The organism is Paenibacillus sp. FSL R5-0713, from assembly GCF_037973325.1.
In the GTDB taxonomy this organism is placed as follows: domain Bacteria; phylum Bacillota; class Bacilli; order Paenibacillales; family Paenibacillaceae; genus Paenibacillus.
On the sequence record NZ_CP150229.1, the window covers coordinates 2,191,517 to 2,306,859 of the forward strand.

The window sequence follows — 115,343 nt, forward strand, 5'->3', positions numbered from 1 at the left end:
AACAGGAATCACAGGAGTTACCGGATCTTCCGGCATCACGGGTGCGACAGGTGTGACTGGGTCAACCGGTGCAACTGGCGAAACAGGATTTACAGGTGTCACAGGTGTAACGGGAATCACAGGTATCACAGGTACCACGGGAGTTACCGGCGAAACAGGAACTACAGGCATAACTGGGGTCACAGGTCCAATTGGTGTTACCGGACCCACTGGATCTACTGGAGCAACGGGATCGACTGGGATCACCGGATCTACCGGCATCACGGGTGCGACGGGATTGACTGGAGCAACAGGTGCCACTGGCACAACAGGCATAACTGGTGCCATGGGTATCACAGGTGAGACTGGGGTAACTGGTATCACTGGAGAGACGGGATCTACGGGAGTCACAGGTATCACAGGAGCTACCGGACCCACCGGATCTACTGGAGCAACGGGATCGACTGGGTCAACCGGATCTACCGGCATCACGGGTGCAACGGGATTGACTGGAGCAACAGGTGCCACTGGCACAACAGGCATAACTGGTGCCACGGGTATCACAGGTGAGACTGGGGTAACTGGTATTACTGGAGAGACGGGGGTTACGGGAGTTACAGGTACCACAGGAGCTACCGGACCCACCGGATCTACTGGAGCAACTGGCATAACCGGCACGACTGGATTAACTGGTGTTACGGGTGCAACAGGTGCGACCGGAGCTACTGGCACTACAGGAACAACAGGCACCACGGGAACAACAGGAGTTGCAGGTGTCACAGGAGACACGGGTGCAACTGGTTCAACGGGGATAACTGGAACAGCAGGTATTACAGGTCCAACCGGCCCGACAGGACCAACTGGGGCTAACGGAATTACGGGGGCAACTGGCGTGACGAGTGCAACAGGTGCGACCGGAGCTACGGGAATAACTGGCACTACAGGAGCAACAGGAATCACAGGGGCTACAGGAGCCACTGGGCCAACCGGGCCTAACTTTGCTACAGAAGGGTTTTCAGCCTTCTTGGCTACACTTTCTACAGCAACGAGCACACAATTAACCAACTGGACGACAACAAGTCCTTATTATGGTAACGCCAACTTCAACGCAACGACAGGAAATTATACGGTACCAGTGACAGGCAGATATTCCATTGTGGCCACGATCAATTATGCAACGACCGCAGCGATCGCCTTATCACTGGGCGCTGGGGTTAACCCAGCCTTTCTTGTCCAGAGAACATCACCTACGGTAACTACGCTTGTTAGTGGTTTGTTGCCCATCTTAAACGTAGCCGTTACATTGCTTACTCTACGGGCAGTCTTGGGGAGCAGTTCTGTTACTTTGGCGGTAGAAGTGGCATTGAATGCTGGAGATGTAATTGGATTGTTCTATGCCGCAAACGGGCTAACGATTACGTTGAACCTGGGTAGCGGCGCAACAAATGGTATTTTTTGGTCTGTACATGAGATCACCTAATAACTTTCCAACGGATTGTGCCTATGGACAAATTCGTAAACTTGTAATAAGTTAGTTTGAAGATATTCGAAATATCTTTTGGAAAGTGGACTAAGAAGTGAGGTGGATTTCATGATTCCTATTCTGGGACGAATTAACGAATTAAGTCGAAAACAACGTAGCGTTGGTTTGACCAAAGAAGAACAAAGCGAGCAGCACGAGCTTAGAAAACAATATTTGCAGGCTATTCGAGGTCAGGTACTGACAACCATGCTGGCAGTATCCGTTGTGGACCCACTGGGTCATGATGTGACCCCTGAGAAATTAACCAATGAAAAATTGCAGCGCCGTGAACAGGCCGGCCAATAGCATTCCTTTAATAAGACAGACCAAGGTACATCTTGGTCTGTCTTTTTTTGTTTTTTGCGAACCTTGAGTCTAAAGGAAGCACACCAAAGAGGAAGGTACCGTCCTGTTAGGTAATTCGTGCGGATTTACAAGCATGTTAGTTATTTTTAGTTTTGATGACAATAAAGCTTCCGTCAACTTCAATTCATCTTCGATAACCCCTATAATAACGCTAATATATTTCAAGAATACAAGGGAAAAGAATCATTTTTCGTGTATTAACTAACAACAAACTGACATCAAAATGATTGAAAAAGACTATTTCATATATGTATCTCGAAAGGGTTGATGAATCATGAGCCTGGAAGCTTTGAATGAGCGTGTGAAAAATGATCTGGATTATTTGTCATTTGGCGGTACGAATTGGGTGCGTCCAAGAGAACATGCAGAGGGTCATGTCTATGATGTTGTCATTGTGGGCGGGGGTCAGAGTGGATTAGGGGCGGCATTTGGACTTCTTCGAGAACGGATCTCCAATATTGTCATCATTGACGAGAATCCATCAGGGTTTGAAGGACCTTGGGAGACTTATGCGCGTATGGTAACTTTGCGTACTCCCAAGCATCTGACTTCCATCGATCTGGGTATCCCCTCGTTAACCTTTCGTTCATGGTGGGAAGCACAGGTTGGACGCGAAGGTTGGGAAGAGGTAGACAAGATCCCGCGTGGAGAATGGATGAATTATTTGCGCTGGTATCGGGAAGTGCTGAATCTGCCTGTGCTTAATGAGGTGAAATTGACACTTGTTGAGCCGATAGAGAACGGAATACATCGACTTCATGTGAATAAAACAGGAACTCAGATGGATGTCATACTTGCTCGTAAAGTCGTGTTTGCTACGGGGATACAAGGTGGCGGAGAGTGGCATGTGCCATCCATGATTGCGGATAGATTACCTCGGGAGCTGTATGCCCATACGTCTGAAGCGATTAATTTTGATCGGTTAAAAGGTAAAAGGGTTGCTGTGCTTGGTGGCGGCGCTTCTGCTTTTGATAATGCGAGTTATGCTCTTGCCACGGGTGTGGCGGAAGCTCATGTATTTGTACGACGGGAAAAGCTGCCTAGTGTTAATCCCATTCGTCAGATGGAGCAATCCGGGATGATCGAGCGATACCATGCTCTTCCGGTTGCCGATAAATATGAAGTGATCTCTCATTTCTTCAAATTCAATCAACCACCCACCAACGATACGTTTAATCGCGCGGCAGCCTGGCCTGGATTCGAACTGCATTTGAACTCGCCTTGGCTGAATGTCGAAGCGACGGAGCAGGGGGCGGTTGTGCATACGGCACAAGGAGCATATACGTTTGATTTTCTAATTATTAGCACAGGTCTGCTAAGTGATCCGGCACTTCGTCCTGAACTGAGGCTCGTGGAGCCATACATTGCGCGCTGGAAAGACCGTTATGAGGCTCCGTCAGAGCATCGCAATGAATTACTGGATGCACATCCTTACTTGAGTTCGGGGTTTGCGATGACTAGCAGGAGTGAACAAGGTGAGAAGCAGTTACATGGACTGTTTGTATTCAATTACTCTGCACTTGCCAGCTGTGGTCTGTCGGCGTCGGCCATATCGGGGACCAAGAGTGCCGTGCCGAAACTGGTCTCTGCCATAGCGGATCAATTGTTCCTCGATGATCGGGAGGTTATTTTGCAACAATTCTATGCTTATGAAGAACAGGAATTTACGGCTACATGGGTGAAAACGGGTGCACTCGCTGAGTAAACGCACCTCCATAAGATAGCGAACGTGTGGCATCTGATGCTGCACGTTTTTTGGTTTTTCACATGATGAAGGTTACACTTGCCTTTAAATTGTTGTAAAATGTCGGTTGGAACATGTTAAAGGCAGGGATAATAGATGAATGAAATAAAAATGAACTATGAACAGTTTAGAGCCCATTTGAAAAAAGCGTCACGCAAACGGAATGTACCTTTGATTAAAATAGTTGCATTTCAAGAGAAATACATGAAGATTGAAGAAGTGCAATTTTACGATGTAGAACAAAATCATATGAGTGTTCAGGCCTGCAATACGTTGTGGTTGCATCTGGAGAATAAATCTTTCCGTAATATGGTGTCCCAACATTTGCAGTTCTATAGAGATATGAAGAACCTGGGTCGGCATTCCTTTGAGAATCTGATCAAAGAACTATATGATACGTCTGTTCCTGTGCTGCTCGATTACAATCCCGCTGATTATTACACCTCGGGACAGCTCGCTGAGATTCTGGTCATGGACGAGGAGAAGCTGATTGAACAATTAGAGATGGGACGCTTCAAGGGGGCGTTTATTAATGAGGATGGCAAATGGCTTAAACCCAAACCGGATGCCATGCTTGTAGAGTCTTGAACGTCATGAGATTCCCATGCACAGCAAAATCCTGCAAACGCCGCGCATAAAGCGCTGGAGGCTGCAGGATTTTTGATGGAGATACGAAAAAACATCGTTCGATCATTAGAATTAGATACTCAAGTGTCGCGACGTACCGTAAATCCGTCTTTGCAACGATTAGGATTGCCAGGGATGGAGACCATCCTCCGCCCTTGAATCATAATTCCCTTTTGACAGGTACGAAAAGCAGGAGACTTTCCGTTCAGGCGACATTTGTTGAAGGTTACAGGGGTAAGCCGCGCCATGGAGGCGATAGAGCTTCCAACAGTGGGAGCTTCAACAATCCATTCCGCAGAGGATTGCGGACCTGAATAACACTGAATGGTGCGGAAGGTCCAGCCTAACGTTAGATTAGAGAGCGTAATGCACCAGGTTTTGGGCGTTAATTTGGCGATGACTGCTCGAATGTGATGGCCAGGGGAAACGGGATGTGGAATAATGGTTTCTGCGTTAGGCAGGATCTCCCACCAGGCATAATAGCTGGCCTTGCCTTGAACCCAGTCATGACCTGTTCCGGTCTGAATCAGACTGCTGTTTTTGAAGCCATCAATCCCAATCCATGCGGATGAATACAAGTTACCTTTGCTAGGTAGAACACAGGGAACTGTCCATTCTGCTGAGATGCGGCGGTATTGGTGTGGTGTTCCTGTACAAGCATAACCGCTCCAGTTGGATGAGACCCATCCAAAACGCGAAGAGGAATCTTTCTTTTTCTGATGCAGGGAACAGGGTTTTTGCCGTTTGTGTGGACGATCTGTCATCAGGTTACCACCTTCTATAAAATCGGGACTAGATTATCAGATGCGTGTTTGAGGATTGGGGAAATGGACAACTGGACAAGAAAATGAGTCGAACGATGCAACTTTTTGAAGGTTTTTAAATTATTTTGAATGAAAATGGTTGTTTTTTGAGGAGATTATGATACTATAGAAGCAGTTGGAGGAATGAAGATGCTGACTGAAGAACGATATGCTGCAATTATAGAGCGCTTACATGCACAGGGGATTGTGAAATTGCAGGAGCTTGTTGATGTGTTAGGTGCTTCTGAATCAACGATTAGGCGTGACTTGATTGATCTGGAGAGTCGTCAGATGCTCAAACGCATCCATGGCGGTGCCGCACTGGTGAACGAAAAAACGCTTGAACTAGGCATGGAAGAAAAAACGTTCAAAAACATTCAACAAAAAACAACGATTGCTCGCTTGGCTGCAATGGAGATCGCAAATGGCGAATGCATATATCTGGATGCAGGAACGACAACATTAGCCATGATTCCCTTCATTGAAGCGAAGGACGTAACGGTGGTTACCAACGGACTTTCACATGTTGAAGCTTTGGTAAGCAAGCGTATTCGCAGTTACTTACTTGGAGGTATGATGAAAATTCATACGAAAGCGGTCATTGGCAGTATCGCATTACAGAACATGGATAACTTCCGTTTTGATAAATGTTTTCTTGGAAGCAACGGAGTTGACCCTGAAATGGGGTATACAACACCCGATCCGGAGGAAGCCTTGATTAAAAGGCGTGCACATCAATTGTCGGGAAAATCTTATGTGCTGGCTGATTCCAGCAAAATAGGGGAAATTACTTTTGCCAAATTGTTTGATTTGGAGGAGGCTGATTTGATTACCGAGCAGATGCCAGAACACTGGCGGCCTGGAATCGCCCAGAAAACTAAAATAATTGAGGGATAACGATGATATATACAATAACACTTAACCCGTCCATTGATTACATCGTGGAAGTTGATGAGCTGAAGCTTGGTGGATTGAATCGAATGAATCGGGATTTGAAGCTGCCTGGAGGCAAAGGCATTAATGTCTCTCGCATACTGAATCAACTTGGAGCAGATAACACGGCCATTGGTTTCCTTGGTGGATTCACAGGGCGTTTCATTAATGACAAGTTGCAAGAAGATCACATCCGGACAGACTTTGTCACAATTGCAGACGATACGCGTATTAACATCAAGTTGAAGCACGGAGAAGAGACAGAGATTAATGGTCTTGGACCTGCAATAAGCGGAGAAGAAGCAGAGCAGCTGCTTCACAAATTGTCTTCCTTGGAAAAAGGAGATATTGTCATTCTCTCCGGAAGCGTACCACCTGCTCTTGGAACGGATTTTTATGATCGTCTCATTAAAGTCTGCAAGCAAACGGGTGCGGAATTCGTGATTGATACAACTGGCCCTGCGTTAATGGAAGCTCTAGAACATGCACCATTGCTGGTGAAGCCGAATCATCATGAACTAGCCGAACTGTTCGGTGTAACCATTGAGACTCGCGAGGAACTGGTTTTATACGGGCGTAAGTTGCTTGAAGCCGGAGCCAAACATGTATTGATCTCCATGGCAGGCGAGGGTGCACTATTCATTACCAAAGCAGAAGTCCATCATGCGAGTGTGCCAAAAGGTACTGTGAAAAACTCGGTGGGTGCTGGTGACTCCATGATTGGTGGATTTGTAGGTACCTATGTACAGAGCGGCGATCTGCTGGAAGCTTTCCGCACAGGGGTTGCATCTGGAAGCGCGACTGCTTTCTCGGATGATCTAGCAACACGTGAATTGATTGATGAATTACGCAATCAAGTAACTATTACGACGATCTAGTCTAACGGAAATATAAAAGTTTCTTATTTGTAATTGTAATGTATTGAGGCCTGCCCATCGCAGGCCGATAGAACCTAAGGGAGTGTACCAAGATGAGAATAACAGACTTGATGATCCAGGAAACGATGATCATGGACCTGCAAGCCACAACGAAAGATGAGGCTATTGATGAACTGATTGCAAGCCTGAACCGAAGCGGACGTATTAATGATCCGGTCCTGTTCAAGGAAATGATCTATAAAAGAGAAGCTGAATCCAGCACGGGGATCGGTGGCGGAATTGCGATGCCACACGCCAAAACAACAGCAGTGAATGAACCGACGGTTGTATTTGCCAAGAGTAGACAAGGCCTTGATTTTGAAGCGTTGGATGATCAGCCAGCTCATGTGTTCTTCATGATTGCCGCTCCAGAAGGCGCAGGGAATACCCATCTGCGTACGCTTGCAGCTCTTTCCAGGTTGTTGATTGATAGCGATTTCATCTCACAGTTGATGAGTACAGATACACCTGCCGAAGTCAGTGCATTGTTTGATGCCAAACAGGCGGAAGCAGCAGAAAAAGAAGCGGCCAAAGAGAAAGCAAAAGCTGAAAAAGCAGCAAATGCCGCATCCGGCACTACTAGTGGTCAGCCACAGAATACCTCTGGTGTGATCGTGGGTAACGCAAACTCGGAAGATTTTGTTGTTGCGGTTACAGCCTGTCCGACAGGTATAGCGCATACGTTCATGGCTGAAGATGCACTTAAAAAGAAAGCTCAGGAAATGGGCATCAACATTCGCGTAGAAACAAACGGCTCCGAAGGAGCACAGAATGTGCTGACGGCTGATGAGATTGCCCGCGCCAAAGGGGTTATCGTTGCCGCAGACAAAAATGTAGAGATGGCACGTTTCGATGGTAAACCGGTATTACAAAGACCGGTGAGCGATGGAATTCGCAAATCCGAAGAGTTGATCCGCAAAGCTGTTAACGGTGATGCACCGATCTATCACAGTCAAGGCGGAGGTACCAAGGAAGAGGGAGCAAGCACTGGCAAGATCAGTGTAGGTAGCAAAATCTATAAAGATCTGATGAATGGTATCTCTCATATGCTGCCGTTTGTTGTAGGTGGCGGTATCCTTCTCGCAATCTCCTTCTTGTTCGAGCAGATTGCTAGTCCTGATAATCCAATTGTGCAACTGCTTCAAACGATCGGTGGCGGAACAGGTGCATTCCACTTCCTAATTCCGGTCCTTGCCGGATTTATCGCGATGAGTATTGGTGATCGTCCAGCCCTGATGCCTGGTATGGTCGGTGGATTGATGGCGGTTAACTCGAACGCAGGTTTCCTTGGTGGTCTGGCTGCCGGTTTCCTGGCGGGTTATGTAGTCATTGGTCTTCGTAAGGCATTGAAAGGTTTGCCAAAAGCAATTGATGGCTTGAAACCAATCTTGCTGTATCCGGTATTCGGTTTGCTGATCGTAGGTGCAATCAGCTTCTACGTCTTCGATCCAATCTTTGGTTCCCTGAACACATGGCTTGTAGATGCACTTGGTAATCTGGGAACAGGAAATAAAGTATTGCTTGGGCTGTTGCTTGGTGGCATGATGGCGATCGATATGGGCGGACCGTTCAACAAAGCGGCATATACGTTCGCGATTGGGGTATTCACATCCAGTGGTAACACAGACGGTGCATGGATGGCAGCGGTTATGGCAGGTGGTATGGCGCCTCCTCTGGCAATTGCCCTGGCAACGACGTTCTTCAAATCCAAATTTACGGAGCAAGAACGCAAATCGGGCTTGACCAACTATGTTCTTGGATTGTCTTTCATTACGGAAGGTGCAATTCCATTTGCAGCAGCTGATCCACTTCGTGTATTGACATCATGCATCATTGGTTCTGCTGTTGCGGGCGGACTGACACAATTGTGGAGTATTAATGTACCCGCTCCGCACGGCGGCATCTTTGTTGCTGCACTGGCGAACCACGCAATATTGTTCCTGCTTGCCGTTGCCATTGGTGCAGTGATCTCCGGTCTGATTCTGGGCTTGTGGAAGAAATCACCAACGCTTGTGAAGTAAGGAATATTAGAAACATCTCCTGGGTGGATTTCACCTGGGGGATGTTTTTTTTTGTTTCAACTTTTTCATCAGACAACGGAAAGTTGCCTCTGAATTTGTGTTTGTGTAAAATGCTTATTTAGCATTCATATGAATATATGGTAAAATAAAAATATATAATGAAACAGTGTTTCAACTAATGAAACTTATGCAGGAGGAATTTGAATGTCTGATGTAATCAAGAGTCAGGTGCAGAAGCAGTTTGCGAAAAATGCAGGAAAATACGTGACGAGTGCGGGACATGCCAAAGGTGAAGATCTCGAGTTGCTCGTGTCTTCATCTCAAGCTACTCCAGATATGAACGTGTTGGATATCGCCACTGGAGGAGGACATGTCGCCAATGCTTTGGCTCCTCTTGTTCAGCGGGTGACTGCCCTGGATTTAACGAAGGAGATGCTGCAGGCAGCTGAACAGTTTATCCTGGGGAATGGACACGATAATGTAGATTTTGTAGCCGGGGATGCGGAGAAGCTACCATTCGATGATGATGTCTTTGACCTTGTGACCTGCCGAATCGCGGCTCACCATTTCCCGGACGTGTCTTCGTTTGTTCACGAGGCGTTGCGAGTCATGAAGCCTGGTGGAAGGTTGTTATTGATTGACAACGTGGCACCTGAACGTGATGAGAATGACCAGTTTTACAATGAAGTAGAGAAGTGCCGAGATGCAAGCCATGTTCGAGCATGGCGCAAGACGGAATGGATTCATATGCTGGAGTATGCGGGCTTCCGAATGGAAGCGATGGTTTCTTTCCAGAAGCGCTTTAAGTTTGAAGAGTGGTGTGATCGTGCAGCACTGCCGGAACAGGAGAGGGGTGTACTTGAAGCAAGCATGTTAAGCGCACCATCCATCATCAGGAAATTTTTTGATTTTGAAGTGACAACGAACGGGAAGCTCGACAGCTTCCAAGGAGAAAGTGTATATATTCAAGCGACTAAGCCGACTCATGTCTGATTCGATAGAGCAGACCATTAAGTTGGCAGGTTATGAACGACTAAAAGGGCGGATATTAATCAACAAAAACAAGCAGAGTACCTTGAGGAGGTAGATCTGCTTGTTTTTTTGGCATATTTATAATCATCAAAGCGACAGTTCAGGGTTTTAGTATAACCTTGGTACATTCGTCTTCATGATCGTTGAAAATGCGATACGCATCGCTTGCATTCTCCAGTGGAATTCGATGGGAGATGATCTCGGTTGGATCAAATTCACCAGCTGTGATTTTACGGAATAACTCAGGCATGTAATGTATAACAGGGGCTTGTCCCATTTTGAGATTGATATTACGTTCAAACAGATTGCCTAATGGAAACATGTTGTAGGAAGAACCATATACACCTGTAAGTTGAAGTGTACCGAATTTGCGAATGGCCTTCATGCCAATCTCGATGGCACTCAGGGAACCGCCATGCAATTTCAGCTTCTGTCCAATTTCCTCCAGCGTGCTTTTTTTGCCATCCATACCTACACAGTCGATGACAACGTCGGTTCCACCTTGTGTAATCTCGCGAATGTGTTCACCCATATCATCGTAATCTTCAAAATTAAAAATCTCTGCATCGTTCAAACGTTTGGCTTTCTCCAGTCGATAGGGCAGGCGATCTACAGCAATAACGCGTTTGGCACCTTTCATCCAGGCGAACTTTTGCGTCATCAGTCCAATGGGGCCACTACCGAGTATGGTAACTGTATCTCCCGGTTTAACTCCCGCATTCTCGACACTCCAGTAAGCGGTTGGAAGAACATCGGACAGGAACAATAAGGCCTCATCTTCCAATTCACAGGATTCCGGGATCACAAACGGTGTGAAGTTCCCATAGGGAACACGCAATAACTCTGCCTGACCTCCAGGGTGGTTGCCGTAGCGCTCAGTAAATCCAAAATAACCGCCTGTATGAATATCCGGATTGCCATTGGAATTATCGCACTGACTCTCCATGTCATGATTGCAATAGAAACATTCGCCACAAGCGATATTAAAAGGCAGGACCACACGGTCCCCCTTCTTCACACGTGTTACTTCCGGACCGACTTCTTCTACAATGCCCATCGGTTCATGACCGATAACATAATCTTTGGCAGCGGGCAGGGCTCCCTGATAAATGTGCAGATCGGATCCACATATGGCTGTGGAAGTAATACGAACGATAATGTCATCCTTCTGTTGCAGTGTGGGATCTTCAACCTCTTTGACTTGAATGTCCTTCATTCCCTGAAACGTAACGGCTCTCATCTTCATATTCCTCCTTGTATAGTGGGATTCTCTGACAATTACCCCTTTTCAGCTCAAATGATAGAGAAGATACTAAATTAAACTACAGGCCATTTTATTTTTCGCAGCGCATCGAGCAACTCAGGGGGCGCATTCAGATTGTCGCGGACCAGATCCCGCGGGGTTAACGCCATCCATTGATTCAGGGACACATCCTCAAATCGATCACTTCGGAATATTTCCAAAAACCATAAAGTGTCTGTACCGGTATTCTGTATATAGTGTCCCATTGCGACAGGAACATATCCGACATCTCCAGCCCGATAATCAAATGTTCGAGCAATGCCATTGCCTCCAAAGACGGTCATTCTTCCTTGTCCTGTCAGATAATATTGCCATTCATCTGCATTAGGATGCCAGTGCAGTTCACGCATGGCGCCAGGACGGATCTCAACAAGTGCAGCTGCAACAGTAGTAGAGATGGGAAAGTTGGTGGAGTCTACAATACGGACGCTTCCGCCAGGTGTAATGAGTGGTTCCTGCGCCAGCAATCGATGTTTGAAAGTGAGCGGAACGGTACCGTATGGCGACTGAACTTCCTGGCTCTCGATGGAGCCCGGGACAGTATCTTGGAAAATGTACATCTGTTCCTTCGGCATCGACTGAAAAGCAGATTCGGGCACGCCGAAATTGACAGACAATACTTCCGGTGGTGTATGGGCAAACCAGTCGGATATGGATAACGTATTCAGATCGGAGAAGGACCCGTCATCAAACACGAGTAGAAATTCACAACCTTCCTCCAGTCCTTGAATGGAATGGGGAAGACCCTTTGGGAAAAACCAGAGATCGCCTGGCCCAACATCTGCAATAAAATTACGTCCGTTCTGATCCACCGAGGTGATTCTCGCTGTTCCCCAGATCATATAGGCCCATTCGGATTGCTGGTGCCAATGGAGTTCTCGTACACCGCCGGGTGTCAGGCTCATGTTCACACCAGCCAGTGTCGTGGCAACAGGAAGATCCCGTACGGTAATTTCACGTGACCAACCCCCATGGTTCAATTGCATATGGGTATCGGAAAAAGACATTCTCAGATTGGGCAATAACCCGTTATCGGTAGCTGGAGGTACCAGCATATCGGGGTTCTGTATATCTCTCATGACATCTCTGGGTCCCAGATCAGGTCCTCCAGCGCCATCACTGCGAATGGGTTGCGGGATGATAAGAGGTTTATCATTTGGTTGCTGTCCTTTGGTCATTGAGTGATCCCTCCAGATTCAGTGGCATGTCACACGCGACATGGTATCGTTATGTCTACACCTATGAATCAGGGCCTGGATAATATGAGGGACAAACGACAAAAAAGACGTGACCGCATGCAGTCACATCTTCTGGTTATCGAATCAGATGAAGGCAGAATTCCAGATCGGATTGAAGATGCCCGTTCATTAGGCGCTCAGCGTGTTTTTGTTATATTTCGTCCTCCTGGTACATCACGATTAGGATGGGGTGGAGGCAGGTTCTTCAAGCTGCGTTGTACGAAAACGCTGCTCGTAGATTTCGTGTACACGATGGAGAACGGCAGGACCTTGCTCGGTAAAACGAAGCGCTGTCGCTTTATTTTTCACCAAGAAAGTACCGGATTCATGTCTGGTGGGTGATAAAGCCGCACGGTAGAGCAATGAAGCGCCATGACTCGGATGGGGAAAGAACCATTTCATAATGGGTTTGATATAGAAGGGCAGACCGGATGTTTTGTTGCCCCGTAGCGTATTATTTCCACCGGGATCTACGCTTAGCAGTTGTATGCCATCTCCCTTGGCAGATTTGGCAACCTCGCGTGTCCACAGAGATAAGCCGAGCTTAGAAATGGCGTAGGGACCAAACAGCTTTTTGAATTCAGCTGGACGTTCCAGGATGTTTAGATCAAATTGTTTGACCATTTTGAACGCGGTGGTGGAAGTATTAATGACTGTCTTCATCTGTCCTTTGAGCAATAGCTCAGCCAATTCCATGTAAATGATATAAGGGATTACCGTCTGAAGTTCGAAGTGTAGTTCATGCCCCTGATCAGAGAAACGAAGCTCGGAGGCGCTCCCCCCGGCATTGTTAAACAAGACATCAATCGAATCGGTATCAGATTTGATCTGATCCAGTGCAGTTCTCAGGCTATCGTAGTTGGTCAGATTGGCCTGAACCCAACGCAGCTTGCCTGAACGTAAGGCGTTCTGAATATCGGTATCCTCGGCTGGGAAAGCCGACCGGTTGAGACCGATTACCTGCCATCCTTCATCCAATAACTTGCGTGTCAGTTCAAGACCAATTCCTGACGTTGAGCCTGTGATGAGAGCGGTGTGAAGCTGATTTTGGTTATTCATATATACCTCCAGAAGAATGGGATTACAGAGCGAATCTGTATGCTGCGCTCATTCTATAACTTGGAGTCGACTCCAAGTCAAGAGGGGGCTCGAATGGATCATGCTTGACTTGGAGTCAACTCCAAGTTGTAATATGGAGAGAAATGAATGTGGAGGAGGCCCATATGTTGAGCGACCATGTCATGTTCTCCATCAAAGAAACGTCAGAGCAGGCCGGATTATCGGAAGATACGATTCGTTATTATGAGAAGATTGGACTGCTTCCCCGAGCTGAACGCAGAGCCAATCGCCATCGGGTATACCGTCCGGAGGATATTCATACGATGAAGTTGATCACTTGCCTTAAAAAAACAGGAATGTCTCTGGAGGAAATGAAGCCGTACTTGCACATGTCCCTGGATTCGGATCTCGCAGATTTTCCGGAGGAGCGGGAGATGCTGGTTAATTATCGAAAGAAAGTTGAAGCGCAGGTCGTTTCGTTGCAGCAGGTGATAGATTTCATCGACGAGAAGTTGCATAAACGAAGTATGTTTCCTGATGAGTGCCCTATTACCGGGGAAAACCAGATGTCTGTTTTTGAGAAAAAGAACATATTCGTTTGACGGACAATTGATATTGAAAAGAGGAAATCTGCCTTGACTCTACAACAATTAAAATATGTAATTGAAGTGGCCACACGCGGCTCGATGAATGAAGCAGCCAAACGCCTGTTTATCTCGCAACCCAGCCTGTCGAATGCCATTCGGGATCTGGAGCAGGAGTTACGAATCACCATTTTTGAACGTACCAATAAGGGGATATCTCTGTCCAAAGAGGGCGTTGAATTTCTAAGTTACGCACGTCAGGTGGTAGAACAGGCTGAACTGCTGGAGAATCGGTATCTGAACGCCAAGCCATCTCCGCAGCATTTCTCCGTATCGACACAACATTATGCGTTTGCGGTGAATGCCTTTGTTCGTCTGGTACAGCAATATGGTCAGGATGAATATGAGTTGGCGCTTCGGGAGACAAAGACCTACGAGATTATTCAGGATGTGAAAAGCCTGCGTAGTGAGATTGGCATCCTGTATTTGAATGAATTCAATGCCAAAGTGATTAACAAATTGTTAAAAGATGCAGGTCTGGTCTTCACAAGCTTGTTCACAGCCAAGCCCCATATCTTTATCAGTGTGAAGAACCCGCTTGCGAAGCAGGATTCGGTTGCGATTGAGCAGCTGCAAGATTATCCGTATCTGTCATTTGACCAGGGAGAGTACAATTCCTTTCATTTTTCCGAAGAGATCCTGAGTACGTTATCTCACCCCAAGAGCATACAGGTCAACGACCGCGCAACATTATTTAACCTGTTGATTGGTTTGAATGGTTATACGATCTCTACCGGTGTGCTTAGCGCTGATCTGAACGGAAACGAGATTATTCCTGTACCGCTGGAATGTGAGGAAACCATTAATGTGGGCTGGATAAGTCATAAGAGTACTTCTCTCTCTAATCTGGGCGTGGAATATGTCCGAGCTTTGCATGAGGCTATAGGGTCTTAATGATGTTGGGAGGTTCGTCAAAAATCCGTTTCCGTACAATCGGGAGCGGTTTTTTTTGTTCTGCTGCGATCACTCAAGTAGAGGGTGGTATGTTGTCATCCCGTGTAATAGAATGAAGGTATATGTCGAATAGGTGTGAGAGCACGAAGGGAGAACGGTTAGTGAGAGTTCTGTATCGAAATAAAAGTGAACAGCATGAGCTGACGGTATATGATACCAAAAAGCTATATGGAGAGAAGGGGCGATTTCGTGTATTGGAGTTCTCCAATGCAGCTGTGCAGGGCGCAATGGATCTGGATGAGCCTGCCCGGATGGTCTTGGAGTATCCAAGAGCGATGGTACATCTAATGGAACTGAATCATCCTGATTTTGAAAGGGTATTTGTGGTCGGACATGGTATTGGCACATTGCCAACCTACTTGTCTGATTGTCAGGTAAAGGTGGCTGAGCTGGACGCAGAGGTCGCTGAGCTGAGCCGAACTTTTTTTGGATATGAAGGAAGTCCTGTACTCATTGGGGATGGTCGTGAATTATTAGGGCAGGAGCCTTCAGGGATATATGATTATATTATTGTTGATGCGTTTACGGCAACGGGTACACCCGAGCATTTGATATCCAGTGATTTTTTTACCTTGGTCAAGGACAAGCTGGACAAGAAAGGTGCTGTGCTCCTCAATGTGTTCGGTCATGTTGGCAATGACCGGCTTGTGAGTGCGATCTATACGACACTTCAGGCACACTTTGCTTATACACATGCATTTGCATTGCCCACAGAAACAGCGGATGAAGTTCAAAATCGTATTTTAATGGGCAGTCATCATGCGATCGAATTTCAGATTCCCCACATGGCGGGGTTTGTTGAGCAGGAGCCGGAAGAAGGATATATCATCGTTGATCCAGACTGAACCTGAACAGTGATTCTTCCAGGGAAAGTAAATGTCATTAAATCGTCAATCTTACGATGTAATTGTTAAGATTTCTCAAACTCTTTATTTGATCTTAACAACTTTCGTATAAGATAGAGGGAATATGCTTTTTCATGAAAATCCGGGGGAAGTAAATAATGATTGCACAGATCAAAAGATCCAAATTACGAAGAAAAATAAAAAACATCAAGAAAATCAGCCTTACGGCTTTACTCGGTGGGCTGGTCACCATATCCGTCTTAATGACATTAACTCTCATGGTCATCTCATCTTATACATCTCAGAAACAGTCACTCATTGATAACACCCTAACGCTAAACTATGCAAGCGCTGTGCAAATGAGCCAAACCCTGGATTCGCTTTTTAATTCCATGCAGGAGAGCTTGAAATTTGCAGCCCAATATTTCCCTGATATGGATCAAACCAATGCTAAAGAATTGAATTCCACATTGGATTTGGTTCGCAATAGCAGTAATTTTTTTAATTCCGTTGCTTTGGTAGATAAAGCAGGAGTAGTCAGGTCTACCTCACCTTACTCGCAGGCTAGCATAGGTAACCATGTTAGTTCAGATGCAGCAAAAGAAGCGATTAAATCGAGAGCTTCCTATATCTCCGAAGCGTACCAGACACCCCGAACCAAACGCAGAATTGTATTTGTCAGTGAACCGATCTTTGATTCGGCAGGTGCGTACCAAGGAACGATTGGTGGAAATATCTTTTTGCAGGAAGATAATATTTTGAGTCTGTCTTTTGGCAGTCAGCTCAAGACAAGCAATGGTTCCTACTTTTTTATTGTGGATAAGAAGGGCACGTTGTTATTTCACCCAAACACCAACCGCATTGGGGAAAATGTCAGTAAAAATGAAGTGGTGCAGAAGCTGCTCATAAATGAGAACGGTAAAGAACAATACAAGAACCTTGCAGGTGTGGATTCACTTGCCGGTTATTACAAAGTTCCGTCAACAGACTGGGGCGTCGTCATCGTGTCTCCAACCCAAACGGTGTACGATCAATTGAATCATCATATCCGTATGTTGTTACTGTACACTTCTGTGCCTTTCCTGATTCTGACTCTAATTGTACTTCGGGTGGCACGTAAGCTGGCCAGTCCGTTTGTGTTGCTCGCTGATTTGGTGAATCAGGTCGATAAGGGACAAGTGGATCTGCCGGTGATGAAGCCTCATTGGAACAGGGAGGCGGACCTTCTTACACGTACCGTTGTTGGCGCGTTGGCGAACTTTAGGAAGCAGAAGAACCAGCTTGTCTATGATGCCAGAACAGATGTTTTAACAGGCATGAACAATCGCAGAACCTTCGAAGAAGTCATTCAGGAATGGATTCAGGATGAAGCACCATTCTCCATAATTGTTCTGGATATTGACCGCTTCAAGTCCATTAATGATACATTCGGGCATCATGCTGGGGATGAAGTGCTGAAACACATTGCCAACATCATTCAATTGTCTGTTCGCACGGAAGATGTCTGTGCTCGTTTTGGTGGAGAGGAATTTGTAGTCTTGTTAAGGAATTCCGAGTCTAACGTGGCTTTTGAGATTGCTGAACGGATCAGAATAACGGTCGAAGAAAGCATATTGCCTATTGATCGTTCCGTAACCATCTCGGCTGGTATTGCTGAATATCCGAAGCACTCCACAACATCCACAGAACTGTTTCACTTGGCCGATAATGCATTGTATCAAGCGAAGGAAGAGGGGCGTAATCGTACGGTTACGATCCAGACGGTTATCAAATAAATAAAGAAGCTGTTCCCTAAGAACAAGGGACAGCTTCTTTTGTTTTCTATACCTCTTGTGAGGATCTGGCTAGCACCTCATTGGTATACGTTTCTCCCCAATCTCGCATGCTGAAGATAATTGGTCGTAGCGTTTCACCAAATGCTGTGAGCGAGTACTCCACTTTTGGTGGGATTTGGGGGTAGATTTCACGATGAACAATTCCGCTGCTTTCCAACTCTCGAAGTTGTAGGGTGAGCATACGCTGGGTGATGTCAGGAAACAATTTGCGAAGCTCATTGAATCTCAGAGGACCAGAGAATAAGTGATACAAAATGGCACCTTTCCATTTGCCTCCAATCACACTAAGAGTAACTTCCACGGAACAGCCGTATGGCGTTGGACATGGCTTGGTTGCATCTTTTTTCATTATTAGTGCACCTCCACTTTACGGTGATAATCTATGGTATCCATTTGGGTGATTACATTACATATCGTACGTATAGTTCATGAAAGAGCATATCACTTATTATGCAGATTATAAACCCTAATCCTAGGCGCAGGCAGATGTGATGATGTCTGTAAGAAAAAAAGAGCCCCCGTTTCGTCTTGCGAAACATGGAGGCTCAATAAATGGGATGAATTTTGTACACTATATCAGGGCATCGAGGGAATATGCACCAGCTCCAGCGAGAGCAACACCAAGTAATGATCCAATCATCACCAGGTTATATTCGAATCCTCCGTTCAGATTCCATAGACCTTTATCTGCGTGAACCTTGGCTATGGCTACAACCATCGGAAGCATGAGTAGAATGGCTCCAACGATAATCCATAGACCGACTCCAAACAGGAATCCACCAATTAATTCAGCAAGTCCTGCGCACACGGCCAACGCTCTAGCGGGTTTCAGGCCAATCGCTCCGAAAAATTCAGCCGTCCCTGATACACCCTCACCCCCAAACCAGCCAAACAGTTTCTTACAGGCATGTCCGATCATAATAAAACCGATAACGAGACGAATGATGAGTAGACCCGTGTCCAACATGAGATGATTTCCTCTTCTCTGAATGTGTTGAAGTATGATAATGAGTGTGTATATGCTACTTCAGTGATGATAGAATGGAGTCACATAGAGCCATTGTTGCAATATTATCCTTGGCGCTGGAATGTGGGACTGTCTGGTTCTGGCAGCACGTGATGAAGTGCGCCATCTCACCAACGAAACCGCGTAGATAAAGGTCGCGATAAGCTCCTGACATGGGAGATCCGGAAGGGGTATATACGGTATCTTGCTCCTCGAGAGATTTCCAGGGAAGGCTTGTCGAGCTTCGGGATTGATGGACAGTAAGAGTGTTGATCTCTTCAGCTGACGCAAATCCGTGATCGAAGGTGACGAGTACACTTTCACTCTCCCGTGACCAGGCACTCATGCCGGTAAAATAAGCACTGCCTACCACGTTATTTTCGAATACAAGGGAAATGCTTTGATTAATGTGCTCCCCATCCTTCACGGTTGTGCCTGTAACACGTATAGCTTCTCCGAATAAGTAGCGCATCAGATCGATCATATGAATGGCAGCGAGTTTGATGAACTGCTCCTCATCCTTGCAAAACGGGGTGCTGTCTACAGCGAATTTCATCTGAAACGAACGCACTTTACCTAGCGATCCACCATTAATGAGTTCTTTTAACTTCAAGTAGACCGGAGCATAACGCTTCATAAAACCAACCATGACAACGACGCCAGCCTGCTCGGCAGCTTCGGCTACAGTGGAGGCTTCCGCAGCGTTCCATCCAAGCGGCTTGTCCACGTATACATTTTTGCCAGCCTGAATGCATTCAAGGACAAGAGCAGTCTGATCCATAGGCTGGGCGACCACAACGACTCCATGACAAGTTTCCTGCTGTAACATAAGCTGAGCGTTATCATACGCTTTGCCATTGCTCCCAAATCTCAGCAGAGCTGCTTCAGATCGTTCCATACTGCGAGTGGCAATGGCCTGGATCTGCGCTCCGCATTCAACGACAGAAGGATATATATTCGTGGATGCATGAAACCCGGCACCGATAAAGCACAGATGGGTTGTTTTCATAATGAGATCTCTCCTTCAATGTATCATTCGTATTGGTGGTTTGTTTGCTTGATAATACGATAGGGTGTTTGACGTTGATAAAAAAGGACATATGTCCTTTTTCTGAATGGATAAAAAGAAGTTGCATTATTATTTTGGAGCATGTATACTCTGAATTACGGTAAAACAAGGAATTGCTTCACCGGAACGCTTTTCATCCATGGATGAGGAGATACATAATATGCGGTCGTGGCGGAATTGGCAGACGCGCACGGTTCAGGTCCGTGTGGGCTAACCCCCCGTGGAGGTTCGAGTCCTCTCGACCGCATCAAACCAAAGAAAGGTTCGCGAGTTGCTTTAGAGCAATTCACGAACCTTTCTTTTATTTTTACAATAACATTGTGAATTCGGTATTTCGCTGTTGGCACTCTAATGCTGACGTTGCCGCAGAATGACTGCCATAATGAGTCCGGTGATAGCTCCAGCTATTCCAAACAGTGTAACACTGGCAATAACCTCAACGGACTGGAGACGAAACAAAAAAGCGATACCGCTGCCAAAGGTGGTTCCGGCGAGAAATCCGAGCGATATTCCTAATTCGTTGGTTAATTTCATTAATTCACCTACTTGGACATGTGAGATATGGATTTGCAAATATGGGGAACAGGAAGTAAAGTGTGATCAGGAAAATCATCACATTTTATTTCCTTTTTTATCTTGCGGTTTTAACACGTTAATTATGCATGATATCTCATATGGGAGGGTAAGAGCGAATGAATATGAACGAACGAATTGCAGCGTGGAATGAGGAAGCACAGCAGTGCGCTTGTGGTCATCAACACCGAGTGGTAGATATGCTCATTCATTTGGAAGCTGGGGCCATTCAGAGGTTACCTCGTTATTTGTCTGAACAAGGGTACCGCCATGTGACGGTTGTTTATGATCGACATACGTTTCGTGCTGCCGGATCTGATGTGCTGAACAGTATTCGGGAAGCGGGAATGCATGTGGATGAGATCGCTCTGCCGGAGAATCGTACGGGTGATGTTATTGCGGATGAAGCAGCTATTGTGCAGGTCATGTTGGGTGTGAAATTGGAAAGCCAGGCTGTCATTGCGGTGGGCTCAGGTACCATTCATGATCTGGTGCGATTTGTATGTTCCAAAATGAACAAGCCCTTTCTGTCGATACCGACAGCGGCTTCAGTGGATGGGTTTACCTCTGCAGGTGCGCCCTTAATTGTAAGCGGCATCAAACAGACATTTCAGGCTGTTCCGCCTGAGGCGATCTTTGCGGATATGAATATTTTGGAGCAAGCTCCCCAAGAGATGACGGCTGCTGGATTCGGAGATATGCTGGGCAAATATACTTCCCTTGCAGACTGGATTGTTTCTCGTGATCTGGGAGGAGAACCGTTCTGTCCGGTCGCTTATCGGATGACAGAAGAAGCGCTGAATTCCTGCATTAATCAGGTACAAGCTATTGCGGAGGGGCGAGCAGAGGGAGTAGCTGCATTAATGGATGCATTAATTATTTCTGGCATCTCCATGCTGATCATTGACCATTCCCGCCCGGCATCCGGGGGTGAGCATCACCTGTCTCACATCTTGGAGATGGAACTGATGCAGGCTGGAGAAAGACCGGTTCTGCATGGTGCCAAAGTTGGGGTGGCCTGTGCATTGCTTACGGTGAGATATAAAGAACTTGCACAAACTTCGGGTGAACCAGTATTTGCGATATATAACCAATTACCGGAGGCTGCTCAGCTCATCGCATGGTTGGAGCAAGTAGGTGGACCTGTGACTACTGAACAACTTGGTGTAACCCCGGAGATGGTGGAACATGCGTTTACCACAGCGCATACGCTTCGTCCTCGATATACCGGATTGAAATATATCAATGAAGTGTTAAAAACGAGGTAAGGGTTATTTCTAAGGATGTATGGTCTCCGAGATTGCATAGTATTGGCTTCTAGTGGGCTGAAATGGCCTTGGTTTGGATTAGAAAGCCGTGAAGGGGATCACCTGACGGTGTTGGCGTAAGTGCCAGCAAGGCTGCTTCAAGGTCGGGAGAGAAGAGGGGGATGTTTCATTTTAAAAAGGCTCTGGCCTCCTGGGAGGAGATCAGAGCCTTTTGGTTGTTCGCTTATTTAGTTGTTGCGACGATCTTTCAAGATGACATCTGCGAACAAAATAGTTTTCGGGATGCGGAAAAATTGCTCCGCTTGTTCCTGAAACGCAGCGGAAGGCAGTGTTCCCTGATGCAGCCATTTGCGGAAAGTGCCGGGATGAACCCCGATCCAGTGGCTGACATCTGTCACCGACAAATCATGGACCATACACAAGCCTGTCAAGATACGGTTACTAACCGGAGAACGGGTCACTGTACGCTTCATGAAGCGAGATGACTCGGGTTGACATATGACAGGGCTATTACGCACAACTTCCTCATTAAAAAGAATGTGGCGGGGATAGCCGAGCAATTGGCAGGTCTTGTCCAAATTGGTACTGCCGGGTATCCGTCCTTCATATACCCACGCACTGACACTGCGTGAAGAGATGGAAAGGTCTTCTGCGAGCTGGGACAATTTGATATCATTGGCCATCAGCACGGCGAGAAGAACACGATTACGGATTTGACAGCGTGTCGGTTTTCGGAATCGTTTAACACGGACGCCTTTTCCCAAGTATTTACGGTTGATCAGAGACCACGCCTGGATGGAATGTTGTTCTGGTTGATTAGGCATATTTCCTCCGATTTTTTTTAACCAAATACTACAATAAACAACGGGGTACTTTCAAGTGCCGGGTTTACCTGTTTCAAATGCGTCAATGCGTCAATTCCTGATAAAGAGGGAACTACGAACTAGACCATACGCAATTCACATCCTAGTATATTCCTAGATTACAATGTTTCACTAAAAATGAAGGGACAAAATGAGCAGGATTAAAGATAATATAGTTCTAATTGCTTATTATTAGGTCTGAAGAACTTTTATCTATTTTTTGTTGATATGATGCGGTTTATTTCCCTGAATTCCCCAAAAATTATTGGATGTGCTTCAACGCATCCGGTAGAAGGTGTGCACAAATCTGAAAGATAAATCCGCAAGTTCAGCATGACATGTGACCTGTCAAATCTCTTACTTTTACATATATTGTAGGGTACTCAAGTAAAGGGAGAGGTGAGGAACGTGAATCTGTCTGTGAATACCTTTGCTGCCATCTCGGGAGCGATAGTTACGTTTGCTTTTGGTGGATGGGATCAATTGCTGAGCCTGCTCGCGGTCGCGATGGCTGTGGATTATGTCACAGGTTTGGCAGCTGCGGTGAGAAGTGGTACGGGGTTGAATAGCAACATTGGCTTCTGGGGGCTTGCTCGCAAAGGGCTCATGCTGACCGTTGTCTTGCTTGCTCACCGAATTGACCTGATCATGGGAACCGATATTATCAAGGGAGGAGCTATTTATTTCTACCTCGTCAATGAACTGATCTCGATAACTGAAAACTATGCGAGAATCGGCCTTCCATTGCCCGGAAAGCTCAGACAGGCTATAGCAGTGTTGAAGAAACAGGAAGATCAGGAGTATTTGCCGGATCGGGAATGGTCAATTCCACAAAGCGAGGATAGTCTCCAACAGCAGGCTGAAACAGGACAAACTTCGCAGGATGAATCCGCGAAACAGGTGGAAGATGGTTCCCGAGAAAAATCCGAACCGAAAAGAGATGGTTCGGGTTAGTTTTTCTTTTCAAGAGAACGTTTCCAAGTATCCTTTCGTAATAGAGAACGTTATGATATATTTTGGATACATGAAAATTCATTCATTTCTACTATTATTATATTAAACGAGGTGCTTGCTCAGATGATTAAACATATTGTCCTGTTCAAAATGAAAGATCGCTCAACAGAAAGTATTGAAGCTGCTGCCCAGGTACTCCGTAATCTGGAGGGTAAGATTGATGTTCTGGTTTCACTTGAAATCGGGATTGATGTGCTTCGCTCGGAGAGATCGTTCGACATTTCACTCACGGCGGAGTTTGCGTCACTGGAGGATCTTCAGGCGTATCAGGTACATCCGCTTCATCAGGAAGTTATCAAGTACATGAATGAAGTCAGAGAACAGTCGATTGCAGTGGACTACGAGATCTGATCTGGTATTCAAACTACGTTGAGATAAAGGGGACTCTGCATGAGCGATTTAAGAGACGTTATGGAATTTCTATATATTTTTGTTGTGTTTCTAATCGCTTGTCCTGTGATGATATTCTGGCTTAAGCGAAGAGGGAAACGGAACCGATAACTCACTGAACGGGAAGTGAACGAATGTATTATGTGAACAGAGAACAGATTGCCCGCCGGCTTGCTGCTGTACCGGAAGTAGCTGAAGGGCTTCGCCGCGCAGCGCAGGCTTGGGATGGCAGTCTCATGCTGGGGATGGTTCAGGAACGGTGTCTTCATCTGGCGATTGAGATTGTTACCGATGTGGGAAGTTATCTGATTGATGGCTTCATCATGAGAGATGCGAGCAGCTATGATGATATTATTCAGATTAATTATGAAGAAAAGGTTTTTGACAATTCGACCTATGAGATCTTGCGTCAGCTTGTGACGTTACGCAAACCACTGGTGCAGGATTATTACAGTTGGGAGCGATCTGAGCTCCATTCGCTTAGCATAGAGTTGCCGAACATACTTGAACATTTTACTACACAGGTTAGCGCATACGTGGAAACAGAACTTGGTCCTTTCAATGCGGCACAAGCCGAGGGACAGCGCAAGGAATGAGGGAAATCGCATGACAAATGAATCAAAAGAATTCAATGAAGTAAATACTGAAAGAAAAGAACCGAATGAAACGCCTTCCGGATTCCATCCGGTGTATATGGTTGAGCTCCTGTTCCGGGAACGTCCGGAGGTAGATCGCCTGCGTTTGCAGGAAGCGATGATTCGTCATACAGGACAAGTTCGACTGGATGTGAAACAAGGAACTGGAGAGCAAGAGCATGAGATGTTAGTCTTCTACCATCTGGACCATAAGGTATCTTTTCAGGAAGGGGCTATCCCTGCTCAGACCTGCATGCTTCCAGTGAATGAAATCGCAGATCGTGCACGTTTTGGCGGAGCTGTGCAACAAGCATGGCATTGGCCGGAAGTGGGACAAGTTGTCAAAGCTTCGCGTTATTCCATCCGGATACATGATATGTTCACGGCTGCCATGCCTCGTAAACAGCGTTTGGAGCTGTTCCAGAAAACTGTACTGGCAATTATGGAGAGTTTGACCTGTGATGCGCTGTATTGGTATGGCAGTGATAAGCTGGTTGAACCGGAAGCTTATACGCAAGCTCAGGAACGTGAGGAACATCTGTATGCAGCTATGAACGTTCGGATGTATCAGGCTGGAGGTACGGAGGAACAGCGCGGGTTGGTCATGGATACCGTAGGATTGTCTGCGCTGGGTGTACCTGATGTACAGTGTCACTTCGTTGGTCTTGATCCAGATACGGTGGCACAGACCTTACTGGGTGCAGCGTATTACATATTTGATCAGGGAGATGTCCTGCAAGATGGACAGACGCTGGGTTCTTCAGGTGGACGTCGCTGGCGTTGTGAACATCAGGCGGCATTAATTGCACCAGGACGATATGTCATTGATTTGGACCCGGGTGATGAGCATGCGGCGGCTGATCTTGAGCCGGCTCGTCAGAATTGAGTTTAAATCCAAGACATTCTGTAGCCATTCAAAAAGGGCGTTCAGATTATTTTTAACATCTGGAGTGTCAAGTCAAGCATGTGCTGCTTATAATGCATCAACAGAGTAGGCATTCGCCCGGATGGCTGAGCGACAGATCGTTGCTTCTGATCCGGTACTTAAACCATAGTAAAGGGAGAGATGTGACGTGAAGGATTCTAACAAAAGTTTGTTGTGGGGAGCTCTTATTGGCTCTGTGGTAGGTTCTGTTACAGCGTTATTGCTGGCGCCGAAATCGGGTCGTGAACTTCGTCAGGATATTACAGAAGGTGCTCGTCAGGTATCGGAGAAAGGTCAGGAACTGGCTGGAATCGTGGGGGAACAAAGTTCACAGATCGTATCCAAGGTTAAAGAGACCGCAGATGTCGTGATTCAGGATATTCAATCCTGGCGCAATTGCGGCGAAGGAAAAGAAATTCGTATATCGGCAGCCATTGTAGATACCGCCGATATCGATAAAACAGTTGATGAATCCGGCAATGACATCGTAGCGAAGCTTCCTGCGGATGAGTCCAAGGACGACAACTAAGCAAGCTTGAGATAAGCAGGCTTTCCTCTATTTAGAGGAGAGCCTGCTTTGTTGCGTGTCCACACATAGAAGACGTGGCGCGGATTTAATTTGAACGCTGCGATGAAATCGGGTAAGATGTAGGTACCTTTTTGCCGGAATGTTCATACGGTAGGAAGAAAGCTCTGGGAAACAAACGTAATGAGAACCAATTCAATGAAGAAGGAAGCGGTGTGTTCGTGCAGCAAGCAATCGCTATATTAGACTCCGGTGTGGGGGGATTGACCGTCGCCAAGGAAGTGATGCGTCAGCTCCCGCGGGAAAAGATCATTTATTTTGGGGATACTGCCCGGACACCGTACGGACCCCGTTCGTCCGAACAAGTAAAACAATTTACGGAACAAATCGTTGATTTCTTGATCCAGTTCGATCCGAAGGTTATCGTTATCGCCTGTAACACAGCAACAGCGGCCGCGTTGGAGTATATCCGTTCCAAGGTGAATATGCCCGTCATTGGTGTTATACATCCGGGTGCGCGGGCAGCAATCACAGCGACACGTACAGGACGTATTGGTGTGATTGGTACCACGGGTACCATAGGTAGTGGGGCTTATACATCGGCACTTAAACAGTTGTCCCCCTATATTGATGTGGTCAGTCAGGCTTGTCCGGCGCTGGTGCCGTTGGTGGAACAAGGTGAATTTCGTTCCGAGCACACGACACATACGGTGGAGCAATCATTAGGCGAGATCAAACAGCAGCCAATAGATTGCCTTATTCTGGGTTGTACGCATTATCCCTTTCTCATGGACACCATTCAGGAAGTTATGGGACAGGAAGTGAAGTTAATCAGTTCGGCAGATGAAACGGCACGTGAAATCAGTACGATTTTATATGATAAACGAAAGCTGGCCAGTGGGGATGAGACTCCGGTGCATCAGTTTTTCTGCACTGGCGACCCTCGCATGTTTCAGAATATCACCCGTCGCTGGTTGGGAGAGCAGATCTCCAAGACTCCTGTTGTCTGGCAGGTTACGCAATTATCCTAGTTATACTCAAAATATGCATGAATCAGACTTTAAATTAATGTATTTGATAATGAATGATCCCGGAACTGTGAAGTTTCGGGATTTTTTGTCATGATTATGCATCAACAGGTGATGAACATGATTCATGTCACATGACGGACAACCCGACCTGCATACATATGTTACATAGACGAAGTTGGTGAGAACCGGACAGGAGACCTGTCTTTTCCTGTGGAAAGGAGAGCAACATGGAACTGCAATGGATTATCGTTCAGCGGGGAGATACACTGTCGCGAATTGCGTCAGCACACCATATGACCAGGGAGTTACTTGCTGCACTGAACCCGGAAGCAGCCGCCCAGCCTTACTTGCTGGCAGGTCAGATGCTGCGTATTGTGCCCGGGACAGGTCGCAGATATGCTGTACCGCCTGGAGAACGTGTAGGGGAGATTGCAGGGAGATTTGGTCTGGAGGAAGAAGCGTTGCGACAGGCCAATCCCGAAATCACCAATATTACCGACTGGGTTGGTCGCTGTATTCATATTCCGGTTTCGAATGGAAAAACTATTGTAAAGATTCAGGGAGAGTATGGTTATAGAGAATTAATCAAGGATATAAACAAGCTGGAGCATCAATACCCGTTTATCGAAACGGGGTCCATTGGAACAAGTGTCATGGGGAAGTCGCTGTCTTATTTGCGTATCGGGCAAGGGCCGAGACATATCCATGTTAACGCTTCTGTTCATGCTAATGAGTGGCTGACATCAGCAGTTCTGATGAAGTTTATCGAAGAGTATGCCGAGGCATATAGTGCACATGGGACATGGCATCAATACCAGACGGAACGCTGGATGAAAGAGACGACACTCTGGGCAGTGCCGATGGTTAATCCGGACGGGGTCGAATTGGTTCAGGAAGGTGTAGTCAATCACCACCCACATGCACAGCAGTTGTTAGCCTGGAATGCCGGCAGATCAAATTTCACTCATTGGAAGGCCAACATCAGAGGTGTGGATCTGAATGATCAATTTCCCGCCCATTGGGATGATGAGGTAGCGAGAAGAGGTGTGATCTCACCTGGTCCCAGGGACTATGCAGGGACAGCTCCATTAACCGAACCGGAGGCACAGGCGCTTGCGCAGTGGACGAAGCAACACACATTCGAGGCGGTTGTATCCCTGCATAGTCAGGGACAGGAAATCTATTGGAACTACCGTGATCTGGAACCCAGAGAGAGTGCTCCGCTGTCGCGTAGACTCGCCAAAGCTTCGGGTTACAAAGCGGTGAAGCTCGGTGGCAGTGATGCCGGATACAAAGACTGGTTTATCCAAGCTTTTGGTAAGCCGGGCTTCACGGTGGAAGTTGGGTTGGGTGTTAATCCGCTTCCCGTTGAACAGTTTGATGATATCTGTATCGAAGTGGGAATGTTGCTGGCTGAACTGTTATCTAATGGACAGTGAGGCAAGACCCTGAATGATGATGGTGTGAAACTTAACGGTAGATCATTCGTATAACAGGAACGGACGCTATGAGCGACGTTCCGTTTTTATTATTTTTTTTATTGTGGCTTATTATGACATACGTTCTGGATGGTTTTCGAACGGGTAATGATGGATGTGCCGTTTGGCGATATATATTATTATACGGAGGGATTCGCATGAAGTGGAGAAGACTGCTGTCATTCAAACGATGGACACAAGTTTTCAAAAGGCTCCCCCGGCTGCTCCGGGCTCCGCAGATTCCTTTGGGAGAAAAGCTGTTATTTATTATTCCGGCCCTGTTGTACTGGGTGCTTCCTGACGTGATGCCGTTTATGCCCATCGATGATATCGGGGTTACTTTGATTCTGATGAATTGGTTTGTGAGCCGGGCAGAACGTAAATATCCTGTGCTTCAGGAGGGTGCACCTTCTTAATATGCAGCTCATGAATCATTTTAACATTGAATTCGCATCAATGTTATTGCGAAGAGCGGTAACTTTCTTTACAATAGATGCTGTAGTTTAAGACTGCTGAAATTGTTGAAACCTGCAATTACAATATAGGAGATGAAGAGAATGAACTGCAAAATTACGCGTAATGCTGCTAAAGTATTGAAGCTTGAATTGGACAAGCCGGAGAACGAAGGAAAAAAACTGCGCGTTGTCATCACACATGCACATGGTGACCATGCTCACTACGGGCTTGATCTCGACACACCAAAAGAAAATGATACAGTTGTATCTACCGATAAAGAGATTGATGTTATTCTTGCGAATGACCAGCCTCTGTTGAACGGTGTTAAAATCGACTATCTCTACTTCCCTGAAGAGGGATTCGTTATTACGAATCCGTCCCAAGGCAATCACGGCGACCACTAAGGGCGCGAAGAAGGGGAACTCATGGCTAACGATATCCGCGTATGCGAAAAGTGTAATCATGTTCGATTGAAATCGATTGTGCCCAAGTTGCAAAAAATGGCTCCAGACACGGAGATCAAGATTGGGTGCAAATCCTATTGCGGTCCTTGCGCGAAACGTGCATTTGTTTTTATCAACGGTCGGTATATCAGTGCGCCGACTGAAGAAGAAGTGCTCGTCAAAGTTGCAAAGTTCGTCAAGTAATAGGATGTGATATAACAAGGTGAGTGAATGAAAAGTTCACACATCAGAAAGGAGGGGCTACCAGCCTCTCCTTTTTTGCGTTTGGGTAGCAATGAAAGGATAAGTTACTCTATAGCGCCCTTGTTCGTTTCAGTGATTTCGAAGGAATCTTCTCTAATTTCAATGGCGATGACGGTATCATCTTTTTTAAAAAAATGTACATGCCCCAGTCGTTCTTCCTCTAATTCCACCCAGCCTGTATCTGCTAACTTCTGAAAATAATCCATTGGCGGGTATAGTCCTTGCTCACCCCCAATATGCTTTAGTTCATATTTAACACCCTCTTTAAGGGTGGGATGATCGGAATAAGCTTTGCCTTCAATAAGCTTCGCATTGCTTGGAACCGGGATATCGGGGTTAATGGATGATTCTGTATATCCTTCTATCTCGTATGTTGCTGGAGCACAGCCTTGTACCCAGATGAGCAGGGGCAACATACAGAGTGTCAGTACTATTTTCTTCAAATGAATTCCTCCCGAATCCGCATGTTTACCTAATAAACGTAGTGAAAGCAATTAAAGTTACGATAAAATCATAAAAGAAGAATAAGGAAGGCTTGTGCTATCCATCCTAAAGGGGTAACAGGAACATGATAATCCCAAGGAGGAATACTCATGCCGAAGCGTTATGATTCCAGTTTGCAAGCCGATACCACCGTATCTCAGGCGCAAAATGCGGTGAACAAGCTTCATTATGCTGTATCTCAGGCCCTGTCACACCCGACAGCACAAACCATAGTACAGGCGGAACGTCGTCTGGCACATACGGAGCAGGCAATGCGTCAAGCAGAGCTTTCGCTCGGAGGACAAGGCGTTGAGTTAGCAGAAGAGATGTTCATCGAGGAGAAGAGAAGATTGAATTCAATCCAGAGTCAGCACGGTCAAGGGAATTTATAACGTTCCTGTCACATCAGAACCCGCAGGGCAGCAATGCTTTGCGGGTTTTTTATATCTTTTGCAACGACTCTCGATTCATGAGTTTACTCCGACAGTATGTCGAATGGTCGCTTAAAATTCTGTGAGAAGGTTAATAGAACGAGAGCAGGCAAAATTCCATACGGGAGGTACAGAATGACAAAACATATTACAGATTGTACGATTCTGAACAACGGAGTAACGATGCCATGGCTAGGATTTGGAACATATAAAGCAAAAGGTAAGGAAGTACAACAGGCGGTTGAGACCGCTTTGGAGGTTGGATATCGGAGCATTGATACCGCGTCTATCTATGGTAATGAAGAAGAAGTGGGACAAGCTATTGCAAGCAGTGGTGTTGCCCGTAACGAACTGTTTGTGACAACCAAGCTCTGGAACGAGGATCAGGGATTTGATTCGACGTTGAGGGCATTTGAAGCCAGTCAGAAGGCACTTGGACTGAATGTGATTGATCTTTACTTAATTCACTGGCCTGGCAGAGACCAGTATAAGGAGACGTGGAGAGCATTCGAACGTCTATATAGCGAAGGAAGCATTCGTGCGATTGGTGTGAGTAATTTCCAAGTACATCATTTGCAAGATATCATAGATGAAGGCGGCACGGTGCCAGCAGTGAATCAGGTGGAGTTGCATCCGGGTCTGATTCAACAGGAATTGCAGGATTTCTGCGGGGCGCAGGGGATTCAACTGGAGGCATGGAGCCCGATCATGAAAGGCAAGCTGAATCAAGAGTCCACCCTCAAAGCACTGGCCCAGAAATATGGGAAAACGCCAGCACAGATCATTCTGCGCTGGGACATTCAGAATCAGATTGTAACGATTCCGAAGTCGGTTACCCCGGAACGTATTCGTGAGAATGCGGACATCTTTGACTTTGAATTGACACCCGATGAGTTGAAACAGATTGATGCGCTGGACTCGGATAAGCGGACGGGTCCACATCCGGATCAACTGTTTTGGGATTGAGTGGGTAGTCGCTAACTGAATATACATGTTTGATGATCTGTTAGTGGAGGTTCCGGTTACGGATCGTTCTTTCGATCGCTGTTGTCTCCAAATTTTTTTGATTCCTCTTTTCAGAGGATAAAATTTGGAGACAAAGGCGAGCGCTTCGCTTCTTCAGAATCGATTCCGTCTCCTCCACAGTAACTGTTCATCAAACACAAAAATATACAATGAGCTAAGTTGTGCATAGTATAAACAAAAGCAGCAGGATCGGGGAGTGTTCCTTGATCCTGCTGCTGTGTGTGTGAATTAATTTTTTTTCGGAACTGCGCAGCCGTCATCTGTGCAGACACCGCTGCCGTCGGCTTCGGTTGTGTTGGACTCAACCATGGTGAACGGGGAACGTTCGTCCCATGCTTTCTGAATGGCGTCCAGGAACACCTCATCTGGCTGAGCGCCTGACACGGCGAACTTGCGGTCAAATACGAAGAAAGGTACGCCGCGGATGCCTAGTTGCTCGCCTTCCGCTTGGTCAGCGCGGACATTGTCGGTGAATTGATCACCGGACAGCACTGCCGTAGCTGCATCTTGATCCAAGCCAACTTCCTCTGCCAACTGAGCCAACACTTCAGGGTCGCCAGAGTGTTTACCTTCAATAAACACAGCTTGGAATATGCGCTCACTCAGTTCAAGCGCTTTGCCTTGTGTATCCGCCCAGTGTGTCAATCGGTGTGCGGAGAAGGAGTTCGTAGGGATCATGGCATCAATATTGTATTCCAGTCCTGCTGTGCGAGCATTGGCATTCATTTGAGCATTCATGCCTTTGGCCTGTTCCACGCTCATATTATATTTGGAAGCAAGATATTCCGTATTGGTTTTGCCGGGGTTCAATTCAGCATTTGGATCAAGCTCGAAGCTTTTGAATTGCAGCTTCACTTCATCACGATGTGGAAACTGTTGCAATACATTCTCCAGGCGGCGTTTGCCGATATAACAGAAAGGGCACAGGAAATCTGACCATATCTCAATATTCATTATGTTAAAACCTCCATTATCCATTTAGTTGAAACTAATATAGTTACAATTATAAAGCCACTTTCTATAATTCGCAAGAAGATTACGATTTATCCCGAAATGCCTTGGTCCAATGATAAGGCTGGATCTCATCCAGTCTTTTGAAGATCAGTTGACCTTCAGGGTCGTATACAGCAGCTTTAACTTCTTCACCCCAATAAAACAATCGTTCCTGACAGACGCCGCAAGGTGTGAGGACCTTGAATTCTGAATGCTCGTCATTACGAGCGATACAGAGGGAGTGGGTGACGCGCTCGTTCAATTTGTGGGCTTCCAGATAAGCTCCTGTTTCCATACACAGATGCGTGGCATCGTTGATGACCTCTGGAGCTACACTAATTAGCAGGGAACCTGCTTCGGTATAGACAGCGCCCGCACCGCCCCATCCCTGAGGATAACGTTGCTTCACAAAGTTGGCGGCTGCATCGAATAATTGCTGTTCAATATGGAGTGGTTCAGTATGTGATGTCATGTAATTAGAATTCCCCTTTTTGCAATCCAATTCACTTCATTTTGTGTATTTGTTTAGCTTAACTTGTCATTACGATAAGGCTTATTGCGATGTTACTGCTGAACTGTCTTCCTCTCGAAAGCGCTGAATCAGATCATAGGTAATTACGGTATCAGAGAAATGCAATCGCTTGACTGCTTCATCATGAGCGGGACGGCAAGCGTTGATATCTGTTTTGTCACGTGTGGACAGGTCATAACAAGCGCCGTTCTCGTAGATATAATCATCCGATGGAATATAGAATACAGAACCTTCCGTGAATGCGCCATTACGCAGCACAACCGTGCGTGCAGACCCGTCATATACGTCGTTACCCATATGATAATAGGACTGGTCAGGCACGCCGAGCAGATGCAGCACGGATGGCGTGATGTCCAGTTGTCCCGAAGGTTCGTCGATGGTTCCAACGGCTGCCCCATCCGGTAAATGCACCAGCAGGGGAACCTCGTTCATGATCTGTGCCATATCCAGGTCGTTCAACGAGCGTCCGAGAAACTGCTCGTATTGCGATTGTTCTTTGATTGAGTTGTCATGGTCCCCGTAAAACATAAAAATGGTATTTTCCCATAATCCTCGACTTTTCAGATCCTCCACCATCTTGCCCAGTGCCGAATCCACGTAATGTACGGATTGCAGATAGTCACCAAACATGGTTCCCTGAAACTCGCCTACATCCAGTTGTTGTTTCTCTTTCGGCAATGCATACGGATGGTGACTGCTGAGTGTAATGAGGAACGAATAGAACGGCTCGGTAACCTCACTGCTCATTTTCTCAACGGATTGACGGAAAAAGGATTCATCAGACAGGGACCAGCCAAGCGGGTCATCCTGTGCAAAATCATTTTTACTATAGAACTTGTCATACTTCATGTTCTGATACATCGTATACCGATTCCAGAAGCCGCTCTCATAAGCGTGAAATACGTTGGTACTATACCCGTTATCCTTCAGAATAGAAGGGAGGGAATCATACGTATGGTCTGCATATCGTACAAAGGCTGAACCGACCGGAAGTGGATGTAGGGAAATATTTGCCCCAAAATCGGCATCTGATGTTCTGCCCTGACCGGTCTGGTGGTAAAAGTGACTGTAATACTGACTTTCTTTCATCAGTTCATTAAAATGGGGCGTGATCTCCTGACCGCCAATGCTCTGGCCAATCATGAAGTTCATAAAAGCCTCACCCTGTACAATGATGACATTGCTGTCCTTGTATTTACCGAACAAAGCATCATTTTGCGGAGCGTTTTGCTGCCTTTCAGCGAAGAACGCCTTTGCCTGTTCAACATCAGCGGGTTCAGCCTCTGGCCCGGAACCGATGTGGTCTTTGGCATAGTTGTACAGATCATAACCGTGAAAAGCGAGAAGACCGGTCACATTGTACATGGATACATTCCACCAGTTGTTATCGAACAGGCCCTTGGCCCATGTTTTGCTGTAAAAATAAATCGGGCCAACGGCGAGTCCCAGTCCTAGCACAAGGGCAATGCTGCCAGCAGTGAGTCGGCGGCGCATCTGCCCTTTGCGATCGTTGAACGAATAACTTCCATAACCTTGAACCGATGCACTGGAGTGCTTTGAACGGTAATGTCTGCTGAACAGAACAATCGCTGCGAAAGGTATGACGACAAGCCAATCGGCAAAAAACCAGAAATCACTTGGGAAGATCAATGTAGCGATGCTGTCCCCCAATGCGTCAACCTGTCTGGCTTGCAACAATACCGGGATGGTCAAGAAATCCTGGAAATAGCGATAATACACCATATCGGCGTAGATTAGTGCGGTAAGCAGCAGGTTAAGCACGACCAGAGATACGATCATGCCTCTGCGAGGCAGCCACCATGTCCAGAAGGACAGGAGGAGCAATGATCCAATGGCAATAACTTTATCCAGAAGTCCCATCGTAATGTTATAGGCGTGCAGATTGTGATGAAGCCACATGAGTTTGAGCAGCATGAACACAAGAAAAATAAGGTATAACGTTAGTGGATGATTCAGAAGCCCGCGTGGCATGGAGCTGCGCGTAGGCCGAGTGACAACCATAATCTATGTCCCCTTTGTTTTTGTTGTTTTGTAATCGGAATGTAAAATAGGGCTCCATTCATTATAGCGTGACCTCATGGGTTTTCAACTACGCCTCTGGTAGAATCCATTCGTGGTCGATTAAAGGTGGATGAAGGAAAATTCATATGAACAGAAAAGCGCACAAAAAAAAGCGCCCCGGCCATGAGTGGCTAGAGCACTTTATAATTGGAACAATTATGAAGATTGTGGTGTTTTATTTCTTGGAGGTAGTGGGCCCAAATACTGATAGTACTGGGTTTCAATGCGTCCGTTGAACAATTTGCGACGCTTGTCTGCCTTATGACCGAAATATTCTTCAAAGGCTTTAGTTGACGTAATTGCAAAGAAGGACCATGTTGGCATGTCGAGATAACTGCGCCCTAAAGAGCGGAGTAACTTCTGAACTTCTTTTTCTTCACTTAAACGTTCACCATATGGAGGGTTGGTGATGATAACACCATATTCGCCTTGTGGTCTTGCGCGATGAGCGGGCAGAACACTGACTTCAATGTCTTTGGCGAAACCTGCGCTTTTGATAGCAGCCTGAGCTACTTCAATCGCTTCCGGATCGATGTCACTACCTGAAATCTGTAACGGGACATCGTCTCGCACAGCATCGAATGCTTCTTCGCGCGCCTGTTCCCACAATTCTTCAGGAATGACAGCCCAGTCCTCAGAGTTGAAGGTCCGACGGAGTCCTGGTGCAATGTTCCAGCCAATCATGGCGGCTTCGATCAGCATTGTGCCTGATCCGCAGCATGGATCATAGAAGGGACGGGATACATTCCAGCGACTGAGCTGAATCAGAGCTGCTGCAAGTGTTTCTTTGAGTGGCGCTTCGGTGACGAGTTTGCGATAACCCCGTTTGTGCAAGCCTGGTCCGGTCGTATCCAATGTAAGCAAGGCGCGATCGTTCAGCAAAATAACTTCAATCACATAGCGAGACCCATCTTCGGGGAACCACTCTGTATCATAGGTTAACTTCAGTTTCTCTACGATTGCTTTCTTCACGATCCCTTGTGATGCAGGCACACTGCTTAACTGGGATTTTTGAGAGCGACCTTCTACAGGGAATTCGCCGTCGGCTGGAATCCACTCTTCCCAAGGAAGTGCTTTGGTGCCTTCAAACAATTCGTCAAATGTCGTGGCAGGGAATTCACCCATTTTCACCAATACGCGGTCCGAACTTCTCAGCCACAGATTACAACGGCAAATATCAATATAATCTCCTGTGAAGAAAACCCGGCCGTTGTCGATCGTAACATCTTCATACCCCAGTTGCTTCAGTTCCCGGGCGACAACAGCCTCGAGTCCCATCGCCGAGGTTGCAATCAATTGCAATTGAGCCATGTGATTCATTTCAACTCCATTTCAAGCTGGAGAAGGATATCCTTCTCTCTGCTGTATAGTAACGGTGCGGCCTTGCCGCTTTCCGTGAAAAAACTTACAATGAGAAATGCGGTGAACGTATGCATTCCTCTTTCGAAGTGATGCACCAGTCAACCGCCTGTGTTGATAACAAACATTTATTATAGAACATTGGCATCCATATGGAAAGCAGTCCAAGTGTCCAAGGAGGATTTTAGTGGTGAATCTGACCCCTGATGAATATGTAAATCAATTATTTCAAGAGGATGACCTTTTGCTAAAAGTGAAAGAAGCTATCCGTTCGAACGGTATGCCGGAAGTTTCGGTGGCTGCTGCATATGGACGATTGCTCACGTTTCTAGCCAAGACATCCAAAGCAGAAGCTGCGCTCGAAATCGGTGTGCTGGGTGGTTACAGTGGGATCTGTATTGCACGCGGATTGCGTGAGAATGGAACCCTGACTTCGCTGGAACTGAAAGAGGAATATGCGGCAATGGCGCGTGGTCATCTGGAAGAAGGCGGTTTTGGCGAAAAGGTAGAGTACCGCATTGGTCCGGCGGCAGACAGCCTGAAGCAATTGGAGCAGGAAGGACGTACATTCGATTTCTTCTTTATTGACGCAGATAAGGAGAATTATCCGGTATATCTTGATTATGCCATTAAGCTGGCCCGGCCAGGTGCTGTTATTGTAGGCGATAATTGTTTCCTGCGTGGGCGTACGCTAAATCCGGACAAGCAGGGACCGGCTGTGCTTGCTGTTCGTCGCTTCAATGAACAGATGGCAAGTGATCCGCGCCTGGTGACGACGATGTTACCGGATTACGATGGGCTGGTACTTGCCTGGGTGAAGTAAAAGTGGATATTTCCTGAAGATAAAACTCCGATGGAACACGATCTCGCGCTTTTATGTTGTGAGGGGGATCGCGATCGGAGTTTTTTAGCCGTTTTTAATATTGGCCGTGTATATTCTGCTCATTGCAATCCTGGTTTTCTTGATTTTTTTGAGCATACACAAAGAAGAGACGACACACCTTGAATCACAGGGAGTATCGTCTCTTTCTTTGTATTTACAGATATTGTTGTAGTAATTCTTTCTTATACTTCAGGTGTTCCGTACGTTTCGAACCATTTTTTGATGGTGTCAAAATCATCACTGAAGGACAAGCCCAGCATCAATAATACACGAGCTTGTTGTGGACTCAGATTGTCGCCTGCAATGATGCCTTTGCCGCCGCCGTAGACACTTCCTGAACCCGTCCGAGTGGTGGTCACGAAAATGACACCTTCTTCGATGGCTTTGGTGCGCGCTTGTCCCATCGCTCTGGAGATGCCGCCAGCTCCGGTACCGGAAGTCACGATTCCTTTGGCGCCGCTATTCACGAAACCTTCGATCGCCCCGCCTCCAGCTTCTTGATACGAGATCGCAATTTCAACTTTGGCCAGATCTGCCTTTGTGATTTTACTTAGATCAAATACGGGCTTCGCTGTGCCTTCAGGTTTCAAGGCACGTGCAGGAGCGCGGTAGATTCGAATGTTTTCTTCATCAATATATCCTACAGCGCCGAGCATTGGGGTTTCAAACGTATCTGTCCGATAATCATTGGTCTTGGTTACACCACGAGCAAGCTGGATCGTGTCATTCAACATGAGTACAGTCCCGAATGAAGTGGTACGACCACTGCCTGCAAGCTTGATTGCGTTGTACAGATTGGCTTGAGCGTCAGAACCGATGACAGTCCATGGACGCATGGAGCCTGTGATCACGACCGGTTTGTCACTCTGAACCGTCATATCAAGGAAATAGGCGATTTCCTCCATGGTGTCTGTACCTGTAGTAACGACAACACTGTCATACATTGCAAGAGCTTTATCTACCGTCTGCGACAAGTCATAGAGGTCGGCCATACTATAGGAACCCGAACCTGAGTTTCCAAATTGGAGTGTGCTAACATCAGCAATCTTCTGTTTATCCGGTAAGGCGTCTACCATCTCTCCAATGGGAAGTGTACCTGCCTTGTAATTCTGGAAGCTGGTGGCATCTTCGGATTGTCCGGCAATCGTTCCGCCCGTTCCGATTACCAGTACATTAGGAAGTGCAGATTGTTTGGAAGAGTCCGGTATTGCAGGGATGGATGTATTGCGAGCCGGCGTAGTGGTTGCTGTTTGAACAGCGCCTGTTGTGCCTTTCACCTCTACCGTAGCTGCGTGTGCAGCGTAGGTACCAATGGGTGACAACGAGATGGTTAGTGCTGTTAAAGCTGCGGTGCTCCATACGGCCCAGGGACGAAGATTGGATGTTTTACTCATGAATAGCACTCTCCTTCAAGTCAGTGTGATGTTAAGTTTGTTAAGAAGAATATGTATACCATTTCAAATCGATTGTATTTCATGTTAAGTAATATGACAAACATAGATATAGGCAGAGTAATCGGTTACATTCATAGATAATGAGAGTAAAGTGATTGTTTATAAGCAATTATGAAAGATTATTCATTTTGGTTGAGAGAGAAAATAGCCGAGTTTGGTAGTTTTGAAGAAGTTAAACCCCTTTTTATGTTAATTAACATTACATAATGAGTCTTTTGTCCTGATAAAACGGAATATTGCGATAAAAGAATGTCGAATCGGGACGCATATCAGCAGTGGGTAACAGAAGGAGAGGGTGATAGCAGCACATATTAGGTAATGGGGCTCAATTACGGTCTAAAGATTGGTTTCGTTATAGAGTTATGTTTATAATAGGGATGATCAACATATGTAAATAAATATATAATATTGATTGGAGGAGAAACGATGAAACAGGCACCGAGAAAGTATGCGAATTACATTCCGATTCGGGAACTGGAGACTTTGGAAGAGAGGTTATCTCCCTTCAAGGTGTATGCAGAACTTCGTGATAACACTCCAGTCCGATATGATGAGCATCGAGAATGTTGGGATGTTTTCGGTTATGAAGATGTGAAGTACGTATTGAAAAACCCGAAACTGTTCTCTTCTGCTCGTGATCGTGCCAATACGAGCATGTTGACGACAGACCCTCCCAAACACAAACAGCTGCGTGATCTGGTGAACCAGGCGTTTACACCCAAGGCGATTGAAGCGTTGGCTCCGCGTATTCAGGAAATCACGAATGAGTTACTTGCTCCGCACCTGTCAGAAGGATACATGGAACTTATTGATGACCTTGCAACACCATTACCCGTCATTGTGATTGCAGAATTAATCGGAGTCCCTGCGGCGGATCGTCAAAAGTTCAAAGATTGGTCTGATGTATTGGTGAAAGGTGCACGTGATGATAGTGAAGAGGCCTTTCAGGAGTTACTGGAGGAGAAGAAAAGAAATATGCAGGAGCTGCATATCTATTTTACTGGCATTATGGAAGAACGTCGGTTGCAGCCAGAGGATGATCTGATCTCGTTATTGCTTGCTGCGGAGATTGAGGGTCAGAAGTTGACTGCAGATGAGGTGGTGGGCTTCTGCATTCTCTTGCTTGCGGCCGGTAATGAAACAACCACCAACCTGATTACCAATGCGGTTCGTATCCTATCTGAACAACCTGAGCTACAGCAGGAGTTGCGGGAACATCCTGAACGGATTACTTCTGCGATTGAAGAGACGCTGCGATATTATCCGCCAATTGTCGCGATTGGGCGGGTCGCCAAGGAAACTGTAGAGTTGAATGGTCAGACGATTCAAGCTGGAGAGCAGGTGATTTCCTGGGTTGGAGCTGCTAATCGGGACAGTGCCCAATTTGAACACCCGGAAGATTTCATCTCTGATCGCAAGCCGAACAGACATATGGGATTTGGTTTTGGCATTCATTTTTGTCTGGGTGCACCACTCGCTCGTTTGGAGGCAAAGGTCGTTCTTCATACATTGCTTCAGCACATGGAGCATATTCAGCTTGTGCCAGGAACAGCCCTGGAACCGATACAAAGTGCCTTTGTGTTTGGTGTGAAGCACTATCCAATACACTTCAATCGAATTAATAAATAGATAAAGAATGGCACATGAATGACAAAAGCCGCTCTCAGGCCAATTAGGCGCTGGAAGCGGCTTTTTCAATGGAACAGTAAGATGGACTAGTTAAGAAATAGATGGGTAATCAGGATTTCTGAATAGAAGCAGGTTTATTATACAATTTGAATCTGACCCAAACCATATTAAGCAGCAGCAGTCCGCCGGAGACGATAAACAGACCTTCGATTCCGATGAATCCTGCCATGAAACCTCCAATGATCGCTCCAAGCATGTTGCCTAACGCAAGGGTGCTCGTATTAAAACTGAATGCACGGCTAATCATGCTATCTGCTGTATAGGAACGGATCAAGGCATTGACGCTCGGAAGCAGGCCACCCATGAACACACCCATCATGAATCGGACAAGAATGAGCTGCCACACGGTCTGAACAAATGCCTGCGGAATAAGCATGAGTCCTGTTCCGATGAGGGAGAACGTCAGCACCTTGTGAGGACCTATCCGGTCACTCAGCTTCCCGAGAACAGGAGACATGGCCATATTGGATAGTCCCGTAACTGCACCGACAAGTCCCGCCCAGAAGGCCACATTTACATCCGAAGCATGCAATTTTTGCACATACAGCGGCAAGAGTGACATGGGGCTAATCATCGCAAACTGCAGCAGAAACGTCACAGCAAACAGTGCCGGAAGTTGAGGTGACTTGTTTAATTCCTTCAGACCGGACAATACGGATTGTGCCGGCAGTTTGGCTGCTTCTTGACGGTCGAATTTCTCTCTCACCAGGAACATGGCGAGCATGGAAGCAACAAAGATTAATCCACCTGTAATGTAGAAAATAGGGCGGAAGCCTACTGCATCAGCCAGCAAGCCGCCAATGAGTGGACCCAGGATTGTACCGGCAACTTGCCCGGACTGACTGATTCCCATGGCGAAACCCATGCGGTCTTTCGGAGTGGTACCCGATATCAGCGCAACAGCTGCTGGGTTAAAACCGGAGATTGTACCGTTAAGCAAACGCAATAAGAGAAGCTGCCAGGGGTTCTGTGCCAGACCCATAAGGGCAATTACGATGGCCATCCCGAATCCCGAACGAAGCAGCATAACTTTACGACCATACTTGTCCGACAACTTGCCCCACAGCGGTTGAAACAAAAATGAGGTGAGGAAATTGGCTGCAAAAATAAATCCCGCCCAAATGCCAATTTCATGTTCGCCAACAACGCCAAGATCTCTCGCGAGATACAGGGACAAAAATGGGGTAATCATGGTCATGCCCGAATTGACCAAAAATTGTCCGAACCAAAGCACAATGAGGTTTACTTTCCACGTTTTCAAAGTGCTTTCACTTCCTTTCAAAGATATTTCTGTAATTCTCTAAAAAAATCGATTCTTTCATTATAACACAATTGGCATATGGGGGATGAGTGTAAGGAATGTCATAGTATTGTCACGTAGAACGCATCCGCATGTGGTTGTTACAGCTGTTTAAAAAGGGCATAATGGTAATTATGAGTCCAAAAACTATTGGAGGCTTCTTACATGAGCTATAATGATCGACTGATTCGGGCAAGTTTCAAACAACAGGTAGACCGCGTCCCGGTATGGTACATGCGTCAAGCCGGACGTTACGATCCTGAATATCGCAAGATTAAAGAAAAGTACTCCTTGTTAGAAATCTGCAAACAACCCGAGCTGGCGGCTGAAGTTACACTCATGCCGGTACGCAAACTGGGTGTAGATGCGGCTATTTTGTATTCCGATATTATGAATCCGGTTGCCTCATTGGGCATTGATTTTGACATTGTTAAAAATATTGGACCGGTAATCGATAATCCTATTCGTTCAGCTGCAGATGTGGATCGACTACGCCCCATCGACGTAGAAGGAGATCTGTCACATATTCTGGAGACTATTCGAATTCTGGATAAGGAGCTTGACGTGCCTCTGATTACGTTTGCGGGCGCACCTTTCACGATTGCGAGTTATCTGATCGAAGGCCGACCTTCGAAAGGTTATATCCGTACCAAAACGATGATGTACAGCGAGCCTGAGGTGTGGCATAAGCTGATGCAGAAGCTTGGTGATATGGTTATTACATATGTCCGTGCGCATATTGCGAATGGCGGCAAGGCTTTCCAGTTGTTTGACAGTTGGGTTGGAGCACTTTCTCCCAAAGACTTCAGAACATATGTGTTGCCTACGATTACCCGTATCTTTACCGAATTATCGGATTTGAATGTACCGAAGATTTATTTCCCTGGTGTCGCCTCGGGCGAATTGTTGCCAGCGCTGCATGATCTGCAAGCCAATGTGATTGGGTTGGACTGGAGAGTATCGATTTCGGAAGGGCGTAAACGACTTGGCGGCAAATTTGCCGTACAAGGCAATCTGGACCCTTATTTGCTGACTGCACCGATGGAATTGATTAAGGAACAAGCCAAATTGATTATCGACGAAGGGATCAAGGAGCCGGGGTATATTTTCAATCTGGGGCACGGACTATTTCCTGAAGCCTCCCTTGATAAGCTCAGAGAATTAACGGCTTATATTCATGAGTATTCTGCCGAAGCATTAAAGACAGGGGTGACGATTACTAATGACTAATACTGTAGGTGTACTGGTGATGTCGTATGGCACACCAGAAAATATGGAAAGTGTTGAAGCGTATTACACACATATCCGCAGAGGACGTCCGCCTGAACCGGAGCAACTGAAGGAACTGACGGATCGATATGAAGCCATTGTTGGCGGTGTATTCCCGCTTCGGGAGAACACGGACAATCAGGTCAAGGCTCTTCAGGAGACTTTAAACCGCGATGAGCGTGGCGCTGATGTGGAATTCCGTTGTTATCAAGGACTGAAGCATGCCTATCCGTTTATTGAGGACGGCGTGGAACAGATGGCGAAGGACGGAATTCAGACTGCAATTGGTATTGTACTGGCTCCTCATTTCTCCACAATGAGTGTGGGCAGTTATATCAAACGTGCGCGTGAAAAGGCAGAAGAGCTGGGCGTCCATATGTCCTTTATTGAGAGTTATCATCTGCATCCGAAATTAATTCAGGCGCTGTCCACGCGTGTCAGTGCCAAGTTGGATGCGTTTGAGGAAGCTGGAGCAAAACGTGGGGACGTGAAGGTATTGTTCAGTGCTCACAGCCTGCCGGCACGTATTGTGGAGATGGGGGATCCGTACCCGCAACAACTGCTGGAGACTTCGGAAGTGATTGCCTCACGTGTAGGAATAACCAATTGGCAATTTACGTGGCAAAGTGCCGGACGAACAGCTGAGCCTTGGCTCGGACCGGATATTCTGGATACGTTACAGGAACTTTCGCGTGAACAGGTAGAGGATGTACTTGTGGCACCAATCGGGTTCGTCTCGGATCATCTCGAAGTACTCTATGATCTCGATATTGAGGCCAAATCGATTGCCAAAGAGATCGATATGCGCCTGATGCGTATTGATTCTCTTAATAGCGATCCTCTGTACATGGAGACGTTAAGCGACGTTATTATAAGCCAATGGCAGCAAGGGTCGGATGAGTAATGGGTGATAAGAAACGCCGTGTTGTTGTCGTCGGCGGTGGCCTCACCGGCCTCAGCGCGGCATTTTATATCCGCAAGCATTACCGGGAAGCGGGCGTTGAACCTGTGATTACTCTGGTCGAGAAAAGCTCGTCCATGGGGGGCATGATTGAGACACTGCACCGGGATGGATTTGTGATTGAAAAAGGGCCGGATTCCTTCCTCGCTCGCAAAACAGCAATGATTGATTTGGCTAAAGAATTGGAGATTGATCATGAGCTGGTCAGTCAGAATCCGGAGTCGAAGAAAACGTATATCATGCAGCGTGGCAAGCTTCATCCTATGCCAGCAGGACTCGTTCTCGGTATTCCTACAGAATTAAGACCGTTCCTGAGAAGCGGGCTTGTCTCTCCGGCAGGCAAACTGCGGGCGTTGATGGATTTTGTCATCCCGCCTCGTCGTACAACAGAGGATGAATCGCTCGGTTATATGATTGAACGCCGTCTTGGAGCTGAAGTGCTGGAGAACTTGACCGAACCACTGCTCGCGGGAATCTATGCAGGTGATATGCGGAGATTAAGCCTTCAGGCTACATTCCCGCAGTTCGGCGAAGTAGAGCGGGATTACGGCAGCTTGATCCGGGGCATGATGACAGGTCGCAAACCGGCTGAGACGCATACCGGAACCAAAAGGAGCGCTTTTCTGAACTTTCGTCAGGGACTGCAGAGCCTTGTTCATGCACTTGTCCATGAGTTGCAGGATGTGGATCAACGTCTGAACACCGCGGTGAAGTCACTGCAACGTCTTGATGGAACGCAGACCAGATACCATGTTGAGCTGGAAAATGGTGAAATGCTTGAAGCTGATGATATAGTGGTTACTGTGCCGACATATGTCGCGTCAGATCTGTTGAAGCCTCACGTGGACACAGCGGCACTGGATGCGATTAATTATGTATCTGTGGCCAATGTAGTGCTCGCTTTTGAGAAAAAAGAGGTGGAGCATGTATTCGACGGATCGGGTTTCCTTGTTCCGCGGAAAGAGGGTCGCAATATTACGGCTTGCACGTGGACATCGACGAAATGGCTGCATACCAGCCCGGACGATAAAGTACTGCTCCGCTGTTATGTCGGTCGCTCGGGTGACGAACAGAACGTAGAGCTTCCAGACGAAGCGTTGACGGATCTGGTTCTCAAAGATTTGAGAGAGACGATGGGTATTGAAGCGGTGCCGATCTTCTCCGAGATTACAAGGCTTCGAAAATCCATGCCTCAGTATCCGGTGGGACATCTCCAACATATTGCCTCCCTGCGTGAAGAACTTGGTAGCAAGTTACCGGGTGTGTACATTGCAGGTGCAGGTTATGAGGGCGTAGGCTTGCCGGATTGCATCAAACAAGCGAAGGAAATGTCTATTTTGGCAACACAGGCGCTTGCAGCAGATTAAGTACAGCAAGAGAGCTGTCTCACCGTAGAATTATCTACTGGAGAGATGGCTTTTTTCATATGAAGATCTGGAAGCAAAGCGAGTTAATCCCCTTTCAATAGATACAGTTCCAAGGAAAGATGGAAATCCAGAATATGCCTGATATAATGGTATGTATGGCTGTGAAGAAGAGGAGTTGCTTATGTATCCCCCAAGATCAGATCGAAGTGTAGAGAGAAAAAAAAGAAAGCGCACCCGTGATAGAATCATCTGGACAATTAATCTTTTATTGATCATGACAATTGGTCTGGTGGGCATTTTTTATGTGATTAACACACGTCAGCAACAGGCAGACCAGCCGGTAAAGCAGGAAATTGTTGATCAGGATCAGCCTTCCATTGGAGACGATGCCAAAGGCGGGGATCAAGTAAGTTCTCCAGACTCGGAGGAGTCTGATGAGACTCCGGAAGAAGACGCCGAAGCAACGAATGAAGAAACAACAGCAGATGCAGGTGATTCATCCGGCGTAGCGAAACCTGATACTTCAGGCAATACCAATAATGGGAAAGCCGAATCCGGAACGAAAAAACCTGCTACAGATTCGACGCCGTCCGGCACCAAGGGAAATGCAGGTGCGGATACCAAATCAGAGACGTCGAAACCTTCCAATTCAGCGAAGGATGTCACCATTAATTTTGTCGGGGATATTCAATTTTCGGGCAAAGTTGCTGAACTGCTGGATAAGAACGGTTATGATTATCCCTTTGCTAAACTCGGCAGATTATTCAAGGATGATGATCTTACCATCGGCAACTTGGAGACACCGATAACCCTGGGAGGTACGGGGGCAGCAGACAAAACATATGTATACAAATCTTCGCCCAAAGCATTGGCGGCAATGGCCTCTGCGGGTTTTGATGCTGTCAATTTGGCTAACAATCATATTCTGGATCAGGGTGTTGAGGGTTTGGTAGATACGTTAACCTATCTCAAGGAATATGGTATTGCTCACACCGGGGCTGGCATGAACAGGGATGAAGCGTATGCACCAGCGTATCTGGAACGCAAAGGTATGAAGATTGCATTGCTTGGGTTCTCCCGCGTTGTACCGGAAACGAGTTGGAAGGCTGAGGGCAATCGGGCTGGTGTGGCTGAAGCCTATGATTCCACAGGAGCGGTCAAAGCGATCCAGGAGGCCCGTAAGAAGGCTGATCTGGTAATCGTGGTTGCGCACTGGGGCGAGGAACGTGTAAGTACTCCGAACAGTGACCAGACCCGATTGTCTCATGAGTTTGTGGATGCTGGCGCAGATCTGGTCATAGGTGGTCATCCTCATGTGTTGCAAGGGTTGGAGTATTATAAGGGGAAATGGATTGCATACAGTACGGGAAATTTTATTTTCTCCAGATCAACCACCGAAGAGACATGGAAAACAGCGGTATTTCAGGCACGTTGTACTCCTGATGCAGCTTGCAGCATGAAAGTCATCCCTTATGAAGCGGCGCTTGGTCAGGCCATTCCAATGATTGATGAGGCAAACAAACTGCTGCTGCAACAGATGGCAAAGCTTTCGCCAGGCATACGATATGATGGAAATGGAGTCGCTTCGCCTAATTAATAATCTTTTTGAGGAGGGAATCGAATGAACAACCTTTGTGTAGCGCACCGTGGATTTTCTTCTATTGCACCAGAGAATACGATGGCTGCGTTTCTAATGGCCATGGAACGGCCTGAAGTTCAGTGGATGGAGCTGGATGTGCAGTTGTCGCGTGATGGTGTGCCAGTGATTATTCATGATTTTACAGTGGATCGTACGACGAATGGCAAGGGTCTGGTTCGGGAAACCGATTGGGCTGATCTGCAACGTTTGGATGCTGGAGCATGGAAAAACAAGTCTTACAAGGGCGAACGGATTCCGGCGCTAAGTGAATTGTTAGATCGCTCGTGCGGCAGAGTACGTCTTAACATTGAACTGAAAACGCAGGGAGACATGTACCCGGGTCTGCCTGCGGCTGTTATACATGAAGTGAGAAAAAGACATATGCAAAATGATGTGGTGATCACCTCATTTGAACCAGCCGCTCTGATCGAAGTGAAGAAGCTTGCACCGGAGATCCAGACGGGGCTGATTATCGATGCACGACCAGGTGATCTGTTAACTGCCCTGCAGCAGATGAATTGTACATTTCTCTCCATTGGATACACCAATGTAGACAAATCCTTAATGAACGAGATGCGGAGTGCAGGTATTCGGGTGATGGCCTGGACAGTAGATGACAAGACCATTATGAAGAAACTGGCCGCAGTTGATCCAGAGCTCATGTTATGTACGAACCGTCCTGACGTATGGGAGCTGGCATTTCAGGAGACGAGCAGCCGATTCTTCAGACCGTAATTACTCTAAATGCACTATTGAATCCAATAAAGGTGGTAATATACCCATGTTGACTAATATTCGCAATGTATACTGTGTAGGACGCAATTATAAACTTCACGCGGAAGAATTGGGTAACGCGGTTCCGGATGAACCAATGATCTTTATGAAACCTTCTCATGCAGTCGTGCCCCTGAGTGGTGAAACGCTTGAATTGCCTGCTACCAAGGGTGAAGTTCACTATGAAGCTGAGCTGGTCGTGCAGATCGGCCGGGCTTATGAGCCAGGTATGGCGGTAGATGAGCTGGTGGATGCGTATGCGTTTGGTATTGATTTTACGTTACGTGACGTACAGTCCGTGATTAAGAAAAAGGGCCACCCGTGGACAGCGGCCAAAGGATTCAAAAATTCGGCTCCGGTTACTGCATTTCAGGCGTTCCCGGGGGTGGCAACACTGCTGGAGAAAGACTTTACGTTGACTAAAAACGGTGAGGAAGTTCAACGTGGTAACATTCGTAACATGATCTTCAGTTTACAGGATATTGTGGATTATGTAGGTCACCATTACGGCCTGGGGCAGGGAGATGTCATTTTCACAGGAACACCGGAAGGTGTTGGACCAACACAAGCAGGAGATGTGCTCGAACTGGCATGGGACGGCAAATCCTTGGGTGCATGCACGATTGGGGCAGGGCAATAAGGATTACACAGTACAGATCATACCTGCTTGAGAAGTAGAAATGTTATAGGGTACAGGAAAGGGGCGTGCATACGCTCCTTTTTGTTATGTTATTCATGGCATTTTCACATTTTCATCGTACAGGTAGGTTTTTAATTACGTCAGATTATAAGCTGTATTTGCGCTCTGCGTGACCAACGCCTCCAGTTCAGCTTGTTGTGCAGCGTGTTGTTGCGAGCTGATGCTTCCACTTGCGAGTCGCTCATCCAATTGCTCTCTGAGCTGTCTTACTTGTATAGCAATCACCTCATCCCAATTCCCCCTGTTTTCTTCCGTAATCGTTCTCAGCGACTTACCGTTGTAGAGCTTCTGATACAGATCCTCTTCTGAAGACTGATTAAGAGCGCTGAGCAGCTCGTCACTGCTTCCCTCACCAGGATCCAGGTCAACGATGGACCATTTGGCAGTAGGTATGGGGGAGATGGCAGATTGGCCCCATGCTGTTCCGGCGAAGGACATGGTGACAAACATGGTGCCTATAATAATGACTCGTTTCATGTTCATATGCATATTCCTCATTTCTGTAGTAGAGTACGAACGAACTGATTCGTAGCTTGTCGTAGATGTATTTGTTGATGTATCGATCTGTGAATAGTGTAAACGGAGAACCTGAAGTGAAACTTAAAACGGAATAAATAATTTAGCCCGACAGAGAACGACCGTAAAAGAAGATCACTCACATAATTCTCACTTGACAGGTTGGGTTAGTTGGTTATATGATGATCTCAATTATTTTAATACTCATTAAATGAACAGTGAAATAATTTGAACTGAAAATAAATCGAGCTGATTGGACCACCAAAGGCTCCCGGGACTACTCCACAATGGAATGTCTACGGGGGCTTTTTTTCGTGTGCTATTGAGGTTTCAGACGATCAAGGAGGTAATGAGATGAGTGATAGAGACTGGGAAGCGTTGGAGCGGACGGATTGGTTATTTCGCAAAATGGTCAGACGATTCGTCAAGGAGCGGGATCGTATCTCTGTAGAGGGCATCAGCCTGCCGGGCATGCTTATCCTGCACAAGATCATTCGTGAGGGAGAACAGCGTCTTGGAGATCTGGCAGAACAGTTGGACTTCACATCTGGTGCCATTACAGCTCTGACCGATAAGTTGGAGAAAAAGGGACTCACCATCCGCAGACGAAAGGAAGACGATCGCCGGACGGTTTTACTGGACATCACATCCAGCGGGCGGGAGATGTATGCGAGAAACAGCAACATCGGTGCCCGATGTATCACGCTTCTGTTTGAGGGTTTTACGGCGGAGGAACTGGAGCAGCAAAGTCAATTCTACGAGCGGGTAGTAGCGAATCTGGAGGGATTCTCGGACACAGTGCTGGAATTGGCGGAGAGCAACGGGATACAAGAACATGATAGCTCCTCCACAAGTAACTTTGAGCAGAAGCAGCGGAACAATACCGGGAAGAGTAACTATCTCAGTTATTGAGGTTGGATCACAGTAATGACATTTGATATACCACAAACATTCTAGGGGAGAGATGATCAATGGGACACTCAACAATATATCCAACTGGAGCGACGTTATACAATCCGGACAAGGCTTGGGGCGGTTATACCGTCTATCAGGCAGGTGAAGAAGGCGTAGTATTGATTGATATGAATGGTAAGGAGGTTCACCTGTGGAAAGGGTTGTTAGGATTCCCGGCCAAAATATTACCTGGAGGTTACGTGCTGGGCAGCACAGGTCGTAGAGATCCGAAGTTCGGCATTCAGGATAATGTTGATCTGGTTCAAGTAGATTGGGACGGTAACATTGTATGGAAATACAATAGCTACGAACATATTGAAGATCCGGGGTATGAGCCACTATGGTATGCCCGCCAGCATCATGATTATCAGCGTGAGGGTAATCCGGTAGGGTACTATGCACCTGGGCTTGCACCGAAGACGAAGAGTGGCAACACACTTATCCTGGCTCACAAAAATGTGAGTAACCCGCAAATTTCAGATAAGCCATTGCTTGATGACGCCATTATTGAAGTGGATTGGGAGGGGAAGGTACTTTGGGAATGGCTGCCTAACGAGCACTTTGAAGAATTAGGTTTTGATGAAGCTGCTCGAAATGTTCTGTTCCGTGATCCGAATACACGTTCTTTTGGTCATTTGGGTGGTGGTGTGGGTGATTGGTTACATATTAATTCTGCTTCTTATGTTGGACCCAACCGCTTCTATGAAGACGGAGACGAACGGTTCCACCCTGACAATATTATCTGGGATGCCAGAGAGGCCAATATAATCGCAATTACAGACAGGCAGAGCGGAAAAATCGTATGGAGACTGGGCCCCGACTATACTTCAACTGAAGCGAAGCACATTGGCACAATTATCGGGCAGCATCATGCACATATCATTCCTCAGGGCCTTCCTGGAGAAGGGAACTTGCTTGTATTCGACAATGGCGGCTGGGCAGGTTACGGCCTTCCGAATCCGGTTTCCCCATTTGGATTAAAACATGCGATTCGGGATCACTCGCGTGTGTTGGAGATTAACCCGGTCACCCTGGAGATTGTTTGGCAGTATACATCGGCAGAAGCTGGATTTTCTGTTCCAACGGATTCCTATAAATTTTATAGTCCATACATCAGTTCCGCTCAGCGTTTACCTAACGGCAACACCTTGATAACCGAAGGTTCCAATGGCAGGTTGTTCGAAGTGACAGCCGAGCATGAGCTGGTCTGGGAATATGTCTCCCCTTACACGGATCGGCGAAATACCAATATGGTCTATCGCTCGTATCGAGTTCCTTATCAGTGGGTTCCACAGTTGGAGAAGCCGCAGGAAGTTCCCATTGAAGCCATTGATGTCTCCACCTATAGGGTGCCGGGAGCAGCACCCAAAGGTTCTGCATCCATCGTGAGTGTGGAGACAACTCTTCCGTTTGTGGAAGGTGCAGCCTGTGTGGCAACGTCGGATGAAGGCAAATTGGGCGATTAGGCGTCAAGATCATGACTAGATTGAATGGGGTGTATATTGTGAGAAAACCATCCATAATTACCGGCGTGTTAATAGCATTCCTGGCTACGGCACTCCTATTATCCGGATGCAGTTCAAGCGCAGCAGGGTCCGGAACCAAAGACGCTTCGGGTAAACATGCCGAGAATGTAAAAATTCGAATCGCAGATACCAGTACCAACCCAACGTTCAGGGTAGCCATTGCCAAAGGTTTCTTTGAAAAAAGAGGCATTGACGCAGAGAGTATTACGTTTGGCTCACCGGCTGAAGGTGTAAATGCACTATTTATCAAACAGGTGGATATTGCGTATGGGGCAGATTTTCCCGTATTGAATGCATTGGCTAAAGGAGAATATTCAGTCATCGCTTCGGCTGGTCAGGCTACGGATGAAGCGGCAGCCGCCTGGAAGCTGTATGCAAGAAAGGATATTCAGAGCGGAGCGGATTTGAAGGGCAAGAAAGTAAGTTTCATTCGAGGCACATTTATTCCGTATCTATGGGATGAATATCTGAAAGATCAGAGATTAGCGCTGGGTGATGTGACGCAAATTGGTCAGGGGGCTTTTGATGAGTCCTACATCGCACTGAAACAGGGCGACCTTGATGCCGCCTGGGTGATAGGCTCTGCGTTAACTGATAAATTCGATGCACTCGAAGGGGTTCATCAGCTGACGGATATGTCCCAGACCCCTATACGTCTTGGTATGGGGCTGGTATCCAGTAATGAATTCATCCAGGCAAACCCCGAAAAGATAAGTGTCTTTCTCGCGGCACTTGATGAGGCATCCGCGTATGCCCAAGCGCATCCTGAAGAAGTTGCGGATCTGATGTATCAAGAGACCAAACAGCCTAAAGATGCCACGTTGAAAGACCTTCCGATCAATCCATGGGAAGTTGGATTTACGCAGGCCGCTTATGACAGTTTGGCAGGTCAGAAGCAATATATGGTGGATACCGGAATCATTGAACAAGATTTTGATCTCGACACCAAACTCAATCTGACCTCTCTCCAGCAGGCTCTGCCGAAAAAAGTGACATATAGCAAATAATTCATTCAAATGGGAGGTGTTCGTGATGTCCTTACCTGCAACTCAGCATACCATTCATATCGAACAACTTCGGAAAACGTATCATGCCCCGACTAATGGAGATGTGCATTATATCATCAAGGATGTCGATCTGGTTATCAAGGGAGGAGAATTTTTCGTCCTGCTTGGTCCCAGTGGGTGTGGGAAGTCAACGCTGCTGAACATGATCGCGGGTTTTATTTCCAAGTCGGGTGGCCAGCTCAAGGTGGATAACAAGGAGATTGACAGACCGGGCAGGGATCGGGCGATGGTATTCCAGCAGGCGGATTCCTCTCTTTTTCCATGGCTAACCGTGAGAGAGAATGTGGAATTTGGGCTCCGAATGTCCAAGGTACCTAAGGCACAACGACGTGAGATCTCTGATCGATACATCCAGCTTGTTGGACTAAGTGCTCATGAGGGGAAATTTCCAAAAGAACTCTCGGGGGGCATGAAGCAGCGGGTTCAATTGGCCCGTGTACTTGCGAATGACTCGGCGATCTTGCTGATGGATGAGCCATTCGGTGCGCTAGACGCGATGACGCGGCGTACGATGCAGAAGGAACTGGTGAATATTTGGAAAGAAACTCATAAGACCGTTATCTTTGTCACCCACGATATTCAGGAGGCGTTATTGCTTGGTGAGCGCATAGGCATTATGTCTGTAGGTCCGTCTTCGAATATTACGGATATTTACCACAACACATTACCTTACCCGAGGAACATCGCCTCATCTGAGTTCAACACCCTGTATGACCAAATTCAAGGCCACTTTGAAGAATAACTGAGGTGATATGTGAGATGAAATGGTTGGAAAAAAAATCGGTGTCTATCCCGCTCCTGTGGGTAACAGTCATCCTGATCTGGCAGTTTGGTGCCCTCATCTATGGACCTGACGTAATCCCTGGCCCTTGGGATACGATTCTGGGAGCGCGTGAACTGATTGCTGACGGTACGCTGATGCAGTATATCGGAATCAGCTTCACGCGTGTACTTGCAGGCTGGGTACTCGGAAGCATCATTGCTATTCCGGTAGGGCTGATTATTGGCAAAGTTCATCTCATCCGGCTGTTCGCGGAACCCTTCCTTAACTTTATACGCTTTATCCCGCCGATCGCCTTTATTACCTTATTCTTGGTGTGGTTCGGTATTGGTGAGCAATCCAAGATTGCACTCATCATGTACGCAACCTTCTTCATTGTTGTGCTAAACACCTTAACGGGTGTGCTCTCCGTTGAAGAAGACAAAATCCGGTCGGCACGCAGTATGGGAGCCAATGAACGGCAGATTCTGCTGCATGTGATTGTTCCGGCGACAACCCCGTATATTTTCACAGGTGTGCGCCTGGCAATGGGAACTTCCTATATGGCTATCATTGGTGCGGAGATGATTGCCGCAAATGAGGGAGTGGGTTACCTGATCTGGAATTCCAGACTCTTTTTCCGTACGGATTGGATCTTTGTCGGACTGATTTCCCTGGGTTTTATGGGATTCCTGACGGATCGATTGTTCAATTGGTTTGGTCGCAGGATCCTCTACCGATATGGGGTCATTGGCGGAGCAAAACGAGTCTGAATGAGAACATAAGAATACGCAATTCCAGACGTTACTTGAGAAGGGGATTCATCTTGTTGTGACGTTTGGTCAATAACCTGTTTTGGCACTTTTAGACGAGGCCGAAACAGGTTTTTTGTGTGCTGGCCTCAGGAGTTTCGGCATTGGCATCAAACCGTGGTATAATTGAATTTCAAAAATACAATTAACGTCATGTGGGCTGTACATATGCTGCATGCAGGAGACATTATGGATTGGATTATTGGCGCCGTATGCGCTTCTATGGTGGCAGGTGCTGCCTATGCAAAAAAGTCGCTAACTCTGTCTGGCTGCTTGGCAGCAATCATGATGGGAACGATATATTACGGAGCGGGTAACCTGTTCTGGTTTGGCACGTTATTGTTATTTTTTATTACTTCAACGTTGCTCTCCAGGTTTCGTAAAGATCGGAAGCAGGAGCTGGAGAAATCCTATGCCAAGTCAGGAAATCGGGACGCTGGGCAAGTAATGGCTAATGGTGGAATGGGCATGTTCCTATGTCTGGGATACTGGATATTTCCACATCCGGCATGGATATATGCGTTCATTGGTGTAATGGCTACCGTGACATCGGACACATGGGCAACTGAACTCGGGAGTCTCAGTCGCAAGCCGCCGCGCTCTGTTCTCACATGGAAGGTACTTACACCAGGTGCTTCAGGAGGTGTCTCATTTCTCGGCACCGCGGCTGCAGCCGCAGGCGGGGCTCTGATTGGTGCGGGAGCCTTCATGTTTTCGTGGATCGCCGGGATCGAAGGCCTTGGTCTGTTTAGTTGGACTTTTGTCGGTCTTGTAGGCGGGTTGGCAGGTGCTTTTGCCGATTCCTATCTGGGCGCAACGGTGCAGAAGATGTATCGTTGCACTGTGTGTGGCCGTGAAGTTGAGGTGCATGAACATTGCGGGCATCCAACGGTTCGGGCTCGTGGCTGGGCATGGATGAGCAACGACCTGGTGAACGTACTTAGTTCGGTTATCGGAGGATGCGTGGCGATAGGTTTAGGTAACATTTTGGCGTTGTAAGGGGGAGTACATTTGAGTACGGTACAGGGAGACAAATCGGAGGCTATTTTGGATGCGGCCTATGGTATTTTTGGCTCGAAAGGTTTTTATGAGACCAAAATGTCTGATATAGCAGACGAAGCCGGCATTGCAAAAGGCACCATTTATTTATATTTCAAAAGCAAGGAACAACTATTCATCGCAGTATCCAAGCGGGACTGTAACAGTTTTATCAGTCGTCTTGAATATGCTTTGAACTCACATGACAACACAGGTGATAAACTTGGAGCAATAGCCAAGACCCACCTTACGTATTATTATGAGCGCCGCAATCATACCAAACTCTTTTTTATGGCACCCAATAATGATCCGGATCTAATGAAATTCATGAAGGCATTCATGAACCAATACATGAGCATGGTGCGTGAAGTACTGGAGAGTGCAAGTGTACCTGAGCCTGTATTGCTTGCTGAAGCTTATATTGGAATTCTGGACCGGCTGAAGATGGATATCATGTTGAATCCGGAGTTCAATGAGGAACATCTGAACAAACGAATTGCCTTTGCAGCAGCATTGTTTCTGGACGGATGCCGTTCTTTTTTACAAGTTTAAAGTGAGTGCGTGGATGTGCGTAATATGAATTTTATTTTACAGAGAAGTGGGTACGAGCAATGAACATAATGACGGTAGAGCAGATTGCAAAAAGTTATGGCGAAAAAATATTGTTCAAGGATGCTTCATTTGGCATGGCTGATCAGGACAAGATTGGTGTCGTTGGGGTAAATGGCACCGGTAAATCCACATTTTTGCGTGTGATATCCGGTATGGAACCGGCAGACGCGGGACAGATCTCCATCGGTAATGACGTACGTATTCAGTTCCTTGCCCAAAATCCGGACTTCAATCCAGACAATACGGTACTGCAACAAGTATTTGAAGGTGACAGCATGGAAATGAAAACCGTGCGTGAATATACGGAAACGATGGAATTATTGGAGCTGAATTCCTCCGATCCAGCGTTGCAAGAGCGATTATTACGTTTGAATCAGCAAATGGAGCAGCTTCAGCTCTGGCAGATGGAGAGTGAAGCGAAGAGTATCTTGTCCAAACTGGGTATTCGTCAATTCGATGCACTGATGGGCACGTTGTCTGGTGGACAACGCAAAAGGGTAGCACTCGCTGCTGCTTTGATTCACCCGTGCGAACTGCTCATTCTGGATGAGCCGACGAACCATATTGATAATGATTCGGTCGTATGGCTCGAGCAGTATTTGCAGAAGCGTCGCGGCGCACTGCTTATGATTACGCATGATCGGTATTTCCTGGATCGTGTGGCCAATGTCATGCTGGAATTGGATCATGGTCGTTTGTTCCGGTATGAAGCCAACTATACACGCTTTCTGGAACTGAAGGCAGAGCGTGAAGAGCGGGAAGCTTCTTCCGAACAGAAGCGTAAAAACTTGCTTCGGACGGAGCTCGCATGGATTCGTCGTGGTGCCAAGGCACGGACGACGAAACAAAAAGCGAGAATTGATCGTTTCGAACAACTCAAAGACCAACAAGGAGTCCAGCGCTCCGGTTCATTGGAAGTATCGGTTGGCTCCACTCGTCTAGGTAAAAAGATTCTGGAGATCGAGCATCTTTCCAAATCCGTCGGTGGCCGCACACTGATTGAAGATCTGAGTTATATTGCCGTACCTGGAGATCGGGTAGGGATTGTTGGACCGAATGGTAGTGGTAAGTCTACGCTGTTACAGATGATATCTGGCAAATTGGAACCTGATGCAGGCGTGGTTGACGTCGGTCCTACGGTCAATCTGGGCTATTTCACCCAGGAGCATCAGGAGATGGATGAATCTCTTCGTGTCATTGAGTACATCAAGGAAGTGGCCGAGAATGTGAAAACAGCCGATGGCTCTCTGATCACAGCATCCCAGATGCTGGAGCGGTTCCTGTTTACCCCGGCATCCCAGTGGACGCCAATCTCCCGCCTCTCTGGTGGAGAGAAACGTCGTCTGTATCTGCTGCGTGTTCTGATGGCTGCGCCGAATGTATTGCTGCTGGATGAGCCGACGAATGACCTGGACATCCAGACACTCGCTGTACTGGAAGACTATCTGGACGATTTTCCAGGTGTTGTCTTTGTGGTATCCCATGATCGCTATTTCCTTGATCGTACGGTGGATAAAGTGCTGTCTTTTGAGGGCAACGGTGCTGTACGTGTACATGTCGGCGACTACAGTGAGTATGCGGAATGGATGCTGAAAAATGCACCTGGAGCTACGCAAGAGAGTGACCCAGGATCAACGAAGGTGAAGCAGTCATCGGAGAAAACAACTCCCGCTGTGTCAGCAGCTAAACCCAAGTTGAAATTCAGCTTCAAGGAGCAACGTGAATACGATCAGATTGATGAAAATATTGAGAAGGCTGAAGCCAATCTTGTCCGGATTAATAAAGAGATGGAAGAGTCATTTAGTGATTCTGCCCGTCTGCAGGAGTTGATGGCGGAGCAGGTTGAGGCTGAACGTCATCTGGACGAATTGATGGAACGCTGGACCATTCTGAATGAACTTGCAGAGCAGATTGAACAGAGCAAGTCTTAATTTATAGTTAAACATCGCCCTTTCTTCTAGAGTGACTTGATGTCGCTTTGGAGGAGAGGGCTATTTTTTGTTTGTGAATTTCGCATGAAAGTGAAACGTTCAGTATATTCATTACGTTGTATAAGTAAAGAATTCCATAGAAGGGAGAGAACACCATACTTATGTATAAAGAAATCAATGAACAGTTGGCGGTACTCAAGGAAAAGGGGAGAATTTACGAGAAATGGACCAAGCGTTTGGAGAAGCTTCAAACGGAAGAAACCGAATGGGAAGCAAAGGTAAAACGTCGTCAGGAGCACCTCCAGAAGGAGCAGAAAGATGTTGATCGACTGAACAGTATGACATTGGCAGCATTTTTCTATCAGCTGATTGGCAAGAAAACGGAGCAGCTGGAGAAGGAAGAACTCGAATTGATGGAAAGCAAGGCTGCATACGATACCGCTTGTCGCATGTTACAAGACGTACAGGAGCAACGAATTCATGTGGAGCAGGAGTTGGAGGGCGGGCGGCAGTATCAATACTGGCAAAGCGATTACAACGCTCTGTGGGGGAAGAAGGAAGGTCGTCTGCTGGACCAGGATGCTGAATTGCAACACATGGCTGAAAATCGGGAACATCTGGCGAGTGAACTTCAGGAACTGGACGAAGCTTTCCGGGAAGGGGAATACCTGGTCTATGCCCTTGAACGTGCCGAGAAGGCTTTGGCTTCGGCAGGTAATTGGGGCATATATGACATGATGGGTGGTGGGGTAATCTCCACACATATCAAGCGGGGACGTATGGATGACGCTCAGGTCGCCATTATGGATGCAGGAAAGCGTCTACGACGTTTTCAAAAGGAATTGGAGGATGTAGAGATGGCAGTACATGCGGATCTGCATCTGGGAGGTCTGCTTTCTTTCGCAGACTATTTCTTTGATAACCTCTTTGTGGACTGGATGGTTCAGGACAAAATTCGTAAAGCCGAACGTCAGGTGAAAGATGGACTGAGTGCGGTTCGACAGACCATGCATGTGTTAAGCAATGAAATGCGTGACCACAGGGCAGAGTTAGAGCGTTTGGAGCATAAATATCATGCCTATGTGGAACAGGCAGATTAAGAGATAGGACAGCAAAGGACACTTCCGATCGCACCGAATGGCTGTGCTTGGAAGTGTCCTTTTGCTTAGACGTACATATGGATGTTATTCACGATTTTTTCGTAGATGGATGATTCTGTTTTACTTCGTTGTAATGTAGGCAGCGAGCAAGCGTGCCGTATTCAAGACAGCATCCTTATGTGTGCGCTCCATGGAATGAGATGCGTGAACGCCCGGTCCGATCAGTGCTGCCCGGATATTGTTTCCTCCGCGTAGTGCTGCACTTCCATCTGAGCCATAGTGGGGGTAGATGTCCACAACGTAATCCAACCCATCTTGTTTGGCCAGTTCAATGAGACGACTGGTCATATCGTAGTCATACGGTCCAGAAGAATCTTTGGCACATATGGATACATCGGTTTCTTTACAACTCAGATCATCGCCCATGGCTCCCATGTCTACAGCGATCATTTCACTGATTTCTGCAGGGATATACGAGGCACCATGTCCGACTTCTTCGTAGTTAGAGATGAGCAGAGAAACATTATGTATTGGTTTCCAGCTTTCGCGATGGGCAGACTCAAGGATGCCGAACAATGCAGCTACACTGGCTTTGTCGTCCAGATGACGTGATTTGATATAACCGCTTGGGGTAATAACTGCACGAGCATCAAAGGAGATAAAGTCACCAACAGCGATCCCGAGTTTTAACACATCATCCTTGGAGGAGACAACTTCATCAATTCGCACTTCCATATGGCTCTCGGTCCGTTCAAAGGTACGTGCATCTGGATATACATGTACAGACGGGTGAAGGGAGAGAATGGTGCCTGTGTATGTCTTTCCGTCCCGAGTATGTATGCTGCAATATTCGTTTTCGATACTTTGCATGGTAAATCCACCGACAGAAGTCAATTTCAAGGTGCCGTGGGATGTAATGGAGCGTACCATGGCCCCTAGCGTATCCACATGGGCACTCAGAGCAATCGTCTTGGATGAATCCTGCCCTGGCAAAGTAAGCACGGCACCACCCTTATTATTGAGCTCACAAGTGATGCCCAGTGATTGAGCTTCTTGGCTAATCATCTCGATAATATGATGGGTGTAGCCGCTTGGACTTGGTGTATCCAGCAATTTTTTCAGAAAAGACAGAACGTAAGATTCATCAATGGTATAACTCATTGTGTAATTTCCTCCTTGAAACGTGGGTATGGTGTGAAACAAATACAGCCTGTCTGGGGGAGTGAATGTGATACTACCATTCCTGACTCGCCAGCAGGCTGATTCTGTTGGTTACAATGTCCCGGTAGGATTTCCTTTGTGATGACTCTGGATCGAATCATTCTCCAATAGGCTGTCCGGTTCAGTTGAGTCAAGCGAATCCATCGATTTGAATGAATCGAACGAAGAGTTGCTTGCAGCCGAACTTTCCAATTCAGATACACGCAATTTCAATTGCTTGTTCTCGCGTTGCAGTCGGTATTGGCGATAGATGCCATATGAACCTACAATAATCCCACCGATCAGGGTGCAGCCGAGGATCAGCAAAATCAGCGGGATTTGAACCGTGCTAAATAACAGGTTAACCTGAACAGAATCAACGTTAATAACCGCAAAGATTCCTGTGAGCAGTGCAAAAACAAGACCTGCTATGAGTGCCCATTGCATTTTCATGGTGTTGCCTCCTTGTTGAACAATTGAGAACTAGTATGCATTACCCATATTCGAGTATGTTGCATCTTTCAATGATTGTAAAATCCCTTGCCCAACGGGCAAGGGATGCAGGTCACATGGAACGTTAACCTTACTTGGTTAGTTCCTCCATCTGTTCAATCAATTCCTTGAACACACTCATGGCTTCACGAATTGGCTGTGGTGTAGACATATCCACGCCTGCTTTTTTCAGAATGTTAATGGAGTAGTCACTGCCCCCGCTCTTCAGGAAACCGAGATACCGGTCAACAGCCGGCTGGCCCTCTTCCAGGATTTGCTTGGAGAAGCTGGTCGCTGCGGAGAAGCCAGTAGCATATTTATATACGTAAAAGCTGTTATAGAAGTGGGGAATACGAGCCCATTCCATCTCAATATCTCTGTCAACAACCATGTCCTTACCATGATATTTAACGTTCAGATCATAATAGATCTCGGATAACAATTGTGGTGTTAATGCTTCACCTTGTTCCGCGCGTTCGTGAATGATTTTCTCAAATTCAGCAAACATGGTCTGACGGAATACCGTTGTACGGAATTGGTCTGCGTAATAAGTTAACAGATACAATTTTTCCTTTGGATCTGTTGATTTGTTAAGCAGATAATCCATCAATAACGCTTCGTTGGTTGTGGATGCAACCTCAGCTAGGAAGATGGTGTACTGGGCATCACGATACGGAAGTGCTGTATCCGAGTAATGTGAATGCAGAGCGTGACCCATTTCATGAGCAAGGGTGAACATGCTGTTCAGGTTATCTTTGTGATTCAACAAGACATACGGGTGAGTGCCGTACGCGCCCCAGGCATATGCGCCTGAGCGTTTATTTTCATTCTCGTATATATCGATCCAGCGGTTATCATATCCAGTCTGCAATGCATCTGCATAGTCCTTGCCGAGTGGTTTCAGACCGTCTTTAACGGTTTGTTTCGCTTCGTCATAGGTGATATCCATTTTGTATTCGTCTACGAGTGGAGCGAACAGGTCATACATGTGCAATTGATCCACGCCCAGCAACTTTTTGCGCAGATTCATATAACGATGCAATAACGGAAGGCTTTCGTGAATCGTGTCTACCAGATTCGTATACACATCCGTTGGGATGTTATCTCCATATAAGGACATTTCCATTACGGAAGGGTACTTCCGAACATTAGCATAGAACATATTTTTGGTTACATTTGCATTCAAGGCAGCCGCAATCGTGTTCTTCTGTTTGGCATAGGTTTCATATACCGCCTTGAAGGCACGTTCACGAACTTCACGATTAGGATTCTCAAGGAACTGAATGTAGCTGCCGTGTGTCAGCTCGACTTCTTTACCATGTTCATCCTTGATTCTTGGAAACTTGAGATCGGCGTTATTCAGCATGCTGAAGATGGTCTGTGGTGCTTGCGAAAGGTTGCCTACCTGTGCAAGCAAAGCCTCTTCCGCTTGGCTAAGAACATGCGCTTTTTCCCGTTTCATCTCTTCAAGAGTAAACGTATAAGCAGAGAGTTTTTCGTTGGCGATAAACGCGTCCAACTGATCATCCGGAAGGGAGAGAATCTCTGGAGTGACAAAAGAGAGTGCTTCACCAACCCGTACGCCTAATTTCTGGGCTTTTTGGGACAGGTTTTGATATGTAGGATTAGCTGTGTCTTCATCTTGATGCATACGTGCGTATACAAAAAGGCGTTCTATTTTGAGGCTGATCTCATCTTCGAACTCGAAGCAAGATTTGAGTACATCAGGTTGACCCAGTTTACCTTGAAATTCGGAGGCCTTCTTGGTCAAAGACGATACTTCTTCATATTCCTGATCCCAGGCTTTCTGATCGGCAAATAAATCTTCCAGTTTCCAGCTATGCTCAGCCGGCACCTCGGAACGTTTCAATAATTGACTCATGGAAATCCTCCTTTGATAATCTGATGAATGGTTGGACGAAGCTGCCTTCGTCTCGCTTGCCTGTGCGGAGAGAGACGAAGGAATCAGACTAAGTACCAGTATAACAGATAGCGATTTCTGGTATTTCAACGGCCTTCCTCCTTACAATACGAATAATCTCGTATAGTATGACCTTAGGCACGCTGAAATATTTGAGTATCACGGTTCTTTGTGATTAGGTTCCCATGTTATACAGAAAATAAACGATCAGGAAAAAGGCGAAACAAATGAGCAGGGTAGCAATAAGCGCCATTCCACGTCTCAGTCGATCCGGGATAGAATTGCGTCCCAGAATAAGCACAATACCAAGGGAGAAGGCAAGGATAATAAAAATGACGACATTGCTTGAGTCAAGCTGCATGGGTTAGACCCCTTTGAAGGCAGCCATCAATTGACGCCATTCATCCTCACGGTTCTCAAAATCTGCTTTTGGGAAACGGCGTTCAGCCCAGTGCATTAAGGCAGGACGACTAAGGAAAGTATGGCATTCTTCGCCCCACTCTTCCGAAATTTCTCGCAGTACGAGATATTTGCCTTGAACTTCAACGGTCATCATATTCCACTTGTCTGTTTTGTATATTTCATGTTTTTTTATCATAGGTAGTCTCCAAACTAACGGTTTTGGTAAAATGATACCGTACCCTACGATTCAAAGCAAATTTTTTCGACATTTATGGAAAGTTAAATTGCAAAATGGAAGCCCATACAGTATAATGAGGGTATTCGCCATAGATGGCGATATTTTTAGGAGGTTTTTCATTTGAAAGGTACAGTTAAATGGTTTAACGCAGAAAAAGGCTATGGCTTTATTTCAGTTGAAGGCGGCGAGGACGTATTCGTACATTTCTCCGCAATCCAAGGAGACGGCTTCAAAACATTGGAAGAAGGTCAAGCGGTAGAATTCGAAATCACTGATGGAAACCGTGGTCCTCAAGCAGCTAACGTAAACAAACTGTAAGAATTTATCCGGTCAACGGACTTCTTATACATGATAAATTTGTAGCTGAATATTAAGAACCCAAGCACAGTCCCCCAAGGGAGGCTGTGCTTTTTTTGATTCTCAATTTACGATGTAAATCACGGTTGAAGATGGTGCAGGTGTCTTGTGTGTTCAAGACACACGATTGGTCATGCTGGACCATAACTTTAATCCGAAACCGATCAGTGCAGCCAGAGAGAACGCCATAGCGGTGAGATAGAAGGTTTGTCTGCCCGCGTGTTCCAGCAACAGTCCACCCAACGTTCCACTAAGCAGTCCCGAAGCACTGGACCAGACAATAGTGAACAAAGCCATACCCGTAGCCCTGTAACCGTCCGGAACCAGACGAATGATATAACGGACTGCCGTAACGTAGAAAATACCGAAGGTCACACTGTGCATCGTCTGAATGGCAACGACAGCTGCCGGTGTATCGGATATGGACATCAGAAGCAAACGAACCGTGTACATCAGCGCAGCAAAAGCAATGAGCGGCAGTTCCTTATAACGGTTTCCATACTTGCTGAGCAGCAGAAATATGGGAATCTCACTTACAGAAGAGATCAGCAAAGACCAACCGATCAGCCCTTCACTGGCACCCAGCTCTTTCAGCGTGATGGTAAGAAAAGCTTCGTTCATCCGATGCCCCATGGCAAGCAAAAATACACAGCCAAAAAAGGTGAGTACATCTCTGCGTTTCAAAATAGCCCATAGCCCCGATAGATCCATCTTGCTACTAGTTCCCGAAGGTTGATCCTTCAATTGAAAACTGATTAACAGTGTAGTGGCCGCAAGACCAACGCATACCCAGATCGTCCATGCTGGACCAAAAGATCCAAGGAAATACCCGATACTTAATGCAAAGAAGGCATATCCGATCGATCCGAAGACCCGAATGGAAGTGAAATTTCGACCGTACTTGCTGGCCGTTGTAATCGCCATCGTATCAGAGAGTGGATAGACCGGATAATAGAAAAAGTAAAACAGGGTGACAAGTACAAATACCTGACCGAAGGTTGTTGCATTGGCGAGCATGACTCCTGTAATCAATTGACCACCAAGCAGAATGATCATCACTTTGCGTACTGTTTGGTAACGGTCGCTGGCCATGCTCCAGAACATATTGGAGAACACGGAGATGAGAGGACCAATGCCGTAGAGGTAACCAATCTCAGCCCGACTGAAGCCCAGATGACTGAAGTAAAGCTGGAAGTAGGAAACCACTAGAACGGTGGAACCGAAAATGGTGAACATGAGAGCCCGCAGCCAGTTCTGATCCGGGCGGGCGTTGTGACCTAATTTCATGATGAGAGACTCCAATCCTGATAACAGTTCAATAATTTTATTACCCTTTTAGGGAGGGTGATTTACCAGTAGGTGGTGTGGACATTGTAGGTTCTTTCTGCGTGCGTCGGATGACAAGCCAAACAATAGTAAGTTCGGCGAGCAGGCCAAGGGATTGGGCTACAGCGCCAATCATGCCGTTCCATGCAGGGAAAATACTAACAAGAATAAGCAGCACGATTACCGTGCAGATTGCATTCGCCGTTTGCGAACGAAACATCGTTTTCGTCTGACCGCGAAGCAGAATGAGGCCGTTACTGAAATCCAGAAAAGGGAAGATCAGCGGAAATAAGACGAACGCACGCAGTGTCCACAGACTTTGTTTTAACAGTTCACCCTGAACGCTCATGACATTTTCAAGTACCCAGGGCCCCAAGGGGGTATAGGCAATCGACACCATTATCGCAAACGGAATAAATCCGGTGACAAGTGCAAATTTTCGTACCAGTTTGGCGTCCACAAGGTAGAAATTCAACACGATCTGATGGATGTATGTAAAGAAGCTTACCATCAACTGCATCAGACTGCTTGCTATGGCAAAGGAAGAAATGGCCAGTGCGATCCCGGTCGTTTTGCCAAGTACGATGTTAATGACGGGTCCTATAAACAGGGCTACAAAGCTGGATAGCAGCAGCGGTTTATAAAAGCGAAATACGTCTCCCCTGCTCTCGACGGGATGATCCTCAAGTTTGGCTGGCATCTTGCGCTTAATGCTGTTTCCCTCCAAAAAGCTGACCAGCGCTTCAATCATCATGCCCGCAGCAAAAATGATAGCGCCTACACGTCCACTGTCAATGCTGTCTGTGTAGATGAAATACAGGGATAGGCCGTACATGCCGGCTAAACGGAATATCATGCCGATGGTTAACCACTTGGTTCGGTTATTCGTAATGATGATCCCCTGATAGATGTTGCGGATCACTGAGAAGATACTCACATACATGAGAATTTCATATACGTCGATGACTTTGTTCAGCAGATCAGGACTTACACCAAACAGATATTTGAACACCCCGGTACCCACGGGAGAATATACGATCAGAAAACCAATAAGAAGTACACAGGCAAGAAATATTTTGGTCACAAACGTGAGGGCCTGAAAGGATAGGCGATCGCGAACCAGTGCGGAACAGGTTTGCCGCAGCAGGGTGGAGGGGCGTTCCGTGAGGGTTAACAAGCTACCGGCGATGGCATAGCTGGCAATCACCGTCTCGGGATGAGCGGAACGTGCTAATGTACTGTTTATAATGACGTGAGAAATGGTGACGAGAGAGGCGGAAATGCCAAGTGGCACAAAAAAAGAAAATAACCGTCTCCACGAAAGTGATTCACTTGACGACATGTCAACGACTCCTTTGATGGATGAAATATGCCTAGTATATCACAAAGCTTTGAGCGCGGATGCGATTTTTTGCGCGGAATATGCGGCAGATCATTTGTACAATTAAGGGGATCATATTATAATAGGAATGGTTAAAAATCGCTCTAATACGTATTCAACCAAGTGGAGGCACATTTATTTTGAGCCAATCAAATCGAAAACGTCATCAATATCCGCGTGGACCGCTGGCATTGATGAGAGGGGTGTACAAATACACCATTCCGGAAACACGGAAGGCATTGAATGGATGGCGTGCTCAGGCTGAGGCAATTCCGAATGAGGAATTGCGTACGCAGGCACTTGCCAGTCTAAAGGATAAACAGTTTCACTGTGAAGGCGGAACCGTCTACGCGTTAGCTGATTTGCCCAACAGACACATTCTGATTCCGCTGATCGTTTCATATCAGACTATTAGTGATTATTTGGACAATCTGTGCGACCGCAGCACATCGATGGACCCGGATGACTTTCGTCTTCTCCATCAATCTATGCTTGATGCGGTAGATCCCGAAGCAATTCCCGTCAATTATTATGCCCTCCGTGAGGAGCAGGATGACGGTGGATATCTGCGGAATCTGGTGACCACATGTCAGGAACTGACCCGTCAGTTACCAGGCTATGCGTCCGCCAAGCCCCAAATTCAGGATCTGGCAGGTCTATACACGGACCTGCAGGTATATAAGCATATCAAGCCGGAACTGAGAGAAACGGCACTGCTCGAATGGTGGTCGAAGCATCGTCATCGTACACCTCAGTTTCGTTGGAACGAATTTGCTGCTGCGACTGGCTCTACACTGGGCGTTTTCATGCTGTTTCTGGCTGCGAGTGACGATCAGTTGACTGAAGAGCAAGCGGCCTCGATCCACACGGCCTATTTCCCACATGTATGCGCATTGCACATTATGCTCGATTATTTAATTGATCAGGATGAGGACCGCATCGGGGGAGATCTCAACTTCTGCAACTATTATGAGAATGTAGAGACCATGCTGGACAGAATTGCTTTTATTGTGGAGATGGCACGCAGCGATGTGCAGAAGATCCCGGGAAGCTCCTTTCACCGGATGATCATCGAAGGACTGATTGCCATTTACCTGTCTGATCCCAAAGTCAGCGAACAGCAGGAAGTTCGCGTCGTATCCAAACGTCTGATGAAGAATAGTCCGATGACGAGAATATTTTTCTTCATTTTCAGTCGCTGGATACGGAAAAATATGTAAGTCAGGTGTAATTGCGGAGCCTGAAGTGAAACTAGAGGAGGAAGAAACATCATGACAGCAGTAAAGAAAATCGCAGTGTTAACGAGCGGTGGTGATTCACAGGGGATGAACGCGGCCGTTCGTGCGGTTGTTCGCAGCGGACTGTTTCACGGTCTCGAAGTATATGGAGTTCAACGTGGATACCAAGGTCTCTTGAATAATGACATTTTCCCAATGGATTTGCGGAGTGTAGGGGATATCATCCAACGTGGGGGAACGGTTCTTCAATCGGCACGTTGCAAGGAGTTCTACACAGCTGAAGGCCAGCAAAAAGGTGCGGACATTCTGCGTGCACGTGGCATTGACGGTCTGGTTGTTATCGGTGGAGACGGTTCCTACAACGGAGCAAACAAACTGAGCAAACTGGGCATTAACACAATGGGTCTGCCAGGAACAATTGATAATGATATTTCATTCACCGACTATACGATCGGATTTGATACAGCTGTAAGCATAGTAGTTGACGCAGTAAACAAATTGCGTGATACGATGTCTTCACACGAACGTTCTTCCATCGTTGAGGTTATGGGTCGTCACTGTGGGGATATTGCTCTGCATGCCGGACTTGCTTCGGGTGCTGAAACCATTCTTGTGCCGGAAGTTCCGTTTGACATGGACGAAGTGGCAGATCGGATGAAAGCTAACTTTGCACATGGTAAACGTCACAGTATTATCATCGTTGCAGAAGGCGTGGGCAAGGGTGAGGATGTGGCGAAAGAACTGATGGAACGTTGCCCGACATATGAGCCGCGTGTAACCGTTCTGGGTCATATTCAGCGTGGGGGTACGCCAACACCTTTCGACCGTAACTTGGCGAGCCGTCTGGGCGACTTCGCTGTTCGTAGTCTGATCGCAGGCGAGACAGACAAAGGTTGTGGCATTATCAAGGGTGAACTTACCCTGACGGATATTGATAAAGTCGTTAACACGAAAAAAGATTTTGATATGGAGACTTACGAGCTTGCGCAACGTTTGTCCCAATAATTCGATTCATAAGCAAAGAGCACAATCCCGCATGAACGAGGATTGTGCTCTTTTTGTTGTTTTACGTTTTTACGGAAGTGAATATTAATATTACGCCTTGCGCAGTGCGGCATGTTTTTGTATCCGAAAGAGTCTCCAGAGAAGCGCTGTTGCTCCTACAGCAAGGCCGGCAATGAGTCCGATCCAGTATCCAAAGGCACCGAGAGAAGTATATGTAGCCGTTAGATAACCAACAGGCAAGCCAATAATCCAATAAGCTATGAACGTAATGATTAGTGCCGGATTCACATCTTTGTAGCCACGCAATGCTCCCTGGGTCGGTGTAGCAATGGCATCCGAGATCTGAAAGAAAATGGCGTAAATGAGGAAATGCTGCGTAAGTGCAATGACCTCTCGATCGTTTGAGTACACACCTGCAATCTGTTCACCGAACACAATCAACACGATGGCTGTCAGCAGGGAGAGTCCGATGGCTCCACCAATGCCGAGCAGACTGTACTGTTTGGCATCTTTCAGACGCCCTGCACCTGCCTCAAAACCTACAAGGATCGTAAGAGCCATACATATGCTCACAGGCAGCATGTAGAGCGTAGAAGCGAAGTTCAGAGCCGCCTGATGGGCAGCGATCGTTGTGGTATCAAATCGGCTCATCATTAAAGTCACCGCAGCGAAGATGGACGTTTCGAAAAAAGTCGCGAATCCAATCGGAACCCCGATCTTGAGTAACTCTCTCCATTTGGCCAGGGATACGCGGGTCCACTGACGGAAAATACCGTATTGAGCGAAAGGCTCCATCCGATGGACAAAAAAGAGACTAATGAGAAAGATGAGCCAGTACGTACAAGCTGTAGCAACTCCAGCACCAACGCCGCCCAATTGGGGAAAGCCCCAGCGGCCGAATATCAGCAGGTAATTCAGCAAGATATTAACGGGTAGCGAGACCAGTGTAATGAACATTGTCGTTCGCGTCTGACCAAGTGCATCCATGAAGCTGCGCAGCACGGTATACCCGAAGAGTGGGATAATGCCAAAAGCGAGTGCACACAGAAAATAAAAGGCCACTTGGGCAACGTGAGGTTCCAAAGGCATTCCGTTTAGTATAGGGCCAAGTAACAAGGCCCCGGCTCCGATAACGACTAGACTGACAGCAATGCCAAGATACAACGCCTGTATGACGTTATATCCGATCTGATCATTACGTTTGGAACCTAACAGATGAGAGACAACGGGGGTTATGCCAATTAGAATGCCGCTTAGTCCAGTTTGAACTGGCATCCACAGACTTGTGCCAATCGCAACACCTGCAAGGTCGGCCGGGGAAAACTTGCCTGACATATTCGTATCGAAGAACGACATGGCAGAGAGGGCGATTTGAGTGGTGAAGATGGGCAAAAATATAATCAGGAATTGCTTCACTTTTTGTGAAAAACTTGTTGTGTTCATGTTCACTGGCAGTGCCTCGCTATTCTAAAGTGATGTCATCCAAGTGTCATATCTGGACAGCTATTCATTGTAGTGGATTTTGTCCGATTTGAATAGGGACAGAAGCAGAAGAGAGGCACAATCGAGAAAGGCAAGCATAAAAAACCTCGTTCCGCCTGAAGCGGAGCGAGGTTGGATGAATACAAAGATATGCAAAAGTGCGGATTACTCATATTGTACACCGGATGTATAACGATTGGACGCATTCCAGAGCAGATATTCATGCACATCCATGTCTTTCATCGCTCTAATCTGGTCTTCCACTTGTTTCTTGCCATACTTGATATAATGCCCACTTCCGAGCCAACTTGCCGTAAAGTCCTGAATCCACGGACGAATGACGGGTTTGAGCTCTTTGGTAGGGTCCAGTTTCTTGTGTGTGTCTTCCATGGAGCCCTTGATGGTGGTGTAAGGATCTTTGTCAGGGTCCTTCACTCCATACCATCCCGTTGAATAGTGACTAGGGTATACCATCGGAGAGATGACGTCCACATTTTCGGATATTTTCACAAAATCTTGTCCAATGCCTTCAGCTGCAGGTACAGAAGCGGCATAACCGAAAATATCCACTGAGACACGAACACCTAACGGCGCGAGCTCCTTGCGTGCATATTGCACGAATTCAGCCACAACATCGACCCGTGACTTGTCGGACTTGGTATATTTTAGTACATCGGCCCGAGTTTCGAAACCTTCCGGGAAACGAACGTAATCGAATTGAATTTCTTTGAATCCAAGTTTGGCCGCTTCCTTTGCAATCTCGATATTATAGTCCCACACTTCCTTGCTGTACGGATTCACGAAGCTGTCGCCTTTGCCATTGGCCCATACAGATCCATCCTTATTTCGGAAGGAAAGCTCTGGATTCTTCTTGGCAAGAATCGTATCTTTGAATACAACGACACGTGCGATCGGGTAGACATCGTGTTTTTGCAGCCGTTTCATCAAGGCATCGATATCCCGAATAAAGGGTTGGGATTTGCCCATTTTCTGTAGCGCTTTGTTTTCTGTGGGATAAGTTATGTATCCGAGATCGTCTTTGATATCAATGACCATGGCATTCAGTTCGGTACTGTCTGTCAGTTCCAGCAATTCTTTCATACGTGCCCCGCCAGCGCTGTAGGCTGTGACGTAAATACCTTTGACCACAGGTGCGTCAGGTTGAGGATCCATTTTGGCAGGTGGGTTATCAGCATCAATAACGACCTGATCTTTTTGAGATTGGATGATTGCGGTGTTAAAACTGTTGGTTAACGATTGGAACTGGGGGTTTCCCTGATCCGCTGCTGCGGGGGTACCACCAAAGCTTCCAAAGGCCATAGCCAATAAAGCCAAAAACATGTTCATTCATTTCCACTCCCTTATGTGCATTCCATATATGAATTATACATTAAAGCCTCCGGGCTTTTAACCATATTAAGCAAGTAATGAAACACATGGAAAAAATGAAAACCGCTTCCTGCAGAGGAAATCCCCTGCAAAAAGCGGCGTGATCAATCTGAAAAAAATTATTGAATGTAAATCTCATTTTGATGCTCACAAATACTGTACTGAATGATTTCCATTGCGTCTCCCTGTTCCAGGATGCCCAGCCCATCCCGGAGGACAATCAGTGAGTCGAGTTCATTCGGTTTCAAGAAAGGGAGCATTTCCGGGCACCATCTGTTGACAATTTCAAACAGTTTTACCGTTTCCATATCCACATTAATCACCCTTTCCTACTCGAATTCCAAAATGGTAAGTCATTCGGTGCATTCGGGAAAGCATATGGCCTGTGAAATTGAAGGGTTGAACCTGCTATACAACATATTTAGGAGCCGTACACCGTTATTATACCACAATGTTGTGAATTGTTAACCGTACAGGTGTCTTAACTTCTGCGAAATGAGCCCATAACACCAACCGTTTCCACTATGTTAACAAAAGCATTTGGATCGGTATCCTTGATAATACGTTTAATTTCAACCAGCTCGTAGCGGGTGGTAACGGTCATGAGCATGTCCTTTTCAATATCCGTGTATGCTCCCTGAGTCTTAATTTTGGTAACTCCACGAGGCCGAACAAGTAATTTTTTTAACATGGCTTCGGTTTCGTTTGTGATAATATACAGGGTTACCTTGACGTGACTGATATGGATCAGATCAAGCACCTTGCCCGTGATGTAAATGGATACCATGGAGGCCAACGCTGTATTCCAATTGTCACTCAGGTATCCTGCAAGCATAATAATCGAACCGTTCATGCCGGCCATCACTGTACCAATCGGAAAGTCTCGTTTACGTGTGAAAATGGACCCAACAATGTCGAGTCCTCCTGTGGAGCCGCCGACGCGGAAGGAAACGCCAGTGCCCATTCCAATGAGCACACCGCCAAATACAGAACTAAGCAAAGGGTCTGTAGCCACAGCAAAAACAGGCAGAAGCGCAATGAACCAAGAAGTGGCTGCTACCGAGAGAATACTTAATGTAATGAAACGACGTCCAAGAATAAACCAACCTGCAATGAGCAGGGGAATGTTAAGAACAAAATACATTATACTAAGATTCAACGTTGTAAAATAACCCAGAAGCATTGAAATACCGGACACCCCGCCGCTTAAAAGCTGATGGGGGACCAAGAACCAGTTAAAGCCGCAAGCAATAGCTGCGGCACCCAAAATGATCACTAAAGAGTGCCAAATTATTTTGGGCAATTTAATCACCTCATTTATATTTAAAACCAGATTGCTGGTAATCTTGAATTGTTTTGTGATATAATGATTTGTGGATATTCTTGAGTAGGAAACTTTTCCCAAATGGAACGATAAAATTTGAAATGTTTCAAACACATGTATGTAGTTTTAGTCTTATGTTGGGGACCCATTCATGGAATTATAATCGTTCGTGAAAATAATTTGCCCAGTTGGGATACCCTATAAATATTAACGCTACTTAAGAATACAGACAACAAAGTGGATTGTCCACCATGTCCACCATATAAAAGGAGTATGAATAATTTTGACAAATTTAAATTTCACAGATTTCAATCTTGAACCGCTGGTGCTGCAAGCCATCACTGAGCTCGGGTTTGAAGAAGCAACACCAATCCAATCCAAATCAATTCCTTTGGCGCTTGAAGGAAGAGACTTGATTGGTCAAGCACAAACGGGTACTGGTAAAACAGCTGCATTCGGTATTCCATTGATCAGCAAAATCACTAAAAGTGACGAAAAAATCCGCGCCCTCATTATGGCACCTACACGTGAACTTGCAATCCAAGTTGCTGAAGAGATCGAAAAACTCACTCGCTTCAAAGGTCTGCGCTCCCTGCCAATCTATGGCGGACAAGATATCGTTCGTCAGATTCGCGCACTGAAAAGAAAACCACAAATTATCATTGGTACACCTGGACGTCTCCTTGACCACATCAACCGCAAAACAATCAAACTTGATGATGTACAAACTGTTGTATTGGATGAAGCAGATGAAATGCTCGATATGGGTTTCATGGAGGATATTCAGTCTATCCTGAAACAAGTACCAGACGAGCGTCAAACGATGCTGTTCTCAGCAACAATGCCTCCTAACATTCAAAAATTGGCTCAACAATTCTTGAACAACCCTGAACACGTATCTGTAATTCCTAAACAAGTAAGTGCACCATTGATCGACCAAGCTTACATTGAAGTTCCTGAGCGTCAAAAATTCGAAGCACTTAGCCGTTTGCTAGATATGGAATCTCCTGAACTGGCGATCGTATTCGGACGTACCAAACGTCGTGTTGATGAATTGGCTGAAGCTCTGCAAAAACGTGGATATTCTGCTGATGGTCTCCATGGTGACCTTTCCCAGAATCAACGTGATACAGTAATGCGTAAGTTCCGTGACGGCAGCATTGATGTACTCGTTGCAACAGACGTAGCTGCACGTGGTCTCGATGTATCCGGCGTAACTCACGTTGTGAACTTTGACCTTCCGCAAGATCCGGAGAGCTATGTTCACCGTATCGGTCGTACAGGTCGTGCGGGTAAAGAGGGTGCTGCTTGGTCCTTCGTTACACCGCGTGAGATTGATCACTTGCACTTCATTGAGCGTGTAACACGTCACCGTATTCCACGTAAACCACTGCCAACAATGGCAGAAGCTGTTGAAGGAAAACAACGTTTGACAGCAGAACGCTTGCTGGAAATCGTACAATCGGGCGAATTGAACGAATACAAAGGTATCGCGATTCAAATGCTTGAGCAATATGATTCTGTTCAACTGTTGTCGGCTGCTCTGAAGCTCCTGACAGGTGACAAAAAAGATGCTCAAGTTGACCTGACTCCTGAAGATCCAATCCGTGCGAAGCGTCGCAAACCGGATGTTCGCTCTGGCGGACGTAAACCATCTGGCTATAGCGGTAACCGCAGCAGCGGCAGTGGTGGTGGCTACAACCGTGATCGCAACAGCGGTGGCGGCGGACGTGGTGGCTACAACCGTGATCGTAACAGCGGCAGCAGCACTGGTGGCGGAAGCAGAGAAGGTGGTTACAACCGTGACCGCAAACCTCGTCCAAGCTCCAACGAAGGACGTCGTCCAGCAAAAGATTCCTCTTTCGAGTAATATAAATGTGTGAACTTGAAATGGAGCAGGCAACTGCTCCATTTTTTTATTTTTAGATGGCTATTTTCTTTTTTCTGATTATGCAAAGCACTGGTCAAAGGCTGAGCTGATCTCTTTTCGGGAAGTACTGGCTTTTCCTATCTATAATAAGGTATATTAATATTAGACTTCAGGTAATACGCAAGGCTGCGGAGGAGGAGAAATGTTTGGAATTTAAAGGAGCTATGGGTGGGATCTACCGGCTTACAGAGTGGATTACGAGACTGGCCGCAACCAATCTGTTGTGGGCTATTTGTTCGTCTCCGTTCTTGTTTTTCTTGATTATGAAACTGCTCGTTATGCAGCAGAACCTCGCCAACGAATCATTGCAAATGAACTGGGCTATAGCCATTGTGGCACCGCTTACACTATTCCCGGCGACGTCGGCGCTGTTTACGGTTGTTCGTAAATGGAATATGGGAGATACGGATGTGCCGATCTTCCGTACGTTCTTTGTAGGTTACAAAGAAAACTACAAGCAAAGTTTAATCGGGGGCATTTTTTACACATTGTTGTTCGCGATCATGTATCTGGATTATACGGTGTACATGACCCAGTTCCGCAACATGCAGCTCGTGGGAATCATTATGCTTGTACTGCTTCTCTTGTTATTTGTATCACTCTTTAACTTTTTCTCAATGGTTGTACATTATCACATGTCCATTGGACTCATTATCAAAAATGCAGTACTGTTAACGCTGATCAGACCATTCCGTGTATTTTCCACATTGCTGGGAAGCGGACTACTGTTCTACATTGGTTTCCGTTATCCGGTCTTGTTCGTCTTCTTCATTATCAGCATCATTGCCTGGTTCGCGTTCTTTAACTTCTACGCAACCTTCAACAAAATGCAGGAGCAGATGGAAAAGATGCAATTGAAGAAGGAAGAAGAGGAAGCTGCCGCGCTGGCTGAACAATCAGCAGAGAATGGTGAAACATCTGAGCCATCAGACGACAAAAACATTACATTGCAAAAATAAAACATGATGAATCGCCATTTACTTTTTACACAGTTAGGGATATAATAATTGTACATCCTGCGATGTACGTTTCGGTTATTCGTTGTTTTGAACCAATGATGATGTCTTCGGGAGATCAACACAGAATGTTGCTGAAAAGCCCTGTCTATACGACATGGGGACTTCAAAAAGCATTTTTGCGGTCACCCACCTGCCAAGCAGGTTCATAAGACAATGTAGCCGGACGGCATAGGCGGGTTCCTAAATTTTCATGTACAGCACCCTGACTTTCCCTCTTCTGAAGGAATCTCAGGGTGTTTTTAAGTTGTGATGATGGTTTTTGATTGGTTTTGTGATAAATATGATGCTTACCCTTTTGTTACTACTTGAACAATGTTACACTTAGATACATAAATGGAACGGTTACAATCAAAGGAGGAAGGGTCTTGACCTTAAAGAGAACGCTCGTCGGTATCATCCGCAGCATGGAGGGGACCAGCGATCGAGCCAAGGATCCCAAATTAAAAACACGGTATTATAACTTATCTAAAGACAGAGCTTGGGAAGAGGTTTCTTCAACACTCAAAAAAATTCCGGGTTATAAAGTGCTGCACGAAGTTCCTTCTGTTGGAGAAGTTATACTGGAGAAGCGGACTACCTTTGGACGGACGATGGATATTACAGTTTCCATTATCTCGGTAAGTCCTGTTCGTAGTGCGGTGGATATGTATTCAGCTTCACGTGGTTCGCTTGGAGATTTGGGTTCGAATTATCGCACGATTATGAACTTATTCTCCGTACTGGACAAGAAGCTAAGCAAGTATAAAGCGAATGATTGAAATAGATGATAAATAACAAAAAGCGAGTGAAGGTTAACCTTCCTCGCTTTTGTTCTGAACGTGTGGTAACTTCTACAGCAAAGCTTTTACAGCAGCAATGGCTTGTTCGAAGTTAGGGGAGTCTGTCATTTCAGGCAAATACTCCACATATGTAATCCGGTCTTCGGCATCCAAAACAAAAATGGAGCGCATGTCGAGTTGGAATTCTTTGATCAGAACGCCGTAGTCTTCACCGAAAGAACGTGTTTTGTAGTCTGACAATGTAACTACGCGGTCAACACCAGCTGCCCCGCACCAACGGGCTTGAGCGAACGGAAGGTCAACGCTTACTGTCAAGACAACAACATTGTCTCCCAGTTCTCCAGCTTCAACGTTGAAACGACGAGTTTGCGCATCGCATACGCCAGTATCCAGGGAAGGAACAACGCTGATTAATTTGATTTTGCCTGCGTAGTCTTTCAGGGAAGCATCTTCAACCAGGTTTTTGCTCAGTGTAAAATCAGGTGCTTGATCGCCCACTTTCAGTTCGGGTCCGATCAATGTAATAGGGTTGCCTTTGAATGTGGCTGCGCCTGTACGTTCTTGTGTCATAATAATGTTCCTCCTTATAAATTGGTGATCCGTGCCAAAATCCATTATAATCTTTTATGAAAGGCATTGTCCAATTCGGACATGTACCATTACGATGGATCAGAGATTAAGTCCGATCTGAACAGGGTGGAGTGAAAGAAGAAATTTATGATATTTATTCGCTATGAGAACTGGAAAGGTTATCTGAAGTATTTCCCTTTGACGTCGATTTTTTTAATTGCCAATGTTGTGATGTTTATTGTGTTAACGGTGAACGGTGGCTCAACGAACAATATGGTGCTGCTGAAATTCGGGGCACTTACGAATCATGAACTGTTCGCACAGGAGTGGTGGCGTTACATTACATCAATCTTCCTGCATGCGGGCTTCAGTCATTTATTGTTTAACAGCTTTGCGTTAATTGTATTTGCACCACCAATGGAACGTCTGCTCGGGTCGGTAAGGTATGGTGTATTGTATCTGGGTGGTGGTGTATTGGGTAATATCCTTGCTGTTGCATGGTACAACTCGATTGGAAGTATCACCATCTCCGTTGGTGCTTCTGGAGCGATCTATGCCGTCTATGGTGCATTCCTGTATGTAGCGCTGTTCCAACGAACGATGATGGACGAGGCTTCGCGCAAAACGATGTACACGCTGCTTTTGTTCGGGATCATATTCTCTTTCGCGATGTCGGGCATCAATTGGATGGCGCACCTCGGAGGATTGTTGGGTGGATTCTTTATTTACGGACTGTTGATTAGGTTGTGGAAACCTCGCAGCTTAAAGCGGTAGTCAGAACGTTCTCAAGATGGAATGCAGTCAAGGATAAGTAGGGTATAACAGATTGGAGCGATCAGGACGAGTGGAATTAAGACAGTTGCATTACTTTTTGAAAGTGGCACAGAAGGAACATGTAACACAGGCTGCTGAAGAGCTGCATGTGGCACAGTCGGCGGTGAGTCGTCAGATTCATCAGCTGGAAGAAGAACTGGGCGTGGACCTTTTTATGCAAAAGGGGCGAAACCTGCAGTTGACTGCAGTAGGACAGCTTTTTTGCAAACGAATTGAAGGTATATTAAAAGATTTGGACAAAGCAGTCGGGGAAGTTCATGAGTTTCTTGACCCGGAGCATGGGGAGATCCGCATTGGATTCCCGCATAGCCTGGGGATTCATCTCATTCCTTCCGTTGTAGCTGCTTTTCGTCAGCGCTACCCTAACGTGAAATTCAGATTCAAGCAGGGGATGTTCCCTACATTGATTCGTGACGTGTTATCGGGAGAGGTAGACTTGGCATTCATTTCTCCTTTTCCAGAGAAGCATGATCAAGTGGCTGGTGATATTGTACTCACGGAAGAATTACATGCCATCCTTCCTCCGAATCACCCGTTAGCTGGTGAAGAGACCATTGCGCTTGAACAACTCAAGGATGATAAATTTGTATTGTTTAGCAAAGGTTATTCTCTTCGTCCTATTGTGTGGCATGCCTGTCTGGAAGCTGGTTTTACACCCAAAATTGCTTTTGAAGGGGAAGAGACCGACACGATCCGCGGATTGGTCGCTGCGGGCATGGGGGTCAGCCTCCTGCCTGAGATGGCGCTATTCCAGACAAACCCGTTGCAACCGGCACATGTCGCCATCTCCCATCCAAAAGTAACACGGACCATTGGGTTAATTCACCGTGCAGATGACAAGTTGCCGCTGGTTGCCCAGTCCTTTCGTTCATTTTTGCTTCATTATTTTGGTTTACAACAGAACAATACCCCATCCGATTAACGGTGGGGTATTGTTTTTGTTGTATGAGCTATGCAATTAATCGCGGCTATTGAAGATTCCGATGTAACGAATCAACTCAAGCAGTGAGATCAACGCTGCAGCGACGTAAGTCAAGGCTGCGGCGTTCAGGACTTTTGCAACACCTTTTTCTTCTTCATTACGGATGTACCCTTCAGATACCATAATTTCTCTAGCGCGGTTACTCGCATTGAACTCAACCGGTAACGTGATGAGTTGGAATGCTACAGTTACAGAGAAGAAGATGATACCGATCCCTACAAGGTTCATGGCATTGAAGAGGAATCCTGCAATCAGCAGGAATGGAGCTAATCCGGATGCGAAATTCACAATGGGGAAGATCCGGTGACGCAGTGCCAGCATTGGATAACTTTCTTTATGCTGAATGGCATGACCAACTTCATGGCAGGCTACCGAAACAGCTGAGATTGAGTTTTCATAATATACTGGTTCTGATAACCGTACAACCCGATTGATCGGATCGTAGTGATCTGAGAGCGTGCCGCGTACAGGTTCAATTGGAACATCATGCAGACCGTTAGCATCTAGCATCTGGCGAGCAGCATCGTAACCCGTCATTCCGTTTTGGTTCGGGACCTCTGACCAACGTCTAAATGTACCTTTAACGCGAAATTGCGCCCATAAAGAGAGCAAAAAGGCGATAATGATCAATACGAACATACCGTTATTAAAACTCATATTCATTCCTCCGCTTTCTGAAATAAGCTACATCATGGTGTTCTCAAGCAAGATTTTAAGTGCCTCCATTGTACCGGCGCTTTTGGTGAGAAGTCCTGCCATCATTTTGCGTGCTTGTACAGGTTTCATCTCTCCAAGTAGCGGTTTGAGTTCATTAACCTCTCGCTCAAGTTGTTGTACGTGAAGCTCCAATGTTGTCAATTTGCTGGCAACTTGTTCTTCTGTACTAACCAGACGCCACTTCTCAAGAGATTGCTTAATCTCGTCGAGACTATACTTCTCTTGTTTCATCTGTACAATACGTTCAAGCCTCGTTAAAGTTTCATTACTATAGAGACGATAATTTTTTTGTGTACGTTCTTCGGGAGCGATCAACCCAAGCTTTGTGTAATAATCAATCGTCCGTTCACTTACACCAGCGGTCTTGGCGAGTTCGCCAATCCGAAAAAGTTTCATATCCCCAATGATATTCACCTCGCTTGCAAGTTCAAATGTAGGGAATTGTAGTTTCCAGTTGCGAATTTCTATACTACGCCCAATTTTTCTTACTAATAAGTATGATACATGATCTTTAACCGTACAGTCAAACGTTATGCTTTGGCGATCAGGATACCGCATTTCTATAACTATGTACTCATAGAATGTGATTATGTACTTAAGTGCAAGAAAAAGACGTATGACTTTATTCCCAGAAATAATTTTCAGTTTTGATGAAAATACTCTTGTCAACTTTCCTCTCTTCTGCTTATAATGACATTAAGAGTTTCACGTTATGTGAAGAAACTTAACATAAGAGGGAGTGGGGTATATGAGAAAGAAATGGTTGGTTTCCATGTTAGTAATGCTTACTTTGTTCGCTTTTCCGGTCAGCGCATTTGCGGCTGCGGAGGGTCCAACTAACATTGAACTTCAAAGTGGTTTGAACTCAGCCTTTACGTTTCTGGCTGTGGTACTCGTATTCTTGATGCAAGGGGGATTTGCTTTACTCGAAGCGGGTTCAACACGGATGAAGAATGCAGGACACATTGCAGGTAAGACCATCCTGACATTGGGAATTTCAGTTATTGCCTTCTGGGGGCTGGGTTTTGGTCTAGGCTTCGGTAATGGTAATGGATTTTTTGGAACTACCGGATTCTTCCTAAGTGGAGACAGTATGGCTGCTTCCTTCGAATCACTGGCTTTCTCCGATGTTCCACTGACTATCAAATTTGTATTCCACCTCGCCTTTGCGGCGGTATCTCTGGCCATTGCCTGCGGTGGTATGGCTGAACGTGCAAAGATGAGCGTATATATCGTGTTTGGTACATTGTATACCATTATTATGTATCCGGTTGTTGCTCACTGGGTATGGGGCGGCGGCTGGTTGGCTGAGCTGGGTATGCAAGACTTTGCAGGATCGACGGTAGTTCACTTAACTGGTGCGACTGCAGCATTGGTAGCTACCATCTTGTTGAAACCACGTATCGGTAAATATAACAAAGACGGCAAACCTAACATCATTCCAGGTCACAACCAAGTGTATTCGGTACTCGGGGTTATTATCCTCTGGATCGGTTGGTTTGGATTCAACCCAGGTAGTACGTTATCTGCCATGGGGGATGGATTCTTCGGTTATGTTGCATTGACTACTAACGTAGCTGCAGCAGCAGGTGGTGTTGCTGCGCTGTTAATCTCGTGGGCAGTACTTGGTAAGTCAGATATTCCTAGCATGTTAAACGGTGTGCTTGCGGCACTCGTTGCGATTACAGGGGCATGTGCATTCGTTGAGCCTTGGGCAGCGCTGGTTATCGGTGCTTTGGCGGGTATCATCACATTCTTCACAGCACAGTACTTCGATCGTAAAGGAATTGACGATCCAATCTACGCTTTCTCCGTACATGGTATTGCGGGTATGTGGGGTGCGATTTCCACAGGTTTGTTCGCTACTCCTGAACTTGCCGAGAATGCTGGTGTAGGTCAAGCGGGTCTGTTCTATGGCGGTGGCTTCCACCAATTGGGCGTACAACTTCTAGGTCTGGCGGGTGCTTTTGCCTTCGTACTGGTGATGTCCTTCATTATTCTGGGCGGAATGAAAGCGATCATGGGCATCCGTGTTACTGAAGAAGAAGAAACAATGGGTCTGGATATCAGTGAGCACGGTACTTACGGATACCCTGAACAAATGAAAAGCGTAGATTCAAAATCCAATGGTGGTACGTTCAGCTCCTGAGTTGGATAATGCTGAAACATGCATCAAGGAGGCTGGACATGATGGAACCCATCTCGTTTACAAACTACTCCTGGTCTTATCAGGGAATCGATGGTGCGGTGTCTGTTCCAGAACTGCGCCAGGCACGTGTGATATTACAGAATGAGCTCCAGGATTTGTTGTCCGCTTCCTTGTCGCCAATCGAGTGGTACCAAACGGTAAATGAACTGCATGACCGGATTGCACGGAAAGCAGTAGAGTTATGCATTCAGGGGATGGTTGAGGAAGGCTTAGGCCAACCTCCCGTCCCCTATGCCTTTATCGTATTTGGCAGTTCTGGCAGGGAAGAAGCAACGTTATGGAGTGATCAGGACAATGGCATGATTATTAGCGATATCCCACATGAGGGTAAAGGGGCATACTTTGCCGAGCTTGGACAGCGAATCACGGATATGTTGGAAGGGCTTGGTTACGCCAAGTGCGAAGGAAAAGTTATGTGCTCAGAGTCACTGTGGAGAAAAACGCTGGCATCATGGAAGCAACAATTGGCAGAGTGGAGTTCAGATCTGAATTGGGAGCCTGTTCGTAATCTGATCATCGCTTCAGACATGCGTTTTGTTGCGGGGCAGCAGAGTCTGGCAGAGGAGTGGATCACAAGTTTTTATGAACAATTCAGACTTGTTCCTGAACTTTCGGATGCTGTTCTTCGCAATACGGTTAAACATAAAGCTACATTAAATGTACTTGGACGTGTGGTCACAGAACGATTTGGTGAACATGCAGGTGGATTTGATGTCAAGTATGGTTTGTACATCCCACTTGTGAACAGTGCCCGTTATTTGGCTTTGCAGCATGGGATCAAGGAGTCATCTACGTTAAAAAGAATGGAGAGACTGACTTCACTTGAAGCTGTTCCGTTTACACTACTGGACGCATGTCAGCGGGCCTTCATAGCCGCTTTGAAGTTTCGCCGAAGTACGCCGGTTATCATCCAAGGGGATTTGCAACATAGCAGCGGGTTCCTGGATGAGAAACAGATGAAACAAAAACAGATTCATTATGAGCTCAGGGATACGCTCGGGTTGGTACGACGAGTGCATCGTGCTTTGCAAAGACAGTTGCGTTTTGCAGAAAGGAGACGTCCATGAGAGAGCCGGCAAGGGGCAATACAGGATTCTGGAATTCGCTGCGTCAGGGAGGGGTTCCTTCCGCCATCGCTTCCATTATGGGAGCCCCTACGGCGCAACACATGGCGTTTATCCGCTCGATGATGAGAGAACAGCGCAGACCTGAGGTTCTGCATACGCCTCTAAACGAGTTAGACGCAGTTGTATTTGATCTGGAAACAACGGGTTTTTCACCCCAGCATGGGGATGAGATTATCTCATTTGGTGCGGTCCGTATACATGGTGGTGTGGTGCTGGAAGGAGAACAGTTCTATACGGTGGTGCAGTCCAAAACTGCGGTCCCGGAACATATTACTGAACTTACAGGTATTACACAGGAGATGACACTGAACGCGCCAACTTTGTTGGAGGGATTGCATGATTTCATGTCTTTTGTAGGCGGAAATGTTCTGATCGCACACGCAAGTGCGCATGATCGCGCCTTTCTCAATGCTGCGTTGTGGCGGACTTCAAAAGTAAGACTGACGCATCGTTTAATTGATACGATGATGTTGGCTCGCTGGCTTGAACCAAGCAGGCCGGGGTATGGTCTGGATGAATTACTGGAATCCAGAGGCATTCCGATCTATGGTCGTCACCATGCACTGGAAGATTCGAAAATGACTGCACAGTTATGGTCCTGTTATCTGGAGGACATGATGCGTAAAAATGTGGAGACCCTGGGTGATTTGTATACCCAGCTAAGTCACGCATAACGGAACGGGAAGCAGATGGTAAGAAGGCGCAACGTGGTGTGCTTGATCCGGCAATTCCTTCGAAGATTCAATCTGATATCCGTTCAGATGCATACGCGATCGCAACCCGCTTGTTAGGTCAGGTGAGCCGATGAGGTACATCTGAAGCAAACCGGCGAAGGCGGGAAGAGCTTGCATGTCCTCTAGGGAAGGAACAGGACTAGTCTGCGGATGAGAATGGAAGATGCCGATGAGTTTGGGTTCGGAGAAAACGCACCGAATCCATTCGGCATCGTCCAGAGCAAAATGGTGCAGCGGGTCAGGTGCTACGTTACGAATGGGCTGAAACCGACTGATTCGTATACCGCCCGCTGCGGTTTCACCCAGCATAACCCCGCAGGCTTCTTGCGGCAGCGAAAGGAACATGTGCTTACACATCTCTTGTTCTACGGAAGAAGGGATGTAGAAGGTGTTCTGCTGTCCGTGAAGTGCTGCCATTTGTATTCACCCCTCTCTCTTTGGCTCCTGCTTAGGCAGGAGTCCTTTTTCATTTTATTTTCTGTGATGTGGATTGTAAAATTTTAAAGGAAAAGGGTACAATATTAAAGAGGACATTGGTGAATTATGTTCTGGTGATCTGTAATAGATTGTCGTAAACATCTAACATGCGCGAAATAAGGTTTCAGTTTCAATAGGTTAATTATATAAAAGGGTGGCGGGTTATGAAACGAAACATATACATACTCCTCGGTGTTGTCTTGCTAGTTGGTATTACACTGGCCCAGAATGCGGGCGATGGTATTGCCGCCGTATTTAAGCAGGAGGAACCCATGCCTACTGAGACGGGTCCGCGTGCGGGTCTTCTGGCACCTCCTTTTTCTCTGACAGCAATGGATGGGAAAACGTACAGTGTGGGCGGCGCCAAAGACAAGGCGACTTTCGTCAGTTTCTGGGCATCGTGGTGTGATCCGTGTAAACAGGAAGCTCCCGAGCTGAACAAAATGGCTGAGAAATATAAGGATAAGCTTGATCTCTATGGCGTTAATGTAACATCCTACGATAAACTGAAAGATGCCAAAGCTTTTGTGGATGAATACCAACTGAAGTTCCCCATTCCCTTGGACGAGAAGGGAACCGTGTATGCTCAATACAATGGGGTCGCCTTTCCAACGAATGTTCTGATCGACTCCAGAGGCGTTATACAGGAGATTATTCTGGGCATATTGCCCGAAAAAGAGTTGGAACGTAAGATTAAAGAATTAATTGCAAATTAATTACTGCAAAGAAAGAAGCCTTTGCATCCATGAATCATGGGTACAGAGGCTTCTTTTTATTTTCCGGGAAATACACTTTAATGATTACTCAGCCCGTGAGCAGGAATAGGGAGTGTGCCCGGCTCATCCTGCAATTTTTCTTGAAGCAGCGCATAGCGGAAACTATGCACGAGAGCTTCCCAACTGGCTTCAATTACGTTCTCGGATACACCAACCGTGTTCCACGTGTTTTCCGTATTTTTGGATTCGATCAAAACACGAACTTTGGCAGCAGTGGCATCCTTCTCATCCAGTACACGTACTTTGTAGTCCGAGAGATGCATGTTGGCAAGTGAAGGGAAGTATTGCACCAGTGCTTTCCGAAGCGCATTATCGAGTGCGTTAACCGGACCATTACCTTCAGCAGCGGTATAGACACTTGTTCCAGCTACATTAAGTTTGACAAAAGCTTCAGAGACTACGGATTTGCCCGCCGTTTTCTCCACAAGCATTTTGAATGATTCGAAAGTGAACAATTCTTTCATGTCACCGTTCGCTTCACGAATTAACAATTCGAGCGAGGCGTCAGCGCCTTCGAACTGATAACCCTGATGCTCCAGGTCTTTGATTTTCTCAATAATCTGACGCGAATTGGCACTGCTTGGATCGAATTCAAGCCCCAGTTCCTGCGCTTTGGATACAATATTACTCTGTCCGGCAAGTTCCGATACCAACACACGTTGCTTGTTACCGACAAGTTCAGGCACGATGTGTTCATACGTACGCGAATCCCGCAGGATGGCAGAGACGTGGATCCCACCTTTGTGAGCAAAAGCAGCATTGCCGACATAAGGCTGATTAATCGGCATGTTTACATTGGCAATCTCGCTAACATAACGAGCCACGTTGGTAAGCTGTCTCATGGACTCCTCAGTAACACATTCATAGCCAAGCTTCAGTTGCAGGTTCGGGATAATGGATGCGAGATTGGCGTTACCGCAACGCTCTCCATAACCGTTCATTGTTCCTTGAACCTGACGGGCTCCGGCTTGTACAGCGCTTAGTGTGTTGGCCACAGCCAGTTCACAGTCATTATGTGTATGGATGCCGAGATGTGCATGAGGCAGGCTTCTATGCAGTGTGGATACGATCTCGTACACCTCGTTTGGCATGGTCCCGCCGTTGGTATCACACATGACGAGCCAGTCCGCTCCAGCCTCGTGAGCCTTGGTCAAGACAGCTTGAGCATACTCCGGGTTATGTTTGAATCCGTCAAAGAAGTGTTCTGCATCAAAGATGACTTCCATACCGTTCTGTTTCAGATAGGCGATGGAATCATAGATCATGGACAAGTTCTCTTCCAGGGTGGTTTGCAAAGCAGTATGCACGTGGAAGTCCCATGATTTACCGACTAAGGTTGCAGCTTGGGCACCGGATTCGATCATGCGCTTCAGGTTAGCGTCTTCACTAGCAACGCTGCCTTTACGGCGTGTACTGCCAAAAGCAACGACCTTGGCGTTCAGGTTCAATTCCTTGACTCTTTTGAAAAACTCAATGTCCTTGGTATTGCTGCCTGGAATTCCGCCTTCAATATAATGGACACCCAGGTCATCAAGCTTCTTGGCAATTTTGAGTTTGTCGTCTGCCGATAAGCTGACACCCTCCCCTTGTGTGCCGTCACGTAAAGTCGTATCGAAGATGGAAATGGCCTTTGACATGAAGATCCTCCTTTGAGATAAAGCGCTCTTTTAAAAGTTTGGATTGTAAGTTGGGAAAAGCAGTTAAGTACGGTAATGGACAAATCCTTCAATTCGGCAACGCTACACTGTGTTAAACTGGATGCGTTGATTTGTCCTAAAGTTGTCAATTTGTATAATTAATTATTATAGCACCATTATAGCCAAATGCTACATCGAAATCACAGTTTCATGTAATAATTAATGGATTTTAGAGCTAAAAGAAGGATGTTAATCATAATTCGTATGTATGTTATAATTTATTATTGAGTTTTAATAGAAATATGTGGAAAAAAAGGAGGGTTGATTTTGACTTTTGTATGGGAAAATACGATTATTGCCCTGATCACGTTGATTCTTTTTGTGAGTGTAGGCTGGTTGGTTATTCGATCTCTGATCAGATCTCGGAGAAAATAAAAGCCCGCGACTGAATTTACATAACGGGTTTGATATACTATAGAAGAAAGAAATTCGTTTCATTAATTAGTGTGCATGAAAGGGCGGGGGTCATGATGTCTTCAGACGGCAATCCTCCAGCGAATGTGGATCAATATTACCCTACAGCCGGACGGGTGATACTGCATGTGGATATGAATGCTTTCTACTGCTCTGTACATGAAGCGGAAGAACCGGATCTATATAGAGGAAAAGCAACGGCCGTTGCGGGAAGTAGTGAACTGCGCAAGGGTGTAATTGTAACCTGCTCATATACCGCTCGTAACCGAGGGATCTCAACAGGTATGGTTGTACACCAAGCCATGAAAAAGTGCCCTGACCTCATTGTGATTCGTCCCGATTTTCATCTATACCGTCAATATTCAAGAGCGTTCATGCAGATTGCATATAGTTATACGCCTCAACTTGAGGCAACATCCATTGATGAGTGTTATCTTGATATTACAGGCTCAAGACAATTCGGGAATCCAATGGAGATTGCGGAGAGCATTCAGCGTAGAATCAAGGATGAATTGGGACTGCCTTGTTCCATTGGCATTGCACCCAACAAATTATTGGCGAAAATGGCTTCGGATCTGAAAAAACCGAACGGTATCTCCATTTTGCGCATGAGGGACGTACCCCGGATTCTTTGGCACAGGCCATGTAACGAAATGTTTGGCATTGGCAAAAAAACGGCTGAAAAGTTGAAAAAAATAGGCATTGAAACCATTGGTCAATTGGCCAAGTCGGATGAGAACATGTTGACCGAACTATTTGGAGTCAATGGAGCCTGGCTCAAAAACTCTGCAAATGGCATTAACCATTCCGCGGTTCACGCAGAACGGGAAGCCAATAAGTCCATTGGGCATACGACAACTCTGCCGGCGGATGTATCGGATATGAATGAGATTCATCGGGTATTCCTCAATATAAGTGACCAGGTCGCCAGAAGATTGCGTAAGCACGAAATGTTCAGCCAGGGTATTCAGATTACGATCCGGACACCCGATATGAAGACGATCACCCGATCACGTCTAATGGAAGTTCCTACGGAGGATGCAGTCGTCATTTACCGTGAGGCATGTCAATTATTTGAGAAGCATTGGGGAAGTGGCAAGCCTGTACGTATGCTGGGTGTGACACTTCAAAACCTGATTCCAAGAGAGGAATCTGCTGTGCAGATGGACTTGTTCGAATATGAGCAGAAGCCCAAAAAGGACAATCTGATTCGGATTATGGATCAGTTACGTGATAAATTTGGTGAGAATGCTGTTGTGACTGCAGGCATGCTTGGGGACGATCCTTCCGTACTGCTTCGTAATCATAAAGTGCGGGGGACTTCACTGCAAAAAGATAACTTGCAAAGTCTTGATTAAATAGGGGATAATAGAGACTTATGGTTGCAAAATGATTTGTAATTATTCTTACTTTGGTTTAATATGTTTCTAGATAAAAACACTGTACGTTTCGAATTATAGGAGGAGAGAATGTAAATGAGTAAATATACTTGGGTTGAAAAAGACACATGCATCGCTTGTGGCGCTTGCGGAGCAACGGCTCCAGACATCTACGATTACGATGATGAAGGTCTGGCAGAAGTTATCTTTGACGGCGACGCTAACAAAGGAATCAAAGCGATTCCAGACGACTTGTTTGACGATATGCAGGATGCATGCGACGGCTGCCCTACAGATTCAATCAAAGTAGCGGACGAGCCTTTCAATAAAGAGGGCTAATTTCTTACATGCTTACAGAGCACTTTCTGTTTGTCTTTATGACAAGGGAAGGTGCTTTTTTGTTTTCGTCTATCTGTATTTATCTGATCCGTGGATCAAGGACGAACCTTGTCGAAATGCCTTTTTCCCACCGGGTACTCAAGTCCTATGGATTCAACGACTGTTTATGCCGATATATAAGGATATACGGAAAAAGGCGAAATAGTGGAGGATCGGATGCAAAATACTCATCTAAGAACATATGTTAAGAAACATCCAGACAATAAAATGGCCTGGTATTTGCTTGGAAAGGAGTACTTGGGCGAAGGACAGGAGGCCAAAGCCAACTATTGCTTTCAGCAAGCGGGCGAGGTTTACGAGGCATTTGAGCGCAGTAAAGCTCCTGCTGACATCTGGGTGGACTATCAGGAGAAACTGGTGGAGATGTCCGAGCAAAAGGAGAAAAAACAACGTAGACGCAAAATGTGGCTTACGTTATTCATGCTGCTTGTGTTGGCTGGTCTGCCACCTGCGGACGCTCCAGGTTTCAGTCGCGAAGCAGCCGATGCACTCTCAGCAGCACTGGAATCCACGGATGACGCCGCAGAGCCTGTAGAGGCGGATAAACAGGCTGTGAGTAAGGCCACGCCACCAAGTAATGTGTTCACCGCTGCGGCATTTGGCGGAGGTAGTCAGGGCGAGGCTGCGCTGGCAGCTGCATGGTCCGGATCTGGATCAAAAATAGAGACTTCGGCCGTATTGGGAATGCAAACCTCGGAGGATTGGTCTTTGTGGAAGCGAAATATGCCTGTGAAATACATTGTGCAGACGAATACAAGCGGGAAACTAACTGCACAGAGTTATGATGCCAAGCAGTGTAACTGTGAACCTCCAGAAGTCACGCCGAAGATCAAAAAGATGGCTATGGCGTGGACCGCGAAGCAGGAAGCCGCTGCATCATTATCAAGTGCAATTGTTGCTTATCGCAAAAAAAATGACGCTTGGCCCAAGAGTGTAACGCAAATGGCTCAGCCATTTCCGAATAATATTCTCGGAGAGACGGCGCCAGGCATGACCGAGATGTTTCCGAAGCTGCTAGCCTTGCATCAAGGAAAGGCACAGCAAGGAAAGAGTGAAGCCGGTGGAGCAGATAACAGTTCGACGACTTCGAATTCGTCTCAAGGAGAGAATGCCGCTTTTGCGGATACGCTGGGAGGAAAACCTTTTTTGCAGGAACCGCTTGAGATTGTCATTGATAAGGATATACATAAACTTGCATTAATCAGTGGGGATACGATTGTTCGGATGTATGATGTGGGACTTGGCGGTGATCGAACACCGGAAGGTTCATATGTCATTACGGATAAAGTGGTGAATCCGAATGGACGTTCGAATGGTGAGTTTGGTAGCAGGGGGATGCAGCTCTCCAACACGAATTATGCTATCCATGGGACCAACGAGCCAGACAGTATCGGACTGGATGAGTCCCTTGGATGTGTGAGAATGCGTACAGGAGATGTAGAAGAGTTGTTTGCTCTTGCTCCGCAAGGTACTCCGGTACGCATTGGAGAAGATCTACTGCCAGATCTGACACTTGTTCCAGAAGCAAAGCAGCGTTATCTGCATACGCTTGTTCCAAAGCAGGATAACCCGAACAAAACGTATCATTGGCTGAATTGATCTGTTGGATATGTAGAATCAGACGGGTTTAGCCTGAATCATCTACATATTGGCAATAATGATAAGAGCACCAATAATGATGATCAAGCCGCCTACACATGCTGCAGTCCATGCAATGGCTTTGCGATTCACTTCTTCTTTCTTTTGCTGTAATGCAGGTGGTTTACGTTTGGGAGCCATGAGTTATTCCTCCTTATTGGAATAGAACTGGTGTAGAGTAACCATGCTCTCATTGTAAAGAATTCAACTCGTCATTACCAGTGGACGGGTGGATTTCTTGTGAGCATTTTGCATGATTCGATTTGTGGTGTCTATGCGTAAACTACTTTCCTTTTTAATAAGAAACAGATAGACTTGTGTGTAGAGTGTTTTTTTACATATGAAAAGGCGGAAAACGGCTTATTGGCGTACCGGACCAGAACGGAGTGAGTGATTTGTTATACAGAAGTCTTGCTAAACCTTTGTTGTTCAAAATGGACCCTGAACAGGCCCATCATCTGATTATTGGCGGCCTTAGTGGCGTGGGTAGCATCCGTCCGGTTCCTTCCGGACTGCGAGTGATGTACGGCGTTCGTGAAACGTCTGATCTGGCTGTTGACATGTTTGGGTGTCATTTCCCTACACCTGTTGGTCTGGCGGCGGGTCTGGACAAAAACGGACAGGCCGTAACGGGCTTTTCTTCCATCGGATTTGGATTCATGGAAGTGGGAACCGTGACACCACTTGCACAACCAGGTAACGACCAACCACGGCTGTTCCGTTTGCCGTCAGATGAGGCTTTGGTGAACCGAATGGGCTTCAACAATCTTGGTGCGGAAGCCATGGCAGGTGAGTTGGCACGTCTACAGGATCGGCGTATTCCAGTGGCTGTTAACATCGGCAAAAATAAGGCAACGTCTAATGAGGAAGCTCACCTGGACTATTCCAAGTGCATACAGGCACTATACGATTATGCTGATCTGTTCGTGGTGAATATCAGTTCACCAAATACACCGGATTTGCGTAATCTGCAACATGGGAATGAATTGAAGGAACTGCTCGCTGCGGTTATGAACGAGATGAATGCGCAGCATGCGCGAGCAGGCGGAGCGACCAAATCCGTTCTGGTGAAGATCGCACCGGATGTGAATGATCAGGAACTTGAATACATGGTTCGCACGATTGCAGACAGTGGTGTTGCTGGCATTATTGCAACGAACACAACCATCAGTCGTACAGGACTTTCTCACCAACATGCGAAGGAAACGGGTGGTCTGAGCGGTAAACCTCTGCGTGAACGTTCAACGGAGATTATTCGCCAGATCTATCGTCAGACCGAAGGCAAACTTCCTATCATCGGTTCAGGTGGCATTTTCACAAGTGAGGATGCATACGAGAAGATTAAAGCCGGAGCAAGCCTGGTCGAAATATATACCGCATTGATCTATGAAGGACCTGAGGTGAATCGGCGCATTCATGCCGGACTGCGTGAGTTACTGCGTAAGGATGGTTATCGTCATATCTCTGAAGCGGTTGGTGCAGAGCATCGTTAAGAAGGATTGTGATTCCCCGGTATGAAAATATAGAAGCATGGAAGAGCGTAATATGGTTCGGGACTCTTCCCCCCACCAAACATCATGTATAATGGAATAGAACAGGGGACGCTATAGAGACAGGAGGCATAAGCATGGACGGTAGAGACTGGGGTACATTTTTACTTCCTTATGAACAAGCGGTAGAGGAATTAAAAGTCAAGTTTAAGACAATGCGGGCGGAGCTGAAAAAACGGGAAGAGTATGCCCCGATTGAATTCGTTACCGGTCGTGTCAAAAAAATATCCAGTATTCTGGAGAAATCCAGACGACTGAATGTGTCGCTTGATGACGTGGAGACAGGCATTGAGGATATTGCAGGTATCCGTATCATGTGCCAATTCGTAGATGATATCCGTCGGGTTGCCGAATACATTCGAGGCCGCAAGGATCTCACGGTGCTCATTGAGAAAGATTATATTACGAATTTCAAAGAGAGTGGCTATCGCAGCTTCCATATGATTATTGAGTATCCCGTTCAGACGGCTCTGGGACAAAAGATCGTATTGGCCGAGATTCAGATCCGTACACTTGCCATGAATTTCTGGGCTACCATTGAACATTCTCTGAGTTACAAATTTCGGGAGAGTTTACCGGATGATATGCGAGCCAGGTTGAAAAAAACAGCGGAGGCCGCTTTTGTACTGGATAATGAGATGTCTGCCATTCGTCTACAGATTTTGGAGGCACAGAAGGCATTTGAGGATGATTCCAATATTGTGTCAAGAACATTGAATATCATTCATCAATTATACTTCTACCACCTTGTCAGTGAAGCGATTGAAGCACAGAAGCGTTTTAACGATTACTGGGAACGACATGATATGGAAGGGCTCAAAGACTTGCTGGATGACGTGAAAACACTTCTGAACAACGCCAGAAAGGGCGAAAACCCGGATGAGCATCTATGAGCCACTGTACATTGATTACTTAATCTACTTCAATCGGGATCAGGATTATTTCGAGTGCCATGAAGTGCTGGAAGAATTGTGGCTTGAACGGAACCGGGATTCTCTCTATAAAGGTTTGTTGCAGATTGCGGTTGGTTTATACCACTTCAGGAATGGCAATCTCCGCGGAGGAACGATGATGTTACAGAGTTCACTTGACCTTCTGGAACCTTATCCTGATACGATTCTGGGCATTGACCTTGGGGCTTTGGTACGGGATGTACAGGAAATCGTGAAGGAACTGTCGCAATCAGATGATCAGCCTGTGTCCTACAGGGATTTGTCCATACGAATTGTTGATGAGGTCTTGGAACAAGAGATATCTAGAAGATCACTTGAGCTAAAACCTAATATTCCGCAACGCCGGAGTCCTACCAGAGGGCGTATATACGAAGAGAAGATGAAGGCGATGAAGCAGGGTGAAATTTGAGTTGTAATCAGCGTTAGCATTCATACGAGCATCTCATGGATTTGAAATTCCATGGTTATGAAACACCCCGATTATTCCTGTGAAGGGAACAATCGGGGTGTTTTTGAATGTTGCATCATATTCAGATAATTGCAGGTGGCACAGCCTGTCCTCTATTAGAACAGTGTATGATGATCGAAGTGCCTGCTCGGCGATATGTGGAAACGTATCTATCCGTTAGCTTGCCGAAGGAGTGGCATTGCCTTTATATTTTTCGAAAAATTGTTTGTAATCGTCTAACGTGTAGCCTTGATCACTGCCATTCTCTTGCAGTCCGCCAACCATACGGTCTTTCTCGACACCAGCTTCATAATAGACGAGTGTAGGCGTGAACTCGATGTTGTAATCGGTCCATCCTGCTTCGAATTCGCGAAGATTGAACTGCGGAAGCTCAATACCTTCACTGTCAACCAGTGGCATCAACTGAGGTGTTGTGGCACGGCAGTGCGAGCAGTCGGAAGCGAAGAAATAAACAAAGAAGCTGTCTTTGTTATCAATCTTGGCTTTGAGATCCGCGGGAAGAATGATTTGTTGGTAATTGGGATCGCTAAGTAGCTCCCGTGTCGCTGGATTAAGCTTGGAAGCAGCGATGCCATAAGCATTTTCCACTGAATCCATCTGTTTCTTGGATTGTTGGTCTACAACAACCAGTGCAGCAATCATAACGACTAAAATACCCAGGAAAATAAGGATCGCAGCACTTTTCTTTTTCTTCTTGGATTTCATCGGACATCCCCCATCGATCATATCGAAATATAGTTTGGGCAAAAATATAGATTGGGATAATATGCATAAACACCCGGATTTTTGCTCAGGAATCAATCTACTTGCCATTATACTACATTACATGCTGTAGTGGAATAGATACGATATGATAGGAAAGCAAAGCTTGGATATGATAAAATAAAACGATATTGCAATCTTACCAAGACAGGATGAGTGGGAATATGGGTGTAAAGTTACCTTTGATATTTGCTGAGCGAATGAAAAGTTTGCTGGGTGATGAGTTTGAACAATTTATGAAATCTTATGAACAGTCTCCTCATGCGGGACTGAGAGTTAATACGCTGAAAATATCGATGGAACAGTTCGATGAGATTGCTCCGTTTGATCTAAGACCTATTCCTTGGTGTGAGACAGGATTCTATGTACCTCATGGTGTTAAACCGGGGCTGCACCCTTATTATCATGCTGGTCTGTATTATATACAGGAACCAAGTGCAATGGCTCCAGTTGAATTATTGCAGGTGAAGCCTGGTGATCGTGTGCTTGATCTCTGTGCTGCCCCAGGAGGGAAAACAACACAGATTGCTGCGAAGCTGCAAGGCAAGGGTGTGCTTGTCACGAACGATATCCATGCTGAACGCACCAAAGTGCTGGCCAAGAACGTGGAATTGTACGGGGTGCGGAACGCCGTTGTTTTGAATGAGTCGCCCGAGCGGATCGCGAATGCATTTCCTCATTATTTTGACAAAGTATTAATTGATGCGCCTTGTTCAGGTGAAGGTATGTTCCGCAAGGATGAAGACATGGTGAAATCGTGGGAACATCATTCGGTGGAAAAATGTGTACTCATGCAGCGGGATATTTTGGAGACTGCCGCACGATTACTGGCTCCAGGAGGGACAATTGTATATTCGACATGTACCTTTGCGCCGGAGGAAAATGAAGCGATGATTGCGGAGTTTCTGAATCTAAACCGTGATTTTGTTGTAAAGGACATTCCTGAAGAGACAGGATTTGCTCCAGGGCATCCGGAATGGGTGCGTCAGATGATGCCTGAGAAGGCTGATGAGACCAAAGATGTGCTCGATCAAACGCGTGGTACCGCAAGATTGTGGCCTCACCTTTTGGAAGGGGAAGGACATTATGTCGCTGTATTACAGCATCGTGCAGAGCAAGGACTCGAAACAGATCAACCAGGAGTAGTTCAAGAAGGAGCAATGGAGTATGGACAGGTCGAGGATGTGTCCAGGATTGAAGTAGAGGGGAACCAGGATCACTCTATTGCTGCTTCTTCAATTGCTATGACCAAAGCTGATCGTAAAAAGGAACGTTTGCTGCGAATCGAATCCAGAGAGTCCCATGACAGACAAGCTGGTGGAGGCAAGAATACGAGTAGATCGAGCAAAAAAGGTAAAGATTACAGTGGACGTAAATCGGAACGGGGTCAGGGACGCGGAGCTGATCCGGCAAGTATGGACCCGATTGCGATCTATACTTCGTTTATGAAAGAACAATTGGAGATGGATCTAACTGGAGAAACGGTATGTTACGGAGATCGTGTGTATCAATCATCGGTAGGTGCAGCAAGGTTGGAGGGACTGAAAGTCATTCGCCCAGGCTGGTTTATGGGCACAATCAAGAATGGCCGATTTGTTCCTTCCCACCCGCTTGCGTGTGCTCTGAATGCATCTGAGGCACGGCGAAGCGTGAATCTGTCATCGGCTAATGGCGAAGCCGTGAGGTACCTCAAGGGTGAAACGTTGAATATCGAAGAAGAACGAGTGGTGCTCAAGGCGGATACAGTCGCCAAAGGGTATGTTCTTGTGTGTGTAGATGGTTATGCCGCTGGCTGGGGAAAATGGCTGGATGGTGTATTGAAGAATGAATATCCGGCAGGCTGGAGGTGGACATCGGTATGAGTGGAAAAGGCAAACAAACGCTGCGTCTGGACAAAATATTGAGTCATATGGGTGTGGGAACACGAAGTGAACTCAAAAAGATGGTGAAGCAAGGCAGAATCCATGTGGACGGCAAGGCAGTCAAAGACAGTGGTGTACAGGTGAATCCGGAGGTCAACGTCATTGAAGCTGACGGAGAGCGGATTGTGTACCGGGAGATGATCTATCTGATGCTGCATAAACCTCCGGGTGTTGTGTCTGCTACGGAAGACAACAGAGATAAGACGGTGCTGGATCTGCTGCGGAAAGAGGAGCGGGTCTTCAATCCCTTTCCTGTGGGACGATTGGATAAGGATACGGAGGGACTGCTCATTCTCACGAATGATGGTCCACTTGCCCATGATCTGTTATCTCCACGCAAGCATGTGCCCAAAACCTACGAAGCCCGTGTATTGGGAAATGTGGATGATGCGGATGTGCAACGTTTCAAAGCGGGCATTCAATTGGATGACGGATACGAGACGTTGCCTGCTGAGCTAACTATACTTGGTCATGAAGAGACGGAAGAAGGCACGATCTCGTCGATCTCGCTTATTATTCACGAGGGGAAATTTCATCAGGTGAAACGTATGTTTCAGGCGGTAGGCAAGCGAGTGATCTATCTGAAACGCGTTGCCATGGGTGAGCTTGAATTAGCTTCCGATCTTGCTATCGGAAGCTATCGTGAACTAACCGCAGACGAGTTAAACCTTCTGCGGAAGTAAAGCTCCCGTCCTGCGCGAAGCGGAGCAGGGAGTCGTGGAGGGAAGCGAAGCTCCAATACGAACGCCGAAGGCGAGAAAGCTCCCGTCCTGCGCGAAGCGGAGCAGGGAGTTGTGGAGGGAAGCGAAGCCCCGATACGACCGCCGAAGGCGGGAAAGCTCCCGCTCTTCACGAAGTGAAGCAGGGAGTTGTGGAGGGAGGCGAAGCCCCGATACGAACGCCGAAGGCGAGAAAGCTCCCGTTCTTCACGAAGTGAAGCAGGGAGCCGGGCGGGAAGCGAAGCCCTGCCCGAAATGGTCCCGGTTAAGCTTGGGTGGGATCGCCGCTGAAAAGCGGTGTTCCCGGCAACAAGCGTTCCTACGCCAACCGTTACATAGCAAGACCCGACCTACCACCGATGAGCAAGACGGGAGTCCAGAGGGCAGAGCTCTCTGGGGCCCTCCCTCGGAAGGGAGGGTTTGGGTGGGTGCGACTACTTAATAGATGAGGAATGAAGCCAGAATGACGTATAAATTAATTGCACTAGATGTAGATGGAACACTGCTGAATGACCATCATGAACTAACCGAATGGACTCAGGAGACCTTGATCCAAGCTTCCCGTCAGGGAGCAGAGATCGTTCTATGTTCAGGTAGAGGTCCTGCCAATACGATTCCTTTCATGGAGCAGATGGGACTGGATGGATATGTGATTACACATAATGGCGCCGTAACGGCGCAAGTGGATACTCGTGAGGTGGTTCATCATTTTGCATTGGATGGACAAGGACTGGAGCCGATCATATCCTACTGTCGAACCAATGGAGTACATTTTGACATCAATACGGCATTTGGCCTGTATGTGGATCAACCAGAAGGTCTGGGATTGCAGGTGCGTGAGATGTATTACAACTTTATGGCAGAGCCACTGAAATTACCTAAGTGGGTTGACATGACAGAACCGCTGGCCAAGTTCACTGCATTTGGACCGATTGAACAGATGGATGCCGTACTTCAGGAGTGGTCTACCTGGAATCTGCCTTATTATATGACACGGAGTGGTGATTTTTTTATTGACCTGATGCATCCCGAAGCGTCCAAAGGTGCTGCGCTTAAAAGGCTTGCCGAATCCAAAGGAATCATGCCTTCGGAGATCATGGCGATTGGCAACTACTTCAATGATATTACGATGCTGACTTTTGCGGGCAAAGGCATTGCCATGGATAACTCACCTGACGAGGTGAAAGCTGCCGCAGACGAGGTGACACTCTCTAATAACGAGCAGGGAGTAGCACACGCAATCCAAAAATATGTCTTATCGGTTTAATCCTGCATCTTATACGTAAAATGCACGCTTTCCTCATAATCTACCGCCCTCAGGGGCATCCTAAGAGAATAACGTTAGGAATCGAGGAGGACACGTGATGAAATATGATGTGGAATTGGTTGCAGACCTGCGGACATCAGGTGGAGAAGTGCAGGACGTGATGATCAATGGTCAATATGCAGGCTCACTTTTTCTCGTGTACAGAGAAGGAGACCGTTTATCAGGCAGTCTTCAGATCGAGCAGGAGTCTCTGCCAGATGACACAGAGCAACTTATTGTGGATAAAGTGCATACCTATGTCCGATCTCTTGCAGATGCGTTGGAAGCTGCATATTATGAAGTGCTGGTTAGTTGCGGCTCATTGCACTCGGTTCTGCATAAGCCTGAGTCAGATACGATGTGGCCGTCTGAGGATATGAATCATCACGATGGCAGCTATGACGATATAGACAGCAGTGAAAGCAAGGTAATTCCTGTTGCACAAGCCGAATCGTTTACATATGAAGATCGGGATCAGGTTCTGGAGATGGAAATGGTAAGCGCAGGACGCAGCATATCCACCTATATATTCAATGATGTCGAAGGACAGGAAATTGCAGAAGCTTCTTTAAAACAATATGGCGCTGATGTGCAAGGTGAAATACACTGGTATGACGAGCCGGAAGAGACCCAATTGGAAGCCGCAGCAGAGTTGCTGGTCAGAGAGCTGGATGAGGACATCATCGATACGATTACGATCCGCATGTGGCATCAGGGGAATGAACTCGAGACGTTAGAGTGGATACATCGCGATTTCTCCGAGGAATTTGAGGATCTGGATGAATCCGATCAGGATGAGCTGGAAGCTGCTGAAGAAGCATGTTATGTCATGCTGAAACGTAAGGACCGGGAATTCCGGGTGTATGAGCTGTTTCTTCAGGAACGAGGTGGATTGCCTGTCGGAACAGCAACAATAGACACCTCTCAATCCGATCTGACGGGATACATTGATTACGAGGTTCCTGGAACCAGTGTGCAGCGAGAGAGCCTGGTCGAAGTGTTGATGCAGGAGTTGGACAAGGAGATGGAGTTTGATACCCTTCATCTTACGATGTTGTATCGAAATCAGATTATTGATGAAGCCAGAATAGATGGGTAAAAGGCAACTGCCTTTTACCTTTTTTTGTTCTCATTTTGACGAAAAATTCATTTCCCGGTATAGTACCATTAGTTTAATAGAGCTCAGGAAGCGGAGGAGAACAATATGCACTCATTCAGGATCAGTAGCGAATATATTAACGATGGTTTTCAAGCGGTTCAGGCGAAGCCCGAAGATACGGAGGATGTGATGTCGCTGTTGGTGGAGACAGCCGAATGGTTACAGGGCCAAGGTTCTACCCAATGGAACGCTTTGCTTCAAGGTGAAGATTCACATGATACGGCAGGGGCAATTCGGCGCGGGGATGTGTTTGTATTTAAAAAAGGAGCTGACGTAGCGGGAATGGTCATCCTTATGGTTCAGCCAAGCCCGTGGGATATTCACCTGTGGGGTTCAAAAGCTTACGCCGAGGATGGCGCAATCTATCTGCATCGGCTGGCGATCCGAAGAAAATATGCCCAGAGCGGTCTGGGACGAGCAATATTGGAATGGTCCAGCAGCGGCATACACTTTGAAGGCAAACATACGGTTCGTTTGGACTGTGGAGCCGACAACGCAACGTTAAACGCCTTTTACGCGCGGAACGGGTATACTTTTCTGGGAGAGACTGATGGTTACAGTACATATGAGAAGCCGGTGGAGCTCCTGAGCTGAGCATGATGACTGTTCTCTGATTTTAATTTTAATTATTATCAAATATATATTGATGACAACTGCAAGTGGTTGACTGCTGGTTTGGTTTAAAGCTTTTGCTTCTGAGCGTCGTGTTTCATGAATATGTTGTATATACGAGTGATAACAAAAGCTTATCAAGTTCTGCTTAAATCGCCTGGTTTGAATAGCAAGATTTTGCTGTGTCTATCGTAATATAGATGTTCCGGCTGTCCTATGTCATAATGGATAACAGAGCCGTATCAGAGAAAACAAATGAATGAATGTGCATGCAATATAGGATGGGTAATTGAGAGAGATTCTCATTTTGTATCTTTACTGAACATATGTTCTGGTATATCATGAATGAAGATGTATGGAAAGAACGTAAGTAGAAAGGGGGAAACTAACAGTGAAATTGCTGCAGGCGCTTTTCTTTCCTCCGGAGCAGCCCGGAGGTGTATCCTCTATGATTCCGTATATGCAAGAGAGATTTACAACCCCAAGGTGGGAAATGGATCTGTTCTCGTTGCCGAAGCGGATTCGCAACAAGGGCAGGGAGGAAGTTCATTTCGAAACGTTTGACTGGACTGAATATCAGGATAGTCCTGTTGTCCAAAAATATATTCAAACCTATCGTGATTATCTATGGTGGACCAAGTTGCGTATTCAGAAGCCCTATGATCTGATTCATGCTCACCACCCCATTGCCGGACTTGCGATGAAAACGGTCTTCCCGGATACACCTCTCATTCAGACGATTCACTCCAGTTATGAACGAGAATTAATCCTTAATGGACGCATTGAAACGGACGGACCGGAGCATCGATTCCTGCTTGCGATATATGGTGAACTGGAACATCAGGCAGAGCGTCTCTTGACGGTGTCAGACTCGTTCCGTCGTTATCTGGCTCCCTACGTGAAGGAACCTGATGTCATCGGTGTGATTCCCAATGGATTTGATGAGAAGCGCTTTAAGCCGATTCCTCATGATAATGCGATACCACAGCTGGTGACGGTATGTCGGCTTGTTCCGGCGAAAGGATTGGATATTCTTTTCAAAGCCTGTGCGGAACTGAAGGGCAGAGGTCATGATTATGTGTTACATATTATTGGAGATGGACCGATTCGTCCTGATCTGGAAGAATTGGCGCAGCGATTAGGGATCTATAATGAGACCATTTTCTATGGTTACACACTGCACCCTGAGGAATTCATGCCATTCTTTGATATTTTTGTACTTCCTTCACGAGCAGAGGCATTTGGTTCCGTTTTCGCTGAAGCGGCGCTGAGTTGTCTTGCCCTTGTGGGTACGGATGTAGGTGGAATACCCGAACAGATCGAGAATGGTAGCAATGGGTTGCTTGTACCGGCAGAAGATCCTTCTGCACTGGCTGAAGCGCTTGAAAAGGTGATGCTGGATCCGGCTTATCGTTATGAACTTGCCCGTTCAGCATGTGAAAAAGCCAAAACACATTACTCGCTCGGCAGATCAGTCAATGAGCTGAAGAAGATGTATCTACAGTTTCCCAGCAAGACCTAAAAGAGAGAACAAAAAGTGCGAGCCGCTGTGCTAAACAGCGGCTTTTTTTTCATGCAAAAGGTGTGCGCATGAGTGATGAATTGTGGTTATGAAGCAAACGTATGCACATATTCATGAAGTACATAAGCATGTTTATATATTTTTGCGTCCACGAAATGTACCCCAGCGGTTTAATACCAATTTGGCTGCCCAGAACAGTGCCATACTTCCGAAGATAGGGTAAAGGATAGATAGCAGAGAACTGAATCCAAACTGACTGAGTGAGTAACAGAGCAGCATAATGGTTAATGTAATGAAACGGGGATGAACGCGTATATGTTGTCTGAGTTGCAAGGTCATGCCATAGATATCCGCAACAAACGTACTGAATATTTCCATAAAAATAAGGGATACATATACAGATTGTACTGCCCATCCAAGTTGAAAGGCGATGCTGCCCATCGGAATTTCGAATTGGATGATGCCGGGCATCTGTGCCGACATGGCAAAATGGGCTGCCATTAGCATGAAACCTACGCCAATTCCACCCAATACTCCGCCCCACTTCAGCACATTCCGACTACGAATCTGGTTCCCTACAGGCACCAGAACAGCTTGAGCTAACGCCAGATTAAATGAAGTGTACAACAGTGGAGACAGCCATACTTGAATAGGATTTGAGTCTGTCGTCAGTGTGATGAATCGGGAAGCTCCCGGATGATGGATGGTACTTGTGATCATGAGCAGAGATAACAGGAGCATCATAGGCACGACAATGCTATTCATTTGAAGGATAGCTTGGATGCCCCGACCGAGAAGCAGATATGTCCCTACAAGTGTGACGATTAGACCGGTCTGATAATGCAAACCGAGATGTTCGACAAAAACGGAACCTGCTCCGGCAAGCATGACACTGTTCACGCCAATGAGAATGAGAAGGGTCACCCAAGTGATCCATTTGCCCGCCTTGTGGCCGAATAAATGTTTGTTCAGATCCTCATAAGAGCGGGATCCGGTATCGTGGGCGATCAGCATCATTTTGGTACCTAACCAGACAAAGAGCATGGTGGATAAGCCTATGGTGACGGTGGCCCATTTGCCATACTGGGTAAAAAACTGCAAAATTTCCTGCCCTGTAGCGAAGCCGGCTCCGACAACCGTTCCGATGTATGTAAATGCGATCTGCAGCACCCGAAATGCCTGTTTCATGTGTTTCCCCTCTCAGGACCCTGTATAGTTTGGACATGCGGGTACCATGGTACAAGGTATGCTTGACCCACGAAAGTCATGACAATCGATCATGAGCTTTGGCTTGAATCGCGTCTGAAGGACAGCGTCCAGGCAATTTCGCTTGAACTTATAGATAGATATATGATACTTTTACCTCATAGGATAGGCTTGGGAGGTCAAATCATGGAATTATTGAAACAACGAATTTTACAAGAGGGTGTTGTCATCTCGGATCAAGTATTGAAGCTGGATGGTCTGTTGAACCACCAGATTGATCCTGCATTAACGATGGAGATGGGGCGTGAATTCGCTGCCCGTTTTCGTGAAAGTGGAGTGACCCGTGTAATCACAGTAGAATCCTCAGGGATTCCGGTTGCGTTTGCCGCGGCCTATGAACTTGGGGTGCCACTTGTATTCGCCCGTCGCAAAAAAACACTTCTAGCTGATCCTGATGCTTACTGTGAACGCGTACCGTCCTTTACCAAAGGAATTGTAACTGACATTATGGTATCTCGCGAGTTTATTCATGAGAATGACCGTATTTTGTTCATTGATGATATTATTGCCAATGGAGATGCCGCTCGTGGCGTCATCAAAATCATTGAGCGTTCCGGTGCGGAACTCGTCGGATTCGGTGTTGTGGTAGAGAAATGTTTCCAGGCAGGGGCACGAACGATTCGTGAACAGGGGATTCCGGTGGAAGCCTTGGTACGCATTCGTTCCCTGAACGATGGGACGGTACAATTTGACGATAACGAAATGTGACATTTTAAAGGAATAGGGCCTATTTTTTGAACTATGCCTTTGCATGGCCGCTAATTTCATTTATAATGGGGTTATGTTAGGGAGAGGAGGCAACACCATGGGGAACCAACCGGCAACAGAACAATTCTTTAATGATAAGCTGGCGGAATCGAAAGTTCATTTTGAACGTGCCCTGGATTGTAAACATACGGAATTCGATGACCTTTATCCCTATATGATTGAACATCCTCAATTTTTCTGGTACAAACGCTATGTTGCCTGGTCAGAATTACTGACGATTGTAGGCTTATGCGAAGAGTTGTCCTTCTCTTGGAAAGAACAATTTACACCGCATCAAGTGGAGTACCTTGAAGAACGTGTGATGTCCGCCAAAGTGCTTGATTTTTGGTTCGAGAAGAACGACAGCAAAGAGCACGCGCAGCGGTAACTTTCAGTCGGGACATAATTTCGAATGACATGACAGTCCAATACAGTCACGTGAGACCTAAATGACTTTTCATTTAGGTCTCTTTTTGTAAATAAATTTGGAATATAGGAGCCATGAACATGATTAGTGATACAGAATTGGACGCCCTGCGTCTGTCAGGTGAGAAAGTCAGAGTAGTACGGGACGAGCTCGAATCGAACGATGTAACCGGGATTGTCGTTGCCTGGGATGGCGAGCAGGTACTTATCCGTCGTCAGAATCGACGTGTCGTCAAGTTGGATCGTGGTTACCGCTATCAGTTGTTCAGCGAACCCCGGCAAAGTCCACTTGGTGAGTAACAACGATCATTATGTCAGAAGTATGAGCGTACAAATGTTTGGAATTACCATGATTTCTTGGCATAATTGACTCACTCGGGAGAGAAGATAGGTACAGTGAAGAAATTCTGTAACTATAGCCGAGAGGGTGTGCTGCAAGACATGACATTGATGAATGATAAAGTTCATGCCTACAAGGATCAGATTGGAGCATTAAGTGATGTGCTGCCAGGTGTGGTGAAGTCGTATCATGAGTTTACCGGAGAATGCTTCCAACCTGGGGCGATTGATGCGAAGACCAAACAGCTCATCGCGCTTGGTATTGGCTTGTTCGCCAACAATGAGGTATGTACCTTCTATCATGTAGAAGAAGCACGTGCCAAGGGCGCTACAGATCAGGAGATTATGGAGACCGTTGCTGTGGCTGGAGCTGTAGGAGGCGGACATGCCCTGTCCCAGGGCGCGATGCGAGTGCAGAAGGCGCTGCATTAAGTGTAGATGGAGGTAGTCCAAGGACTGTCCTCCTAAAGAGGAAATCAAACAAAAGAGGAGGTTCCGGTTGATCCGGAGCCTCCTCTTTGATATTATCCCTACATTTTCCCTAACATTTTATCGTACATAAACTGTCCAGTTACCCGACGTGCTGTTACGTAACGATCATTGAAATAAGGATTGCTCATTTTGGTGATGCTTACCCCTTTGCTGCTGGATGCATGTGCAAATTGTCCGCCGCCGATATAAACACCTGTATGTGAAATGCCTTTGCCTGTTGTGTTAAAGAACACCAGATCACCTGTCCGAACATTGCTCTTGGCTACTGGAGTACCTGCTTTGGCTTGCTGTTGCGAAGTACGTGGCAATTCAATGCTGTATTTATTGAAAATATATCTCATAAACCCGGAACAGTCGAACCCGGCCAGAGTCGTGCCACCCCACTTGTAAGGAATACCTGTCATGTTGTTCACTACGGAGTTAATACTGCTTGCCTCTGTGCTTGTTGCCCCGGATGTAAATAGTACAGCCGCTCCAAAAATGGAGATAATCAGTTTTTTCAAAATCAATGTTCTCCCTTCGATGCCTACGGAGTTAGCTAAGGGTTCGGTAGAAGGTTCCCTATATTTCCTATGTATAAGAATAATTCACCCAAAATGGTTCCCCCGTTTTCAAACCTGAAACTCGGCAATGAATAATTAAGTTTTTGTAACTATTTGAAACTATATTGCATAAATGCGTAATTGTCAAACCCTTTTAAACCCCTTCGTAATACCTCAATGTTAGCGGAATTAACGATTTTATATGAAAGAAGGCGTCAAGTTTGGGTATCATTGATGACAAAAACGTCATTATTGATTCGTTTGAGACGAAATTGGATAAATAAATAAGTTTGTCATGAGTTAAAAGAACTATCCGTTATGTAGAATTTGAGAGATTATATTCATTAAGTTGCATATATTGACAATAATTGATTTTTTGCATATCATCTGATTATCCAATCCACATATTGGATAAAAATAGATTTTATTATGTTATATATTTAAATTAAGGAGGTTTAAGGACGGGCGTTATAGGTAAGGTAGAATTGTGGATGTTATTACAATGAACATGGGAGAGTGTTACATTTGAAAGCAAAGAAAATAATTACTTTTGTCCTGGCATGCGCTATGGTGTTCTCAACAGTTGGAATCGCAGTTCTCCCTGTAGGGACGGTATCTGCTGCTGATGCATCGGGTACTACAGCGAGTATTTCAGATATTTTGAAGAACCAACTGCCGGATGGAGGTTGGAGAAAAGATTATAAACAAACAAGTGGAGAGTGGGCGAAGTCCACGATTGACAACAAGGCTACATATTCAGAAATTAGAAGATTGGCGAAGGAATTTAAAAAGACGAATGATCCACGCTACTCCACAGCTGCAATTAAAGGAATCAACTTTTTGATCAATATGCAGTATTCAAACGGCGGATGGCCACAAGTCTACCAAAGCTCTGGATATCACAAGCATATTACCTACAATGATGATGCAATGATTAATGTAATGATCATGCTCGATGAAGTAGCAACACGCAAAGGTGATTTCTCATTTATCGACAGTACACTTGCTAATCGCAGTAAAAATTCAGTTGCCAAAGGTGTGGAGGCGATTCTGAATACTCAGGTCGTCTCAGGCGGGAAGCTTACAGCATGGGGACAACAACATGATTCCAGTTCCCTTAAACCAGCGAGCGCAAGAATCTACGAAGTACCATCGCTGACAGCTGGAGAGAGTGTAACGATTGTTAAATTTCTGAAAACAAGGCCTGCTACCGCTAAAATTACCGCATCCATTAAAGGAGCAGAGGACTGGTTTAACAAGGTGAAAATTACGGGTTACAAGTATGAAAGGGCAAATGGTGATAGCAAGATTATCGCTGATTCCAAAGCAGCACCGATCTGGGCACGCTTCTATGAAATAGGAACGGATAGACCCATTTTCATTGGACGAGACGGGGTAGTTAAATACAAATTGAGTGACATTGATAAAGAAAGAAGAGGCGGTTATGCCTGGTATGGCAATTGGCCTTCCAAGCTGTAGTATGACTCCTTTTTGATGAACCAAATGATTAGTTGAAGGTAAAGCCCGAATGGACAAGCATGTCTGGTTCGGGCTTTCATGTTATTATTTTCAGTGTTGACATGATAGATTGGGCATGATATATTATTTCTTGTCGCCGAGATTAATCACGGAGATATAATATGCGGTCGTGGCGGAATTGGCAGACGCGCACGGTTCAGGTCCGTGTGGGCTAACCCCCCGTGGAGGTTCGAGTCCTCTCGACCGCATCGAATAAAAAGACTCCTCAAGCTAACGCATGAGGAGTCTTTTTTGTTTGCATTTTTTGATATTATCCTAACATCAACCATACGGAATGTTTTATTGTGCTGCGGTAACATTAATGCTGTCAATATTCGGTCCTTCCGTTCCCGTTGTAACCACTTTCAAGGTATTGGTCCCGGTGTTCATGGGAACTTGTATTGTTTTTTCAACCCAAGTGGACCAGCTTCCCGTTGCTGGAAAGGGCTCATTGCTGATAACTTTGGTTCCGTTAACAAAAATGTCGAGGTTACGTGTTCCACTTTCCAGCGCATAACGAAACTTTACATTTTTGGTGCCAGTAATCGTATTGTTAATAGCGTTCCATTGAATGGCTGAACCAGTCATTGCATTGAAGTTGACATACCCGGAGCCTGTGTAACCGGGGTAGATCGTTTCAATGGCAGCTTCCGTAAGTGTTGTTCCGGTCTCTGCTTCATAAGTAGTGCCGCTGCCTGTATTTCCGCCGTTATTCCCACCAGTAATGTTGGCAACAAATGTTGTTACGCTCTGAGCGGGGAGTTGTGCGGTGAAGGCTCCATTGGATACGGTAAGCGAGGCCCCGCTTGCCAGGTTGCGACTGCTGTCCGTAACCCATGAGGACACCGTGGAGGCATTACCATTCTGCAGAACGAATTTTTGGCTTGTGGCCGAAGTTCCACGGTTAATTGCCACGACGACTACTTTATTATCCCCTTTATAGGCTGAGACAAATGTGTTCGTATCCGGATTTTTCGTTGCATCGACTCGCAGGTAGCCAGGACGTACAAATTTGGAGAAATGGGCCATATTATATCCGCGTTTGCTTATGGTACCATCTTCTTTCATCGGACCATACTGTCTGCGGATGTACCACCACACATAGGCCTGGAAATCACCTTCCACCATGGCATTGTGCATGTGATAGGAAACCTCCAGTGCTTCAGGCCAGCGGTCTGCTGAGTTGTTGTCACTGTTTGGAACATACACCTCAGTCATCCACAGTTCTTTACCGGCTCCTTTTTGCTTAAAGAGAGGGTAGGCAAAATTCGAAATCTGGGTTCCGTACGTGTGTGCTCCCAGAATGTCCATGTTGGCAAGTGCCTGCGGATCATTCAGGATTGGATCGGATATGTTCTTTAAGTACTGGAAGGATTCAGGTGCCATGACTTTGGTACCTTGAATGGACCCGGCATTTTCTTTCATGAAACGAAGAATTTCTTGTGGAGTCCACCAGGTCCAGTCATGCGCGTAATCCGGTTCATTTTGCACAGAAATGGCATACAGATCTACGCCGTTATTTTTCATATAGGTTACAAAGTCATTCAGATGTTGCGCATATGCGGCATATTTGTCGTATTTCAAACGTTTGGCATTGGTATCTCCATTACGGTTGAACGTTTCCACCATGCTGCTCGGAGGATTCCATGGGGAGGCGAATACGATAGCTCCCTTCTCAATAGCCCGTTTCGCTGTGGCAACTTCACGATACCAGTTATTGGAATCTGGATCGACGTAGATCCTCAGAATTGAAAAGCCTAACTGATTCTGGTCATTACCAAAAGCAGTCTCACGTTGAGCGGGAGTCAGATCACCAATCCAGGCGGGAAGGTTAATACCGCCAAAGCCCTTGATCAGTTGTTTTTCCGAGGATAAATTAATATTGGCATCACTTGCCGCCGAAACTTGTGTCGGGGTTAACATCAGGGGTAGTGCTGTTAAACAGGCCAATAAAACATTGATCGTTTTTTTGAATTTGAATTTCACTACTTTCATCCTCCTCGATAATGGTAAATGGTTAGTTAGAAAAACCGTGACCAGGGAAATAAAAAGAGCTGATAGTCTGGCATTTATTTTATGTAAACCCTTTCAAAACCCCCTTCCAAAAAGTATAGGAAAGAAATGAAACACATTAACTTCTTTCATTTGTTGATTCTACTAAATAATTGCCAAACTGAAAACCTGACAAATTACAGTATTTTTTCTAATTAATCTCTTTTTTTAGCACTTCAATGACATTTCTTGTCTGATTGTAAAGGTGAAAACGGGGAGATGGCGTGGTTCCCTGAAGATACAGGTCTCCAGTGGTGGGGATATTGTGATTAAGGAAGGCATTGGCTTACATATTCCCCCCTTCATTATCAAACAATGAAATCACAGAAACTTACGGGGAGGGAGTCATGATGATGGAAAATAGAAAGCATTTTCGATTCATTGCAGGTTGCATGGTATTGTTGATAGTAATTTGCGCAGGGATATCGGCAGGAGGGCCAACAGCGGCAGCTTCAGAGTCCACATCGAATCATAAACGATTAGCGATTATCATCGATGATGTTGGTAACGACATGAAAGGTACCGCAGAGATCTTGGCAATGCCAATTAAACTTACGGTAGCAGTCATGCCTTTTTTGCCAACAACGAAGAAAGATGCGATAGCTGCACATGAAAAGGGGATGGATGTGATTGTGCACATGCCCATGGAACCCAAGAAAGGAAGACCTGAATGGCTGGGCCCGGGTGCAATCACATCCAATCTGACAGATGCGGAAGTCCGCTCACGCGTGGAAAAAGCGATTGATGATGTGCCCTACGCAATTGGCATGAACAATCATATGGGTTCCAAAATTACTTCGGACAAACGCATCATGTCCATTGTGCTCGATGTATGCAAGGAGCGGGGCCTATTCTTTGTAGACAGCCGTACGAACTTTCGCTCCGTGGTGGGGGAACTGGCCATATCCAAAAACATGCCACCTGTAGGTAATGACATTTTCCTGGATGATCAGAACTCCAAGCAACACATTCGCAAGCAAATGGATCTGGCAGCTCGTCGTGCAATCGACAAGGAGACCTGTGTTGTTATTGGTCATGTCGGACATAGCGGGATGAACACATCAGCTGTAGTTCGTGAATCCGTTTCCCGTCTGCAGGGTCAGGTTGAGTTTGTAGGTATTGGCGATCTTGTGCGCGAAGTGTGGAACTGGCACGCTACCCCTACACTACCGACAGATAATAAATAATGCCGCTCGCAATAGACTCTGCGATTCGTTTTTGCTCTGCGGGGTCACTCATTCTGGTCCGGTCTTCGGCATTGCTCAAAAATCCGGTTTCGACGATGACGGCTGGCTGCTTCACGTAATTCAATAAATAAAAGGGCTTGCCCCACACGACTCCGTGCTCCGTTTTGAACAATTGGTTCATGGCGTCCTGGATGGATTGGGCTAACAGATAGCTTCTGCCTTCCTTCTGGTGCAATACCACGGGGCCGTGTGCAGACGATCGGGGACTCCAGTTCGCATGGATGCTGACCACGATATCCGTACTTACTTCTTCGCTAAGGCTCTTACGTTGGGCAAGATCTCTGGTATGACGCGAGCGGCTGTTCAGCCAGCGGTTGTCGTCACTAAGGGCGTAATCACCAAGTCGATTGATGATAACGGCATAACCTTTGCTGCGAAGCAGGAGATAGACTTTTTGGCTAATGGCGAGGTTGATATCTTTTTCCAGCACACCCTGGGCTGACGTACCGCCGTCAATACCGCCATGGCCTACATCGAGCAGGATAACTGGTGCTGCAAAGGCATGATGACTTGAGCGATAAGCATCTCCATCGGTCACAGGCAGCATGGATGGACTGTTCTGGGACGGGGCTGCTTTTCCATAAGCGACATGGGGCAGCATGGTAAGGCAATAGAAGCTGATTAACAAGGCTACCGAAGCGGTCAGCAGCTTATACATGGGATACACACTCCTTCATGAAATAGGTATCGGATGCAGATTCATGGCTGTCTGGATACCTTTGGCATTAGACTGTGCATTCTGAGGTTTTTCATACCCTTTTCAACAAAAAAATGTTTAACCAGTACACATCCTGCACACAATAGAACTATCGTAAGCTCCGCGAATGTGCAGGAGCGAAGGAGGCAGATGTTATGGCCAAAAGTGATGAATTGGTAAAATACATTACGCAGCGGTTTGTTCATTATATCGATACGCCGAAGGATGAGCGGAAAGACCGTGCCAAAAGGAAAGAGCCGTGGGCGATGAAATGGTTTGGTATGATTCCCTTCGCTGTATCCCTGTGGGTGGGGAAAAAGGAAAAGGAATTGGATACACCGTCTCATAAACGAAGTTCTTCAGGCAAAGGATAACTGTAGCACACCTATTTCACTCAGTGAGCTTAAAGACACGCCTTGTTGAGAAACCAAAAGACGCAATCCCTTTATTACATGGGAAGGCGTCTTATTTGTTGTAGATATTTAATTGTTCTAACGTTATTTGAATGCTCTGTAGAGTTAGCTGACAGTTAAGGCTTCAAGATGTAAAACTGACCGTCTTGTTGTAATGTGCTCAAAGGCACAAAGCGTTGAATGGATGTTTTTCCACCAAGCGCTACATATAGAATGGACTCTGTTTCCTGTTCTGTATGCCACAGCTGATACCCGCTGACGGGTAGAGGACCACCGTATACGACGTTGCGATCATCTGCTGAGAAAACAATTTCTTGATCCTCCCCGTGTTGTATCACCTCTCGTGCCCGATTGGCAGCAATAGGCTTGGATGTCATCCACAACAGATTGTCAGCCGGATTGAAGACGGGACGCAAATGAATTGGATCGACTGTGCCCGATGGAGCTATGGATAACTTAGTTATGATCGCAGAAACCTGTTTGGAATCAGCCTCCAACAGCTTCAGTAACTCGGAGGGTAATACATCACCATTCGTAGCATCAATATAAAGTGCAGGATGGTTGGGTTGTTCCACTTTCCAATAAGCCAGCAGGGGAAGAGCATAACCACGATGAAGCTCTCCTCCGCCAGCAAGTAACGCCTCAAGATTCACATGTTGTCGATCCAAGGCTTGTCCGAGAAGTTCATTGTTATATGGTGACTGCTCTCCTTGACCATATTCACTAAGCATCAGATGTCCCTGTTCTGTGGCGGTAATAATCATATATCCCATTGGTTTCCCATCCAATGCAGCTTGCACCAGCCAGCTATGTGTACCAGGGCCCAGAGGATAGAAGTCCAGGTCGGCGTTCTTCCAATCAGTTTCCGCGTTAGCCGTACCAAGTGCAGCAGCTTGTTGCTCTGCAAATCGTTGCACAGCAGCGGGAGCCAGTTTGTCATTCTGGGAAGCATGATGTTCGGGACCATATGCTGTAGATGAAGCGAGATATGGTGAAGACGTTTTTTGTTCTTCAGCATTGGCTATCGACCAAAAGGAGAATAGGGCAAGACAACTGAGCAAGCCCAAGGAGATACAGACTGTTTTCCGAGCGTTGTTCCAACACATATGGAAGAATTGTTTCAAATTCACACCTACTTTTCATTTATCCGTTACCTGAGCCGGTCCTAATTTCATTCTAGGGGACGGGCTATGCAAAGGTTGCCGCAACCTGTCGGGCAGCTGATCATGAATAAACACTACTTTTGCCAGCATTTGCAGGAAAAGTAGTGTCTTCGTCTATCTTAAGTGAAACATGCCGCTGCTAATCGCAGTCACTTTCACTTTGGGTTCGTATTGCCAGATCATCTCGGTCCGGCGTGTCTCGTATTGCAGTTTCATGGCTTCGCGATCGATAACCGCCTGTTTGGCTTTCTCTTCTTCAGCGTCCGTCTCGGTTTCGATCGGCACAACGGCCTCTGCGGCCAGTTCCATATCTGTTCCAATGGGTTTAGCGTTAGTGATATCCAGAACTTTTTTCAGAGCTACAGGTGACGTGCGGTTAGAATGGACACTCTCCATGCCTGAGGCTGTGTTACTCGGGGGTTCTACTTCAGGTGTATCTTCCCGGAGTACTGCTTCGTAATAGGTATCCAACACGTCCAGCTCCAGATCAAGTCGCTCTTGGGCTTTCTCAGCCCAGCTATAATCGAGTTCCAGCAAGCGGTTCGTCAAATGAGATTCGAGAGCAGCTCCGGCATCGGATAACGATACTTTGGCTGTCTGTACATGCATGTTCTCCGCAAGCCTTGGACTGAGATCACGTCGATTCAGCTTGGTTCCGAACTTCTCTATAATTTCACCTGAGCGAAGGGAGATGCCGAGAAAATGCAATTCTTCCCGTTTCAAATCACAGGCGAACTCTACCTTGAAACAGACACCGAGCCAAGGTTCATATACGGCTGGAGCTGTAGCGCGCAATTGCCGTTTGGCAGCTTGTTCGAACAGATTCACGAAGGCACCCCCTTCACGTGCTGCACCAAAAATCTGTTGGAGTCTGCGACTGCCGTACACCACTTCTTCACGCAATATCCTTCCTGGTCCCAGTAGTGGCATGGATGGAGTAATGCCGAAATAACGGCCCAGAATAGTTTCTTTCGGTGGCTCGCCTTGAGGACTGCCGTTGGTTGCGCCATTCGTTTGAGCAGTGTCAGGTGATGCTTGCGCTGTTTTGGCTTCGGCTGCTTCAATGGCCTGCTGATAACTGTCAGGATCGAATATAAATGTAAAGGACATTGTCTCAGCGGGTGCTCCGGTTCGCTCCACGAACCCCCAATAATAGGGGCGATTGGTCAACGCTTTGTCTGCCTCAGGCGAAAGTTTAACAGTAACATGGGCAGGCGAACGCTCCATAATCTGACAATCGAGTGCTTCCAGATAGGTGAGAACATATGCCTGCACTTCATGGGGAGTCATGGTCATGGGTCAGCTACCTCCTTTGCGAAGATCTAACAGCCCGGAGACGGCCGGGCCTTCATCGGCAACCTCGCGTTGAATGGAGTTCAGTGATTGCCCAAGTGAATCCATTTTACGGCGAATATCTTCATCATTTTGTGATTCCAACATGATTTTGTACAGGCTTTTCTCAATGGACTCCTTCTTCTCCAGTCGTTCCAAAATGACATCCAGCCCGCCAATCACCATCTCAAACATATTGATTTTCTCATGCAGCAGGTTCAGGATATGTTCCTCAATGGTTCCGGACGTGGATAGGTTGAAAATGTTCACATCATTTTGCTGTCCCAGCCGGTGTACCCGACCGATCCGCTGCTCTACCCGCATAGGATTCCAAGGCAGATCAAAGTTGATCATATGGTGGCAGAATTGCAGATTAATGCCCTCGCCACCCGCTTCGGTTGCAATCATGGCCTGCACACGTCCGCGGAAGAGATCCATCATCCAGTCTTTTTTGCCTCGATTCATACCACCCCGATAGGGTACAGCTGTAAGCCCATTGTTACGGAAATAGTTTAGCAGATACTCCTGCGTGGCCCGGTATTCGGTGAAGATAATTACTTTTTCATTCATGTTCCGAATTAGCTCCATCGTTTTCTCGGCTTTGGTATTTTCCTTGATCGCTTTAATATGGGCAACGAGTTCCCAAATCTTGTCCCGAAGGGGAGAGTCCAGCGGAAGTTTCTTCGACAGATTAACCAGTGTCACGAATACCGCATCTCGACTACTGCACACTTCACGCTGCAATGTAACAAGGGAGAGCATGCTGCTCAGGTTGCCGCCAGCTTCCTGGTACTGATCCTTAACGAAGGACGTCACCCCATCATAAAGCGCTTGTTCTTCGGGCGATAGTTGCAGATTCACGTTGGAGACGTTCCGTTTGGTAAATTGAACGGGGCCTTCGCCGCGGCGGTTACGAATCATCACTTTGGATAACTCGTTCTTAAGCTGTTCCTGATTTTTCGGAACCCGTTTGTCTACGACAAAGTTGGCCGCAAAGTCACCCTGACGCCCCAACTGACCGGGCTTCAGCAGGTTAATCAGATTGAACAGCTCACTCATATCGTTCTGCACAGGTGTAGCTGTGAGCAGCAAACAGTACTTTTTGCGCAATTTCAGCATGAATTGATAGTTGGTTGTTTTCTTGTTTTTGAGCTTATGTGCTTCATCAATAATGATCATGTCGTAATCAGTGTTCAGCAGCATATCTTTATGCGGGTCACGTTTGGCTGTATCCATGGAAGCAACGACTACTTCATTCTGCCAGGAATAGGCCTTTTTCTGGGCAATGGCAGGAATACCGAATTTCGAATTCAACTCCCGTACCCATTGCAACACAAGAGAAGCCGGTACGAGAATGAGTACCTTGGATACGAGACCCCGAACCATATATTCTTTCAGAATGAGACCGGCTTCAATGGTTTTGCCAAGACCCACCTCATCGGCGAGAATGGCCCGGCCTGACATTTCAAATAATACTCTGCGTGCAGTGTCCATCTGGTGAGGAAGTGGAGTAAGGCCTTGTAAATGCTTCAAACACTGAATTTCGTCAAAATTGGGAATCAGATTGGTCTCTTCGGCTTGAATGCCCAGTTGAAAGAGTCGGTAATCTCCCCAAGGGCCCCCTTTATCCAGTCGTGATTCCAACTGATTGATCCAGCTTCGATCGAATTCCAGTGGA

At 46.4% G+C, this 115,343-nt stretch carries 114 protein-coding genes, 2 tRNA genes, 1 other RNA gene, 1 pseudogene and 1 riboswitch (2 of these 119 running past the window's edge); of the genes and pseudogenes, 76 read left to right on the forward strand and 42 right to left on the reverse strand.

All coding sequences use genetic code 11. From position 1 onward, the window contains the following. From MKZ12_RS10005 to MKZ12_RS10020, 4 genes are all read left to right on the forward strand, one after another. Positions 1-1,459, forward strand: the final stretch of a protein-coding gene (locus MKZ12_RS10005; protein WP_339261368.1) for a collagen-like protein. 2,891 nt of this gene lie to the left of the window's left edge; only the last 1,459 of its 4,350 coding nucleotides appear in the window; its start codon lies off the left edge, out of view; it ends in the stop codon at positions 1,457-1,459. A gap of 111 nt (positions 1,460-1,570) precedes the next feature. Beyond that, positions 1,571-1,807: a DUF896 domain-containing protein gene (locus MKZ12_RS10010; RefSeq protein WP_339241052.1), complete on the forward strand. Its 237-nt coding sequence runs from the start codon at positions 1,571-1,573 to the stop codon at positions 1,805-1,807. Between the two features lie 334 nt (positions 1,808-2,141). Beyond that, on the forward strand, positions 2,142-3,572 hold the full coding sequence (locus MKZ12_RS10015) for an NAD(P)/FAD-dependent oxidoreductase (RefSeq protein WP_339260208.1): 1,431 nt from the start codon (positions 2,142-2,144) through the stop codon (positions 3,570-3,572). A 135-nt stretch (positions 3,573-3,707) separates the two neighbouring features. Continuing rightward, positions 3,708-4,199, forward strand: coding sequence for a hypothetical protein (locus MKZ12_RS10020; protein ID WP_339241055.1), 492 nt, complete (start codon positions 3,708-3,710; stop codon positions 4,197-4,199). Between the two features lie 119 nt (positions 4,200-4,318). Here MKZ12_RS10020 and MKZ12_RS10025 read toward each other — a convergent pair whose 3' ends face one another. Next, positions 4,319-5,002 (reverse strand): G1 family glutamic endopeptidase, encoded by a 684-nt coding sequence (locus MKZ12_RS10025; RefSeq protein WP_339260210.1) that lies wholly within the window; start codon positions 5,000-5,002, stop codon positions 4,319-4,321. Between the two features lie 189 nt (positions 5,003-5,191). On the opposite strand from MKZ12_RS10025, the gene MKZ12_RS10030 reads away from it, so the two are divergent. The 4 genes from MKZ12_RS10030 to MKZ12_RS10045 all read left to right on the forward strand — a co-directional run bounded on the left by MKZ12_RS10030 (position 5,192) and on the right by MKZ12_RS10045 (position 9,905). Beyond that, positions 5,192-5,938 (forward strand): DeoR/GlpR family DNA-binding transcription regulator, encoded by a 747-nt coding sequence (locus tag MKZ12_RS10030; protein WP_339260212.1) that lies wholly within the window; start codon positions 5,192-5,194, stop codon positions 5,936-5,938. Between the two features lie 2 nt (positions 5,939-5,940). Then, positions 5,941-6,852 carry a 1-phosphofructokinase gene (gene pfkB, locus MKZ12_RS10035; protein ID WP_339260214.1) on the forward strand — a complete coding sequence of 304 codons (912 nt, stop codon included), beginning with the start codon at positions 5,941-5,943 and terminating at the stop codon, positions 6,850-6,852. A 92-nt stretch (positions 6,853-6,944) separates the two neighbouring features. Next, on the forward strand, positions 6,945-8,912 hold the full coding sequence (locus tag MKZ12_RS10040; protein WP_339260216.1) for a fructose-specific PTS transporter subunit EIIC: 1,968 nt from the start codon (positions 6,945-6,947) through the stop codon (positions 8,910-8,912). 204 nt (positions 8,913-9,116) lie between these two features. Then, on the forward strand, positions 9,117-9,905 hold the full coding sequence (locus MKZ12_RS10045; RefSeq protein WP_339260218.1) for a class I SAM-dependent methyltransferase: 789 nt from the start codon (positions 9,117-9,119) through the stop codon (positions 9,903-9,905). Between the two features lie 139 nt (positions 9,906-10,044). Here MKZ12_RS10045 and MKZ12_RS10050 read toward each other — a convergent pair whose 3' ends face one another. From MKZ12_RS10050 to MKZ12_RS10060, 3 genes are all read right to left on the reverse strand, one after another. Next, positions 10,045-11,184, reverse strand: a complete 1,140-nt coding sequence (locus tag MKZ12_RS10050; RefSeq protein WP_339260220.1) for a zinc-dependent alcohol dehydrogenase — start codon at positions 11,182-11,184, stop codon at positions 10,045-10,047. A 77-nt stretch (positions 11,185-11,261) separates the two neighbouring features. Beyond that, a complete protein-coding gene (locus MKZ12_RS10055) occupies positions 11,262-12,425 on the reverse strand; it encodes an oxalate decarboxylase family bicupin (protein WP_339260222.1) in 1,164 nt (387 codons plus the stop codon). A gap of 240 nt (positions 12,426-12,665) precedes the next feature. Next, positions 12,666-13,544: an SDR family NAD(P)-dependent oxidoreductase gene (locus MKZ12_RS10060; RefSeq protein WP_339260225.1), complete on the reverse strand. Its 879-nt coding sequence runs from the start codon at positions 13,542-13,544 to the stop codon at positions 12,666-12,668. Positions 13,545-13,708: 164 nt separating this feature from the next. On the opposite strand from MKZ12_RS10060, the gene MKZ12_RS10065 reads away from it, so the two are divergent. From MKZ12_RS10065 to MKZ12_RS10080, 4 genes are all read left to right on the forward strand, one after another. Further along, positions 13,709-14,146 carry a MerR family transcriptional regulator gene (locus MKZ12_RS10065; RefSeq protein WP_339260226.1) on the forward strand — a complete coding sequence of 146 codons (438 nt, stop codon included), beginning with the start codon at positions 13,709-13,711 and terminating at the stop codon, positions 14,144-14,146. A 33-nt stretch (positions 14,147-14,179) separates the two neighbouring features. Beyond that, a complete protein-coding gene (locus tag MKZ12_RS10070) occupies positions 14,180-15,082 on the forward strand; it encodes a LysR family transcriptional regulator (protein WP_339241083.1) in 903 nt (300 codons plus the stop codon). Between the two features lie 161 nt (positions 15,083-15,243). Then, positions 15,244-15,987 carry a fused MFS/spermidine synthase gene (locus MKZ12_RS10075; RefSeq protein ID WP_339260228.1) on the forward strand — a complete coding sequence of 248 codons (744 nt, stop codon included), beginning with the start codon at positions 15,244-15,246 and terminating at the stop codon, positions 15,985-15,987. Positions 15,988-16,145: 158 nt separating this feature from the next. Further along, the gene (locus MKZ12_RS10080; protein ID WP_339260229.1) at positions 16,146-17,762 is read left to right on the forward strand and encodes a sensor domain-containing diguanylate cyclase; all 1,617 of its coding nucleotides are present in this window, start codon (positions 16,146-16,148) and stop codon (positions 17,760-17,762) included. Between the two features lie 46 nt (positions 17,763-17,808). Here the strand turns inward: MKZ12_RS10080 and MKZ12_RS10085 are convergent, their stop codons facing one another. From MKZ12_RS10085 to MKZ12_RS10095, 3 genes are all read right to left on the reverse strand, one after another. Next, positions 17,809-18,171, reverse strand: a complete 363-nt coding sequence (locus MKZ12_RS10085; RefSeq protein WP_339241087.1) for a helix-turn-helix domain-containing protein — start codon at positions 18,169-18,171, stop codon at positions 17,809-17,811. A 222-nt stretch (positions 18,172-18,393) separates the two neighbouring features. Beyond that, positions 18,394-18,789 (reverse strand): DoxX family protein, encoded by a 396-nt coding sequence (locus tag MKZ12_RS10090; RefSeq protein ID WP_339260230.1) that lies wholly within the window; start codon positions 18,787-18,789, stop codon positions 18,394-18,396. Positions 18,790-18,844: 55 nt separating this feature from the next. Beyond that, positions 18,845-19,837 carry a Gfo/Idh/MocA family oxidoreductase gene (locus MKZ12_RS10095; protein WP_339260232.1) on the reverse strand — a complete coding sequence of 331 codons (993 nt, stop codon included), beginning with the start codon at positions 19,835-19,837 and terminating at the stop codon, positions 18,845-18,847. Between the two features lie 222 nt (positions 19,838-20,059). On the opposite strand from MKZ12_RS10095, the gene MKZ12_RS10100 reads away from it, so the two are divergent. Next, positions 20,060-20,144 (forward strand) — tRNA-Leu (locus MKZ12_RS10100). 101 nt (positions 20,145-20,245) lie between these two features. Here the strand turns inward: MKZ12_RS10100 and MKZ12_RS10105 are convergent. Further along, the gene (locus MKZ12_RS10105; protein ID WP_339241093.1) at positions 20,246-20,431 is read right to left on the reverse strand and encodes a hypothetical protein; all 186 of its coding nucleotides are present in this window, start codon (positions 20,429-20,431) and stop codon (positions 20,246-20,248) included. A 158-nt stretch (positions 20,432-20,589) separates the two neighbouring features. Here MKZ12_RS10105 and MKZ12_RS10110 point away from each other — a divergent pair, with 158 nt between their 5' ends. Beyond that, positions 20,590-21,738, forward strand: a complete 1,149-nt coding sequence (locus tag MKZ12_RS10110) for a sn-glycerol-1-phosphate dehydrogenase (protein ID WP_339260233.1) — start codon at positions 20,590-20,592, stop codon at positions 21,736-21,738. Positions 21,739-21,965: 227 nt separating this feature from the next. Here the strand turns inward: MKZ12_RS10110 and MKZ12_RS10115 are convergent, their stop codons facing one another. Next, the gene (locus MKZ12_RS10115) at positions 21,966-22,562 is read right to left on the reverse strand and encodes a helix-turn-helix transcriptional regulator (RefSeq protein WP_017689431.1); all 597 of its coding nucleotides are present in this window, start codon (positions 22,560-22,562) and stop codon (positions 21,966-21,968) included. Positions 22,563-23,009: 447 nt separating this feature from the next. Between MKZ12_RS10115 and MKZ12_RS10120 the strand changes: the two are divergent. The 10 genes and pseudogenes from MKZ12_RS10120 to MKZ12_RS10165 form a co-directional block, all read left to right on the forward strand. Continuing rightward, positions 23,010-23,393 (forward strand): annotated as a pseudogene (locus MKZ12_RS10120) (phage holin family protein); the annotation flags it as partial. Between the two features lie 285 nt (positions 23,394-23,678). Then, positions 23,679-23,966: a Dabb family protein gene (locus MKZ12_RS10125; RefSeq protein WP_339241097.1), complete on the forward strand. Its 288-nt coding sequence runs from the start codon at positions 23,679-23,681 to the stop codon at positions 23,964-23,966. A gap of 173 nt (positions 23,967-24,139) precedes the next feature. After that, a complete protein-coding gene (locus MKZ12_RS10130) occupies positions 24,140-24,601 on the forward strand; it encodes a HepT-like ribonuclease domain-containing protein (RefSeq protein ID WP_339260236.1) in 462 nt (153 codons plus the stop codon). A 10-nt stretch (positions 24,602-24,611) separates the two neighbouring features. Continuing rightward, complete coding sequence (locus MKZ12_RS10135) at positions 24,612-25,526, forward strand: DUF4261 domain-containing protein (protein WP_339260238.1); 915 nt, start codon at positions 24,612-24,614, stop codon at positions 25,524-25,526. 187 nt (positions 25,527-25,713) lie between these two features. Next, complete coding sequence (locus MKZ12_RS10140) at positions 25,714-26,094, forward strand: YtxH domain-containing protein (RefSeq protein ID WP_339241104.1); 381 nt, start codon at positions 25,714-25,716, stop codon at positions 26,092-26,094. A gap of 218 nt (positions 26,095-26,312) precedes the next feature. Continuing rightward, the gene (gene racE, locus MKZ12_RS10145) at positions 26,313-27,122 is read left to right on the forward strand and encodes a glutamate racemase (RefSeq protein WP_026081161.1); all 810 of its coding nucleotides are present in this window, start codon (positions 26,313-26,315) and stop codon (positions 27,120-27,122) included. A 233-nt stretch (positions 27,123-27,355) separates the two neighbouring features. Continuing rightward, positions 27,356-28,561: a M14 family metallopeptidase gene (locus MKZ12_RS10150; protein ID WP_339261370.1), complete on the forward strand. Its 1,206-nt coding sequence runs from the start codon at positions 27,356-27,358 to the stop codon at positions 28,559-28,561. Positions 28,562-28,758: 197 nt separating this feature from the next. After that, positions 28,759-29,016 (forward strand): hypothetical protein, encoded by a 258-nt coding sequence (locus MKZ12_RS10155; RefSeq protein WP_017689423.1) that lies wholly within the window; start codon positions 28,759-28,761, stop codon positions 29,014-29,016. Between the two features lie 141 nt (positions 29,017-29,157). After that, positions 29,158-29,460, forward strand: a complete 303-nt coding sequence (locus MKZ12_RS10160; RefSeq protein ID WP_036670085.1) for a heme biosynthesis protein HemY — start codon at positions 29,158-29,160, stop codon at positions 29,458-29,460. Positions 29,461-29,481: 21 nt separating this feature from the next. Next, positions 29,482-29,703 carry a DUF1450 domain-containing protein gene (locus MKZ12_RS10165; RefSeq protein ID WP_091032287.1) on the forward strand — a complete coding sequence of 74 codons (222 nt, stop codon included), beginning with the start codon at positions 29,482-29,484 and terminating at the stop codon, positions 29,701-29,703. Between the two features lie 104 nt (positions 29,704-29,807). Here the strand turns inward: MKZ12_RS10165 and MKZ12_RS10170 are convergent, their stop codons facing one another. Then, a complete protein-coding gene (locus MKZ12_RS10170) occupies positions 29,808-30,206 on the reverse strand; it encodes a hypothetical protein (protein ID WP_339260240.1) in 399 nt (132 codons plus the stop codon). Positions 30,207-30,356: 150 nt separating this feature from the next. Between MKZ12_RS10170 and MKZ12_RS10175 the strand changes: the two genes are divergently transcribed. Together MKZ12_RS10175 and MKZ12_RS10180 are read left to right on the forward strand one after the other, a co-directional pair. Further along, positions 30,357-30,638: a hypothetical protein gene (locus MKZ12_RS10175; RefSeq protein WP_091017568.1), complete on the forward strand. Its 282-nt coding sequence runs from the start codon at positions 30,357-30,359 to the stop codon at positions 30,636-30,638. Positions 30,639-30,812: 174 nt separating this feature from the next. Continuing rightward, entirely contained in the window at positions 30,813-31,643 is an 831-nt protein-coding gene (locus MKZ12_RS10180; RefSeq protein WP_076249922.1) for an aldo/keto reductase, read from the forward strand. A gap of 288 nt (positions 31,644-31,931) precedes the next feature. On the opposite strand, the gene MKZ12_RS10185 is transcribed toward MKZ12_RS10180, so the two are convergent. The 4 genes from MKZ12_RS10185 to MKZ12_RS10200 form a co-directional block, all read right to left on the reverse strand. After that, entirely contained in the window at positions 31,932-32,657 is a 726-nt protein-coding gene (locus MKZ12_RS10185) for a DsbA family oxidoreductase (protein WP_339260241.1), read from the reverse strand. Positions 32,658-32,739: 82 nt separating this feature from the next. Further along, the gene (locus MKZ12_RS10190; RefSeq protein WP_339241116.1) at positions 32,740-33,168 is read right to left on the reverse strand and encodes a cytidine deaminase; all 429 of its coding nucleotides are present in this window, start codon (positions 33,166-33,168) and stop codon (positions 32,740-32,742) included. Positions 33,169-33,249: 81 nt separating this feature from the next. Continuing rightward, positions 33,250-35,250, reverse strand: a complete 2,001-nt coding sequence (locus tag MKZ12_RS10195; protein ID WP_339260243.1) for an LTA synthase family protein — start codon at positions 35,248-35,250, stop codon at positions 33,250-33,252. Between the two features lie 216 nt (positions 35,251-35,466). Beyond that, a complete protein-coding gene (locus tag MKZ12_RS10200) occupies positions 35,467-36,621 on the reverse strand; it encodes a class I SAM-dependent RNA methyltransferase (protein ID WP_310336624.1) in 1,155 nt (384 codons plus the stop codon). A gap of 238 nt (positions 36,622-36,859) precedes the next feature. Here MKZ12_RS10200 and MKZ12_RS10205 point away from each other — a divergent pair, with 238 nt between their 5' ends. Beyond that, positions 36,860-37,492, forward strand: coding sequence for an O-methyltransferase (locus MKZ12_RS10205; RefSeq protein WP_339260244.1), 633 nt, complete (start codon positions 36,860-36,862; stop codon positions 37,490-37,492). A 242-nt stretch (positions 37,493-37,734) separates the two neighbouring features. Here MKZ12_RS10205 and MKZ12_RS10210 read toward each other — a convergent pair whose 3' ends face one another. Next, positions 37,735-38,946: an asparaginase gene (locus MKZ12_RS10210; RefSeq protein ID WP_339241122.1), complete on the reverse strand. Its 1,212-nt coding sequence runs from the start codon at positions 38,944-38,946 to the stop codon at positions 37,735-37,737. Positions 38,947-39,432: 486 nt separating this feature from the next. Here MKZ12_RS10210 and MKZ12_RS10215 point away from each other — a divergent pair, with 486 nt between their 5' ends. Next, a complete protein-coding gene (locus MKZ12_RS10215; RefSeq protein ID WP_339260245.1) occupies positions 39,433-40,635 on the forward strand; it encodes a cytochrome P450 in 1,203 nt (400 codons plus the stop codon). A gap of 109 nt (positions 40,636-40,744) precedes the next feature. On the opposite strand, the gene MKZ12_RS10220 is transcribed toward MKZ12_RS10215, so the two are convergent. Continuing rightward, positions 40,745-41,956 (reverse strand): MFS transporter, encoded by a 1,212-nt coding sequence (locus MKZ12_RS10220; protein WP_339260246.1) that lies wholly within the window; start codon positions 41,954-41,956, stop codon positions 40,745-40,747. A gap of 204 nt (positions 41,957-42,160) precedes the next feature. Here MKZ12_RS10220 and hemE point away from each other — a divergent pair, with 204 nt between their 5' ends. From hemE to MKZ12_RS10250, 6 genes are all read left to right on the forward strand, one after another. Further along, a complete protein-coding gene (gene hemE / locus MKZ12_RS10225; protein WP_339260247.1) occupies positions 42,161-43,225 on the forward strand; it encodes a uroporphyrinogen decarboxylase in 1,065 nt (354 codons plus the stop codon). Beyond that, a complete protein-coding gene (gene hemH, locus MKZ12_RS10230; RefSeq protein ID WP_221823324.1) occupies positions 43,218-44,168 on the forward strand; it encodes a ferrochelatase in 951 nt (316 codons plus the stop codon). The genes hemE and hemH overlap by 8 nt, the downstream gene beginning before the upstream one ends. Then, complete coding sequence (gene hemY, locus MKZ12_RS10235; RefSeq protein WP_339260248.1) at positions 44,168-45,592, forward strand: protoporphyrinogen oxidase; 1,425 nt, start codon at positions 44,168-44,170, stop codon at positions 45,590-45,592. The genes hemH and hemY overlap by 1 nt, the downstream gene beginning before the upstream one ends. 304 nt (positions 45,593-45,896) lie before the next feature. Further along, positions 45,897-47,189: a CapA family protein gene (locus MKZ12_RS10240; RefSeq protein ID WP_339260249.1), complete on the forward strand. Its 1,293-nt coding sequence runs from the start codon at positions 45,897-45,899 to the stop codon at positions 47,187-47,189. A gap of 24 nt (positions 47,190-47,213) precedes the next feature. Beyond that, complete coding sequence (locus MKZ12_RS10245) at positions 47,214-47,966, forward strand: glycerophosphodiester phosphodiesterase family protein (protein ID WP_253433275.1); 753 nt, start codon at positions 47,214-47,216, stop codon at positions 47,964-47,966. A gap of 46 nt (positions 47,967-48,012) precedes the next feature. Next, entirely contained in the window at positions 48,013-48,645 is a 633-nt protein-coding gene (locus MKZ12_RS10250) for a fumarylacetoacetate hydrolase family protein (RefSeq protein WP_339260250.1), read from the forward strand. A 135-nt stretch (positions 48,646-48,780) separates the two neighbouring features. On the opposite strand, the gene MKZ12_RS10255 is transcribed toward MKZ12_RS10250, so the two are convergent. Further along, positions 48,781-49,188 carry a hypothetical protein gene (locus MKZ12_RS10255; protein WP_339260252.1) on the reverse strand — a complete coding sequence of 136 codons (408 nt, stop codon included), beginning with the start codon at positions 49,186-49,188 and terminating at the stop codon, positions 48,781-48,783. A 387-nt stretch (positions 49,189-49,575) separates the two neighbouring features. Between MKZ12_RS10255 and MKZ12_RS10260 the strand changes: the two genes are divergently transcribed. The 9 genes from MKZ12_RS10260 (at position 49,576) to MKZ12_RS10300 (ending at position 59,021) form a co-directional block, all read left to right on the forward strand. Continuing rightward, positions 49,576-50,133, forward strand: a complete 558-nt coding sequence (locus tag MKZ12_RS10260) for a MarR family transcriptional regulator (protein ID WP_339260255.1) — start codon at positions 49,576-49,578, stop codon at positions 50,131-50,133. A gap of 59 nt (positions 50,134-50,192) precedes the next feature. Beyond that, on the forward strand, positions 50,193-51,641 hold the full coding sequence (locus MKZ12_RS10265) for an aryl-sulfate sulfotransferase (protein WP_339260257.1): 1,449 nt from the start codon (positions 50,193-50,195) through the stop codon (positions 51,639-51,641). Between the two features lie 11 nt (positions 51,642-51,652). Beyond that, positions 51,653-52,708 (forward strand): ABC transporter substrate-binding protein, encoded by a 1,056-nt coding sequence (locus MKZ12_RS10270; RefSeq protein WP_339260259.1) that lies wholly within the window; start codon positions 51,653-51,655, stop codon positions 52,706-52,708. 25 nt (positions 52,709-52,733) lie between these two features. After that, a complete protein-coding gene (locus MKZ12_RS10275) occupies positions 52,734-53,510 on the forward strand; it encodes an ABC transporter ATP-binding protein (protein ID WP_339241144.1) in 777 nt (258 codons plus the stop codon). Between the two features lie 17 nt (positions 53,511-53,527). Continuing rightward, positions 53,528-54,301, forward strand: coding sequence for an ABC transporter permease (locus tag MKZ12_RS10280; protein WP_339260261.1), 774 nt, complete (start codon positions 53,528-53,530; stop codon positions 54,299-54,301). 228 nt (positions 54,302-54,529) lie between these two features. After that, positions 54,530-55,339, forward strand: coding sequence for a DUF92 domain-containing protein (locus MKZ12_RS10285; RefSeq protein ID WP_339241149.1), 810 nt, complete (start codon positions 54,530-54,532; stop codon positions 55,337-55,339). A gap of 12 nt (positions 55,340-55,351) precedes the next feature. Continuing rightward, on the forward strand, positions 55,352-55,930 hold the full coding sequence (locus MKZ12_RS10290) for a TetR/AcrR family transcriptional regulator (RefSeq protein WP_339260263.1): 579 nt from the start codon (positions 55,352-55,354) through the stop codon (positions 55,928-55,930). 59 nt (positions 55,931-55,989) lie between these two features. Then, complete coding sequence (locus tag MKZ12_RS10295) at positions 55,990-57,921, forward strand: ABC-F family ATP-binding cassette domain-containing protein (protein WP_339260265.1); 1,932 nt, start codon at positions 55,990-55,992, stop codon at positions 57,919-57,921. 161 nt (positions 57,922-58,082) lie between these two features. Next, positions 58,083-59,021 (forward strand): hypothetical protein, encoded by a 939-nt coding sequence (locus tag MKZ12_RS10300; protein ID WP_339260267.1) that lies wholly within the window; start codon positions 58,083-58,085, stop codon positions 59,019-59,021. A gap of 120 nt (positions 59,022-59,141) precedes the next feature. On the opposite strand, the gene MKZ12_RS10305 is transcribed toward MKZ12_RS10300, so the two are convergent. The 5 genes from MKZ12_RS10305 to MKZ12_RS10325 all read right to left on the reverse strand — a co-directional run bounded on the left by MKZ12_RS10305 (position 59,142) and on the right by MKZ12_RS10325 (position 63,232). Then, positions 59,142-60,182 carry a M42 family metallopeptidase gene (locus MKZ12_RS10305; protein ID WP_339260269.1) on the reverse strand — a complete coding sequence of 347 codons (1,041 nt, stop codon included), beginning with the start codon at positions 60,180-60,182 and terminating at the stop codon, positions 59,142-59,144. Positions 60,183-60,293: 111 nt separating this feature from the next. Continuing rightward, the gene (locus tag MKZ12_RS10310) at positions 60,294-60,674 is read right to left on the reverse strand and encodes a lipopolysaccharide assembly protein LapA domain-containing protein (RefSeq protein WP_339260271.1); all 381 of its coding nucleotides are present in this window, start codon (positions 60,672-60,674) and stop codon (positions 60,294-60,296) included. 130 nt (positions 60,675-60,804) lie between these two features. Beyond that, the gene (gene pepF, locus MKZ12_RS10315; RefSeq protein WP_339260272.1) at positions 60,805-62,595 is read right to left on the reverse strand and encodes an oligoendopeptidase F; all 1,791 of its coding nucleotides are present in this window, start codon (positions 62,593-62,595) and stop codon (positions 60,805-60,807) included. A gap of 214 nt (positions 62,596-62,809) precedes the next feature. Further along, positions 62,810-62,995, reverse strand: coding sequence for a hypothetical protein (locus MKZ12_RS10320; RefSeq protein WP_047842378.1), 186 nt, complete (start codon positions 62,993-62,995; stop codon positions 62,810-62,812). A gap of 3 nt (positions 62,996-62,998) precedes the next feature. Further along, positions 62,999-63,232: a hypothetical protein gene (locus MKZ12_RS10325; RefSeq protein WP_017689395.1), complete on the reverse strand. Its 234-nt coding sequence runs from the start codon at positions 63,230-63,232 to the stop codon at positions 62,999-63,001. Between the two features lie 162 nt (positions 63,233-63,394). Here MKZ12_RS10325 and MKZ12_RS10330 point away from each other — a divergent pair, with 162 nt between their 5' ends. Further along, complete coding sequence (locus MKZ12_RS10330) at positions 63,395-63,592, forward strand: cold shock domain-containing protein (RefSeq protein WP_017689394.1); 198 nt, start codon at positions 63,395-63,397, stop codon at positions 63,590-63,592. 153 nt (positions 63,593-63,745) lie between these two features. Here MKZ12_RS10330 and MKZ12_RS10335 read toward each other — a convergent pair whose 3' ends face one another. Both MKZ12_RS10335 and MKZ12_RS10340 read right to left on the reverse strand, forming a co-directional pair. Then, complete coding sequence (locus MKZ12_RS10335; RefSeq protein WP_339260273.1) at positions 63,746-64,918, reverse strand: MFS transporter; 1,173 nt, start codon at positions 64,916-64,918, stop codon at positions 63,746-63,748. Between the two features lie 40 nt (positions 64,919-64,958). Then, positions 64,959-66,299, reverse strand: a complete 1,341-nt coding sequence (locus MKZ12_RS10340) for a multi antimicrobial extrusion protein MatE (protein ID WP_339260274.1) — start codon at positions 66,297-66,299, stop codon at positions 64,959-64,961. A 179-nt stretch (positions 66,300-66,478) separates the two neighbouring features. Here MKZ12_RS10340 and MKZ12_RS10345 point away from each other — a divergent pair, with 179 nt between their 5' ends. Then, a complete protein-coding gene (locus MKZ12_RS10345) occupies positions 66,479-67,558 on the forward strand; it encodes a tetraprenyl-beta-curcumene synthase family protein (RefSeq protein WP_339241170.1) in 1,080 nt (359 codons plus the stop codon). A 51-nt stretch (positions 67,559-67,609) separates the two neighbouring features. Then, positions 67,610-68,581: a 6-phosphofructokinase gene (gene pfkA / locus MKZ12_RS10350; protein WP_253433325.1), complete on the forward strand. Its 972-nt coding sequence runs from the start codon at positions 67,610-67,612 to the stop codon at positions 68,579-68,581. Between the two features lie 90 nt (positions 68,582-68,671). Here pfkA and MKZ12_RS10355 read toward each other — a convergent pair whose 3' ends face one another. The 4 genes from MKZ12_RS10355 to MKZ12_RS10370 all read right to left on the reverse strand — a co-directional run bounded on the left by MKZ12_RS10355 (position 68,672) and on the right by MKZ12_RS10370 (position 72,755). Next, positions 68,672-70,024, reverse strand: a complete 1,353-nt coding sequence (locus MKZ12_RS10355) for an MATE family efflux transporter (protein WP_339261371.1) — start codon at positions 70,022-70,024, stop codon at positions 68,672-68,674. A 204-nt stretch (positions 70,025-70,228) separates the two neighbouring features. Then, positions 70,229-71,410, reverse strand: a complete 1,182-nt coding sequence (locus MKZ12_RS10360) for a putative glycoside hydrolase (protein WP_339241173.1) — start codon at positions 71,408-71,410, stop codon at positions 70,229-70,231. Between the two features lie 161 nt (positions 71,411-71,571). Further along, a complete protein-coding gene (locus MKZ12_RS10365) occupies positions 71,572-71,760 on the reverse strand; it encodes a hypothetical protein (protein WP_029880762.1) in 189 nt (62 codons plus the stop codon). A gap of 173 nt (positions 71,761-71,933) precedes the next feature. Next, entirely contained in the window at positions 71,934-72,755 is an 822-nt protein-coding gene (locus MKZ12_RS10370) for a YitT family protein (RefSeq protein WP_091017520.1), read from the reverse strand. A gap of 304 nt (positions 72,756-73,059) precedes the next feature. Here MKZ12_RS10370 and MKZ12_RS10375 point away from each other — a divergent pair, with 304 nt between their 5' ends. The 4 genes from MKZ12_RS10375 (at position 73,060) to MKZ12_RS10390 (ending at position 76,483) form a co-directional block, all read left to right on the forward strand. Continuing rightward, a complete protein-coding gene (locus tag MKZ12_RS10375) occupies positions 73,060-74,646 on the forward strand; it encodes a DEAD/DEAH box helicase (protein WP_339241176.1) in 1,587 nt (528 codons plus the stop codon). A gap of 206 nt (positions 74,647-74,852) precedes the next feature. Further along, a complete protein-coding gene (locus tag MKZ12_RS10380) occupies positions 74,853-75,665 on the forward strand; it encodes a DUF624 domain-containing protein (protein WP_017689383.1) in 813 nt (270 codons plus the stop codon). Between the two features lie 51 nt (positions 75,666-75,716). Beyond that, positions 75,717-75,908, forward strand: a non-coding RNA gene (gene ssrS / locus MKZ12_RS10385) — 6S RNA. A gap of 182 nt (positions 75,909-76,090) precedes the next feature. Further along, positions 76,091-76,483: a DUF1499 domain-containing protein gene (locus MKZ12_RS10390; protein WP_017689382.1), complete on the forward strand. Its 393-nt coding sequence runs from the start codon at positions 76,091-76,093 to the stop codon at positions 76,481-76,483. Between the two features lie 72 nt (positions 76,484-76,555). Here the strand turns inward: MKZ12_RS10390 and tpx are convergent, their stop codons facing one another. Beyond that, the gene (gene tpx / locus MKZ12_RS10395) at positions 76,556-77,074 is read right to left on the reverse strand and encodes a thiol peroxidase (protein ID WP_339241177.1); all 519 of its coding nucleotides are present in this window, start codon (positions 77,072-77,074) and stop codon (positions 76,556-76,558) included. A gap of 147 nt (positions 77,075-77,221) precedes the next feature. Here tpx and MKZ12_RS10400 point away from each other — a divergent pair, with 147 nt between their 5' ends. Continuing rightward, positions 77,222-77,848, forward strand: a complete 627-nt coding sequence (locus MKZ12_RS10400; RefSeq protein ID WP_253433339.1) for a rhomboid family intramembrane serine protease — start codon at positions 77,222-77,224, stop codon at positions 77,846-77,848. Between the two features lie 70 nt (positions 77,849-77,918). Further along, entirely contained in the window at positions 77,919-78,830 is a 912-nt protein-coding gene (locus MKZ12_RS10405) for a LysR family transcriptional regulator (RefSeq protein ID WP_339241179.1), read from the forward strand. 36 nt (positions 78,831-78,866) lie between these two features. On the opposite strand, the gene MKZ12_RS10410 is transcribed toward MKZ12_RS10405, so the two are convergent. Next, positions 78,867-79,547 (reverse strand): zinc metallopeptidase, encoded by a 681-nt coding sequence (locus MKZ12_RS10410; RefSeq protein WP_338593613.1) that lies wholly within the window; start codon positions 79,545-79,547, stop codon positions 78,867-78,869. A gap of 27 nt (positions 79,548-79,574) precedes the next feature. After that, the gene (locus MKZ12_RS10415; RefSeq protein WP_017689377.1) at positions 79,575-80,003 is read right to left on the reverse strand and encodes a MerR family transcriptional regulator; all 429 of its coding nucleotides are present in this window, start codon (positions 80,001-80,003) and stop codon (positions 79,575-79,577) included. 352 nt (positions 80,004-80,355) lie between these two features. Here MKZ12_RS10415 and MKZ12_RS10420 point away from each other — a divergent pair, with 352 nt between their 5' ends. The 3 genes from MKZ12_RS10420 to MKZ12_RS10430 are packed head-to-tail and all read left to right on the forward strand — an operon-like array spanning position 80,356 to position 83,617. Then, entirely contained in the window at positions 80,356-81,756 is a 1,401-nt protein-coding gene (locus tag MKZ12_RS10420; RefSeq protein ID WP_339260276.1) for an ammonium transporter, read from the forward strand. A 38-nt stretch (positions 81,757-81,794) separates the two neighbouring features. Further along, on the forward strand, positions 81,795-82,883 hold the full coding sequence (locus MKZ12_RS10425; protein ID WP_339260279.1) for a DUF294 nucleotidyltransferase-like domain-containing protein: 1,089 nt from the start codon (positions 81,795-81,797) through the stop codon (positions 82,881-82,883). Then, the gene (locus MKZ12_RS10430; protein ID WP_339241186.1) at positions 82,880-83,617 is read left to right on the forward strand and encodes an exonuclease domain-containing protein; all 738 of its coding nucleotides are present in this window, start codon (positions 82,880-82,882) and stop codon (positions 83,615-83,617) included. The genes MKZ12_RS10425 and MKZ12_RS10430 overlap by 4 nt, the downstream gene beginning before the upstream one ends. Here MKZ12_RS10430 and MKZ12_RS10435 read toward each other — a convergent pair. Beyond that, positions 83,603-84,094 carry a Mov34/MPN/PAD-1 family protein gene (locus MKZ12_RS10435; protein WP_339241188.1) on the reverse strand — a complete coding sequence of 164 codons (492 nt, stop codon included), beginning with the start codon at positions 84,092-84,094 and terminating at the stop codon, positions 83,603-83,605. The genes MKZ12_RS10430 and MKZ12_RS10435 overlap by 15 nt on opposite strands. Before the next feature lie 224 nt (positions 84,095-84,318). Between MKZ12_RS10435 and MKZ12_RS10440 the strand changes: the two genes are divergently transcribed. Further along, positions 84,319-84,870 (forward strand): TlpA disulfide reductase family protein, encoded by a 552-nt coding sequence (locus MKZ12_RS10440; RefSeq protein ID WP_339241191.1) that lies wholly within the window; start codon positions 84,319-84,321, stop codon positions 84,868-84,870. A 77-nt stretch (positions 84,871-84,947) separates the two neighbouring features. Here the strand turns inward: MKZ12_RS10440 and cimA are convergent, their stop codons facing one another. Beyond that, positions 84,948-86,567: a citramalate synthase gene (gene cimA, locus MKZ12_RS10445; RefSeq protein WP_339241194.1), complete on the reverse strand. Its 1,620-nt coding sequence runs from the start codon at positions 86,565-86,567 to the stop codon at positions 84,948-84,950. Positions 86,568-87,097: 530 nt separating this feature from the next. Between cimA and MKZ12_RS10450 the strand changes: the two genes are divergently transcribed. From MKZ12_RS10450 to MKZ12_RS10460, 3 genes are all read left to right on the forward strand, one after another. After that, positions 87,098-88,399 carry a DNA polymerase IV gene (locus MKZ12_RS10450; protein ID WP_339261373.1) on the forward strand — a complete coding sequence of 434 codons (1,302 nt, stop codon included), beginning with the start codon at positions 87,098-87,100 and terminating at the stop codon, positions 88,397-88,399. 117 nt (positions 88,400-88,516) lie between these two features. Then, complete coding sequence (locus tag MKZ12_RS10455; protein ID WP_090924741.1) at positions 88,517-88,759, forward strand: ferredoxin; 243 nt, start codon at positions 88,517-88,519, stop codon at positions 88,757-88,759. A 216-nt stretch (positions 88,760-88,975) separates the two neighbouring features. After that, entirely contained in the window at positions 88,976-90,418 is a 1,443-nt protein-coding gene (locus tag MKZ12_RS10460) for a L,D-transpeptidase (RefSeq protein WP_339260281.1), read from the forward strand. Between the two features lie 42 nt (positions 90,419-90,460). On the opposite strand, the gene MKZ12_RS10465 is transcribed toward MKZ12_RS10460, so the two are convergent. After that, a complete protein-coding gene (locus tag MKZ12_RS10465; protein WP_339241200.1) occupies positions 90,461-90,598 on the reverse strand; it encodes a hypothetical protein in 138 nt (45 codons plus the stop codon). A 254-nt stretch (positions 90,599-90,852) separates the two neighbouring features. Between MKZ12_RS10465 and MKZ12_RS10470 the strand changes: the two genes are divergently transcribed. The 3 genes from MKZ12_RS10470 to MKZ12_RS10480 all read left to right on the forward strand — a co-directional run bounded on the left by MKZ12_RS10470 (position 90,853) and on the right by MKZ12_RS10480 (position 93,369). Next, entirely contained in the window at positions 90,853-91,950 is a 1,098-nt protein-coding gene (locus tag MKZ12_RS10470) for a quinone-dependent dihydroorotate dehydrogenase (protein WP_339260282.1), read from the forward strand. Positions 91,951-92,084: 134 nt separating this feature from the next. Further along, positions 92,085-92,900: a GTP pyrophosphokinase family protein gene (locus tag MKZ12_RS10475; protein ID WP_124113953.1), complete on the forward strand. Its 816-nt coding sequence runs from the start codon at positions 92,085-92,087 to the stop codon at positions 92,898-92,900. Next, a complete protein-coding gene (locus MKZ12_RS10480; protein WP_339260284.1) occupies positions 92,887-93,369 on the forward strand; it encodes a DUF309 domain-containing protein in 483 nt (160 codons plus the stop codon). The genes MKZ12_RS10475 and MKZ12_RS10480 overlap by 14 nt, the downstream gene beginning before the upstream one ends. Positions 93,370-93,585: 216 nt before the next feature. Here the strand turns inward: MKZ12_RS10480 and MKZ12_RS10485 are convergent, their stop codons facing one another. Beyond that, positions 93,586-94,134 carry a thioredoxin family protein gene (locus MKZ12_RS10485; RefSeq protein ID WP_339241208.1) on the reverse strand — a complete coding sequence of 183 codons (549 nt, stop codon included), beginning with the start codon at positions 94,132-94,134 and terminating at the stop codon, positions 93,586-93,588. Positions 94,135-94,355: 221 nt separating this feature from the next. On the opposite strand from MKZ12_RS10485, the gene MKZ12_RS10490 reads away from it, so the two are divergent. From MKZ12_RS10490 to MKZ12_RS10515, 6 genes are all read left to right on the forward strand, one after another. Continuing rightward, positions 94,356-96,053, forward strand: a complete 1,698-nt coding sequence (locus tag MKZ12_RS10490; protein WP_339260286.1) for an RsmB/NOP family class I SAM-dependent RNA methyltransferase — start codon at positions 94,356-94,358, stop codon at positions 96,051-96,053. Continuing rightward, positions 96,050-96,796 carry a pseudouridine synthase gene (locus MKZ12_RS10495; protein WP_339260288.1) on the forward strand — a complete coding sequence of 249 codons (747 nt, stop codon included), beginning with the start codon at positions 96,050-96,052 and terminating at the stop codon, positions 96,794-96,796. The genes MKZ12_RS10490 and MKZ12_RS10495 overlap by 4 nt, the downstream gene beginning before the upstream one ends. A 499-nt stretch (positions 96,797-97,295) precedes the next feature. Next, positions 97,296-98,099, forward strand: a complete 804-nt coding sequence (locus tag MKZ12_RS10500) for a Cof-type HAD-IIB family hydrolase (protein ID WP_036670159.1) — start codon at positions 97,296-97,298, stop codon at positions 98,097-98,099. Between the two features lie 97 nt (positions 98,100-98,196). Next, entirely contained in the window at positions 98,197-99,237 is a 1,041-nt protein-coding gene (locus MKZ12_RS10505) for a hypothetical protein (RefSeq protein WP_339260290.1), read from the forward strand. Positions 99,238-99,342: 105 nt separating this feature from the next. Next, the gene (locus tag MKZ12_RS10510; RefSeq protein WP_339241215.1) at positions 99,343-99,891 is read left to right on the forward strand and encodes a GNAT family N-acetyltransferase; all 549 of its coding nucleotides are present in this window, start codon (positions 99,343-99,345) and stop codon (positions 99,889-99,891) included. Between the two features lie 409 nt (positions 99,892-100,300). Further along, positions 100,301-101,431 (forward strand): glycosyltransferase family 4 protein, encoded by a 1,131-nt coding sequence (locus MKZ12_RS10515; protein WP_339260292.1) that lies wholly within the window; start codon positions 100,301-100,303, stop codon positions 101,429-101,431. A gap of 132 nt (positions 101,432-101,563) precedes the next feature. Here MKZ12_RS10515 and MKZ12_RS10520 read toward each other — a convergent pair whose 3' ends face one another. Continuing rightward, positions 101,564-102,619, reverse strand: a complete 1,056-nt coding sequence (locus MKZ12_RS10520) for a hypothetical protein (protein WP_339241217.1) — start codon at positions 102,617-102,619, stop codon at positions 101,564-101,566. Positions 102,620-102,823: 204 nt separating this feature from the next. Between MKZ12_RS10520 and MKZ12_RS10525 the strand changes: the two genes are divergently transcribed. The 4 genes from MKZ12_RS10525 to MKZ12_RS10540 all read left to right on the forward strand — a co-directional run bounded on the left by MKZ12_RS10525 (position 102,824) and on the right by MKZ12_RS10540 (position 104,641). Next, positions 102,824-103,405, forward strand: coding sequence for a xanthine phosphoribosyltransferase (locus MKZ12_RS10525; RefSeq protein WP_124113961.1), 582 nt, complete (start codon positions 102,824-102,826; stop codon positions 103,403-103,405). Between the two features lie 97 nt (positions 103,406-103,502). Further along, positions 103,503-103,832, forward strand: coding sequence for a hypothetical protein (locus MKZ12_RS10530; protein WP_036609615.1), 330 nt, complete (start codon positions 103,503-103,505; stop codon positions 103,830-103,832). A 119-nt stretch (positions 103,833-103,951) separates the two neighbouring features. Then, entirely contained in the window at positions 103,952-104,170 is a 219-nt protein-coding gene (locus MKZ12_RS10535; RefSeq protein ID WP_278295843.1) for a hypothetical protein, read from the forward strand. Positions 104,171-104,311: 141 nt separating this feature from the next. Then, complete coding sequence (locus tag MKZ12_RS10540; protein WP_339243003.1) at positions 104,312-104,641, forward strand: carboxymuconolactone decarboxylase family protein; 330 nt, start codon at positions 104,312-104,314, stop codon at positions 104,639-104,641. A gap of 98 nt (positions 104,642-104,739) precedes the next feature. Here MKZ12_RS10540 and MKZ12_RS10545 read toward each other — a convergent pair whose 3' ends face one another. Then, positions 104,740-105,204 (reverse strand): C40 family peptidase, encoded by a 465-nt coding sequence (locus MKZ12_RS10545; protein WP_339241221.1) that lies wholly within the window; start codon positions 105,202-105,204, stop codon positions 104,740-104,742. A 5-nt stretch (positions 105,205-105,209) separates the two neighbouring features. Further along, a riboswitch (cyclic di-AMP (ydaO/yuaA leader) is annotated at positions 105,210-105,341 on the reverse strand. Positions 105,342-105,759: 418 nt separating this feature from the next. Between MKZ12_RS10545 and pelA the strand changes: the two genes are divergently transcribed. Then, entirely contained in the window at positions 105,760-106,722 is a 963-nt protein-coding gene (gene pelA, locus MKZ12_RS10550; RefSeq protein ID WP_339260294.1) for a pectate lyase, read from the forward strand. A 163-nt stretch (positions 106,723-106,885) separates the two neighbouring features. Further along, positions 106,886-106,970 (forward strand) — tRNA-Leu (locus MKZ12_RS10555). A 91-nt stretch (positions 106,971-107,061) separates the two neighbouring features. On the opposite strand, the gene MKZ12_RS10560 is transcribed toward MKZ12_RS10555, so the two are convergent. Further along, complete coding sequence (locus MKZ12_RS10560; protein ID WP_339241228.1) at positions 107,062-108,747, reverse strand: carbohydrate-binding protein; 1,686 nt, start codon at positions 108,745-108,747, stop codon at positions 107,062-107,064. A 413-nt stretch (positions 108,748-109,160) separates the two neighbouring features. On the opposite strand from MKZ12_RS10560, the gene MKZ12_RS10565 reads away from it, so the two are divergent. Further along, positions 109,161-110,000, forward strand: coding sequence for a divergent polysaccharide deacetylase family protein (locus tag MKZ12_RS10565; RefSeq protein ID WP_339241230.1), 840 nt, complete (start codon positions 109,161-109,163; stop codon positions 109,998-110,000). On the opposite strand, the gene MKZ12_RS10570 is transcribed toward MKZ12_RS10565, so the two are convergent. Next, positions 109,975-110,718: an N-acetylmuramoyl-L-alanine amidase gene (locus tag MKZ12_RS10570; protein ID WP_339260296.1), complete on the reverse strand. Its 744-nt coding sequence runs from the start codon at positions 110,716-110,718 to the stop codon at positions 109,975-109,977. The two genes, MKZ12_RS10565 and MKZ12_RS10570, sit on opposite strands and share 26 nt — an antisense overlap. Positions 110,719-110,912: 194 nt before the next feature. Between MKZ12_RS10570 and MKZ12_RS10575 the strand changes: the two genes are divergently transcribed. Further along, positions 110,913-111,131: a YqzE family protein gene (locus MKZ12_RS10575; protein ID WP_339260298.1), complete on the forward strand. Its 219-nt coding sequence runs from the start codon at positions 110,913-110,915 to the stop codon at positions 111,129-111,131. Between the two features lie 155 nt (positions 111,132-111,286). Here the strand turns inward: MKZ12_RS10575 and MKZ12_RS10580 are convergent, their stop codons facing one another. The 3 genes from MKZ12_RS10580 to MKZ12_RS10590 all read right to left on the reverse strand — a co-directional run. Further along, positions 111,287-112,300 (reverse strand): hypothetical protein, encoded by a 1,014-nt coding sequence (locus MKZ12_RS10580; RefSeq protein WP_339260300.1) that lies wholly within the window; start codon positions 112,298-112,300, stop codon positions 111,287-111,289. A 147-nt stretch (positions 112,301-112,447) separates the two neighbouring features. Then, entirely contained in the window at positions 112,448-113,629 is a 1,182-nt protein-coding gene (locus MKZ12_RS10585; RefSeq protein WP_339260302.1) for a YqhG family protein, read from the reverse strand. Between the two features lie 3 nt (positions 113,630-113,632). After that, on the reverse strand, positions 113,633-115,343 hold the 3' portion of the coding sequence (locus tag MKZ12_RS10590; protein WP_339241238.1) for an SNF2-related protein. The gene runs 53 nt beyond the window's last position; the window shows 1,711 of its 1,764 coding nt (coding positions 54-1,764); its start codon lies off the right edge, out of view; it ends in the stop codon at positions 113,633-113,635.

Bases quoted from the DNA above. Each gene is read 5' to 3' on its own strand.
- MKZ12_RS10540 (WP_339243003.1), top strand. From the start codon at position 104,312: ATGACATTGATGAATGATAAAGTTCATGCCTACAAGGATCAGATTGGA.
- MKZ12_RS10480 (WP_339260284.1), top strand. From the start codon at position 92,887: ATGAGCATCTATGAGCCACTGTACATTGATTACTTAATCTACTTCAAT.
- MKZ12_RS10180 (WP_076249922.1), top strand. From the start codon at position 30,813: ATGACAAAACATATTACAGATTGTACGATTCTGAACAACGGAGTAACG.
- MKZ12_RS10285 (WP_339241149.1), top strand. From the start codon at position 54,530: ATGGATTGGATTATTGGCGCCGTATGCGCTTCTATGGTGGCAGGTGCT.
- MKZ12_RS10415 (WP_017689377.1), bottom strand. From the start codon at position 80,003: ATGAAACTTTTTCGGATTGGCGAACTCGCCAAGACCGCTGGTGTAAGT.
- MKZ12_RS10335 (WP_339260273.1), bottom strand. From the start codon at position 64,918: ATGAAATTAGGTCACAACGCCCGCCCGGATCAGAACTGGCTGCGGGCT.
- MKZ12_RS10090 (WP_339260230.1), bottom strand. From the start codon at position 18,789: ATGTTGGACACGGGTCTACTCATCATTCGTCTCGTTATCGGTTTTATT.
- MKZ12_RS10465 (WP_339241200.1), bottom strand. From the start codon at position 90,598: ATGGCTCCCAAACGTAAACCACCTGCATTACAGCAAAAGAAAGAAGAA.
- MKZ12_RS10195 (WP_339260243.1), bottom strand. From the start codon at position 35,250: ATGGTTGTCACTCGGCCTACGCGCAGCTCCATGCCACGCGGGCTTCTG.
- MKZ12_RS10045 (WP_339260218.1), top strand. From the start codon at position 9,117: ATGTCTGATGTAATCAAGAGTCAGGTGCAGAAGCAGTTTGCGAAAAAT.
- MKZ12_RS10080 (WP_339260229.1), top strand. From the start codon at position 16,146: ATGATTGCACAGATCAAAAGATCCAAATTACGAAGAAAAATAAAAAAC.
- MKZ12_RS10455 (WP_090924741.1), top strand. From the start codon at position 88,517: ATGAGTAAATATACTTGGGTTGAAAAAGACACATGCATCGCTTGTGGC.
- MKZ12_RS10570 (WP_339260296.1), bottom strand. From the start codon at position 110,718: ATGTATAAGCTGCTGACCGCTTCGGTAGCCTTGTTAATCAGCTTCTAT.
- MKZ12_RS10485 (WP_339241208.1), bottom strand. From the start codon at position 94,134: ATGAAATCCAAGAAGAAAAAGAAAAGTGCTGCGATCCTTATTTTCCTG.
- MKZ12_RS10260 (WP_339260255.1), top strand. From the start codon at position 49,576: ATGAGTGATAGAGACTGGGAAGCGTTGGAGCGGACGGATTGGTTATTT.
- MKZ12_RS10125 (WP_339241097.1), top strand. From the start codon at position 23,679: ATGATTAAACATATTGTCCTGTTCAAAATGAAAGATCGCTCAACAGAA.
- MKZ12_RS10105 (WP_339241093.1), bottom strand. From the start codon at position 20,431: ATGAAATTAACCAACGAATTAGGAATATCGCTCGGATTTCTCGCCGGA.
- MKZ12_RS10250 (WP_339260250.1), top strand. From the start codon at position 48,013: ATGTTGACTAATATTCGCAATGTATACTGTGTAGGACGCAATTATAAA.
- MKZ12_RS10510 (WP_339241215.1), top strand. From the start codon at position 99,343: ATGCACTCATTCAGGATCAGTAGCGAATATATTAACGATGGTTTTCAA.
- MKZ12_RS10300 (WP_339260267.1), top strand. From the start codon at position 58,083: ATGTATAAAGAAATCAATGAACAGTTGGCGGTACTCAAGGAAAAGGGG.
- MKZ12_RS10500 (WP_036670159.1), top strand. From the start codon at position 97,296: ATGACGTATAAATTAATTGCACTAGATGTAGATGGAACACTGCTGAAT.
- MKZ12_RS10365 (WP_029880762.1), bottom strand. From the start codon at position 71,760: ATGGAAACGGTAAAACTGTTTGAAATTGTCAACAGATGGTGCCCGGAA.
- pfkB (WP_339260214.1), top strand. From the start codon at position 5,941: ATGATATATACAATAACACTTAACCCGTCCATTGATTACATCGTGGAA.
- MKZ12_RS10475 (WP_124113953.1), top strand. From the start codon at position 92,085: ATGGACGGTAGAGACTGGGGTACATTTTTACTTCCTTATGAACAAGCG.
- MKZ12_RS10085 (WP_339241087.1), bottom strand. From the start codon at position 18,171: ATGAAAAAAGATGCAACCAAGCCATGTCCAACGCCATACGGCTGTTCC.
- MKZ12_RS10410 (WP_338593613.1), bottom strand. From the start codon at position 79,547: ATGAGTTTTAATAACGGTATGTTCGTATTGATCATTATCGCCTTTTTG.
- MKZ12_RS10320 (WP_047842378.1), bottom strand. From the start codon at position 62,995: ATGCAGCTTGACTCAAGCAATGTCGTCATTTTTATTATCCTTGCCTTC.
- MKZ12_RS10525 (WP_124113961.1), top strand. From the start codon at position 102,824: ATGGAATTATTGAAACAACGAATTTTACAAGAGGGTGTTGTCATCTCG.
- MKZ12_RS10460 (WP_339260281.1), top strand. From the start codon at position 88,976: ATGCAAAATACTCATCTAAGAACATATGTTAAGAAACATCCAGACAAT.
- hemE (WP_339260247.1), top strand. From the start codon at position 42,161: ATGAGCTATAATGATCGACTGATTCGGGCAAGTTTCAAACAACAGGTA.
- MKZ12_RS10430 (WP_339241186.1), top strand. From the start codon at position 82,880: ATGAGAGAGCCGGCAAGGGGCAATACAGGATTCTGGAATTCGCTGCGT.
- MKZ12_RS10160 (WP_036670085.1), top strand. From the start codon at position 29,158: ATGAACTGCAAAATTACGCGTAATGCTGCTAAAGTATTGAAGCTTGAA.
- cimA (WP_339241194.1), bottom strand. From the start codon at position 86,567: ATGTCAAAGGCCATTTCCATCTTCGATACGACTTTACGTGACGGCACA.
- MKZ12_RS10270 (WP_339260259.1), top strand. From the start codon at position 51,653: ATGACTAGATTGAATGGGGTGTATATTGTGAGAAAACCATCCATAATT.
- MKZ12_RS10280 (WP_339260261.1), top strand. From the start codon at position 53,528: ATGAAATGGTTGGAAAAAAAATCGGTGTCTATCCCGCTCCTGTGGGTA.
- MKZ12_RS10215 (WP_339260245.1), top strand. From the start codon at position 39,433: ATGAAACAGGCACCGAGAAAGTATGCGAATTACATTCCGATTCGGGAA.
- pfkA (WP_253433325.1), top strand. From the start codon at position 67,610: ATGACAGCAGTAAAGAAAATCGCAGTGTTAACGAGCGGTGGTGATTCA.
- tpx (WP_339241177.1), bottom strand. From the start codon at position 77,074: ATGACACAAGAACGTACAGGCGCAGCCACATTCAAAGGCAACCCTATT.
- MKZ12_RS10450 (WP_339261373.1), top strand. From the start codon at position 87,098: ATGTCTTCAGACGGCAATCCTCCAGCGAATGTGGATCAATATTACCCT.
- MKZ12_RS10060 (WP_339260225.1), bottom strand. From the start codon at position 13,544: ATGAATAACCAAAATCAGCTTCACACCGCTCTCATCACAGGCTCAACG.
- MKZ12_RS10440 (WP_339241191.1), top strand. From the start codon at position 84,319: ATGAAACGAAACATATACATACTCCTCGGTGTTGTCTTGCTAGTTGGT.
- MKZ12_RS10040 (WP_339260216.1), top strand. From the start codon at position 6,945: ATGAGAATAACAGACTTGATGATCCAGGAAACGATGATCATGGACCTG.
- MKZ12_RS10565 (WP_339241230.1), top strand. From the start codon at position 109,161: ATGATGATGGAAAATAGAAAGCATTTTCGATTCATTGCAGGTTGCATG.
- MKZ12_RS10575 (WP_339260298.1), top strand. From the start codon at position 110,913: ATGGCCAAAAGTGATGAATTGGTAAAATACATTACGCAGCGGTTTGTT.
- MKZ12_RS10190 (WP_339241116.1), bottom strand. From the start codon at position 33,168: ATGACATCACATACTGAACCACTCCATATTGAACAGCAATTATTCGAT.
- MKZ12_RS10200 (WP_310336624.1), bottom strand. From the start codon at position 36,621: ATGGCTCAATTGCAATTGATTGCAACCTCGGCGATGGGACTCGAGGCT.
- MKZ12_RS10245 (WP_253433275.1), top strand. From the start codon at position 47,214: ATGAACAACCTTTGTGTAGCGCACCGTGGATTTTCTTCTATTGCACCA.
- pepF (WP_339260272.1), bottom strand. From the start codon at position 62,595: ATGAGTCAATTATTGAAACGTTCCGAGGTGCCGGCTGAGCATAGCTGG.
- MKZ12_RS10030 (WP_339260212.1), top strand. From the start codon at position 5,192: ATGCTGACTGAAGAACGATATGCTGCAATTATAGAGCGCTTACATGCA.
- MKZ12_RS10130 (WP_339260236.1), top strand. From the start codon at position 24,140: ATGTATTATGTGAACAGAGAACAGATTGCCCGCCGGCTTGCTGCTGTA.
- MKZ12_RS10325 (WP_017689395.1), bottom strand. From the start codon at position 63,232: ATGATAAAAAAACATGAAATATACAAAACAGACAAGTGGAATATGATG.
- MKZ12_RS10495 (WP_339260288.1), top strand. From the start codon at position 96,050: ATGAGTGGAAAAGGCAAACAAACGCTGCGTCTGGACAAAATATTGAGT.
- MKZ12_RS10265 (WP_339260257.1), top strand. From the start codon at position 50,193: ATGGGACACTCAACAATATATCCAACTGGAGCGACGTTATACAATCCG.
- MKZ12_RS10520 (WP_339241217.1), bottom strand. From the start codon at position 102,619: ATGAAACAGGCATTTCGGGTGCTGCAGATCGCATTTACATACATCGGA.
- MKZ12_RS10165 (WP_091032287.1), top strand. From the start codon at position 29,482: ATGGCTAACGATATCCGCGTATGCGAAAAGTGTAATCATGTTCGATTG.
- MKZ12_RS10110 (WP_339260233.1), top strand. From the start codon at position 20,590: ATGAATATGAACGAACGAATTGCAGCGTGGAATGAGGAAGCACAGCAG.
- MKZ12_RS10185 (WP_339260241.1), bottom strand. From the start codon at position 32,657: ATGAATATTGAGATATGGTCAGATTTCCTGTGCCCTTTCTGTTATATC.
- MKZ12_RS10135 (WP_339260238.1), top strand. From the start codon at position 24,612: ATGACAAATGAATCAAAAGAATTCAATGAAGTAAATACTGAAAGAAAA.
- MKZ12_RS10020 (WP_339241055.1), top strand. From the start codon at position 3,708: ATGAATGAAATAAAAATGAACTATGAACAGTTTAGAGCCCATTTGAAA.
- MKZ12_RS10095 (WP_339260232.1), bottom strand. From the start codon at position 19,837: ATGAAAACAACCCATCTGTGCTTTATCGGTGCCGGGTTTCATGCATCC.
- MKZ12_RS10305 (WP_339260269.1), bottom strand. From the start codon at position 60,182: ATGAGTTATACCATTGATGAATCTTACGTTCTGTCTTTTCTGAAAAAA.
- MKZ12_RS10025 (WP_339260210.1), bottom strand. From the start codon at position 5,002: ATGACAGATCGTCCACACAAACGGCAAAAACCCTGTTCCCTGCATCAG.
- MKZ12_RS10155 (WP_017689423.1), top strand. From the start codon at position 28,759: ATGAAGTGGAGAAGACTGCTGTCATTCAAACGATGGACACAAGTTTTC.
- MKZ12_RS10050 (WP_339260220.1), bottom strand. From the start codon at position 11,184: ATGAGAGCCGTTACGTTTCAGGGAATGAAGGACATTCAAGTCAAAGAG.
- MKZ12_RS10115 (WP_017689431.1), bottom strand. From the start codon at position 22,562: ATGCCTAATCAACCAGAACAACATTCCATCCAGGCGTGGTCTCTGATC.
- MKZ12_RS10295 (WP_339260265.1), top strand. From the start codon at position 55,990: ATGAACATAATGACGGTAGAGCAGATTGCAAAAAGTTATGGCGAAAAA.
- MKZ12_RS10275 (WP_339241144.1), top strand. From the start codon at position 52,734: ATGTCCTTACCTGCAACTCAGCATACCATTCATATCGAACAACTTCGG.
- MKZ12_RS10400 (WP_253433339.1), top strand. From the start codon at position 77,222: ATGATATTTATTCGCTATGAGAACTGGAAAGGTTATCTGAAGTATTTC.
- hemY (WP_339260248.1), top strand. From the start codon at position 44,168: ATGGGTGATAAGAAACGCCGTGTTGTTGTCGTCGGCGGTGGCCTCACC.
- MKZ12_RS10210 (WP_339241122.1), bottom strand. From the start codon at position 38,946: ATGAGTAAAACATCCAATCTTCGTCCCTGGGCCGTATGGAGCACCGCA.
- MKZ12_RS10255 (WP_339260252.1), bottom strand. From the start codon at position 49,188: ATGAACATGAAACGAGTCATTATTATAGGCACCATGTTTGTCACCATG.
- MKZ12_RS10010 (WP_339241052.1), top strand. From the start codon at position 1,571: ATGATTCCTATTCTGGGACGAATTAACGAATTAAGTCGAAAACAACGT.
- MKZ12_RS10065 (WP_339260226.1), top strand. From the start codon at position 13,709: ATGTTGAGCGACCATGTCATGTTCTCCATCAAAGAAACGTCAGAGCAG.
- MKZ12_RS10585 (WP_339260302.1), bottom strand. From the start codon at position 113,629: ATGACCATGACTCCCCATGAAGTGCAGGCATATGTTCTCACCTATCTG.
- MKZ12_RS10175 (WP_091017568.1), top strand. From the start codon at position 30,357: ATGCCGAAGCGTTATGATTCCAGTTTGCAAGCCGATACCACCGTATCT.
- MKZ12_RS10340 (WP_339260274.1), bottom strand. From the start codon at position 66,299: ATGTCGTCAAGTGAATCACTTTCGTGGAGACGGTTATTTTCTTTTTTT.
- MKZ12_RS10530 (WP_036609615.1), top strand. From the start codon at position 103,503: ATGGGGAACCAACCGGCAACAGAACAATTCTTTAATGATAAGCTGGCG.
- MKZ12_RS10420 (WP_339260276.1), top strand. From the start codon at position 80,356: ATGAGAAAGAAATGGTTGGTTTCCATGTTAGTAATGCTTACTTTGTTC.
- MKZ12_RS10535 (WP_278295843.1), top strand. From the start codon at position 103,952: ATGATTAGTGATACAGAATTGGACGCCCTGCGTCTGTCAGGTGAGAAA.
- MKZ12_RS10435 (WP_339241188.1), bottom strand. From the start codon at position 84,094: ATGGCAGCACTTCACGGACAGCAGAACACCTTCTACATCCCTTCTTCC.
- MKZ12_RS10425 (WP_339260279.1), top strand. From the start codon at position 81,795: ATGATGGAACCCATCTCGTTTACAAACTACTCCTGGTCTTATCAGGGA.
- MKZ12_RS10360 (WP_339241173.1), bottom strand. From the start codon at position 71,410: ATGAACATGTTTTTGGCTTTATTGGCTATGGCCTTTGGAAGCTTTGGT.
- hemH (WP_221823324.1), top strand. From the start codon at position 43,218: ATGACTAATACTGTAGGTGTACTGGTGATGTCGTATGGCACACCAGAA.
- MKZ12_RS10310 (WP_339260271.1), bottom strand. From the start codon at position 60,674: ATGAAAATGCAATGGGCACTCATAGCAGGTCTTGTTTTTGCACTGCTC.
- MKZ12_RS10505 (WP_339260290.1), top strand. From the start codon at position 98,197: ATGAAATATGATGTGGAATTGGTTGCAGACCTGCGGACATCAGGTGGA.
- MKZ12_RS10015 (WP_339260208.1), top strand. From the start codon at position 2,142: ATGAGCCTGGAAGCTTTGAATGAGCGTGTGAAAAATGATCTGGATTAT.
- MKZ12_RS10490 (WP_339260286.1), top strand. From the start codon at position 94,356: ATGGGTGTAAAGTTACCTTTGATATTTGCTGAGCGAATGAAAAGTTTG.
- MKZ12_RS10355 (WP_339261371.1), bottom strand. From the start codon at position 70,024: ATGAACACAACAAGTTTTTCACAAAAAGTGAAGCAATTCCTGATTATA.
- MKZ12_RS10055 (WP_339260222.1), bottom strand. From the start codon at position 12,425: ATGACCAAAGGACAGCAACCAAATGATAAACCTCTTATCATCCCGCAA.